Origin of the sequence: Embleya sp. NPDC020886, assembly GCF_044333915.1 — a bacterium.
Taxonomy (GTDB): domain Bacteria; phylum Actinomycetota; class Actinomycetes; order Streptomycetales; family Streptomycetaceae; genus Embleya.
The window spans coordinates 71605-186947 of sequence record NZ_JBIRRX010000017.1; the positions used below are offsets into that span (position 1 = coordinate 71605).

General features: G+C 72.4%; 73 protein-coding genes, 2 pseudogenes and 1 riboswitch (1 of these 76 running past the window's edge). Of the genes and pseudogenes, 34 read left to right on the forward strand and 41 right to left on the reverse strand.

The window, feature by feature from the left end; genetic code table 11:
- Window positions 1–576: 576 nt before the first annotated feature.
- From ACH4U8_RS38630 to ACH4U8_RS38640, 3 genes are read right to left on the reverse strand one after another with little or no spacing between them, the layout of a single operon-like run.
- Window positions 577–957 (reverse strand): DUF397 domain-containing protein, encoded by a 381-nt coding sequence (locus ACH4U8_RS38630; protein WP_395782821.1) that lies wholly within the window; start codon window positions 955–957, stop codon window positions 577–579.
- Complete coding sequence (locus tag ACH4U8_RS38635) at window positions 918–1106, reverse strand: DUF397 domain-containing protein (RefSeq protein ID WP_379989977.1); 189 nt, start codon at window positions 1104–1106, stop codon at window positions 918–920. Before ACH4U8_RS38635 ends, ACH4U8_RS38630 begins: the two co-directional genes overlap by 40 nt.
- On the reverse strand, window positions 1103–1939 hold the full coding sequence (locus ACH4U8_RS38640) for a Scr1 family TA system antitoxin-like transcriptional regulator (protein WP_395782822.1): 837 nt from the start codon (window positions 1937–1939) through the stop codon (window positions 1103–1105). Before ACH4U8_RS38640 ends, ACH4U8_RS38635 begins: the two co-directional genes overlap by 4 nt.
- Window positions 1940–2097: 158 nt before the next feature.
- Between ACH4U8_RS38640 and ACH4U8_RS38645 the strand changes: the two genes are divergently transcribed.
- Window positions 2098–2550, forward strand: a complete 453-nt coding sequence (locus ACH4U8_RS38645; RefSeq protein ID WP_395782823.1) for an ATP-binding protein — start codon at window positions 2098–2100, stop codon at window positions 2548–2550.
- A 242-nt stretch (window positions 2551–2792) separates the two neighbouring features.
- Here ACH4U8_RS38645 and glmS read toward each other — a convergent pair whose 3' ends face one another.
- Window positions 2793–4616: a glutamine--fructose-6-phosphate transaminase (isomerizing) gene (glmS, locus tag ACH4U8_RS38650; RefSeq protein ID WP_395782824.1), complete on the reverse strand. Its 1824-nt coding sequence runs from the start codon at window positions 4614–4616 to the stop codon at window positions 2793–2795.
- Window positions 4617–4715: 99 nt separating this feature from the next.
- Window positions 4716–4976 (reverse strand): hypothetical protein, encoded by a 261-nt coding sequence (locus tag ACH4U8_RS38655; protein ID WP_360309711.1) that lies wholly within the window; start codon window positions 4974–4976, stop codon window positions 4716–4718.
- Between the two features lie 154 nt (window positions 4977–5130).
- Here ACH4U8_RS38655 and ACH4U8_RS38660 point away from each other — a divergent pair, with 154 nt between their 5' ends.
- Window positions 5131–5673, forward strand: a complete 543-nt coding sequence (locus ACH4U8_RS38660) for a hypothetical protein (protein ID WP_395782825.1) — start codon at window positions 5131–5133, stop codon at window positions 5671–5673.
- A gap of 153 nt (window positions 5674–5826) precedes the next feature.
- Here the strand turns inward: ACH4U8_RS38660 and ACH4U8_RS38665 are convergent.
- Together ACH4U8_RS38665 and ACH4U8_RS38670 are read right to left on the reverse strand one after the other, a co-directional pair.
- Window positions 5827–6246: pseudogene (locus ACH4U8_RS38665) on the reverse strand (GNAT family N-acetyltransferase); the annotation flags it as partial.
- Window positions 6243–7064: a GNAT family N-acetyltransferase gene (locus tag ACH4U8_RS38670; RefSeq protein WP_395782826.1), complete on the reverse strand. Its 822-nt coding sequence runs from the start codon at window positions 7062–7064 to the stop codon at window positions 6243–6245. The gene ACH4U8_RS38670 and the pseudogene ACH4U8_RS38665, both read right to left, overlap by 4 nt.
- Before the next feature lie 280 nt (window positions 7065–7344).
- Here ACH4U8_RS38670 and ACH4U8_RS38675 point away from each other — a divergent pair, with 280 nt between their 5' ends.
- Both ACH4U8_RS38675 and ACH4U8_RS38680 read left to right on the forward strand, forming a co-directional pair.
- The gene (locus ACH4U8_RS38675) at window positions 7345–10917 is read left to right on the forward strand and encodes an indolepyruvate ferredoxin oxidoreductase family protein (RefSeq protein ID WP_395782827.1); all 3573 of its coding nucleotides are present in this window, start codon (window positions 7345–7347) and stop codon (window positions 10915–10917) included.
- Between the two features lie 98 nt (window positions 10918–11015).
- The gene (locus ACH4U8_RS38680) at window positions 11016–12164 is read left to right on the forward strand and encodes an acyl-CoA dehydrogenase family protein (protein WP_360309721.1); all 1149 of its coding nucleotides are present in this window, start codon (window positions 11016–11018) and stop codon (window positions 12162–12164) included.
- Between the two features lie 15 nt (window positions 12165–12179).
- Here the strand turns inward: ACH4U8_RS38680 and ACH4U8_RS38685 are convergent, their stop codons facing one another.
- From ACH4U8_RS38685 to ACH4U8_RS38700, 4 genes are all read right to left on the reverse strand, one after another.
- Complete coding sequence (locus ACH4U8_RS38685) at window positions 12180–12989, reverse strand: SGNH/GDSL hydrolase family protein (protein WP_395782828.1); 810 nt, start codon at window positions 12987–12989, stop codon at window positions 12180–12182.
- 346 nt (window positions 12990–13335) lie between these two features.
- A complete protein-coding gene (locus ACH4U8_RS38690) occupies window positions 13336–14304 on the reverse strand; it encodes an ATP-dependent DNA ligase (RefSeq protein WP_395782829.1) in 969 nt (322 codons plus the stop codon).
- Between the two features lie 184 nt (window positions 14305–14488).
- Window positions 14489–15250, reverse strand: a complete 762-nt coding sequence (locus ACH4U8_RS38695) for an alpha/beta fold hydrolase (RefSeq protein ID WP_360309727.1) — start codon at window positions 15248–15250, stop codon at window positions 14489–14491.
- 216 nt (window positions 15251–15466) lie between these two features.
- The gene (locus tag ACH4U8_RS38700) at window positions 15467–16309 is read right to left on the reverse strand and encodes an AfsR/SARP family transcriptional regulator (RefSeq protein ID WP_360309729.1); all 843 of its coding nucleotides are present in this window, start codon (window positions 16307–16309) and stop codon (window positions 15467–15469) included.
- 136 nt (window positions 16310–16445) lie between these two features.
- Here ACH4U8_RS38700 and ACH4U8_RS38705 point away from each other — a divergent pair, with 136 nt between their 5' ends.
- Window positions 16446–17345, forward strand: a complete 900-nt coding sequence (locus tag ACH4U8_RS38705) for a metallophosphoesterase (protein ID WP_395782830.1) — start codon at window positions 16446–16448, stop codon at window positions 17343–17345.
- Between the two features lie 62 nt (window positions 17346–17407).
- Complete coding sequence (locus ACH4U8_RS38710) at window positions 17408–18052, forward strand: 4'-phosphopantetheinyl transferase (RefSeq protein ID WP_379989989.1); 645 nt, start codon at window positions 17408–17410, stop codon at window positions 18050–18052.
- Window positions 18053–18104: 52 nt separating this feature from the next.
- Here ACH4U8_RS38710 and ACH4U8_RS38715 read toward each other — a convergent pair whose 3' ends face one another.
- The 7 genes and pseudogenes from ACH4U8_RS38715 to ACH4U8_RS38745 form a co-directional block, all read right to left on the reverse strand.
- Complete coding sequence (locus tag ACH4U8_RS38715; protein ID WP_360309735.1) at window positions 18105–18587, reverse strand: nuclear transport factor 2 family protein; 483 nt, start codon at window positions 18585–18587, stop codon at window positions 18105–18107.
- Window positions 18584–19048, reverse strand: a complete 465-nt coding sequence (locus tag ACH4U8_RS38720) for a nuclear transport factor 2 family protein (protein ID WP_360309737.1) — start codon at window positions 19046–19048, stop codon at window positions 18584–18586. The genes ACH4U8_RS38715 and ACH4U8_RS38720 overlap by 4 nt, the downstream gene beginning before the upstream one ends.
- Before the next feature lie 52 nt (window positions 19049–19100).
- A complete protein-coding gene (locus ACH4U8_RS38725; protein ID WP_395782869.1) occupies window positions 19101–24092 on the reverse strand; it encodes an acyltransferase domain-containing protein in 4992 nt (1663 codons plus the stop codon).
- A gap of 296 nt (window positions 24093–24388) precedes the next feature.
- Window positions 24389–32578, reverse strand: a pseudogene (locus ACH4U8_RS38730) (type I polyketide synthase); the annotation flags it as partial.
- A gap of 127 nt (window positions 32579–32705) precedes the next feature.
- On the reverse strand, window positions 32706–42278 hold the full coding sequence (locus tag ACH4U8_RS38735) for a type I polyketide synthase (protein WP_395782831.1): 9573 nt from the start codon (window positions 42276–42278) through the stop codon (window positions 32706–32708).
- 85 nt (window positions 42279–42363) lie between these two features.
- Window positions 42364–51927, reverse strand: a complete 9564-nt coding sequence (locus ACH4U8_RS38740) for a type I polyketide synthase (RefSeq protein WP_395782832.1) — start codon at window positions 51925–51927, stop codon at window positions 42364–42366.
- Window positions 51928–52046: 119 nt separating this feature from the next.
- Window positions 52047–54971: an AAA family ATPase gene (locus ACH4U8_RS38745; RefSeq protein ID WP_395782833.1), complete on the reverse strand. Its 2925-nt coding sequence runs from the start codon at window positions 54969–54971 to the stop codon at window positions 52047–52049.
- 775 nt (window positions 54972–55746) lie between these two features.
- Here ACH4U8_RS38745 and ACH4U8_RS38750 point away from each other — a divergent pair.
- From ACH4U8_RS38750 to ACH4U8_RS38765, 4 genes are read left to right on the forward strand one after another with little or no spacing between them, the layout of a single operon-like run.
- Window positions 55747–57405, forward strand: coding sequence for an ABC transporter substrate-binding protein (locus tag ACH4U8_RS38750; RefSeq protein WP_395782834.1), 1659 nt, complete (start codon window positions 55747–55749; stop codon window positions 57403–57405).
- A complete protein-coding gene (locus ACH4U8_RS38755; protein WP_395782835.1) occupies window positions 57402–58370 on the forward strand; it encodes an ABC transporter permease in 969 nt (322 codons plus the stop codon). Before ACH4U8_RS38750 ends, ACH4U8_RS38755 begins: the two co-directional genes overlap by 4 nt.
- Window positions 58371–58374: 4 nt before the next feature.
- Window positions 58375–59235, forward strand: a complete 861-nt coding sequence (locus ACH4U8_RS38760; RefSeq protein ID WP_395782836.1) for an ABC transporter permease — start codon at window positions 58375–58377, stop codon at window positions 59233–59235.
- Window positions 59232–60971: a dipeptide ABC transporter ATP-binding protein gene (locus ACH4U8_RS38765; RefSeq protein ID WP_395782837.1), complete on the forward strand. Its 1740-nt coding sequence runs from the start codon at window positions 59232–59234 to the stop codon at window positions 60969–60971. The genes ACH4U8_RS38760 and ACH4U8_RS38765 overlap by 4 nt, the downstream gene beginning before the upstream one ends.
- Here ACH4U8_RS38765 and ACH4U8_RS38770 read toward each other — a convergent pair.
- Entirely contained in the window at window positions 60949–61635 is a 687-nt protein-coding gene (locus tag ACH4U8_RS38770) for a TetR/AcrR family transcriptional regulator (protein WP_379989957.1), read from the reverse strand. The two genes, ACH4U8_RS38765 and ACH4U8_RS38770, sit on opposite strands and share 23 nt — an antisense overlap.
- A gap of 80 nt (window positions 61636–61715) precedes the next feature.
- On the opposite strand from ACH4U8_RS38770, the gene ACH4U8_RS38775 reads away from it, so the two are divergent.
- The 8 genes from ACH4U8_RS38775 (at window position 61716) to ACH4U8_RS38810 (ending at window position 73163) form a co-directional block, all read left to right on the forward strand.
- Window positions 61716–63176, forward strand: a complete 1461-nt coding sequence (locus ACH4U8_RS38775) for a DHA2 family efflux MFS transporter permease subunit (RefSeq protein WP_395782838.1) — start codon at window positions 61716–61718, stop codon at window positions 63174–63176.
- A gap of 148 nt (window positions 63177–63324) precedes the next feature.
- The gene (locus ACH4U8_RS38780) at window positions 63325–64824 is read left to right on the forward strand and encodes a hypothetical protein (protein WP_395782839.1); all 1500 of its coding nucleotides are present in this window, start codon (window positions 63325–63327) and stop codon (window positions 64822–64824) included.
- Window positions 64825–65000: 176 nt separating this feature from the next.
- Complete coding sequence (locus ACH4U8_RS38785) at window positions 65001–65399, forward strand: GNAT family N-acetyltransferase (protein WP_360309763.1); 399 nt, start codon at window positions 65001–65003, stop codon at window positions 65397–65399.
- A gap of 155 nt (window positions 65400–65554) precedes the next feature.
- Window positions 65555–67072 (forward strand): CHAD domain-containing protein, encoded by a 1518-nt coding sequence (locus tag ACH4U8_RS38790; protein WP_395782840.1) that lies wholly within the window; start codon window positions 65555–65557, stop codon window positions 67070–67072.
- Between the two features lie 157 nt (window positions 67073–67229).
- Window positions 67230–68759 (forward strand): ATP-binding protein, encoded by a 1530-nt coding sequence (locus tag ACH4U8_RS38795; RefSeq protein WP_360309767.1) that lies wholly within the window; start codon window positions 67230–67232, stop codon window positions 68757–68759.
- The gene (locus ACH4U8_RS38800; RefSeq protein ID WP_395782841.1) at window positions 68756–69808 is read left to right on the forward strand and encodes a PD-(D/E)XK motif protein; all 1053 of its coding nucleotides are present in this window, start codon (window positions 68756–68758) and stop codon (window positions 69806–69808) included. The genes ACH4U8_RS38795 and ACH4U8_RS38800 overlap by 4 nt, the downstream gene beginning before the upstream one ends.
- Entirely contained in the window at window positions 69805–72720 is a 2916-nt protein-coding gene (locus ACH4U8_RS38805) for a Z1 domain-containing protein (protein ID WP_395782842.1), read from the forward strand. Before ACH4U8_RS38800 ends, ACH4U8_RS38805 begins: the two co-directional genes overlap by 4 nt.
- Window positions 72721–73010: 290 nt before the next feature.
- Complete coding sequence (locus tag ACH4U8_RS38810; RefSeq protein WP_395782843.1) at window positions 73011–73163, forward strand: hypothetical protein; 153 nt, start codon at window positions 73011–73013, stop codon at window positions 73161–73163.
- 183 nt (window positions 73164–73346) lie between these two features.
- On the opposite strand, the gene ACH4U8_RS38815 is transcribed toward ACH4U8_RS38810, so the two are convergent.
- Window positions 73347–73577: a hypothetical protein gene (locus ACH4U8_RS38815; protein ID WP_360309775.1), complete on the reverse strand. Its 231-nt coding sequence runs from the start codon at window positions 73575–73577 to the stop codon at window positions 73347–73349.
- Between the two features lie 273 nt (window positions 73578–73850).
- On the opposite strand from ACH4U8_RS38815, the gene ACH4U8_RS38820 reads away from it, so the two are divergent.
- Window positions 73851–74237 carry a DUF427 domain-containing protein gene (locus ACH4U8_RS38820; protein ID WP_395782844.1) on the forward strand — a complete coding sequence of 129 codons (387 nt, stop codon included), beginning with the start codon at window positions 73851–73853 and terminating at the stop codon, window positions 74235–74237.
- A gap of 57 nt (window positions 74238–74294) precedes the next feature.
- Here ACH4U8_RS38820 and ACH4U8_RS38825 read toward each other — a convergent pair whose 3' ends face one another.
- The 9 genes from ACH4U8_RS38825 to ACH4U8_RS38865 form a co-directional block, all read right to left on the reverse strand.
- Window positions 74295–75470, reverse strand: coding sequence for a glycoside hydrolase family 19 protein (locus ACH4U8_RS38825; protein ID WP_395782845.1), 1176 nt, complete (start codon window positions 75468–75470; stop codon window positions 74295–74297).
- Window positions 75471–75861: 391 nt separating this feature from the next.
- A complete protein-coding gene (locus tag ACH4U8_RS38830) occupies window positions 75862–76926 on the reverse strand; it encodes an amidohydrolase family protein (protein WP_395782846.1) in 1065 nt (354 codons plus the stop codon).
- A gap of 101 nt (window positions 76927–77027) precedes the next feature.
- Window positions 77028–77612, reverse strand: coding sequence for a 3-hydroxyanthranilate 3,4-dioxygenase (locus ACH4U8_RS38835; RefSeq protein WP_360309783.1), 585 nt, complete (start codon window positions 77610–77612; stop codon window positions 77028–77030).
- Between the two features lie 45 nt (window positions 77613–77657).
- Window positions 77658–78167, reverse strand: coding sequence for a RidA family protein (locus ACH4U8_RS38840; RefSeq protein WP_395782847.1), 510 nt, complete (start codon window positions 78165–78167; stop codon window positions 77658–77660).
- A complete protein-coding gene (locus tag ACH4U8_RS38845; RefSeq protein WP_395782848.1) occupies window positions 78164–78958 on the reverse strand; it encodes a 2-keto-4-pentenoate hydratase in 795 nt (264 codons plus the stop codon). Before ACH4U8_RS38845 ends, ACH4U8_RS38840 begins: the two co-directional genes overlap by 4 nt.
- Window positions 78955–79773, reverse strand: a complete 819-nt coding sequence (locus ACH4U8_RS38850; RefSeq protein WP_360309789.1) for a fumarylacetoacetate hydrolase family protein — start codon at window positions 79771–79773, stop codon at window positions 78955–78957. Before ACH4U8_RS38850 ends, ACH4U8_RS38845 begins: the two co-directional genes overlap by 4 nt.
- 47 nt (window positions 79774–79820) lie before the next feature.
- Window positions 79821–81284: a 2-hydroxymuconic semialdehyde dehydrogenase gene (locus ACH4U8_RS38855; RefSeq protein WP_395782849.1), complete on the reverse strand. Its 1464-nt coding sequence runs from the start codon at window positions 81282–81284 to the stop codon at window positions 79821–79823.
- Between the two features lie 145 nt (window positions 81285–81429).
- Window positions 81430–82491 carry a hypothetical protein gene (locus ACH4U8_RS38860; protein WP_395782850.1) on the reverse strand — a complete coding sequence of 354 codons (1062 nt, stop codon included), beginning with the start codon at window positions 82489–82491 and terminating at the stop codon, window positions 81430–81432.
- The gene (locus tag ACH4U8_RS38865) at window positions 82488–84554 is read right to left on the reverse strand and encodes a hypothetical protein (RefSeq protein ID WP_395782851.1); all 2067 of its coding nucleotides are present in this window, start codon (window positions 84552–84554) and stop codon (window positions 82488–82490) included. Before ACH4U8_RS38865 ends, ACH4U8_RS38860 begins: the two co-directional genes overlap by 4 nt.
- Window positions 84555–84826: 272 nt before the next feature.
- Between ACH4U8_RS38865 and ACH4U8_RS38870 the strand changes: the two genes are divergently transcribed.
- From ACH4U8_RS38870 to ACH4U8_RS38885, 4 genes are all read left to right on the forward strand, one after another.
- The gene (locus ACH4U8_RS38870; protein WP_360309799.1) at window positions 84827–85252 is read left to right on the forward strand and encodes a hypothetical protein; all 426 of its coding nucleotides are present in this window, start codon (window positions 84827–84829) and stop codon (window positions 85250–85252) included.
- Window positions 85253–85385: 133 nt separating this feature from the next.
- Window positions 85386–86261, forward strand: coding sequence for an alpha/beta fold hydrolase (locus tag ACH4U8_RS38875; RefSeq protein ID WP_395782852.1), 876 nt, complete (start codon window positions 85386–85388; stop codon window positions 86259–86261).
- Window positions 86262–86391: 130 nt separating this feature from the next.
- Window positions 86392–87543, forward strand: a complete 1152-nt coding sequence (locus tag ACH4U8_RS38880; RefSeq protein ID WP_360309803.1) for a cytochrome P450 — start codon at window positions 86392–86394, stop codon at window positions 87541–87543.
- 172 nt (window positions 87544–87715) lie between these two features.
- Window positions 87716–87946, forward strand: a complete 231-nt coding sequence (locus tag ACH4U8_RS38885) for a hypothetical protein (RefSeq protein WP_360309805.1) — start codon at window positions 87716–87718, stop codon at window positions 87944–87946.
- 90 nt (window positions 87947–88036) lie between these two features.
- On the opposite strand, the gene ACH4U8_RS38890 is transcribed toward ACH4U8_RS38885, so the two are convergent.
- Window positions 88037–88711, reverse strand: a complete 675-nt coding sequence (locus ACH4U8_RS38890) for a TetR/AcrR family transcriptional regulator (RefSeq protein ID WP_395782853.1) — start codon at window positions 88709–88711, stop codon at window positions 88037–88039.
- Window positions 88712–88806: 95 nt separating this feature from the next.
- On the opposite strand from ACH4U8_RS38890, the gene ACH4U8_RS38895 reads away from it, so the two are divergent.
- The 3 genes from ACH4U8_RS38895 (at window position 88807) to ACH4U8_RS38905 (ending at window position 91627) form a co-directional block, all read left to right on the forward strand.
- Window positions 88807–90315: an MFS transporter gene (locus ACH4U8_RS38895; protein WP_395782854.1), complete on the forward strand. Its 1509-nt coding sequence runs from the start codon at window positions 88807–88809 to the stop codon at window positions 90313–90315.
- Window positions 90316–90539: 224 nt separating this feature from the next.
- Window positions 90540–91259: a polysaccharide deacetylase family protein gene (locus ACH4U8_RS38900; RefSeq protein WP_360309811.1), complete on the forward strand. Its 720-nt coding sequence runs from the start codon at window positions 90540–90542 to the stop codon at window positions 91257–91259.
- Between the two features lie 152 nt (window positions 91260–91411).
- Window positions 91412–91627, forward strand: a complete 216-nt coding sequence (locus ACH4U8_RS38905) for a hypothetical protein (RefSeq protein WP_395782855.1) — start codon at window positions 91412–91414, stop codon at window positions 91625–91627.
- Window positions 91628–91664: 37 nt separating this feature from the next.
- On the opposite strand, the gene ACH4U8_RS38910 is transcribed toward ACH4U8_RS38905, so the two are convergent.
- Window positions 91665–92147 (reverse strand): Fur family transcriptional regulator, encoded by a 483-nt coding sequence (locus tag ACH4U8_RS38910; protein ID WP_360309815.1) that lies wholly within the window; start codon window positions 92145–92147, stop codon window positions 91665–91667.
- Here ACH4U8_RS38910 and cobG point away from each other — a divergent pair, their 5' ends adjacent.
- The 3 genes from cobG (at window position 92148) to ACH4U8_RS38925 (ending at window position 95734) form a co-directional block, all read left to right on the forward strand.
- Complete coding sequence (cobG, locus tag ACH4U8_RS38915) at window positions 92148–93473, forward strand: precorrin-3B synthase (RefSeq protein ID WP_395782856.1); 1326 nt, start codon at window positions 92148–92150, stop codon at window positions 93471–93473. It abuts the gene before it with no gap.
- Complete coding sequence (locus ACH4U8_RS38920) at window positions 93466–94092, forward strand: precorrin-8X methylmutase (RefSeq protein ID WP_395782857.1); 627 nt, start codon at window positions 93466–93468, stop codon at window positions 94090–94092. Before cobG ends, ACH4U8_RS38920 begins: the two co-directional genes overlap by 8 nt.
- 97 nt (window positions 94093–94189) lie before the next feature.
- A complete protein-coding gene (locus ACH4U8_RS38925; protein ID WP_360309821.1) occupies window positions 94190–95734 on the forward strand; it encodes a precorrin-2 C(20)-methyltransferase in 1545 nt (514 codons plus the stop codon).
- Window positions 95735–95856: 122 nt separating this feature from the next.
- Here ACH4U8_RS38925 and ACH4U8_RS38930 read toward each other — a convergent pair whose 3' ends face one another.
- Complete coding sequence (locus ACH4U8_RS38930) at window positions 95857–96606, reverse strand: cobalt-precorrin-6A reductase (RefSeq protein WP_395782870.1); 750 nt, start codon at window positions 96604–96606, stop codon at window positions 95857–95859.
- Between the two features lie 119 nt (window positions 96607–96725).
- On the opposite strand from ACH4U8_RS38930, the gene ACH4U8_RS38935 reads away from it, so the two are divergent.
- The gene (locus ACH4U8_RS38935) at window positions 96726–97823 is read left to right on the forward strand and encodes a cobalt-precorrin-5B (C(1))-methyltransferase (RefSeq protein ID WP_395782858.1); all 1098 of its coding nucleotides are present in this window, start codon (window positions 96726–96728) and stop codon (window positions 97821–97823) included.
- A gap of 26 nt (window positions 97824–97849) precedes the next feature.
- Here the strand turns inward: ACH4U8_RS38935 and cobM are convergent, their stop codons facing one another.
- The 5 genes from cobM to ACH4U8_RS38960 form a co-directional block, all read right to left on the reverse strand.
- Window positions 97850–98611 carry a precorrin-4 C(11)-methyltransferase gene (gene cobM, locus ACH4U8_RS38940; protein ID WP_395782859.1) on the reverse strand — a complete coding sequence of 254 codons (762 nt, stop codon included), beginning with the start codon at window positions 98609–98611 and terminating at the stop codon, window positions 97850–97852.
- Between the two features lie 4 nt (window positions 98612–98615).
- Window positions 98616–99869 (reverse strand): precorrin-6y C5,15-methyltransferase (decarboxylating) subunit CbiE, encoded by a 1254-nt coding sequence (gene cbiE / locus ACH4U8_RS38945; protein ID WP_395782860.1) that lies wholly within the window; start codon window positions 99867–99869, stop codon window positions 98616–98618.
- Window positions 99862–103509, reverse strand: a complete 3648-nt coding sequence (gene cobN / locus ACH4U8_RS38950) for a cobaltochelatase subunit CobN (protein ID WP_395782861.1) — start codon at window positions 103507–103509, stop codon at window positions 99862–99864. The genes cbiE and cobN overlap by 8 nt, the downstream gene beginning before the upstream one ends.
- 227 nt (window positions 103510–103736) lie before the next feature.
- Window positions 103737–103835, reverse strand: a riboswitch (cobalamin riboswitch).
- A 190-nt stretch (window positions 103836–104025) separates the two neighbouring features.
- On the reverse strand, window positions 104026–105153 hold the full coding sequence (locus ACH4U8_RS38955; protein ID WP_360309831.1) for a beta-eliminating lyase-related protein: 1128 nt from the start codon (window positions 105151–105153) through the stop codon (window positions 104026–104028).
- Between the two features lie 72 nt (window positions 105154–105225).
- A complete protein-coding gene (locus ACH4U8_RS38960; RefSeq protein ID WP_395782862.1) occupies window positions 105226–106374 on the reverse strand; it encodes a CaiB/BaiF CoA transferase family protein in 1149 nt (382 codons plus the stop codon).
- A gap of 94 nt (window positions 106375–106468) precedes the next feature.
- Between ACH4U8_RS38960 and ACH4U8_RS38965 the strand changes: the two genes are divergently transcribed.
- Window positions 106469–107200 (forward strand): ArsR/SmtB family transcription factor, encoded by a 732-nt coding sequence (locus ACH4U8_RS38965; protein ID WP_395782863.1) that lies wholly within the window; start codon window positions 106469–106471, stop codon window positions 107198–107200.
- Window positions 107201–107234: 34 nt separating this feature from the next.
- Here ACH4U8_RS38965 and ACH4U8_RS38970 read toward each other — a convergent pair whose 3' ends face one another.
- From ACH4U8_RS38970 to ACH4U8_RS38980, 3 genes are read right to left on the reverse strand one after another with little or no spacing between them, the layout of a single operon-like run.
- Window positions 107235–108413: a hypothetical protein gene (locus ACH4U8_RS38970; protein ID WP_395782864.1), complete on the reverse strand. Its 1179-nt coding sequence runs from the start codon at window positions 108411–108413 to the stop codon at window positions 107235–107237.
- A complete protein-coding gene (locus ACH4U8_RS38975) occupies window positions 108410–109915 on the reverse strand; it encodes a hypothetical protein (protein ID WP_395782865.1) in 1506 nt (501 codons plus the stop codon). The genes ACH4U8_RS38970 and ACH4U8_RS38975 overlap by 4 nt, the downstream gene beginning before the upstream one ends.
- Before the next feature lie 42 nt (window positions 109916–109957).
- Window positions 109958–110953 (reverse strand): DJ-1/PfpI family protein, encoded by a 996-nt coding sequence (locus tag ACH4U8_RS38980; protein ID WP_360309841.1) that lies wholly within the window; start codon window positions 110951–110953, stop codon window positions 109958–109960.
- Between the two features lie 119 nt (window positions 110954–111072).
- Between ACH4U8_RS38980 and ACH4U8_RS38985 the strand changes: the two genes are divergently transcribed.
- The 3 genes from ACH4U8_RS38985 (at window position 111073) to ACH4U8_RS38995 (ending at window position 114361) form a co-directional block, all read left to right on the forward strand.
- Window positions 111073–112011 (forward strand): NAD-dependent epimerase/dehydratase family protein, encoded by a 939-nt coding sequence (locus ACH4U8_RS38985; protein WP_395782866.1) that lies wholly within the window; start codon window positions 111073–111075, stop codon window positions 112009–112011.
- A 110-nt stretch (window positions 112012–112121) separates the two neighbouring features.
- On the forward strand, window positions 112122–113537 hold the full coding sequence (locus tag ACH4U8_RS38990; RefSeq protein ID WP_360309845.1) for a tetratricopeptide repeat protein: 1416 nt from the start codon (window positions 112122–112124) through the stop codon (window positions 113535–113537).
- Between the two features lie 137 nt (window positions 113538–113674).
- Window positions 113675–114361 carry a hypothetical protein gene (locus ACH4U8_RS38995; protein WP_360309847.1) on the forward strand — a complete coding sequence of 229 codons (687 nt, stop codon included), beginning with the start codon at window positions 113675–113677 and terminating at the stop codon, window positions 114359–114361.
- Between the two features lie 31 nt (window positions 114362–114392).
- On the opposite strand, the gene ACH4U8_RS39000 is transcribed toward ACH4U8_RS38995, so the two are convergent.
- Window positions 114393–115343: the 3' portion of a DNA cytosine methyltransferase gene (locus ACH4U8_RS39000; RefSeq protein ID WP_379988171.1), read on the reverse strand. Its footprint extends 153 nt past the window's final position; 951 of the gene's 1104 nt are visible here — the last part of the coding sequence; its start codon lies off the right edge, out of view; it ends in the stop codon at window positions 114393–114395.

Below are 115343 nucleotides of genomic sequence, written 5' to 3' on the forward strand. Positions count from 1 at the left end.
CCACGAGCCGGGCGAGCCGATGGGGACGGGCCACGAGCCGGGCGAGCCGATGGGGACGGGCCACGAGCCGGGCGAGCCGATGGGGACGGGCCACGAGCCGGGCGAGCCGATGGGGACGGGCCACGAGTGGGGACCTGGCGGCAGGGGCGAGATCGCGAGCGCAGCGAGCGGGTGGGTGGCTTTCGGCGATGCAGCGCTGCCTCTATTTGGGCGCCTTCGGCGCCGGCTCGCGAGGCACCACTTTTTCTCTCCCCCGCTACGCTCCTCCGAGAAAAAGTGGCCCCTCGCTCGTGACTTCGTGTCCCTTCGCTTCGCTACGGGCCACGAAGTCAAAGTTTGCGGCTCCGCCGCTCTCCGCGCTGCGCGCGTCGATCGCGCGGCTCAGCTGGGCCGGGGGCGCTGACGCGCCGAGGGGATGGGGCTCGGCGATGTGAGGGGGGGACGTGGGCGCGGCGACGCGAGGGGGTGGGTGGGGTTCGCGGCTGGGAATCTTCGCTGCCCAGCGCGTTTGGCCCGTCCGGGTGAGTCAAAAAGGCGTCGCTTCGGCGCACGTGGGCGATCCGGTTGCGCTGCCGGTCAGTGCGTCGAGGTGGGCGCCCGGCACCGTTCCGTGTCGCGGGGCGGGCCGGGCAGGGCAAAAGCTGTTCCTGGAAGTTGCCAGGAACAGCCGGCCCATCCCGAGCCGCCGTCACCAACCATGCCGCGATCTCGACCCTGGGTGGCGGCTCGGACGAACGCGACCCACTTAGGGCGACCCACGGCGAACGACGGCCGGGCAACGCCTTTGGAGTCGCGGATGTGGACGGCTCGCCGGGTGACGGCGATCTCGACGCAGTCGTCGCCTTGGGCACTGCTGTAGCTGCTCTTGAACCACAGATGTCGAGGGGCGCTCATGTGCGCTCTCCGGGTCGTCGAGCTTACGGTCGGCGTGCGACGTGACGGACGAACTGCCCCCATTCGACGTGCCGGACGCCGAAAGAGGGCCTGGTCACGTCCTTGGAGTCACGGACGTGGACGTCCTGTTCGGTGGCGGCAATCTCGATGCAACTGTCGCCTTGAGCGCTGCTGTAGCTGCTCTTGGACCAGTTGAGTTCTGTGGCGCTCACAGGGCTCCTCGCATCCGCTTGAGCAGGCCCAGGGATTCGTTCGGCGAAAGGGCCTGTGAGCGCAGTCTCGCATAACGCATTTGAAGCTTGCCGACTTCTTTCGCGTCCGTGATCAAGCGGCCGTTTTCCTGGCCCTCCGAGTAAGCAAGCCACCGCCCGTCCGGAGTCTCCAACAACTGAATCGACCCGGCGAGACATGCGTGGTGTTCGCTGTCTGCCGGCATGATCTGGACCGTCGTGTTCCTTAGGCTGCTCGACTCGATTACCTGGTCCAGCAGTTCGCGGGTGACGGCTACTCCGCCGAGGCGACGCATGAAGATCGCCTCCTCGATGACGAAGTCGAATGCGGTCGTGGGTTTGTCGCGCAGCAACCGCTGACGCTCCATGCGGGCGGCGACCCGGACCTCCAAGTTGGCGTCGGTCAGCGGTGGAATGTCGTTGTCGCACAGGGCGCGAACATATCCCTCAGGCTGCAACAACCCGGGTACCAGCCTGCATTCGTATGTGCAGAGGTTTACGGCAAGCCCTTCCAACCGCGCCCACTGCCGGAACCAAGCCGCCAAGCCCGGCCGGCGCGACAGATGCCGCGCGGCGCGCCGGAGCGCGCCCGTGTCGCCGAGTGCGGCCTCTGCGCGTTCGACGAAGTCGGGGTCGGGCATTCGGCGGCCGAGTTCGACCGACTCCACGGTGTGTTTGGAGAAGCGCACCATCGTGCCGAAGTCCACCCGGCTCAAGCCCGCGTGTTCGCGGAGGGCCTGGACGACGGCGCCGAACGTGCGGAGACTGTCCGAGGCGTCGGGTTCGCGCTCCCACTCCTCAGCCGGATCGGTCATTCGCGGCCACCTCCAGGCGTGTCGGGTCTTTTCGCTCTCTATCCGCTCAGAGTGACCTCAAGATCACCGTACCGTCCACTCTTGGTGCCCGTACGCTGACCGAGCGTACGGATCGGAAGTCTGGATTCCGGCACCGTCGCCCCGCCACCTTGACGTCCATGAACTCCGCCGCACCCCAACTCCGCGTGGCCGTGAGAGTGTTCGAGCTGCGCCTGACCTCCACCCGTCGTGGCGCCCGATTGGCCCACCAACTCGCCGTCGAGGAACTCCGTGCGTGGGGGCTCCCGCCCGCCGTCGTCGCCCGCGCTCGGCAGATCGTCGCCGAACTCGCCGCCAACGCAGCGCTGCACGGCAGCGCCGACCCGTCCCGCGGCTTCAGGCTCACCCTCACCGCCGACGCTGCGCTCGGCACCCTCCGCATCGGCGTTGCCGACAGCCGCCCCGACTGCCCACCCACAACGGGTACTTCCGCCGAGGCCACCGGCGAGTCCGGCCGCGGCCTCCTCATCGTCACCGCGCTCTGCGACCGTTGGGGCATCGACCCACACCCGCCCACCGGCAAAACGGTCTGGACCGAACTCGACCTCCCTCACGAAGGCCGAGTGCCATGATCGCCGTGGCCGACTCCCGCCCTCGTGTCGGCTCGTGGGCTGGTCCCGTCGGGTCAGGAACGCGTCCGAGAGGAACGCCGGTGGCGAAGACGCTGGTTGTGATCGGTGTGCATCCGGCGCGGCGGGTGGCGCCGGACACCGCGGGCCCCGCCGGTGGCGGAATCGGGCCCGTGCGGGGCGGGGCGCCGACGTGGTCCCGGCCGGTGGCGTGCCGATCGGACTCGGCCGGGGCCGACGCCGGGCTACTCCACCGTTACCGACTTGGCCAGGTTGCGGGGGCGGTCGATGTCTTCGCCGAGGGTGTGGGCGGCGTGGTAGGCGAGGAGTTGGGTGGGGATGGTGAGGAGGATCGGGTCGAGTTCGGGTTCGTTGCGGGGGATGTCGATGCGGTCGGCTTCGAGGTCGCCCAGGTCCACGCCCTCGTGGGTGATCACGGTCAGTCGGCCGCCTCGGGCGCGGATCTCGTGGGCTGCGGCCAGGTTGCGGCCGACCAGGTCGTCGTCGGGGATGACGGCGACTGTGGGCAGGTTCGCGTCGATCAGGGCGAGCGGTCCGTGCTTGAGTTCGCTGCTGGGGTATGCCTCGGCGTGGCGGTAGGTGATCTCCTTGAACTTCTGGGCCGCCTCCCGCGCGACCGGATAGCCGCGTACCCGGCCGATGAAGAACAGGCTGCGCGCGTCGGCGAGCCGGCGGCCCGCGTCGGCGATGGTCTGCTCGTCGGCGAGGATCTCGGCGATCTGGCCGGGCAGCGCCTGGAGGCCGGCCAGGATCCGGGCGCCGTCCGCGTGCGACAGGTCGTGCACCCGACCCAGCGCCAGCGCCAGCAGCGCGAAGCCCACCGACATGTGGGTCAGCGCCTTGGTCGAGGCCACCGAGACCTCCGGCCCGGCGTGCAGGTAGATGCCGCCGTCGCACTGTCGGGCGATGGACGAGCCGACCACGTTGACCAGGCCGACCACTCGGCCGCCCTTGCGCTGGATCTCGCGCACCGCGAAGAGCGTGTCGGCGGTCTCGCCGGACTGGCTGACCGCGACGTAGAGCGTGTCCGGCTCGATCACCGGGTTGCGATAGCGGAACTCCGAGGCCGGTTCGGCGTCGGCCGGCACCCGGGCCAGGTCCTCGATCAGCCCGGCGCCCAACTGGCCCACGTAGTAGGCGGACCCGCAGCCGAGGATCTTCACCCGACGGAAGCCGCGCAGTTCGCGCAGCTCCATCCGCAGACCGTCGAGGCGGGCCGAGCCGAACCGGTCGTCGAGCCGGCCCCCCAGCATGCGCTCGACGGAGGAGGGCTGTTCGTGGATCTCCTTGTGCATGAAGTGTTCGTGGCCCGCGAGTTCGAGTTCCTCGACGGTGAGTTCGACGGTGGTCGGCGTCTTGGTGACGTCCTGGTGCTCCCGGGTGAAGGTCCGGAAGCCGGTCGCGGTGACGGTGGCCAGCTCGCCGTCCTCCAGGTGCACGACCGAACTGGTGTGTCGTACCAGCGCCGAGACGTCGCTCGCGACGAACATCTCGCGCTCGCCGACCCCGATGACCAGCGGCGAACCGTTCCGGGCCACCACGATCCGGTCCGGGGTGCCCGCGTCCACGACGGCGATCGCGTAGGTACCGGTCACCTGGGCCAGCGTGGCCACCACGGCGGCTTCGATGGTGTCCTGCGGCGCGCGGGCGATCAGGTGGGCGAGCACTTCGGTGTCGGTGTCCGAGGTCAGCTCGACGCCCTCGGCCGTGAGCCGGGCCCGCAGCGCGGCGGCGTTGTCGATGATGCCGTTGTGCACGACCTGGATCCGGCCGTCCGCCGACGCGTGCGGATGCGCGTTGGCCTCCGAGGGTGCGCCGTGGGTGGCCCACCGGGTGTGCCCGATGCCGACCCGCCCCGAGGTCTTGACCGGAACGGCGGCGGCCAGTGCGTGCACCCGGCCCACCCGGCGGAACACCCTGGCCGGGCCGCGGGTGCCCAGCACCGCGATGCCGGCCGAGTCGTAGCCCCGATATTCCAGTCGGCTCAGCCCTTCGAGCAGGATGGGGGCGGCCTGCTGCGCGCCGATATAGCCCACGATTCCGCACATGTCGCTGCGTTCTCCCTCTTGCTCTCGGCAGGTCGGTGTGTCATGGCACGCCGACGGGCGTACACGATCGACCCGCTCGGCCCACTCGGCCCGATCGGCTCAGCCGTAGATGACGCGGCGCAGTTGACGCTCGGTCAACTCCGGTGGCGCGACCAGGCGTTCGGCCAGTTCGGCGGCGATCAGCCGGTAGATCTGCGCGTTGCGCTTGCCGTAGACCCGGTGGTGCCGATGCCGCCGCCGGACGTAGTCCTCGACCGGCTCGCGGTACCAGGCCAGCACGTCCTCGACGATCCGCTCGGCCTCGGCGGGTGCCAGGCCGGTCGTCGCCGCGATCCGCTCCACCAGTTCGCCGTCAGCCACCCCCCGATCCTGGACCCGGCCGGCACCTACGGCAAGAATCTGCCCGAATTCGGGCAGATCCCGGGTCGAGATGCACTCGGACGGACGATCGGGGTTGACCCGGGTGACCACTTTCGACCTTGTCCGGCGCCCCGGGGCCCGGCAGATTGAGGGGATGATGCTCCCGTTCGTACGCGAAGGCAGGACCGGCTCGATCGAGGCCACCGTCGAGCGCGTCGAGGACCCGGCGGCAATTGGACAGACCGCCGAGGCCCGGGACTTTCCCTGTCTCACCGCGCGGATCGTCTACCCGGGACGCGGCTATGGGGCGTTGTTCGGCTGGGTGCAACTGGTGCGCTCCACCGACGGCGGCGCGGAGTTCGAAATGGACCCGTTCCCGTTGTTCGCCGATGCCGGATCCCCGTACTGCTCCTTCGGCGTCGCACCCACCCTCTTCGACTCCCCGGCCCGCTACACCCGGGCCCCGATGACCTGGCTCGCGCACACCTTCCTGGGCTGGACCCCGATGGCCGAGACCATCGAACCCCATGTCGTCCCGCTCGTCGGCTTCTCCTGGGGCTTCTCAATCGACACCCGCGAAACCATCGCCCTGCGGCCGGCCCGCCCGCTCACCCCCGCCGACTGGACCGCCCACCTCCCCTACCTCGCCAAACAACACCCGACCTGGACCTTCGCCCCGGCTCCGCGCGCCGGCTGATCCGCTCGCCGGCCCCGTCGGCTCCCCTTCGGCCGGGCCCCGTCCCCCGGGCGCCGCCGGGCAGGGGCGGCCGGTCAGCGGGAGGTGTGCCAGGACGCCCTCGCCACCGGTGAAGTCGACCCCGGGGATGGTGAATTCGCGGGTCTCCTCGTGAAAACCCAACGCTTCGTGCAAGTGCAGCGAGGCGGTGTTGCGGGCGTTGGTGAAGTACCAGGCCGACTCGGCACGTTCGGCGATCCAGGCCAGGCGGGCCCGGGTCAGGCGCAGGCCCAGGCCGGTGCGGCGGGCGGTGGGGGCGACCACGATTCCGGCCAGGTAGTAGCCGACGGGGGCGGTCGGCGACGGGTCGAGGTGCGCCGCGCGGGCGTAGCCGACCACCGGGTCGGCGCCGGTCGAGGGCTCCGTCGCGACCAGGAAACAGCCGTCCGGGCGGTCGAACCAGGTCCGCACGCGTGCTCGCAGATCGGCTTCGGCGTCCGCCGGGGCCCCCTCGTGCAGCGCGAGCAACGCCGCGCACGCGTCGAGGTCGCCGGCTCGCACACCGCGCACCACGAAGGTTCGCGACCGGCTCACCCGATCCGCCCCCGCGACACCACATAGCCCGCCTCGCGGTCGAAGCCCAGGACCGTGGCGCCCTCGTCGAGCAGGGTGCCGAGGGTCTCCCGGAGGGCGGTGCGCCAGGCGTGGGCGGCCTCGGGGGCGGTCCGTCGCAACGACTCGATGTCGGCCGGCAGCGCGATCAGCACGACGTCGCCGTCCGGGTCGCCCAGCACCGGCAGGCCGTCCCGTGCCACCAGGGCCGCGCCGGCGTCCGGCGGCACCGGGACCGGCGTGCGCCGGCCGCGCACCGCCGCCGGCACCCTCGGGTCGGTCAACTCCCAGACCGCCAGGACCCGGTCGCTCGCGTCACCGCTGTTGAGGGTGTCCACCATCTCGCCGTAGAAGTCCGGCAGGTACTCCACCGGCCGCGCACCCAGCTTGACCAGGTTGAAGTGGGCGTTGCGGCGCACCAGCGGGTCGTACGTCCAGGTGATCCGGCGCAGCCCTCGGGCCAGGGCCCACTCGCGCTGATGCGTCTTGAGCGCGAAGCCCACCCCGCTCCCGGCCATCGCCCCGGTGACGTGCGAGTGCAGCGTCTCGCCGAGCGGCGCGCCGAAGAACGCAACCGTCGCGCCGACCATGCGGCCGTCCCGATAGGCCCCGGCGACGTAGTTCCCGGCATGCGCGAAGGCCCGCAGCAGTTCGACGCCCACGGGCGGGCCCTGGCCCGGCACGGGTGGCCAGATCCCGCCGTACAGGTGCTCGACATCGCGAAACTCGCCGAGTTCGCGCAGTTCCCGCACCTGCAGGCGCTGCGCGTGCGCCCGCTCCCGCACCGTCGGATCGTCCATCCCGTCCGCACCGCCCTTCGCTCGGTCCGCATCATGATGCCCGCGATTCCGCTACCCCGGGAGCGGCGGACCCGAACGGCACACGCCGATATATAACCGGTCGGTAACCGGCTTCACGCGCAAACTAAACGATGCCTATCGCGCTCTTCAGCAAGAACTTTGCGTCTTGAACCCGAAATTTCGCAAGGTACTTGCGTCCAGACGGAACCGTTGGTGTGCTTACCGCACCCCACCCCACCCCAGCCGCCTGCACCCTCATCCGGCTAAGACGGAGGCTTCCGTGCGCACAGATCAGGCTTCGCCTTCGCTTCCGGCTTCCGGCTCGCCGACGCCCGCATCGCCCGCCGCACCGGCCGCGCCCGCCATCTCGTTGGACGACAAGTACACCGCCGAGCACGGCCGCGTGCTGATCTCGGGCGTGCAGGCGCTGATCCGGCTGACCCTGGAGCAGCGTCGGCTGGACGAGGCGCGCGGTCTGGACACGCGGGTCTTCGTCAGCGGATACCAGGGTTCGCCGCTCGGTGGGGTGGACCTGGAGATGGGCCGCGCCAAGCGGTTCCTGGACCCGGCCGGCGTGGTGTTCCAGGCGGGCCTGAACGAGGAGCTGGCCGCGACCGCCGTCGCCGGCACCCAGCTCGTGGACCAGACCCCGGGCGCCCGACACGCCGGGGTGACCGGCTTCTGGTACGGCAAGAACCCGGGCCTGGACCGGGCCGCGGACGCCATCCGGCACGCGACGATGGCCGGTACCGCTCCCCTCGGCGGCGCGGTCGCGTGGATCGGCGACGACCCGGGCAGCAAGTCGTCGACGGTGCCCAGCTCGTGCGAGCCGATGATGGAAAGCCTGTCGATGCCGCTGCTCGCGCCGGGAACGGTCGGCGAGATAGTCGAGTTCGGCCTGCACGCGGTCGCCATGTCCCGCGCCTGCGGCCTGTGGACCGGCCTGAAGATCGTCGCCGACATCGCCGACGCCTCGACCACGGTGGACGTGTCCGAGTGGGGCAGGGACATCCCGGTCCCGGCGGCGACCAAGCGCGGCACGCTGCCCACCCTGGTGGGCCCGGCCGCCCTCGACGCCGAGCACGACCTGATCACCCGCCGGCTCGACCTGGCCCGTGCGTACGCCCGCGAGCACGGCCTCAACCGGATCGTGCACGACACCCCGAACGCCCGCCTGGGCGTCCTCGCCGCGGGCGTGTCGTTCTCGGTGGTCCGCCGCGCGCTCGCCGACCTCGGCCTGGAGCCGGACGACGCCCTCGACGTCCGGCTGATCCGCATCGGCATGCCGTTCCCGCTGGACGACGCCGAACTGGCCGAGCTCACCGCCGGGCTGGACGAGGTCCTGGTGGTCGAGGACAAGGTGCCGTTCCTGGAGGCCCGGCTCAAGGAGGCGCTGTACCGCCGGCCCGATGCGCCGCGCATCGTCGGTCGCCGGGACGACACCGGCCGCCCGCTGCTCACCGCCCGCGGCACGCTCGGCGCGGACGACGTGGCCCGCGCCGTCGCCGCGCGGCTCGGCAGCGACCGGCTGCCCGCGTCCGCGACCGCCTACCTGGCCACGCTCGCGCCCAAGCGGCCGGCCCGGATCGCGCTGCCGATGCTGGCCTCGCGCACCCCGTACTTCTGTTCCGGTTGTCCGCACAACGCGTCCACCCGCACCGCGGACGACACCCTGGTCGGCGTCGGCATCGGCTGCCACGTGATGATCGCGTTGGACGGCAAGGGCCGCGGGCACCAGCTCGGGCTGACCCAGATGGGCGGCGAGGGCGCGCAGTGGATCGGCCTGATGCCGTTCACCGACGACAAGCACTTCGTGCAGAACCTCGGCGACGGCACCTTCCACCACTCGGGCTCGCTGGCGATCCGGGCCGCGGTCGCGGCCGGCGCCAAGATGACCTACAAGCTGCTGTACAACGACGCGGTCGCGATGACCGGTGGTCAAAAGGCCGAAGGGCGCCTGGACGTACCGTCGTTGACCCGCTGGCTCGCGGTCGAGGGGGTGCGCCGGGTGGTGGTCACCACCGACGACCCGCGGAGCTACCGGGGGGTTCGGCTCGACCCGATCGCCAGTGTCCGGCACCGCGACGAACTCTCGGCGGCCGAGGTCGAGTTGGCCGGGCTCGACGGGGTGACCGTGTTGATCCACGACGACCGGTGCGCGGCCGAGGAGCGCCGACTGCGCAAGCGTGGGCAGTTGCCGACGCCGGCCGAGAAGGTGGTGATCAACGAGCGGGTGTGCGAGGGCTGCGGAGACTGCGGGGACAAGTCCACGTGCTTGTCGGTGCAGCCCGTGGACACCGAGTTCGGCCGCAAGACGCACATCCACCAGGGCTCGTGCAACTCGGACTTCAGTTGCCTCAAGGGCGACTGCCCGTCCTTCCTGCTGGTCGAGCCGGGCACCCGCAAGGCCCGCGAGATACCGGACCTGCCGCTCGAACCGGCGCTGCCGCAGCCCCGGTTCGCCGACGCCGACGTGCTGCTGCGGATGCCCGGCATCGGCGGGACCGGCGTGGTGACGGTGTCCTCGATCCTGCAGATGGCCGCGCACCTGGACGGCCGGCACGCGGCCGGCCTGGAGCAGACCGGGCTGGCCCAGAAGGGCGGCCCGGTGGTGTCCGACCTGCGCATCTCGCACCGGCCGATCGACGGCGCGCTGCGCGCCTCGCGGGCCGGCGCCGATGTGCTGATCGGCTTCGACCTGCTCGGCACCGCGGCGGCGAGCAACCTGGCCAGTGCCGACGCCGATCGCACGATCGCCGTGGTCAACACCGCGATCGTGCCGACCGCCGCGATGGTCACCAACCAGATCGCGCTGCCCGGGTCGCCGACCGAGACGCTGGAGCGGATCGACGCGGCCACCCGGCGGGCCGACAACCTCTACCTGGACGCCCTGGGCCTGTCCGAGGCGCTGTTCGCCGACCACATGCCGGCCAACATGATCCTGATCGGCGCCGCGTTCCAGCACGGCTGCCTGCCGCTGAGCGTGGCGGCGATCGAGCAGGCGATCACCCTCAACGGCGCGGCCGTGGCCAAGAACCTGGCGGCGTTCCGCTGGGGTCGGGCGATGGCCGTGGACCCGGCCGCGGTACTGGCCGCCGCCGTCGCGGCGCCGCCGCACGCGGTGGTCGAGGTCGACGCGGCCTCGGTCGCGCTGGCCGAGGGCGCGGGCGGCGACGCGGAGCTGCGCGAGGTGCTGGGCACCCGGATCGCCGATCTGACCGGCTACCAGGACGCGACCTACGCCCGCCGGTACGCCGACGACGTGCGCACGATCCGGACCCTGGCGGTCGAGCGGGCGGGCACGGCGGCCGGTGAGCGGGTCGCGGTGGCGTACGCGCGGGCGCTGCACCACCTGATGGCGTACAAGGACGAGTACGAGGTCGCCCGGCTGCACTTGGACCCGGTGGAACAGGCCAGGCGGGACGCGGAGTTCGGCCCGGATGCGACGGTGTCGGTGATGCTGCACCCGCCGGTGCTGCGCTACCTGGGGATGAACCGCAAGATCCGGCTGCGGCGCACGGCCGGTCCGGCCTTCCGGGCGTTGCGTGCGGCGCGCGGCCTGCGCGGGACCCGCTGGGACCTGTTCGGCTACGCCGAGGTGCGTCGGGTCGAGCGCGAACTGGTCCCGCAGTACCGGGGGCTGGTCCGCACCGCGCTGCGCGAGTTGTCCGCGAACAACGTCGACGCGGTGGTCGAGTTGGTGGAACTGCCGGAGACGATCCGCGGCTACGAGGAGATCAAGCTCGCCCGGGTCGCCGAGTACCGCACGGCGGTACGCACCGCGCTGACCGCGCTGACCGCCCCCGCGGCCGGCGCGGACGCCTCGGACGCCACGCTCGTCACGGCCGGCTGACCCACCGGCCCGCCCGGCGGCCCGATCCGATCCCCGTCGGCTCGGGCCCGCCACCCTTTCCCCACCCTCTCCCGCCTTCCCCGACCTCCGGAGCAGCCGTGACCGTCGACCGCCTCCTGCCCACTCGGGATGCCGAGGACCTGCTCGATCTCACCCGTACCGTCGCCGACCGCGAGCTGGCTCCACTGGCCGCCCGGCACGAGCGCGAGGAGTCGTATCCGGAAGGGTTGTTCGGCATCCTGGGCGAGGTCGGCCTGCTGGGTCTGCCGTATCCGGAGGAGGACGGCGGCGGCGGTCAGCCGTACGAGGTCTACCTTCAGGTGCTGGAGGAACTCGCGGCGCGCTGGGCGGCGGTGGCGGTGGCCACCAGCGTGCACACGCTGGCCTGTTTCCCGGTGGCCACCTACGGTTCGCCGGCCCAGCGCGAGCGGTGGTTGCCGCGGATGCTGGAGGGTCGGCTGATCGGCGGCTACAGCCTGTCCGAACCGCACGCCGGCTCGGACGCGGCCGCGATCGTCTGCAAGGCGCGCCCGGTCGACGGCGGTTACCGGATCAACGGCACCAAGGCGTGGATCACGCACGGCGGCAAGGCGGACTTCTACGCCCTGTTCGCCCGGACCGGCGAGGGCAGTCGGGGCATCTCGTGCTTCCTGGCACCCGGTGCGACCGAGGGGCTGGTCTTCGGTCGGCCCGAGGAGAAGATGGGCCTCAACGCGGTGCCCACGACCAGCGCATTCTGGGACGGCGCGGTGCTGGAGCAGGACCGGCTGATCGGCGCCGAGGGGCAGGGGCTGGCCATCGCGTTGAGCGCGCTGGACTCGGGCCGGCTGGGCATCGCGGCCTGTGCGACCGGCCTGGCCCAGGCCGCGTTGGACGCGGCGGTGGACTACGCCAACGAACGCACCACGTTCGGCCGCCGGATCGTCGACCACCAGGGCCTGGGCTTCCTGCTGGCCGACATGGCCGCCGCCGTCGACTCGGCACGCGCCACCTACCTGGACGCGGCCCGCCGCCGCGACCTGGGCCGGCCGTACGGCCGACAGGCGAGTGTGGCGAAGTTGATCGCCACCGACGCGGCGATGAAGGTCACCACGGACGCGGTCCAGGTCTTCGGCGGTTGCGGCTACACCCGTGAGTTCCCGGTCGAGCGCTACATGCGCGAAGCAAAGATCATGCAGATCTTCGAGGGCACCAACCAGATCCAACGCATGGTCATCGCACGGCAGTTCGCTCGACCCACGAAGTAGCGGGCGGGCTGCGGGTCAGCCGACGCGGACGCCCGTGACGGCTTGCAGTTCGGGCAGGTAGCCCTGGCTCTGGCCGCTGCTCGTGGGGTGGTAGGACTCGTCCAGGGGCAGGGTGACACCGTGGATCCACACGTTGGACCCGCACACCCCGTGGCCGGCGAAACGGCCGCGTACGTCGGCGAAGGTGGCCCGGGCGGCGCCGGCGCGTTGCCTGGTGACGTCGGCCAGTGTGTCGGCGGCCTCGTCGAGGATGGTGCGCTTGTACTTGCTCAGGCCCAGGAAGCACGAGCCGAGTTCGAACAGGCGCGGGTAACCGAGCACGACCAGGCGGGCGTTGGGCGCCCGGTTGCGGATCTGCGTGTAGGTGGCGTCGAGGTCGGCGGGCAGGGTGTCGGTGGCGTAGGTCTTGGCCTTGGTGACCGCGACGGCGCAGTCCGCGTCGGAGGCCAGCACGCAGGTCTTGATGGTGTCCACGAAGCCGGCGTCGTTGCCGCCGATGCTGATGGTCACCAGTGTGGTCGCGGAGTCGAGCACTGAGAGTTGGCCGGCGCGCACGTCGGCGGTCTTGGCTCCGGAACAGGCCGCGAAGGCGAAGCCGCCCGGGTGGCTGCGATTCCACAGGACCGGATAGGAGTTGGCGCTGCGCTTGCAGGCGCCGCTGTCGGACAAGTAGTTGCCCGCGCCGACGCCGGCGCTGTACGAGTCGCCCAGCGCGGCGTAGTTGGTGGTGGCGGCGGCCTGGGCGGTCGGTGCGACGAGGGCGGTGCCGGCGACGACGGTGACGGCGAGAGCCGTCGCGGACAGGGTGCGGGGCAGCGAAAGCACGAATGGTCTCCTCGGCGGACGTGGGGACGCCGGCGGAGGCCTCGACGGGCGTTGCGCTGCCGTACCTGAACGTGTCGACCCATCGAACCGCCCGAGCCGCCACGCCCGTTCGCGCGTCCGGCCCTTCCGCAGTCGTCGCCCGTGGCACTCGGCGTGAAGCCCCATCGTCCCGTGCCCGAATCGCCACTGCATAGACGGATTTCGGCCCCGCGAGGGGCGATCGTCCGCCTGCGGTCCCGGCCTTGGGCGCGGTGGGCGACTGCCGGATGACCTCCGCCGGATCCTTGCTCGGCGGCTTCGCTTCGACGGACCTTCGAGCCGCCGACCCGACCGGATCGGCGACTGCTCAGCGGCGGGTCAGGTCCGGGCGCAGCCGTTGCCAGGTGGGGTTGCGCAGGCGGCCGGTGGTGGTGCGGCCGGAGACGGTGACCTCGGCGATCAGGCGGGGTTCGACCCACTGGGCGCCGGGGACGTCGACGAAGTCGGCAAAGGGTGTGTCGGGGCGGGCGAGCGCACCCAGATATTCGCCGAGTTCGCCGCGTTCGGCGTCGGTCAGGCCGTGCTCGACGGTGCCGGCGAAGCGCAGGCCGTCCGGTGCGTCGACGCCCACGAGCAGGCTGCCCGGCAGGCCGCGCAACTCGGCTCGGCCCTCGACCCAGCCGCCGATGATCACGTTGTGCGTCTCGACGTGTCCGGCCTTGATCCAGTCCGGTGAGCGCAGGCCGGGCCGGTAGTCCGAGGCCAGCCGCTTGGCGACGATGCCCTCGTACCCGTGTCCCAGGCTCGTCGCCCACGCGCGTTGCACGTCGCCCTCGGTCCACCCGGGCGTCGACCAGCGCGCGCCGGTGAGATCGAGGCTCTCCAGCAACATCCGGCGCTCGCGATACGGAGTGGCCAGCAGCGACCGGCCGTCCAGATACATCACGTCGAAGAGCATCAGATGCACCGGCGTGTCCATCGTCAGCCGGGCCACCTTGCGCGGGTTGACCGCGCCCGTCCGCCGCCGGAGCAAATCGACGTCGGGCCGCCCCCGGTCGTCCAGGACCACGATCTCGCCGTCGAGCACCGCCTGCCGCTGCCCGTGCTGGTTGCCGATCCCGGCCAGCTCGGGATAGGTACGGGTGACGTCGCCACCGTCGCGGGAGAGCAACCGCAACGTGCCGTCGCCCGCGCAGTACGCCACCGTACGGGCACCGTCCCACAGGACCTCGAAGCCCCAGTCGAGGTCGTATCCCTCCCCCGGCAACGGCGCCGCGACGGCCAGCATCGGCTCGATCTCGGGCAATACGGCATGAACTTGTTCCTGACCGGCCATGCCTCGATCATCGGCGGGGCGCTGCGGGGCCGCCGGCGGAGCCCGAGCCTGATTCGTATGCCCGTTCGAAGCACCGGCCGCCGACCTGCTCGTCCCGCATCGGCGCCCCGCCGGCGACCGGGAGCCATTCGAGCGAGCAGCGCCGGACGGGCCGCCGGACCCGCGCCGGTCGTCCGCTCGGCCGTCAGCCCCGACCGGTCGTCGCCGAGATCACGTCGGCGATGTGTGCGGTGACCGCCGGCTGGTGGTCGGTGAGATAGAAGTGGCCGCCGGCGAAGGTGTGCAGGGCGAAGGTGCCGTTGGTGTGCTCGCGCCAGGACATCGCCTCGTCCAGGGTGACCTTCGGGTCGGTGTCGCCGATCAGCACGGTGATCGGGCATTCCAGCGGCTCGCCGGGCGCGCAGGTGTAGGTCTCGATCGCGCGATAGTCGGCACGCAGCGCGGGCAGCACCATCTGCAACACCTCGTCGTCCGCCAGCAGACTCGCGTCCGTGCCGCTCATCGAGCGCAGCTCGGCGGCCAGTCCGGCGTCGTCCAGCAGGTGCAGTGCCTCGTCCCGCCACCGGTCCGGGGCCCGCCGACCGGAGGCGATCAGCGCGGCCGGCCGCACGCGCAGCCGGCGGGCCACCTCGAAGCCGAGGATCGCGCCCATGCTGTGGCCGAACAGGGTCAGTGGGCGCTCCTCGTCCAGCCACGGATCCAGCGCGGCGGTGATCCGGTCCGCCAGCGTGCCGATGTCGTCCACCAGTGGTTCGGCGCGTCGATCCTGGCGACCGGGATATTGCACACCCAGCACCTCGACCCGGCCCTTGAGCGCCGCCGACAGCGGGAACCAGAAGCTCGCCGAGCCCCCCGCGTGCGGCAGGGCGACCAGGCGCGGAAGCGGGTCGGACGTCGGGTGGAACCGGCGGATCCAGGCGTCCGATACGGCGGAGGCGGTTGTCATGACGAGCCCTTCTTGATCGTCGCTGCGGTGGTTGTCGCTGCTGTGCTTTTCGCTGCCCCGGTTTTCGCTGCTCCGGTCGTGGCCGACGTGCTCACGGGTACCGTGCCTCGTGGCCGGCCCGCCCGTGGTTACGGTGCCCATGGTGACCGTGCCCGTGGCCGCTCGGTCGCGGCGGTCGTGGTGGTGCCGCCTTCTTCGGCGCGGATGTGTCCGGGCTCACCCGGCCATCGAATCCGTGCGCGCGCCCAGTGGTTCCACGCCGGTGAGCACCGCGTGCTGGACCTCGCGCAGCGCGCGGGAGGGTTCCAGGCCGAGCAGTTCGCGCAACGCGCCGCGCGTGTCCTGGTACACCGCGAGCGCCTCGCCGCGACGGCCGCAGTGATACAGCGCGACCATCAGGTGTCGGGCGAAGTTCTCGTGCAGCGGATACTCGGCGGTCAGTGCGTACAGGCGGGCGACGCTCTCCCGGTAGCGGCCCAGCGCGAGGTCGGCCTCGACCAACAGTTCGAGACACTCCAGCCGGGACGCCTCCAGCCGCGCGGCGTGCGCCCGCACGATCGGGCCGTGGGCGACCCCCGCGTAGGCCGGCCCGCGCCACAGCTCCAGCGCACCGCCGAAGGTCTCGGCCGCCTCGTGCTGCCGGCCCGCCCGCAGGGCCGCCCGGCCCCGGTCGACCAGGCCGTGGAAGGCGTCCGCGTCCAGCCGGTCCGGTCCGGCGTGCAGGATGTAGCCGCCGGCACACGTGGCCAACGGGCCGCTGCGCGCGGGCCCCGAGGCGCCGAGCGCGGCCCGCAGGCGGGACACGTATACGTGCACCGTGGACTTGGCCCGCTGCGGCCGGGGGCCGGGCCAGATCTCGGCGACGATCTGGTCGACCGTCAACATCTGGCCTCGCCGCGCGAGCAGGGCGGCCAGGAGGGTTTCCGGCTTGGGCGCCGCGATCGTGCGCGGCTCGGCGCCGTCGACGATCCGCACAGGGCCGAGAATCTCGTACCGCAACGGCTCTTCCCTCTCTTCGGCGGTCGGGGTCATGTTCACCGGCAGTCCGGTCTTGCTCACTGACGACGGTGACATATGCCGGGCGTGTGGCGTACCCCTGACCGACCCCTACGTGACCTTGCACGGGAATTGCGCGGTAACCGCACTCGGCCGCGTCACACTTCCCAGCACCCCCGAACCGGCTTATGGTCGATCGATGAGCACAGCCCGTTCGCCCGAGCGCGCGTTGTACGCCGTCAGCGACCTGCATTCCGCGATCCCGTCCAACCGCGCCATCGTCGAAGGCATCCGACCCCGCACCGACGACGACTGGATCATCGTCGCGGGGGACGTGGCCGAGCACATCGAGGACACCCAGGCCACCCTCCGGTTGCTCGCCGACCGCTTCGCGCGGGTGGTGTGGGTGCCCGGCAACCACGAGTTGTGGTCCACGCCCGACGACCCGGTGCAGTTGCGCGGCGAGCGACGCTATCGGCATCTGGTCGCGATGTGCCGGGAGTTGGGTGTGCTCACTCCCGAGGATCCGTTCGCGATCTGGGACGGGCCGGGTGGTCCGGTCACCGTGGCACCGCTGTTCGTGCTCTACGACTACACCTGGCGTCCGCCGGGTGCGGCCACGCAGCAGGAGGCGTTGGACGCCGCGTACGCCGCCGGTGTGGTGTGCAGCGACGAGTTCATGCTGCACCCGGATCCGTACTCCAGCCGCGGCGAGTGGTGCCGGGCCCGGGTGGCGTACAGCGAGGGCCGGCTCGCGGCGGCGGCCGATCCGGCCGCGCCGCTGCTGATGGTCAATCACTTCCCGCTGGTCCGGGAGCCCACGGACGTGATGTGGTACCCGGAGTTCGTCCAGTGGTGCGGCACCGACCTCACCGCCGACTGGCATCGCCGCTTCCCCACCGCCGCCGTGGTGTACGGCCACCTGCACATCCCGCGCACCACCTGGTACGACGGGGTGCGCTTCGAGGAGGTCTCGCTCGGCTATCCGCGCGAGCGCAAGAACGGGCTGCGGCGGCCGATCCCGCGCCGGATCGTACCCGCCGAGCCGAGCGACACCGCCCAGAGCAGCCGCCCGGGCCGCCAGGCGGGTGCCCGATGACCCTCTCGCACGCCGACGCCGGAGATTCGATGACCACCTCGCCAACCGACGCCGCAGGTTCGATGATCGCCCGGGTGTTGCCGCCGGAGGTCTTCGCCGAGGAATCCTTCGACGACCCGGACGGGCCGCCGCTGTTCCCGGCCGAGGAGGCGCTGCTGACCAAGGCGGTGGACAAGCGCCGCCGCGAGTTCACCACCGTACGGCGGTGCGCACGCCGCGCGTTGGCCCGGATGGGGATACCGGCCGCGCCTCTCCTGCCGGGGCTGCGCGGGGCGCCGGGCTGGCCGGCCGGTGTGGTGGGCAGCATGACGCACTGCGCGGGATATCGCGCCGCGGCCGTCGCGGACGGGGCGGTGTTGCTGACCCTGGGCATCGACGCCGAACCCGCGTTGCCGCTGCCCGACGGGGTGTTGGCCACCGTCTCGTCGGAGACCGAGCGCAAGCACCTGGCCGACCTGGCCGCCGGCCGGCCCGAGATCGCCTGGGACCGGCTGCTGTTCAGCGCCAAGGAGTCGGTCTACAAGGCGTGGTTCCCGCTCACCGAGCGCTGGTTGGACTTCGCCGAGGCGGAGATCGGGTTCGACCCCGAGGCGGGCACCTTCGCCGCCCGGTTGTTGATCGAGGACCGCCCGCTGGACGGCTTCGCCGGGCGCTGGCAGGTCGACGCGGGCATCGCGGTGACCACGATCGCGGTGGCCCGAAGCTGAGCCGATCGGGTGGGGCCGAAGGCGTGCCCTCGGCCCCACCCGCATCCGTCCGTCAGTCCCGCGCGAACCGGGGCACGTTCGCTGCGGTGGGCCGCCACGCCTCGGCGAACTCGGCCGGCAACTCGATCCGATCCAGGATCGGGTGCCTGGGCACCGAGACCCGGTACTTGATCCGCCATCCGCGCGCGGTGCGCTCCAGGATGTCGTAGTAGTCCCCGCCGTGCACCTCGCCGTCGATCAGCGTCGCGATGTAGCGGCTGCGGGCCCGGACCGTGCCGCCCTCGTCCACCAGGAGCACGATGTCCAGGGTCTGGTGGTCCGGGGTGTCCGGGCTGCGCCGACCGGTGAACTGCCGGGCCGAGGCCAGGCCGTCGATCGTGTAGCCGCCGCCGATCGTGTTCTCGATCACCGCGTCGTCGGTGAACACCCGGTCCAGGTTCGCGATCTCGTCGTTGTCGAAGACGTGCGCGAACCGGGCGAGCGTGTCGTGGATCCCCGCGACGTCCTCGGCGGTCAGGGTGGATTCCGCGGTCACGGCGCGACCACCTCGGAAAGCCGTACCGGCAGCGGGAATTCGACCTTGGTCACGCCCGCTTCCGGCTGCCGCGGCGCGCGCGGCAGGCTCAGTCGGTAGGCGATCCGCCAGCCGGCCGGTGTCTCCCGCAGAATGTCCAGGAACTCGCCGCCGGTGAGCCGACCGGCCGGGTTGATCCCGAGGTAGCGGCTGCGCGCCTGGACCTGCCCGTACTCGTCCACCTCGACGGTGGTGTTGAGCGTGTGGTGGTCGGGCGTCGCCGCGCTCTTGCCCCGGGTGTACTCGGCGAACTCGGCGATACCCCGGAAGGCCCGTGCCGGCCCGACGCCGATCTCGACCACGACGTCCTCGGTGAACACGAGGTCGAGCCCGGCCACGTCGCCGTTGTCGAAGACGTGCGCGAACAGCGCGAGCGTGCGGTGGATCTCGGCGAGATCCACCGGGGACAGTACCTTCGTCATGAATTTCCCAGCCTCGTAGTGGTGTTGCGTGACACTGCGGAGGTGGAGCGGGTCAGCCGGGGAGCCCGGCCGCCCAGTCCACGATGGTCGCCGCCGTCAGATCGGCGTGGTCCTCCAGCACGGTGAAGTGGTCGCCGGTGACCCCGATCAGGTCGTGCGGCAGCGGCCAGTACGCCCGCCAGTCCCATCGACCCTCCGGGTCGATCACGGTGCCCGCCACCGGCGTCTGCGCCTGGGCGACCAGCGTGGGGGTGGCGATCGGCTGCGGCTTCCAGTCCGCGAACAGGCGCTGGTACAGGCCCATCGTGCTCAGGTTGGTGTCGTCGAGCGTCATGTCGTACTGCGCCACCCGGCCCAGGAGACCCTCGATCATCGCGGGCAGCCACCAGTCCATGCCCGGCACCAGCGCCGTGTCGATCGGGAAGGTGTCGATCAACCCGAGGGCGATCGGCGGCACCCCCTCGGCCTCCAGTCGGCGGGTCACCTCGTGCGCGATGCAGCCGCCCATCGAACGCCCCACCACGATGTACGGCCGATCACCCACGGCCGCCCGCACCGATTCCACATGCATCCGCAGCAGCGCGTCGGCGTGGTCGGGCAACGACTCGTCGGCCCCGAAGCCGGGCGTCTGGATCACGAACACGTCCCGCTCGCCCTGGAACACCTGCCCGAACCGGGCGTATTCGTGCGGACCGGAGATCGCGCTCAACGACGGGAAGCAAACGATCGCGGGCCCGGCGTCGCCGGAGGCGAAGCGCAGCACCGGCTTGACGTGCCGATCCCGCTCGGCCTCCGGGAAGGACGCACGCAGACCCGCCGAGGCCATGATCACCTCGGCCGCGGTGAGGTACTTCCCGGCCGCGCACAACTGGACGTAGAAGGAGGCCAACGCACCCTTGGTGCGCTCGACGGGAGCCGGCTCCGAACTCGTGGGGGCCACCGGCGAGCCGCCCCGGCCCGCCAGTTCGGCACGCAGATGCAGGGCGAGGGCGCGCGGGGTGGGGTGCGCGATGGTGACCGTGGCGGGCAACCGCAGACCGGTCGCGCCGGCCAGCCGGTTGCGCAGTTCCACGGCGGTCAGCGAGTCCAGGCCGACCTCCAGGAACGCCTGGTCGGCGTCCACCGACTCGTCCGGCGAGTGGCCGAGCACGACGGCGAGTTCGGTGTGCACGAGATCGGCCAGGAGTTCGTCCCGCTCGCCCTCGGACGCCGTCGCGAGCCGCCGGGCGAAGGCCGGTTCGGCGCTCGCCGTCCCGGAGCGCACCGACCGTCGGGTCCGCCGTACGGGGCGCTGGTGCGCCGCGTCCGCTCCGGCCTCTTGCGGTCGGCTTCCGGGGTCTGTGGCGAGCCGGCCACCGGGCACCGGGCGCGAGGTCAACGACCCGACCGAGAGCACCGGCGCCCCGGTCTCGTCGGTTGCCTCCAGCGAGACCGCGTCCGGTCCGGCCGGGGTGAGCCGTACCCGCAGCCGGGCGGCCCCGGTCGCGTGCAGCCGCACGTCGTTCCAGGCGTAGGCCAGGCTGGTCGCGGCCGGTTCGCCGGCCGCCTCGGCACGCCGCAGCGCATCCACCACCGCAAGGTGCAGCGTCGCGTCGAGCAGCGCCGGATGCACCCCGAACCGCGCCGCGTCGTCGGCCTGTTCCTCGGCCAGCGCGACTTCGGCGAACAGCGCCCGGTCGATGCGCCAGGCCGCCTGGAGCCCCTGGAACACCGGCCCGTAGTCGATCCCGGCGGCGCCCAGCAGTTCGTAGGCGTCCTCGACCGGCACCTCGACCGCGTCGGCGGGGGGCCAGACGCCGACAGCGGACGTCTCGGCCTCGGTCTCGGCCGGTTCGGACGTCAGGAACCCGGCGGCGTGCCGCACCCATTCCGCATCGACCGCGGCCGACTCCGCCCGCGAGAACACCGCGAAGGTGCGCCGCCCGTCCTCGGCCGCCGTGCCCACCGCGACCCGGAGGTGCGTGGCCGCGTCCGGGTCCGCCAGAATCAGCGGCGCCTCGATCACGAGTTCGTCCACCGCGCCCGATCCCACCTCGTCCCCGGCTCGCACGGCGAGTTCCAGGAACACAGACGCCGGCAACAACACCGTGTCCTGAACGGCGTGATCGGCCAGCCACGGGTGCGAACGCACCGAGATCCGACCGGTCAACAACACGTCGTCGCCCTCGCCGGTGTCCACCGACGCGCCGAGCAGGGGATGTTCGACCGCCCGTAGACCCAGCGACGAGGCACCGGCCACAGGTCGGGCCGGGGTCTCCCGCCAGTAGCGCCTGCGCTGGAACGCGTAGGTGGGCAACTCGATGCCATCGGGCTGGTGTTCGGTGTAGGTCGGGGTCCAGTCGACCGGCACGCCCCGCACGAAGGCTTCGGCGAGTGAGGTGTACAGGCGCTGCACGCCGCCCTGGTCACGACGCAACGTGCCGACCACGACCGGGTTCTCCGTACCCGCCTCGTCCAACGTCGCCTCGATCGCCGTGGTCAACACCGGATGCGGGCTCACCTCCACGAACACCCCGTGCCCCGAGGCCGCCAGCCCCCGAGTGGCCTCCTCGAAGCGAACCGTCTCGCGCAGGTTCGTCGCCCAGTAGGCGGCATCCATCACAGCGGTGTCGATCCAGTCGCCGGTCACCGTCGACCACACCGGAACCGTCCCCGACACCGGTGCGAGCCCGGCCAGATCGGCCACGATCCGCTCCCGGATCTCCTCCACCTGGGCCGAATGCGACGCGTAGTCCACCGGAATCAAGCGGGCCCGACCACCCTCGGCCGTCACCGACGCGACCAACTCTTCCAGGGCCTCGGGCTCACCCGACACGACCACCTGCCCCGGGCCGTTCACCGCCGCGACCGAGATCCGCCCGTCCCACCCGGCAATCCGCTCACGGACCTCCGACTCCGGCAACGCCACCGAACCCATCCCGCCACGACCCGACAACGCGATGATCGCCCGGCTGCGCAACGCCACGACCCGGGCGCCGTCCTCCAGCGTCAACCCGCCCGCCACCACCGCCGCCGCGATCTCACCCTGCGAATGACCCACCAACGCATCCGGCACCACCCCGTACGACCGCCACACTTCGGCCAGCGACACCAACACCGCCCACAACACCGGCTGGACCACATCCACCCGATCCAACGACGGCACACCCTCCACACCGGTCAACACATCCACCGGCGACCAATCCACAAACGACTCCAGGGCTTTCGCGCACTCCCCGAAACGAGCCGCGAACACCGGGGACTGCGCGTACAGATCGGCCGCCATCCCCACCCACTGCGAACCCTGCCCGGGAAACACGAACACCGTCTTCCCGACCGGCCCCGCCGACCCGGTCACCACACCGGTCGCCGAGTCGCCGCGTCGGACCGCTTCCAGCGCCTCGGTCAGTGCGTCCCGGTCGCCGATCACCACGGCCCGCTCGCCGAAGGTCGCCCGGGTGGACGCCAACGAGAAGCCCACGTCGGCGGTGCGCGGCGACGGGTCCACGGCGAGCCGATCCGTCAGCCGACCCGCCTGGGCCCGCAGCGCGTCCGGCGTCTTCGCCGACAACACCCACGGCAGGGTCACCGGCTCCGGGGTGGCGTCCCGCGCGGGAATCTCGGCGTCGGCCTCGGGGAGTTCGAGAATGACGTGGGCATTGGTCCCGCTCACCCCGAACGCCGACACCGCCGCCCGACGCGGTCGCCCGGTCTCCGGCCACGGCCGAGCCTGCGTCAACAACCGCACCGCGCCCGCCGACCAGTCCACATGCGGACTCGGCTCGTCCACATGCAACGTCTTCGGCAACACGCCGTGTCGCAACGCCTCGACCATCTTGATCACCCCGGCCACCCCCGCCGCAGCCTGCGCATGCCCGATATTCGACTTCAACGAGCCCAACCACAAAGGCTCTTCGGCCGACCGACCCTGACCATAGGTCGCCAACAGGGCCTGCGCCTCGATCGGATCACCCAGCGTCGTCCCCGTCCCGTGTGCCTCCACCACATCCACGTCACCCGTGGCCAGTTCGGCGTTGGCCAGCGCCTCGCGGATCACCCGTTGTTGCGCGGGTCCGTTGGGCGCGGTCAGGCCGTTCGAGGCGCCGTCCTGGTTCACCGCGCTGCCGCGCACCACCGCGAGTACCCGGTGGCCGAGTCGTTCGGCGTCGGAGAGCCGCTCCAGGATCAGCACGCCGACCCCCTCCGCCCAGCCGGTGCCGTCCGCCGACGCGGCGAACGCCTTGCAGCGGCCGTCCACAGACAATCCGCGTTGCCGGGAGAACTCGACGTAGCCCATCGGCGAGGCCATCACCGTGGCCCCGCCCGCGACCGCGAGGTCGCTTTCGCCCGCGCGCAGCGACTGGGCGGCCAGGTGCAGCGCCACCAGCGACGACGAGCACGCGGTGTCCACGGTCACCGCAGGGCCCTCGAAGCCGAAGGTGTACGAGATCCGGCCGGACGCCACGCTGCCCAGCGTGCCGGTCCCGAGATAGCCCTCCAGTTCCTCCGGGACCTGGTCCAGGGCCGGGGCGTAATCGATGCCGGCGATCCCGGTGAACACCGAGGTCCGGCTCCGACGCAGACCGGTGACGTCGATCCCGGCCCGCTCGAACGCGTCCCACGCGGTCTCCAGGAGCAGCCGCTGCTGGGGGTCGATGGCCGGCGCCTCACGGGGCGAGATGCCGAAGAACGCCGCGTCGAAGTCCCCGGCGTCCGGCAGGAAGGCGCCTGCCGTCGTATAGGTGGTGCCGGGTCGGTCGGGGTCCGGGTGGTAGATGTCGCGCAGGTCCCAGCCTCGATCGGTGGGCGCCTCGCCGACCGCGTCGGTGCCGGAATCGACCAGCCGCCACAGGTCTTCGGGCGAGTCGACACCGCCGGGCAGCCGGCAGGCCATCCCGACGATCGCGATCGGCTCGCGTCGGCTCGCCTCGACGTCGCGGACCCGCTTGCGGGCGTCGCGGACGTCGGCCAGTGCACGCTTGAGATATCCCCGGAGCTTTTCTTCGTCCGCCATGGAACTGCCTTTCCTGGTTGCGTTGGTGGGGTCCGGGGGGATCAGCGGGATTCGAGGTCGCCGTCGAGCAGGCCGAAGAGTTCCTCGTCGCTGGCACTGTCCAGGTCGATCTCGTCGGAGATCACCGGCGCCGCGACGACGCTCGCCTCGCCCCACTTGTTCGCCAGCACCCGCAGTCGGTCGATGATCGCCAACCGGCGGGCCGAGTCGCCGAGGTCCGCGGTCAACGCGGCGTCCAGTCGGTCGAGTTCGGCCAGCGCCGCCGGCAGCGGCAGGCCCGGGGTCGCGATCGTCGACTGTTCGGCGAGGAACTCGGCGACGCCCGCCGGGGTCGGGTAGTCGAAGATCAGCGTGGCGGGCAGTTGCAGTCCCGACCCCGCGTTGAGCCGGTTGCGCAGCTCCACCGCCGTCAGCGAATCGAACCCGAGCTCGCGGAAGGCCCGTTCGGGCTCGACGGTGGCCGGGTCGCCGTGCCCGAGCACCACGGCCGTCTCGGCGCGGACGAACTCCAGGACGACGGACTCTCGTTCGGCACCGGTCAACCCGACGAGTCGACCCGGCAGGGTGGGTCCGGCGTCCTCGGTCGGCCGGGAAGGCTCGTCGGGCAGTGCGCCGGCGTCGCCTCGGGCGGTCCGGCTGCCGTCCAGCCAGTACCGCTCGTGCTGAAACGCGTAGGTGGGCAACTCCACCCGGCGCGGTCGGTACCCGGCGTAGGCCGTGCTCCAGTCGACGTCGACGCCGCGCACCCACAGCTCGGCGAGGGAGGTGTACAGGCGCTGCGCGCCGCCCTGGTCGCGGCGCAGCGTGCCGACCACCAGCGACCGGGTCGCCGCGGCGTCCTCCAGGGTGTCCTGGATCGCGGCCACCAGCACCGGATGCGGGCTCACCTCGACGAACACCCCGTGTCCGGCGGCGGCGAGGCCGCGGGTGGCCTCCTCGAACCGCACGGTCTCGCGGAGGTTGTCCGCCCAGTAGGCGGCGTCCATCGTCGCGGTGTCCAGCCACTCGCCGGTGAGCGTCGAGCGCAGCGGCACCGAGCCGGAGACGGGCACGATCGGGGCGAGGTCGGCCAGGATGCGCTCGCGGATCTCGTCCACGTGGGCCGAGTGCGACGCGTAGTCCACCGGGATCAACCGGGCCCGGCCACCCTCGGCGGTGACCGAGTCGACCAGTTCGGTGAGCGTTTCGGGCTCGCCCGACACCACCACCTGCCCGGGGCCGTTCACCGCCGCGATCGAGATCTTCCCGTCCCAGCGGGCGATGCGCTCCCGGACCTGGGTCTCGGGGAGCGCCAGGGAGGCCATCCCGCCGCGCCCGGACAGCGCCACGATCGCCCGACTGCGCAACGCGACGACCCGAGCGCCGTCCGCGAGCGAGAGACCGCCGGCGACCACGGCGGCGGCGATCTCGCCCTGCGAGTGGCCGACCACGGCATCGGGGGTCACGCCGTACGAGCGCCACACTTGCGCCAGCGAGACCAGTACGGCCCACAACACGGGCTGGACCACGTCCACCCGATCCAGCGTGGGCGCGCCCTCGACGCCGGTCAGCACGTCGACGGCCGACCAGTCCACGAACGGTTCCAACACCTTGGCGCACTCACCGAATCGGGACGCGAACACCGGGGACTGGACCAGCAGTTCGGCGGCCATTCCGGTCCACTGCGAGCCCTGGCCGGGGAAGACGAACACCGTGCGGCCGAGCGGGCCGGTCGCCGATCCGGTCACCACGCCGGCGGCGGAGTCGCCTCGGGCGAGCGCGGCCAGGCCGGTGGTCGGCGAGTCGCGGGCCACGATCACCACGGCGCGCTCTTCGAGCGCGGCCCGGCTGCCGATCAGGGCCGCGCCGACGTCCACCGGGTGGGGGTCGGCCGCCGTGACGAACTCGGCGAGCCTGGCCGCCTGTCCGCGCAGCGCCGGGGCCCGCTTGGCGGACACGATCCAGGGCAGCACCACGTCGGGGCGCGGGTCGTTCGGTTCGGGTTCGGGCTCCAGTGGCGGTTGTTCCAGGATCACGTGCGCGTTGGTGCCGCTGACTCCGAACGAGGAGACCCCGGCCCGACGTGGCCGGCCGGTCTGCGGCCACGGCCGAGCCTGCGTCAACAACCGCACCGCGCCCGCCGACCAGTCCACATGCGGACTCGGCTCGTCCACATGCAACGTCTTCGGCAACACACCGTGTCGCAACGCCTCGACCATCTTGATCACCCCGGCCACCCCCGCCGCGGCCTGCGCATGCCCGATATTCGACTTCAACGAGCCCAACCACAAAGGCTCTTCGGCCGACCGACCCTGACCATAGGTCGCCAACAGGGCCTGCGCCTCGATCGGATCACCCAGCGTCGTCCCCGTCCCATGCGCCTCCACCACATCCACGTCACCGACCGCCAGCCCCGAATTCGCCAACGCCTGCCGAATCACCCGCTGCTGCGACGGACCATTCGGCGCCGTCAACCCATTCGACGCACCGTCCTGATTCACCGCACTGCCCCGCACCACCGCCAACACCCGATGCCCATAACGCCGCGCATCCGAGAGTCGCTCCAGCAGCAGCATGCCGATGCCCTCGGCCCAGCCGACGCCGTCCGCCGCCCCCGCGAACGCCTTGCAGCGGCCGTCCACGGACAAGCCGCGCTGCCGGGAGAACTCGGTGAACGCGCCGGGCGAGGCCATCACCGCGACACCGCCGGCGAGCGCCAGGTCGCTCTCGCCCAGCCGCAACGACTGCGCGGCGAGGTGCAGGGTGACCAGCGAGGACGAGCACGCGGTGTCGATGGTGACCGCCGGGCCCTCGAAGCCGAACGAGTAGGAGATCCGGCCGGACGCGACGCTGCCCGCGTTGCCGTTGCCGACGTAACCCTCCAGCGTGCTGGGCACGTTGCCCGGATGTGGCGCGTAGTCGTGGTACATCACACCGGCGAAGACGCCGGTTCGGCTGCCGCGCAGGGTCGTCGGGTCGATGCCGGCCTGCTCGATCACCTCCCACGTGGTCTCCAGGAGCAGCCGCTGTTGCGGATCGGTGGCCAGCGCCTCACGCGGCGAGATCTCGAAGAAGCCCGCGTCGAACTCGGCGGCGTCGTAGAGGAATCCGCCGTGCCTGGTGTACGACTTGCCGGCCGCCTCCGGGTCCGGGTCGAACAGCTCCTCGACGTCCCAGCCTCGATCGGTCGGGAACTCCCCCACCGCGTCGGTGCCGGCTTCGACCAGGCGCCACAGGTCGGCCGAGGAGGCGACGCCGCCCGGGAGCCGGCAGGCCATGCCGACGATGACGATCGGGTCGTCCGTCGACGGGGTGGGCAGGTTCGGGCCGGAGGCCGGTGCGACCGGCTCATCCCGCAGATCGCCGAGCAGTTCGCCGCGCAGGTACTCGGCCAGCGCGCCCGGGGTCGGGTAGTCGAAGACCAGCGTCGCGGGCAGCCGCAGGCCGGTACCGGTGTTGAGCCGGTTGCGCAGCTCGACGGCGGTGAGCGAGTCCATGCCCAGGTCGCTGAACGCCCGCCGGACGCCGACCGCGTCCGGCTCCGCGCCGAGCACGCCGGCGACCTCCGCGCGGACCAGGTCGAGCAGTTCCTGTTCGCGTTCGGCCGGGCCGAGAGCGGCCAACCGCCGGGCGAGCGAGGCCGCGCCGGCTGCCTGGGCGGCTGCGGCCTGCCGTCGCTGCGGCCGGACCAGGTCGCGCAGCAGCGCCGGGACCGCTTCCGGCCGGGCGCGCAGGCCGGCCAGGTCCAGCGGTGCGGGAATCAGGACGGCCCGGTCCGACTCGATCGAACCCCCGTCCGGCCGCACCGCCAGGTCGAACAGCCGCAGCCCGTCCGTCGAGGCCAGCGCGCGGATCCCGGCTCGGGCCGCGCGCCGGCGATCCGCGTCGGCCAGGTGCGCGGTCATCCCGCCCGCCTCGGCCCACATGCCCCAGGCCAGCGAGATCGCGGGCAGCCCGGCGGCACGGCGGCGGGCGGCGAGTGCGTCCAGGAAGCTGTTGGCCGCCGCGTAGTTTCCCTGGCCGGGGCCGCCGAGTACGGCCGCCACCGAGGAGAACAACACGAAGCCCGCCAGGTCATGTTCGCGGGTCAGCTCGTGCAGATGCCAACTCGCGTCGGCCTTGGGCCGGAGCACCGCGGCCAGCCGCTCGGGGGTGAGCGCGTCGAGCACACCGTCGTCGATGACCCCCGCCGCATGCACGACGGCGGTCAGCGGATGGGCCACCGGCACGCTCGCGAGCAGCGCGGCCAGCGCCTCCCGGTCGGACACGTCCGTCGCCACGACGGTCACCTGCGCACCGAGCCCGGTCAGCTCGGCGACCAGATCACCCGCACCGGGTGTGTGAAACCCCCGACGGCCGGTCAACAACAGCCGGCGCAGGCCGTGTTCGACCACCAAATGGCGGGCCAGCAGTGCGCCGAGCACGCCGACGCCGCCGGTGATCAGGACCGTGCCGTCCGGATCCCAGCCGCGCACCTCGCGCGGATCGAGCGATACGGGCCGGCGCAGGCGCGGGACGTGCAACGCGCCCGCACGCAGCGCGAGTTGCGGTTCGTCGGTGGCCAGTGCGGTCGCGTACGCGGCGCCGAGGCCGGTCGGTGCGGCGAGGTCGTCCCGGTCGAGGTCGATCAGTACGATCCGACCCGGCTGTTCGGACTGGGCCGAGCGGACCAGGCCGGCCACCGCCGCGCCGGCCGGGTCGGGAGCGTCGCCGTCGGCCACGGCGAACGCGCCGCGGGTGAGTACCAGGACACGCTCGGCGTCGCCCTGGAGCACGGCCAGCACACGGGCGCTCTCCCGGTGCGCGGCGGCGAGAATGTCCTCCGGCCCGGTCTCGACCGCGACCACGAGGGTGCCGTCGTCGAGCGACTCGGTATCCGAGCCGGGCTCGATGCCCACCGTCGCGGGTAGTTCGACCCAGCCCGGCTCGAACAGGGTGTCCTGCCCCGCCGAACGCGACGCGTCGAGCTGATCCGCCGTCACCGGCCGGGTGGCCAAAGCCTCGATCGATGCCACCGGGGCGCCGCTCGCGTCGGCGGCCCGGAAGGTCAGTTCGCCCGGACCGGTCATCGCGATCCGAACGCGCAGCGCGGTCGCGCCGGCGGCGTGCAGCCGTACCCCGTTCCAGACGAACGGCAGTCGACGGCCCGCTTCCGCCGCCGACTCGTCCAGGTCGCGCACCGACGCGAGGTGCAGAGCCGCGTCGAAAAGCGCCGGGTGGATGCCGAACCGGGCCGCGTCCGGATGCGCTTCGGCGGGCAGGGCGACCTCGGCGAGCAGTTCGTCGCCGAGCCGCCAGGCGGCCCGCAGGCCCCGGAAGGTCGGCCCGTACCCGATCCCGGCCTCCGCGAGCGCGGCGTAGGCCCCGCTCACGTCGAGCGCCGTCGCCCCGACCGGCGGCCACTGCTCGGGCTCGGCGGCGGCGCGCGGCGTGTCCTCGGACGCGACCAGGAAACCGGCCGCGTGCCGCACCCACGGCGTGTCCGGCTCGGCCTGCTCCGGCCGGGCGTACACCGCGATCGACCGCCGGTCGGCCGGCTCGCCGGTGGAGCCGCCGACGACCACTTGGAGGTGCACCGCGTCCCGCTCGTGCAGGATCAGCGGCGCCTCGATCACCAACTCGTCCACGGTGTCCAGGCCGACCTCGTCACCGGCGCGGATCGCCGCTTCCACGAAGGCCGTTCCGGGCACCAGGGCCGAGCCGAACACGACGTGGTCGGCCAGCCACGGATGGGTGCGCAGGGACAGTCGGCCGGTCAGCAGCACCGTCTCGGTGCCGCCGTCCGCCGCCGCGTCCTCGCCGCCGGCGACCCGCAACGACGCGGCCACCAAGGGGTGGTCCGCCGCCACGAGGCCGAGCCCCGCCGCGTTCGTGGCGCCGCTCGCGGGTTGGTCGATCCAGAAGCGGCGGTGCTGGAACGCGTAGGTGGGCAGGTCGACCCGGCGGGCATCGGAACCGGCGTACAGGGCGGACCAGTCGACGTCGGCGCCGTGCGTGTACGCGGTGCCCAGTGCGAGCAGCGCGGTGTCCGGCTCCGGCCGATCGCGGCGCAGCGCCGCGGCGAACGCACTCTCCTCGGCAGCGGGTGTCTCGGCCAGGGTGTCCTGAGCCATCGCGGTCAACACGCCGTCCGGGCCGAGCTCCAGATAGGTGGTGACGCCGGCCGCCGCGAGGTGGTCGATCACGTCCTTGAAGCGGACCGCGTGGCGCACATGGGCCACCCAGTGGCCGGGATCGCCGAGCTCCTCGATGCCGACGGGCCGACCGGTGAGGTTGGAGACCACCGGGATGCGTGGGGCCCGGTAGGTGAGGCCGGCCGCGATCCGCTCGAACTCGGCGAGCATGCCGATCATCAGCGGCGAGTGGAACGCGTGGCTGACCCGCAGCCGCTTGGTCTTGCGGCCCTGCTCGGCGAAACCGGCGGCGACCGCGAGGGCCGCGTCGGCGTCGCCGGAGAGCACGATCGAGTGCGGTCCGTTGATCGCCGCGATGCCGACCAGGTCCACCTGCTCGGCCAGCGCGGCGGCGGCCTCCGTCTCGGTGGCCTGGATCGCGATCATCGCGCCGGTGGTCGGCATCGCCTGCATCAGCCGGGCCCGGGCCGCCACCAGCGTCGCCGCGTCGGCGATCGAGAGCACGTCCGCGACGTGTGCGGCGCTGAGTTCGCCGAGCGAGTGTCCGGTGACGAAGTCCGGTCGCAGGCCCCACGACGCGTACAGCCGGTGGAGCGCGACCTCGATCGCGAAGAGGGCGGGCTGCGCGTACACGGTGCGATCCAGTTGCTCGGCCGCGTCCTCGGCGACGCCGAACACCACGTCGCGCAGCGGATGCGGCACGTGGCCGGCGAGTTCGCGATCCAGCGCCGCGGCGATCTCGTCGAACGCGGCGGCGAACACCGGGTAGGCGTCGTACAGTTCGCGGCCCATGCCGACCCGCTGGCTGCCCTGACCGGTGAACAGGTAGGCGAGTGCGCCGGATCCGACGGCCGAACCACGCACCACGCCGGTGCTCGGCGTGTCGGCAGCGAGTGCGTCGAGGCCGGCCAGGAACCCGGCCGGCTCGCCGGCGACCAGCACCGCGCGCTCGTCGAACGCGGCCCGGGAGGTGGCCAGCGAATGGCCGATGTCCGCCGGGTCGCTCGCCTGGGCCTCGGCCTCGCGCAGGTGCGCGGCGAGTCGGGCGGCCTGGGCGCGCAACGCGGCGGGGGTTCGGGCGGAGAGCAGCCAGGGTGCGGCGGGAAGCGCGTTTCCGTGCCGCTCGGCCGCCTCGACGGCTTCGGGCTGCTCCAGGATCAGGTGCGCGTTCGTGCCGCTCGCGCCGAACGCGGAGATCCCGACCCGACGCGGGCGTCCCGTCTCCGGCCACGCGCGTGCCTCGGTGAGCAGCCGGACCGTGCCCGCCGACCAGTCCACGTGCGGCGTCGGCTCGTCCACGTGCAGCGTCTTGGGCAACACGCCGTGCCGCATCGCCTCGATCATCTTGATCACGCCGACGATCCCGGCGGCGGCCTGGGTGTGCCCGATGTTGGACTTGGCCGAACCGATCCACAGCGGCCGGTCCTCGGGGCGGTCCTTGCCGTAGGTCGCGATGAGCGCCTGCGCCTCGATCGGGTCGCCGAGCGTGGTCCCGGTGCCGTGCGCCTCGACCGCGTCGATGTCGGCCGCGTTCAGTCGGGCGTTGCGCAGTGCCTGCCGGATCACCCGCTGCTGGGACGGGCCGTTCGGCGCGGTCAGACCGTTGGACGCCCCGTCCTGGTTGACCGCGCTGCCGCGCAGCACGGCGAGCACCGGGTGGCCCAGTCGCCGGGCGTCCGCCAGCCGTTCCACCAGCACCAGGCCGGTGCCCTCGGACCATCCGGTGCCGTCGGCCGCACCGGCGAACGCCTTGCACCGGCCGTCCGGGGCCAGGCCGCGCTGCCGGGAGAACTCGGTGAATCCCAGCGGCGAGGCCATCAGGGTCACCCCGCCCGCGAGCGCGAGGTCGCATTCGCCGCCGCGCAGCGCGTGCGCCGCCAGGTGCAGCGCGACCAGCGAGGACGAGCACGCGGTGTCCACGGTGACCGCCGGGCCCTCGAAGCCGAACGAGTAGGCGATCCGCCCGGACGCGACGCTGGCCGCGTTGCCGTTGCCGATGTAGCCGCCGACCTCGTCGGGCACCTCGGTCAGCCGAGCCGCGTAGTCCTGCCCGTTCAGGCCCGCGAATACCCCGGTCCGGCTGCCCGCCAGCGTGCCGGGATCGATGCCGACCCGCTCGAACAGCTCCCAGGCGGTCTCCAGCAGAAGCCGGTGTTGCGGGTCCGTGGCGAGTGCCTCGCGCGGCGAGATGCCGAAGAACTCGGCGTCGAAACCGGCGATGTCGGGCAGGAACGCGCCCTGCCGGGTGTACGACTTGCCGGGTCGATCGGGATCGGGATCGTACAGCTCCTCGACGTCCCAGCCGCGGTCCTGCGGGAAGTCGCCGACCACGTCGATGCCTTCGGCCAGGATGCGCCACAACTGCTCGGGCGATTCGGCGCCACCGGGCAGCCGGCAGGCCGCCGAGACGATCGCGATCGGCTCGGGCGTCGGGTGTTGCGCCTCCTTGAGTTGTTCCCGGGTGTCGTGCAGCTCGACGGTGAGCCGCTTGAGCAGGTGGCGGATCTGCTGGTCGCTCATGGTGGTTGTGCCTTTCGCGGGGACCGACAAGTCAGGAGATGCCGAACTGCTTGCCGATGAATTCGATGAGCTCGTCGTCGGTGGCCGAGTCGATCTCCTCGGCGATGCCCGCGACTTCGGCCCCTTCCGGATCGCCGGCCGACGCCGCGCCGGCGGCCCAGCGGGCGGCGATCTCGGTCAGCCGTACCGCCGTCGCCGCATGCTCGGCCGGATCGCCGGCGGCGGCGTGCGCGAGCAGCGCCTCCAGCCGGTCGATCTCGGCCCGCACCGCGTCGGCGTCGGGGAGCAGGTCCGGGACGAGTTCGCCGTGCAGGTATTCGGCGAGCACGTTCGGGGTCGGGTAGTCGAAGACCAGCGTCGCGGGCAGCCGCAGGCCGGTCTCGGCGGTCAGCCGATTGCGCAGCTCGACCGCCGTCAACGAGTCGAACCCCTGGTCGCGGAACGGCTTCCCGGCCGCCACCGCGTCGGCGGAGGTGTGCCCGTGCACGATCGCCGCCTGGGTGCGCACCAGTGCGACCAGGTGCGGCCGGCGCTCCTCCCGAGCCAGGTCGGCGAGCGTCGCGGTGAGCCTGTCCGCCGCCGACTCGGCCGATCCGACGGTCGCGGTCGGGCCTACGGATCGGGCCGATCCGGCGGGTGTGCGCAGGAGTTCCGCCACCAGTGGGTGTGGACGGTCCCGGAACAACACGTCCCAGTCGATGTCGCACACCGTCAGGTGGCTCTCGTCCGCGTCCAGGATCCGTCCGAGCGCCTCGACCGCGAGCGCCGGATCGAGCATGGTCAGCCCCTGTCGACCGAGGCGCTCCTCGATCTCCGGCGCGGCGATCCCACCCCCGGCCCAGTGCCCCCAGGACACCGAGGTCGCGGGCAGCCCGTCGGCCCGACGACGGGCGGTGAGGGCGTCCAGATACGCGTTCCCCGGCGCGTAGTTGCCCTGCCCGGGGACTCCGCACAGGCCGGCCACCGAGGAGAACAGCACGAATGCCGACAGGTCCGCGTCCCGGGTGAGTTCGTCGAGATGGCGGGCGCCGTCCACCTTGACCCGCAACACCCGCTGCTGCTGGTCCGGGGTCAGGTCGCCGATCACCGCGTCGTCCAGGATCGCCGCCGCGTGCAATACCGCGGTCAGCGGGAACTCCGCCGGAACGTCGGCCAGTACGCCGGCCAGTGCGTCCCGATCCCCCACGTCGCACGAGGCGAAGGACACCCGGGCGCCCAGTGCGCCGATCTCCGCGGCCAGCCGCGCCGCGCCGGGCGCAGCCGCGCCGGTCCGGCTGACCAGGAGCACGTGTTCGGCCCCGCGCGCCGCGACCCAGCGGGCCACATGCCCACCCAGTGCCCCGGTGCCACCGGTCACCAGGACGGTGCCGGACGGCCGCCAATTCCCGGCCGGTCGGGCGGCACCGAGCGGCGCACGCACCAACCGACGTCCCCAGACGCCGGTCGGCCGCACCGCGACGTCCTTTTCGTCCACCGCTCCGGCCAGCACCGCCGACAGGCGGGCCCACACCGGGGATTCGGCGTCCGGGCCCGGGTACTCGCCCGGCAGGTCGACCAAACCGCCCCAGGACCGCGGACTCTCGGCCGCGACGACCCCGCCGAAGCCCCACACCAACGCCTGCTCGGGCACCCGCACCCGATCCGCCGGGCCCGCCGACACCGCACCGCTGGTGACCGCCCAGAGCGGCGCCGACACCCCGGCATCGTCGAGCGCCTGGACCAGCGCCACCGTCGCGGCCGCGCCCCAGGGCACCGCGTCGAACCCGGGCACGGTGCCCTCGGCCAGGGCCAACAGCGACACGACACCCGCGAGCGACTCGTGCTGTCCTGTCAGCAGGACCCGCAACGCGGCCCGCTCGGCCAGGTCATGCGCCACCGACACCCGCTCGACCCGAGCACCGGCGGCGCTCAGCAGCGGCGTCAGGAAGTCCGCCCACCCGATCGCGGCCGGCTCCTCCGGCACCACGAGCAACCACGTGCCGCGCAGGCCGCCGACTCCGGGACCGCCGACCGGGCGCCAGACGATGCGATGCCGCCACGCGTCGACGGCGGCGCCGGACCGGGTGCGGTCCCACCACGAGGACAGCGCGGGCAACACCGCGCCCAGCGTCTCCGCCGAGGCGTCCGCGCCCAGCGCTTCGGCCAGTCCGGCCCGGTCGCCACTCTCCACGAGCGCCCAGAACGCCGCGTCGATCGCCGCCCCCGAGCCCGCGCCACCACCTGTCGTCGCCGCCCCGGCCGGGGTGACGGCGTCGAGCCAGTAGCGCTTGCGCTCGAAGGGATACGTGGGCAGTTCGACCGGGCGCGGTCGGGCACCGGCGAAGGCGGCGGTCCAGTCGACCGGCACGCCCCGCACGAAGGCTTCGGCGAGTGAGGTGTACAGGCGCTGCACGCCACCCTGGTCACGACGCAACGTGCCGACCACGACCGGGTTCTCCGTACCCGCCTCGTCCAACGTCGCCTCGATCGCCGTGGTCAACACCGGATGCGGGCTCACCTCCACGAACACCCCGTGCCCCGAAGCCGCCAGACCCCGAGTGGCCTCCTCGAAGCGAACCGTCTCGCGCAGGTTCGTCGCCCAGTAGGCGGCATCCATCACAGCGGTGTCGATCCAGTCGCCGGTCACCGTCGACCACACCGGAACCGTCCCCGACACCGGCATGATTGCGGCCAGATCGGCCACGATCTCCCGACGAATTGCGTCGACTTGCGCCGAATGCGACGCGTAGTCCACGGGGATCAGACGGGCCCGGCCTCCCTCGGCCGTCACCGACGCGACCAACTCTTCCAGGGCCTCGGGCTCCCCCGACACGACCACCTGACCCGGGCCGTTCACCGCCGCGACCGAGATCCGCCCGTCCCACCCGGCAATCCGCTCACGGACCTCCGACTCCGGCAACGCCACCGAACCCATCCCGCCACGACCCGACAACGCGATGATCGCCCGACTGCGCAGTGCGACCACACGGGCGCCATCCGATACGGACAGCCCGCCGGCCACCACCGCCGCCGCGATCTCACCCTGCGAATGACCCACCAGCGCGTCCGGCAGCACCCCGAAGGACCGCCACACTTCGGCCAGCGACACCAACACCGCCCACAAAACCGGCTGGACCACATCCACCCGATCCAACGGCGGCGCACCCTCCGCACCCGTCAAGACCTCGACCGGCGACCAATCCACAAACGACTGCAACGCCTTCGCGCACTCCCCGAAACGCGCGGCGAAGACCGGGGACTGCGCATGGAGTTCCGCCGCCATCCCGACCCACTGCGAACCCTGACCGGGAAAGACGAACACCGTCTTCCCGACCGGCCCCGCCGACCCGGTCACCACGCCCGCCGCGCCCTCGCCGCCCGCGACCGCAGCCAGGCTCGGCGCGCGCGACGTCGTATCGGCGATCAGCACGGCCCGTTCGGGGAACAGCGCGCGGGAGGCGACCAGCGAGAAGCCGACGTCCACGGGGTCCTGGTGCAGTACGCCTCGGATGCGGCCGGCCTGTGCCCGCAACGCGTCCCGGGTCCGCCCCGACAACACCCAGGGCAGCACCTCGACCGCAGGTCGGGTCGTACCCTCTTCGATCTCCTGCTCCGCGTCCTCGGGCAGTTCGAGGATGACGTGGGCATTGGTCCCGCTCACCCCGAACGCCGACACCGCCGCCCGACGCGGTCGCCCGGTCTCCGGCCACGGCCGAGCCTGCGTCAACAACCGCACCGCGCCCGCCGACCAGTCCACATGCGGACTCGGCTCGTCCACATGCAACGTCTTCGGCAACACGCCGTGTCGCAACGCCTCGACCATCTTGATCACCCCGGCCACCCCCGCCGCGGCCTGCGCATGCCCGATATTCGACTTCAACGAGCCCAACCACAAAGGCTCTTCGGCCGACCGACCCTGACCATAGGTCGCCAACAGGGCCTGCGCCTCGATCGGATCACCCAGCGTCGTCCCCGTCCCATGCGCCTCCACCGCGTCCACATCACCGACCGCCAGCCCCGAATTCGCCAACGCCTGCCGAATCACCCGCTGCTGCGACGGACCATTCGGCGCCGTCAACCCATTCGACGCACCGTCCTGATTCACCGCACTGCCCCGCACCACCGCCAACACCCGATGCCCATAACGCCGCGCATCCGAGCGGCGTTCGAGCAGGAGGAGGCCGACGCCCTCGGCCCAACCCGTCCCGTCGGCGGCACCGGCGAATGCCTTGCAGCGGCCGTCCACGGACAACCCGCGCTGCCGGGAGAACTCGACGAACATCCCCGGTGTGGCCATCACCGCGACGCCGCCGGCCAACGCGAGATCGCTCTCCCCCGAGCGCAACGACTGGGCGGCCAGGTGCAGCGCCACCAGCGAGGACGAGCACGCGGTGTCCACCGTCACCGCCGGGCCCTCGAAGCCGAACGAATAGGAGATCCGGCCGGACGCGACGCTGCCCGCGCTCCCGGTGCCGAGATAGCCCTCCAACTCCCGTGGCGGCTCGGCCGGTCCGCGCCCGTAGTCGTGCCCGGCCATCCCGGCGAACACGCCGGTCCGGCTGCCGACCAGGGTGTCGGGGTTGATCCCGGCCCGCTCGAACGCCTCCCACGCGGTCTCCAGGAGCAGCCGCTGCTGCGGATCCATGGCGAGCGCCTCGCGCGGCGAGATGCCGAAGAACGCGCTGTCGAACTCGGTCGCGTCCGGCAGGAAGGCGCCACGACGGGTGTACGAGGTGCCCACCCGATCCGGGTCGGGGTCGTACAACCCGTCGACGTCCCAGCCCCGGTCGGTGGGGAATTCGCCCACGGCGTCCGTACCGGCGTCCACCAGCCGCCACAGATCGGCGGGCGAGGTCACCCCGCCCGGGAGCCGGCAGGCCATCCCGACGATCACGATCGGGTCGTCGGCGCGCACGTCGCCCTGCGCCGTGGCGTCGTCGGTCGTGGTGACGCGACCGACGAGTTCGCCGTGCAGGTATTCGGCGAGCACGTTCGGGGTCGGGTAGTCGAAGACCAGCGTCGCGGGCAGCCGCAGGCCGGTCTCGGCGGCCAGCCGATTGCGCAGCTCGACCGCCGTCAACGAGTCGAACCCCTGGTCGCGGAACGGCTTCCCGGGATCCACCGCGGCGGCACCACGATGTCCCTGGACGACCGCCGCCTGGGTGCGCACCACCTCGACCAGGAACCGCAGTCGATCGGCGCCGGTGAGCCCGGTCAGCCGATCCGCGAGGGTGTCGCCGCCCGGTGCGGCGGGGGTCGACGCGGGGGCGGCGGGGTGCGGGCCGCCCGCCTGGAGCAACTCGGCGACCAGCGGCGCGGGTCGGCCGCGAAAGAGCACGTCCCAGTCGATGTCGCACACCGTCAGGTGGGATTCGTCGGCGTCCAGCACCTGTTCCAGGACCCGGATGGCCGGTTCGGGGTCGAGCATCCGCAAACCCTGGCGGGCCAGCCGCTGTTCGACCTCGGGTGCGGCGATCCCGCCGCCGGCCCAGTGGCCCCACGAGATCGCCGTCGCGGGCAGCCCGGCGGCCCGGCGGCGGGCGGCCAGTGCGTCGAGGTGGGCGTTGCCGGGCGCGTAGTTGCCCTGACCGGGCACGCCGCAGATGCCGGCGAGCGAGGAGAACAGCACGAACGCGGACAGGTCCAGGTCGCGGGTGAGTTCGTCCAGGTGGCGGGCGCCGTCCACCTTGACCCGCAATACGCGGTCGAGCTGATCGACGGTCAGATCGGCGATCAGGGCGTCGTCGAGCACGGCCGCCGCGTGTACGACGGCGGTCAGCGGGAACTCCGCCGGGATGCCCGCGAGTACCTCCGCCAGGGCATCCCGGTCACCGACGTCGCAGGCCACGAACGAGACCCGGGCGCCGAACCCGGCCAGGTCCGCGGCAAGTTCACTCGCCCCGGGGGCATCGGCCCCCGATCGGCTCACCAGCAGCACATGCGCCGCGCCGCGGGCGGCGAACCGGCGGGCCACATGACCGCCCAGCGCGCCGGTGCCACCGGTGATCAGTACGGTGCCCGACGGCTGCCAGGACTCGGCCGCGACACCGGCGGCGTGCGGCGCCCGGACCAACCGGCGGGCCCACACCGCCGAGCCGCGCACCGCGATCTCGTTCTCGCCGGCCGCGCCGGACAACACCGAGGCCAACCGGGCCGACCCGGCGCCGGCCGGGACCCGCTCCGGCAAATCGATCAAGCCGGCCCAGAGATCGGGTAGTTCGGCTGCGGCGATGCCGCCGAAGCCCCACACCTGGGCCTGTTCGGGCACCCGCACCGGATCGCCGTCGCCGACCGAGACCGCACCGCTCGTGACCGCCCAGACCGGCGCCGACACGCCCGCGTCGCCCAGGCCCTGGACCAGCGCCACCGTCGCCGCCGCGCCCCACGGCACCGCCGCGAAGCCGGCGACGGAGCCCTCGGCGAGCGCGAGCAGCGACACGATCCCGGCCACCGACCCGTCGGCCGCCGCCACGGCCGCCGTCGACAGCGCGGCCAGCGCCGCCCGGTCCGCCCGATCCCGCTCGACCATCACGGGCCGCACCCGGCCCCCGGACGCGGCCAGCGCGGTGCCGAACCACTCGGCCCACGGCTCGGCCGGCGATCCCTCCGGGACCAGCAGCAGCCAGGTTCCGGCAAGCCTGCCCTCGGGCACACCGGCCACCGGGCGCCAGACGAGGCGATGCCGCCACGCGTCGGTGCCCGCGTCGGTACGGCGGCGGTCCCACCACGACGACAAGGCGGGCAGTACCGCATCCAGCGGCTCGCTCAGATCGCCGTCGACGTCGCCGAGCGCGGCGGACAGGCCGGCCCGGTCACCCCCGGCGACGAGGTCCCAGAACCCGGAGTCGACGGCCGCCGCGGCAGGCGGTGGCGCGTACTCGCCCGTGTCCAGCCAGAACCGCTCGCGCTGGAACGCGTACGTCGGCAGGTCCACCCGCTCGACCGCGCCCGCCTCGAACGCGGCCTCCCAGGCGACCGGCACACCACGTACGAACGCCTCGGCCAGCGAGGTGTGCAGCCGAAGCAGGTCGCCCTGGTCCCGGCGCAGCGTGCCGACGACCACGGCGTCGGCCGCATCGACCTCCTCCAGGGTGTCCTGGATCGCGGCGGTGAGCACGGGATGCGGGCTCACCTCGACGAAGACGCCGTGGTCCGCCGCCACGAGCCCCCGCACCGCCGCCGCGAACCGCACCGTCTCGCGCAGGTTGGTCGCCCAATAAACGCCGTCCAGCCGCGCCGTATCGATCCAGTCGCCGGTCACCGTCGACCACACCGGGACCGTCCCGGACACCGGCGCGAGCCCGGCCAGATCGGCCACGATCCGCTCCCGGATCTCCTCCACCTGGGCCGAATGCGACGCGTAGTCCACCGGAATCAAGCGGGCCCGACCACCCTCGGCCGTCACCGACGCGACCAACTCTTCCAGGGCCTCGGGCTCACCCGACACGACCACCTGCCCCGGGCCGTTCACCGCCGCGACCGAGATCCGCCCGTCCCACCGAACGATCCGCGCCGCCACGTCCGACTCGGGCAACGCCACCGAAGCCATCCCGCCACGACCCGACAACGCCACGATCGCCCGGCTGCGCAGTGCGACCACCCGTGCGCCGTCCTCCAGCGTCAACCCGCCCGCCACCACCGCCGCCGCGATCTCACCCTGCGAATGACCCACCAACGCATCCGGCACCACCCCGTACGACCGCCACACTTCGGCCAGCGACACCAACACCGCCCACAACACCGGCTGGACCACATCCACCCGATCCAACGACGGCACACCCTCCACACCGGTCAACACATCCACCGGCGACCAATCCACAAACGACTCCAGGGCTTTCGCGCACTCCCCGAAACGAGCCGCGAACACCGGGGACTGCGCGTACAGACCGGCCGCCATCCCCACCCACTGCGAACCCTGACCGGGAAAAACGAACACCGTCCGGCCGGTCACGTCCCCCGAGCCGGTGACCACGCCCGGTATCGATTCGCCGCGCGCCAACGCGCCGAGCCCGGTGCCCAGTGCGGCGGAGTTCGCGCCGAGCACGACCGCGCGTTCGGCGAAGACCGAGCGCGAGGTGGCGAGCGAGAAGCCGATCTCCCGGACGCCCGCACCCGCGTCGAGCCGGTCCGCCAGGCGGGCTGCCTGGGCCCGCAGCGCCGCAGCCGACTTGCCGGAGAGCACCCACGGAGTCGACGGCGCGGCCACCTGCGCGGGAGTCGGAGCGGACTCGCGGTCCTCGTCGGGCAGTTCCAGGATCACGTGTGCGTTGGTACCGCTGACGCCGAAGGCGGATACCGCCGCCCGGCGGGGTGCGGCCGTGTCCGGCCACGGTTGGGCCTGCGTCAACAACCGCACCGCGCCCGCCGACCAGTCCACATGGGTGGTGGGCTCGTCCACGTGCAGCGTCCTGGGCAATACGCCGTGCCGGAGTGCCTGGATCATCTTGATCACGCCCGCCACCCCGGCGGCGGCCTGTGCGTGGCCGATGTTGGACTTCAACGAACCCAGCCACAGCGGGCGTTCCGGGGCCCGGTCGCGGCCGTAGGTGGCGATCAGTGCCTGTGCCTCGATCGGGTCGCCGAGTCGGGTGCCGGTGCCGTGCGCCTCGACCACGTCCACGTCGGCCGGGGTGAGCCCCGCGTTCGTCAGGGCCCGGCGGATCACCCGCTGTTGCGACGGGCCGTTGGGGGCGGTCAGTTGGCTGCTGGTGCCGTCCTGGTTGACCGCGCTGCCGCGGATCACCGCGAGCACCCGGCGGCCGGCCCGGCGCGCGTCGGAGAGCCGTTCGAGGACGAGCAGTCCCACGCCCTCGGCCCAGCCGGTGCCGTCGGCGGCGCCCGCGAACGCCTTGCAGCGGCCGTCCGCCGACAGGCCGCGCTGGCGGGCGAACTCGACGAACATCCCGGGTGAGGCCATCACCGTCGCACCGCCCGCGAGGGCGAGATCGCACTCGCCCGAGCGCAACGACTGGGCGGCCAGGTGCAGCGCGACCAGCGACGACGAGCACGCGGTGTCCACGGTCACCGCCGGGCCCTCGAAGCCGAAGGTGTAGGAGATCCGACCGGACGCCACGCTGGTGGTGCTGCCGGTCAGCACGTAGCCGTCCACCCGGTCGGGTGTGCTCTTGTACAGGCGTGGGGTGTACTCCTGGGCGATCACGCCGGCGAACACCCCGGTGGCGGAGCCGCGGACGGCCGCCGGATCGATCCCGGCGTCCTCCAGGGCCTCCCACGCGGTCTCCAGGAGCAGCCGCTGCTGGGGGTCCGCCCCGAGCGCCTCACGGGGCGAGAGGCCGAAGAAGCCCGCGTCGAACTCCGCCGCGTCGTAGAGGAAACCGCCCTGCCGCGTGTACGTCTTGCCGACCGCATCCGGGTCCGCGTCGTACAGGCCGTCCAGGTCCCAGCCGCGGTCGGCGGGGAAGCCGCCGATCGCGTCGCGGCCCTCGGCCACCAGTTGCCACAGGTCCGCCGCCGAGTGCACGCCGCCGGGCAGTCGGCAGCCGATCCCGACCACGGCGATCGGTTCGTTTCGGGCTTCCTCGTTCTCCCGCAGGCGGCGCCGGGCCTGGTGCAGGTCGGCGGTCACCCGGGTGAGGTAGTCACGCAGCTTCTCTTCGTTCGCCATGGGGGTATCTGCCTTTTCCGTGCAGCGGATTCGCCGTGGTCGTGGTGCAAGTCGTGGGTGCCCGGCCGGGCATGGCCGGTCCGGGTCAGGAGATGCCGAGTTCGTTGTCGATGAAGTCGAAGAGCTCGTCGTCGTCGCCCGCGCCGAGTCGGGCGACCAGCGCCTTGGTCGGGTCCGCGGGCGCGGTGGCGCCGAGCCGGTCCAGCAGTTCGTACAGCCGGCTCACCGCGCCGGCGCGGAAGTCCTCGTCCGGGACCCCGCCGTCGGCGAGCAGACCGGTCAACGAGAGGCGCCACCGGTCGAGTTCGGCGAGCAGCGAACCGGTTCCCGGGGCCGGCGGCGCGGCGAACAGGCGCTCGCGCAGGTGTTCGGCCAGTGCGATCGGGGTGGGGTGGTCGAAGATCAGCGTGGAGGGCAGCTCCAGGCCGGTGCCGGTGCTGATCCGGTTGCGCAGCTCGATCGCGCCCAGTGAATCGAACTCGGTCTCCAGGAAGCCGCGTTCGGGTTTGATCGCGGCCGGTCCGTCGTGTCCGAGGATGGCCGCCGCGGTGAGTCGTACGAACAGCAACAACTCGCGTTGTTGTTCGTCCGTCGGGCGGCCCGCGAGCCGCTCCCGGATTCCGGTCGCGGGCCTGCGGGCGGCGCCCGCGCGAGTCGCGATGCCGCGTTGCGCGGGCACCCGACCGGGGGTGGCCGCGCGGGCCAGGTCGGCCAGGAGTTCGGTCGCCGCGTCCGGGCGCAGCGCGCCGGTGTCGATCCGGGCCGCCACGGGCGCCGGGAGCGGGGTGTGCATGGCACGGTCGAACAGGTCGAGGCCGGTTTCGGTGCTCATCGGGGCCAGGCCGCTGCCCGCCATCCGGCGGCGGTCCACGTCGGTCAGGTGCGCGGCCAGGCCGCCCGCCTGGGCCCAGTGGCCCCAGGCGATCGAGGTCGCGGGCAGGCCGTGGCTGCGTCGGTGGTGGGCGAGCGCGTCCAGGAAGGTGTTGGCGGCGGCGTAGGCCGACTGGCCGGGGTTGCCCAGGACGCCGACGGCGGACGAGTACAGCACGAACGCGGACAGGTCCAGGTCGGCGGTGAGCGTGTGCAGGTTCCACGCGGCGTCCACCTTGGGCCGCAGCACGGCGTGCAGCCGCTCGGGGTCGGTGGTGGTGAGCGCGCCGTCGGCGACCACGCCGGCGGTGTGCACGACCGCCGTGAGCGGGTGGGCGGACGGGATGGTGGCCAGTAGCTCGGCCAGGGCGATCGGGTCGGCCACGTCGCAGGCAGCGATCTCCACCTCGGCGCCGGCTGCGGTCAGTTCGGCGCGCAGTTCGGCGGCGCCGGGTGCGGCCGGGCCGGTGCGGCCGACCAGCAGCAGCCTGCGGGCGCCGTGCCCGGTGACCAGCCGGCGGGCGGCCAGGGCACCGAGCGCGCCGGTACCGCCGGTGATCAGCACGGTGCCGGTGGGGTCGATGCCGGCCGGGGTGGGCGGGATGGTCAGCACCAGCTTGCCGGTGTGCCGGGCCTGGCTCAGTCGACGCAACGCCCGCACACCGTGCCGGACATCCCAGGCGGTGACCGGCAGCGGGGTGAGCGTGCCGGCCGCGAACAGCGGTGCCAGCGCGGCCAACATCCGTCCGATCCGGGCCGGTTCGAGGGCCAACAGATCGAACGCGTGGTAGTCGATGCCGGGGTGGGTGGCGGCGACCGCGTCCGACTCGCGCAGGTCGGTCTTGCCCATCTCGACGAAGCGCCCGCCGGGTGCGAGCAGCCGCAGTGAGGCGTCGGTGAACTCGCGGGCCAGCGAGTTGAGCACCACGTCGACGCCGCGTCCGCCGGTCGTGCCGCGGAACCCGGTCTCGAAGTCGAGGGTGCGCGAGGAGGCGATCCGGTCGTCGGCCAGGCCCTGGGCACGCAGCGTGGGCCACTTGGCCGGGCTCGCGGTGCCGTGCACGTCGGCGCCCCGATGGCGGGCCAGTTGTACGGCGGCCGTGCCGACTCCGCCGGTGGCGGCGTGGACCAGTACCGATTCGCCGGCGCGCAGGCCGGCGAGTTCGATCAGGCCGTGATACGCGGTCAGGTGGGCCACCGAGACGGTTGCCGCCCGGGCGTACGTCCAGCCGGCCGGGATCGGGGTCAGCAGTCGGTGGTCGACCACCGCGTGTGCGCCCAGGTTGCCGGGGAGCAGCCCCATCACCCGGTCGCCGACCGCGAGTTCGGTGACGTCCGGGGCGATCTCCAGGATCCGGCCGGCGCCCTCCGCGCCGATCCGGGCGGCCCCGGGGTATCCGCCGAGCGCGATCAGTACGTCGCGGAAGTTCAAGCCGGCGGCGCGCACCGCGATCCGCACCTGGCCGGGCGCCAGGGGGGCGGCGGCCTCGGGGGCGGGCAGCAGCGCGAGGTGGTCGATGCTGCCGGGTTCGGTGACGTCCAGGCGCCAGGGGGTGGGCGGGGCGGGTGGTTCGAGGGCGTCCTCGGGGCGCACCGGGGCCAGCCGGGGCGCCAGGATCGCACCGGCGCGCAGCGCGAGTTGCGGCTCGCCGCCGGCCAGCGCGGCGGGCACCGCGGCGGCCGAGTCGGGGTGTCGGTCCAGGTCGAGCAGGCGAAGTCGGCCGGGGTGTTCGCCCGCCGCCGCCCGCACCAGACCCCACAGGCCGGCGGCGGTCAGGTCGCGGACGTCCTCGCCGGCGTGCGTGGCGACCGCCTCGTGGGTGACCAGGACGAGTTCGGTGTCGATCAGGCGTGGTTCGGCCAGCCATTCGCGCAGCAGCGTGACGGCTCGTTCGGTGACCGCGTGGGTGGCGACCGCGGTGCCCAGGGCCGGGATCGGCCGTTCGAAGGGCACCAGCGCGTACGCGGGCGGCGGCGCTCCGGCGGCGAGCGCGGTGCGCAGCGCGGCCAGGTCGGGCAGCACCCGGACCGCCCGGCCGAACCCCGCGGTGTGGGCGGCCGATCCCGCCGGGTTCGGGTCGCCGTCGCCGAGCACGACCCAGTCGCCCGGCTCACCGACGGCCTCGGCGCCGGGCACCGGATTCGGCAGCGGCACCCAGTGCACCTGATACCAGGCGTCCTCCGCAACGGCCGGACGAGCGCCGAGTCGTTCGGCGGGGATCGCCCGAAGGGTCAGCCGGTCGATCGACAACACGGGCGTGCCCTCGGCGTCGGTCGCGGTCAGCGCGACCGCGTCCGGACCGATCGGCGCGATCCGTACCCGCAGTTCGCGGGCACCGGCGGTGTGCGCCCCGACCCCGGCCCAGACGAACGGCAACCGGGTGGGCCCGCCCACCGGGCCGCCGGGCAGCAGCCCGACCACGCCGTGCAGTGCGGCGTCCAGCAGAGCCGGGTGGATCAGGTGGCCGGCCTCCTCGGTCGGCTCCGGCAGCGCGACCTCGACCAGCAGGTCGTCGCCGTCTCGCCAGGCGGCGAGCAGGCCGCGGAAGGTCGGGCCGTAGTGGTAGCCCAGCTCGGCGAGCCGCTCGTACAGGTCCGCCACCTCGATCGCCGCGGCGCCCGGCGGCGGCCAGGTGCCGTCGGCGCGGCCGGGATCGGCGCTCTCGACCGGGCTCAGCCGGCCGGCGGCGTGCCGGGTCCAGTCGTCGGCGTCGGCGGCCCGCGAGTGCACGGTCACCGGCCGGGTACCGTCCGCCTCGGCGGCGCCCACCGCGAGTTCGATCCGCACGGTGCCGGTCTCGGGCAGCACCAGCGGTGCGGCCAGAACGAGTTCGTCGATACCGCCGGCCCCGGCCTGCGCGGCGGCGTACAGCGCGAGGTCGACGAACGCGGTGCCGGGCAGCAGGACCGAGTCGTGCACGGCGTGGTCGGCCAGCCACGGCGTGCGGTGCGACAACACTCCGGTCCAGACCAGGCCGGAGCCGTCCGCACGGGCGAAACCCGCGCCGAGCAGCGGGTGTTCGCTCGGATCGAAGCCGGCGGTGCTCGGGTCGGCGCCGGGCCGGGGCGCGTCCAGCCAGTGTCGGCGGCGTTGGAAGGCGTACGTGGGCAGGTCGACGCGGCGCACCGCGCGGCCGGACCAGACCGGGCTCCAGTCCAGCGGTGTCCCGGTGACGTGCAGTCGGGCCAGGGCCAGGGTGAAGGTGTGTGCTTCCGGGCGGTCGGCGCGCAGCGCGGCGAGCACGACCGGCGCGGGGTCGTCCAGGCTTGCCAGGGTCAGGGCGGTGAGCACGGCGTCGGGGCCGAGTTCGAGGTAGGTGGTGGTGCCGAGTTCGGCGAGTCGGCGGATGCCGTCGCGGAAGCGGACCGCCTCGCGGATGTGCCGGACCCAGTAGTCGGGATCGGCCAGTTCGGCGGCCTCGGCCACATCCCCGGTCAGGTTGGAGACGATCGGGATGCGCGGTGCGGCGAAGGTCAGGCCCGCCGCGACGGCGCGGAACTCGTCCAGGACGGCGTCCATGTGCGGCGAGTGGAACGCGTGGCTGACCCGCAGTCGTCTGGTCTTGCGGCCGGTGGCACGCCACTTCGCGGCCAACTCGTCGACGATCTCGGCGGTACCGGAGACGACCACGGAATCGGGGCTGTTGATCGCCGCGATTCCCGCGTCCGCCTCGTGCCCGGCGACCAGTTCGGCGATCTCGCTTTCGGTGCCCTGGAGCGCGACCATCGCGCCGGTCGGCGGCAGCGCGCCCATCAGCCGGCCGCGGGCCACCACCAGGGTCGCGGCGTCGGCCAGGGTGAGCACGCCGGCGATGTGCGCGGCGGTCAGTTCGCCGATCGAGTGGCCGATCAGGTGATCGGCGCGGATTCCGTACGACTCGGCGAGTCGGTACAGCGCGGTCTCCACCGCGAACAGCGCGGGCTGGGTGTACTCGGTCGCGTGCAGCAGCCCGGCCTCGGGGCCGGCCGGGTCGGCGAACAGCAGGTCGCGCAGGGAGCGGCCGAGGGCCGCGTCCAGGTGCACCAGCGCCTCGTCCAGGGCCCGGGCGAACACCGGTTCCACCGCGTACAGTTCGCGGCCCATCCCGACGCGTTGGCTGCCCTGGCCGCTGAACAGCACGGCCAGCGACCCGCCCGGTCGGGCCTCGCCTCGGCTCAGGTTCGCCGCGTCGAGTCCGTCGGTCAGCGCGTCCAGGCCGCGCAGCAGGTCGTCGCGGCCGCTGCCGGTGAGCACCGCGCGGTGGGCGAGGGTGTCCCGACCGTCGGCGAGCGCGAAGCCCACGTCGCCGAGCGCCACTTCCGGGTGGTCGGCGAGGTGGCCGCGCAACCGCGCCGCCTGGGCGCCCAGCGCCTGCTCGCTCGCGGCGGACAACAACCACGGGCCGGCCTGGTCGGTGCCGCCGGCCGGCGGGGGCGGTGGGGCCTGCTCCAGGATGACGTGTGCGTTGGTGCCGCTGATCCCGAACGAGGACACCGCCGCGCGGCGCGGCCGCTCGTGCCGGGGCCACGCGGTCCGCTCGGCGAGCAGCTCGACGCCGCCGCGCGACCAGTCCACGTGCGGGGATGGCGCGTCCAGGTGCAGGGTGCGCGGGAGTTCGCCGTGTCGCATCGCCTCGATCAGCGCGATCACCCCGGTCACCCCGGCGGCGGCCTGGGTGTGGCCGAGGTTGGATTTGACCGAGCCGAGCAGCAGCGGGCGGTCGGCGGGCCGGTCCGCGCCGTAGGTGGCGAGCAGCGCCTGGGCCTCGATCGGGTCGCCGAGCGTGGTTCCGGTGCCGTGCGCCTCGACCGCGTCGACGTCGGCCGCGCTCAGCCGGGCGTCGGCCAGCGCCTGGCGGATCACCCGCTGCTGGGCGGGGCCGTTCGGCGCGGTCAGGCCGTTGGAGGCGCCGTCCTGGTTGACCGCGCTGCCGCGCACCACCGCGAGCACCGGGTGGCCCAGCCGGCGGGCGTCGGACAGGCGCTCGACCAGGACCAGCGCGACGCCCTCGGCCCACGCGGTGCCGTCGGCGGCGGCCGAGAACGGCTTGCACCGGCCGTCGGGGGCGAGGCCGTGTTGCCGGCTGAACTCGGTGAACATGCCCGGCGTGGACATCACCGTGACGCCGCCGGCCAGCGCCAGGGTGCATTCGCCCGCGCGCAGCGCGCGGACCGCCAGGTGCAGGGCGACCAGGGACGAGGAGCACGCGGTGTCGACGGTCAGGGCCGGGCCCTCCAGGCCCAGGGTGTAGGCCAACCGGCCGGAGGCGACGCTGCTCAGGCTGCCGGTGAGCAGGTGGCCGCCGTAGCCCTCGGGCGCCTCGTGCAGCCGCGGTCCGTAGTCCTGCGGCATCGCGCCGACGAACACGCCGGCCCGGGTGCCGCGCAGCGTGCTCGGGGCGATGCCGGCCCGCTCGACCACCTCCCACGCGGTCTCCAGGAGCAGCCGCTGTTGCGGGTCCATCGCCGCCGCCTCGCGCGGGCTGATCCCGAAGAAGCCGGCATCGAACGTGTCGGCGTCGTGCAGGAAGCCGCCCGCGCGCACCGAGGACGTGCCGGGCCTGGCGAGTTCGGGGTCGTAGAGCGCGTCCAGGTCCCAGCCGCGGTTGTCCGGGAACGCCCCGATCGTGTCCGTTCCGTCGGTGAGCAGCTCCCACAGTGCCTCGGGGGTGTCCGCGCCGCCGGGCCACCGGCCGCCGGTCGCGACGATGACGATCGGATCGTCCTCGGCTGCGACCGGCGCCGGCGCGGCCCCGGACGATCCCGCATCCGCGGGCACGGTGCCGGCCGTGTGATCCGCGAGGTGGCGGGCCGCCGCCCGGGGGGTCGGGTGGTCGAAGGTCAGCGAAGCGGACAACGGGATGCCGCTCGCGGCGGCCAGCCTGTCCCGGAACTCCAGCGCGCCGACCGAGTCGAAGCCGAGGTCCTTGAACGTGCGGTCCGGATCGACGGCACCGGGGCCGGCGTGGCCCAGTACGACGGCGGCGGTGGCACGGACCAGGATCAGCGGGTCCGGTCCGGTCGCGACGGCCGGCTCCGGCCCGGTGGCCGGGTCCGCAGGGGCGGGCGTGGCGGGCGTGGCGGCGGCGCGCGTGGCGGTGGGCGCGGCCGGTTCGGCGATCCAGTGCCGGGTGCGCTGGAAGGCGTACGTGGGCAGTGTGGTGCGGCGCGCGGTGGCCGGCAGCGCGGCGGTCCAGTCCACCGGCGTGCCGTGCACGTACACCTGGGCCAGCGAGGTCAGCAGCCGACGCGGCCCGCCGTCGCCGCGGCGCAGCGTGCCCACGGTCAGCGCGGGTGCCCCGGCGGCCTCGTCCGCGTCCAGGGTCTGCCGCAGTCCCATGGTCAGCACGGGGTGCGGGCTCGCCTCGACGAAGGTGCGCCGGCCGTCGGCGAGCGCGGCGCGGACCGCGTCCGCGAAGCGAACCGTGCCGCGCAGGTTGCGGTACCAGTAGTCGGCGTCCAGTGCGGTGGTCTCCAGCAGGCCGCCGGTGACGGTGGAGTAGAACGCGATCGGGCTCGGTGCCGGTGCGATCCCGGCGAGTTCGCGAAGCAGGTCGGCGCGCAGCGGCTCGACGTGCGGCGAGTGCGACGCGTAGTCGACCGGGATGGACCGCACGTCCACGCCGGCGTCGGTGTACTCGGCGAGCAGCGCGTCCAGGGCGTCCCGATCGCCGGACACCACGGTGGAGGCGGGCCCGTTGATCGCCGCGATGCCCACCCGGTCGGCCCGGTCGCCGAGTCCGGCGCGCACCTCCTCGGCGGGGCGCGGGACGGAGGCCATGCCGCCGCCGGGCGCGAGGCCGGTCAGCAGGCGACTGCGTCGGGCCACCAGCCGGGCGGCGTCCGCCAGGGTCAGCGCACCGGCGATGTGCGCGGCGGCGATCTCCCCCTGCGAATGCCCGATCACCGCGTCCGGGCGCACCCCGAACGCCTCCCACAGTCGGGCCAGCGAGACCATCACCGCGAACAACACGGGCTGTACCACGTCCACGCGCTCCAACGAGGGCGCGCCGGGCACGCCGCGCAGGACGTCGTGCGGCGACCAGTCCACGTGCGCCGCGACGGCATCCGCGCAGGCGTCCAGATGGGCGGTGAACACCGGGGAGGCGTGGCGTAGTTCGACGGCCATGCCGACCCATTGCGAGCCCTGTCCGGGGAAGACGAACACGGTCGAGGTGTGCGGGTGGGCGCTGCCGGTCACCGCGCCGGCAGTCGGCACCGCGCCGGCCAACGCGGCGGTGGCCTCGGTGAGTTCGGCGAGATCGGCGCCGAGTACGACGGCCCGGTGCGCGAACGCGGTGCGGCCCTCGGCCAGGGTCAGCGCGACGTCCTGGGGCGCGGGGTGCTCGGGGTGCGCGGTGGTCGCCGCGTGCAGTCGCTCGGCTTGGCCGCGCAGCGCCCGGGGGTCGCGGGCGGACAACGGCCAGGGGAGCACGGCGGCGGCCTCGGTGAAGGCGCGCGCTCCGGGCAGGTCACGGGGGCGGGCGGCGGGCGGCTCGCCCAGCACGACATGGCAGTTCGTCCCGCCCATCCCGAACGAGCTGACGCCGGCGAACAGTGGGCGATCCGGGTGCGGCCAGGGTCCGGGGGTGGTCTGCACCCGCAGGCCGGCCGCGTCCAGGTCGATCGCCGGGTTGGGCGTGGTGTGGTTCAGGGTCGCGGGCAGGGTGCGGTGCCGGATGCCCAGCACGGTCTTGAGCAACCCGACGATCCCGGACGCGCCCTCCAGGTGACCGACGTTGGTCTTGGCCGAGCCGACCGCGACCCGATCGGCGCCCGTTCGGCCCGCACCGTAGGCCGCACCCAGCGCGGCGGCCTCGATCGGGTCGCCGACCCGGGTGCCGGTGCCGTGCAGTTCGACGTATTGGATGCGCTCGGGAGCGACACCGGCCGCGTGGGCCGCCCGGCGCAGCACGTCGGTCTGCGCGCCGGTGTCCGGCACGGTGAGCCCGTCGGTGTCACCGTCGCTGGTGATCGCGCTGCCGTGGATGACCGCGTGGATCGGGTCGCCGTCGGCCAGCGCCGCCGCCAGCGGCTTGAGCAGCAGCACCGCGCCGCCCTCGCCGCGCACGAAGCCGTTGGCCCGGGCGTCGAAGGTGAACGAGCGGTGGTCGGGCGAGAGGCCGCCGAAGCGCTCCGCGCCCACGGTGCTCTCCGGCGCGAGGTTGAGGTGCACGCCGCCGGCGAACGCGAGGGTCGACTCGCCGCTGCGCAGGCTCTCGCAGGCCAGGTGCACCGCGACCAGCGAGGAGGACTGCGCGGTGTCGACGGTCAGGCTCGGGCCGCCCAGGTCCAGCGCCCAGGAAAGCCGGTTGGCGATCAGGCCGCGGGCGACGCCGGTGAAGGTGTGCCTGGTGATCGCGTCCGTGCCGTGCCGGTGCACGACGGTGGACCAGTCGTTGGCGATGGCGCCGACGAAGACGCCGGCTCGGGTGCCGGCCAGGACTTCGGGTGGGAGGCCGGCGTCTTCGGCGGCCTCCCACCCGAGTTCGAGGAACAACCGCTGGTGCGGGTCCATCGCGTCGGCCTCGCGCGGCGAGATCCCGAAGAAGGCCGGGTCGAAGGCGTCCACCCGGTCCAGGTATCCGCCGGGCCGCAGTTCGGCGCCGCGCCGGCGCTCGGCGGTGGGTTCGCCCACCGCGCTGACGCCCTCGCGCAGCAGCTCCCAGAATGCGGCCGGATCGGCGGCGCCGGGCAACCGGCACGCCGTTCCGATGACGGCGATCGCGGTGCCGTGCCGGTCGTTCCTGCTGGTGGTGGTGTTCTCGCGGCTCATCATCGCGGAGTGGTCGCCCCTCATCCGAACGGTCCGTTGCCGAACGGCGACGACTGCGCCGAACGGCCTCCAGATTCGTCCGCCGCACCCCACCGGAATAACCCCTGTCGATCCCCTACCGACCCCATAGGGGAGGACCCGCTTCAGCCGGCGATCTCCTCCTCCAACCACGGCGGCAGGTCGAGTCGGCGCGCCACGCCGAGTTTGCGATAGACCCTGGTCAGGTGTTGTTCGACGGTGCTGACCGTGATGAACAACCGACGGGAGATCTCCCGGTTCGTCTGGCCCTGGGCGGCCAGCGCGGCGACCCGGCGCTCGGCGTCGCTCAGCCCCGCGCCGGGTTGTTCCTCGTCGACGGCGGCGGACGCGGCGACCATCGCGGCCGGCTCCGGGGCCCGCACCCGGCCGGGCTCGGCGACCCGGCCGGCCTCGCCGATCCGGGCCGGTTCGTGCAGCGCCGCCGGCTCCCGCGCCTCGGGTATCGCCCCGTCCCGGTCGGGCACCGCGGCCAGCCGGTCACTGCGCGACAACGTGCGCGGCGGCGCCGCCTGGCACACCTCGGCCAGGTGCTGAGCCCGCCGCGCGGCCCGCCGGGCCCGACCGAACTCGCCCAACTCGCGGTATGCGTGCCCGAGTTCGGCGAACACCAGAGACAGCTCGAAACGATCACCGCAGGCTTGCAGTTCGCGGATCGCCTCCCACAACAGCGCGGGTCTGCGCCGCAGTTCGACCACCGACGCCTGCACGCTCAGCGCCAGCCCGCGAGTCCGGGACGGCTCGTCGGGCAAGCGCTCGAACTGCCCGGCGAGCAACTCCCGAGCCGCGTCACGGTCGCCCAGCCGCACCTGGGCGCGGGCCGCCTCGACCCGCCACGGCACGATCCCGGGCAGGTCGATGCGCCACGCCGTCATCAGCTCGCCGCAGGACATGAAGTCGCGCAGGGCCGCGTCCGGGCGGTCGGTGGCCAGGTTGTACCGGCCGCACGCGTGCAGGTAGTGCAGCCCGGCCGGGGTGTGGAACATCGCCCCGGGAACCGGGAGTTCCAGGAATCGGGCGGCCTGCTCGTGGTCCCCTCGGGCCACCGCCGAGGAGATCCGCGCGGCCAACGGCACGCCCACCGCGACCCCCCAGCCCTCCGGCGCGATCCGGGTCAGCGCGGTCTTGGCACCGTCCTCGGCGCCGAGCAGGTCCCCCTGGCGGAGCGCGATCTCGCCGAGCACCGCGCTCAACATGGCGTGTGCGATCGGGCTGCGCCGGGCGGCGGCCTGATCGATCAGCGCGACGCACCATTCCTGCGCCGCCGCGGCCCGGTCGGCGTAGACCAGCGCGGTCAGCGTGGAGGTGAGCGATTCCATCGTGGTGTCGTCCAGGCGCGAGCCGCGCAGGATGCGCTCGGCCCGGTCGTACACCCGGTCGCCGTCGAGTCGGCCGGCCAGTACGGCCGTCAGCAGGTCCAGCCCCTCGATCCGGCCGATGGTCGCGGGCAGTACGGACACCTCCGGTTCCGGCTCGGGCGAGTCCGCGTCCACGGCCGGGTACCAGTACTTGAGCCAGACCCGGGCGGCCCGCGCCTCGGCGGCGGTGACCCGCGCGTCCGCCTCGCCGGGCCCGCAGGTGCGCCAACCGGCGTCGATCACGGCCTTGGCCTCGTCGAGCCGGCCGTACCAGGCCAGGTAGCGCACGCACACCAGCGCGTCGCGACCGCTGAGCCGGCCGTCCCGGACGGCGCCGGCCAACCACGGCACGTGTCGGGCCGCGGCGGCCGGGTTGACCAGCCATTCCAGACCGATCAGGAACGCCTTGATGGACACCCGGGTGCATTCGTCCGGCGCGATCCGCTCGGCCAACTTGAGGTAGTCCACGGCGAGCCGCAGATCACCCTCGGCGACCACCGCCTCGGCCGCCTCGCGCAGCGTGCGTACCGCCCACGGCGCGCGGAAGTCCCCGGCGCCCGCGAGGTGTTTGGCGACCGACTCGGACGGGGCGCCGTCGATGTGCAGCAGGGTCGCCGCCCGGGCGTGCCCACGCTCGCGATCCGGGCGGGTCATCGTGTCCAGCACCGCCGCCCGGGCCCGGTCGTCGCGGAATCGGCCGCAGGCCACCAGTCCGGCGTCGTTGAGGGTGCGCGCCGCGCGGGTGGCCGTGGCGGGTTCGAGTTCGAGCAATTCGGCCAGCCCCCGGGTGGTCTCCGATTCACCGAGCACGGCCAGGCCGCGGGCGACCTGCACGGTGGCCGGGTCGAGTCGGTACAGGCAGCCGACCACCGCCCGGCAGTACGCGTCCGCGACGGTGGGCCGCAGTGGGCGCCGGGCCGGGTCCAAGCGCGCGGCGGGGCCCATGTCCTCCAGCAGTGCCCGGATCAACAGCGGGTTGCCGCCGCTGAGTTCGTGCACGTCGGCGGTCAGCCGGGCGGCGGCGGCCGGGCCGAGTTCGTGACCGAGCAGTTCGCCGACCGAGCCCTTGCCGAGCAGGGCCAGGCGGATGCGCTGGTGGTGCGGCTGGCGTTCGACGTCCGCGGCGAACGCGGCGAAGGCGGCCGAGGGCGGGGCGGCGTGCTCTCGCTCGCCGAGCAGCACCAGGACCGAGGCGCTGCGGATCCGGCGGATCAGGTGGGCCAGGAATTGCAGGGACACCGGGTCGGCGTGCTGGATGTCGTCGACCACCACCACGACCGGGCGCGCGGCGGCCAACGTCAGGATCAGCGCGCACAGTTCGTGCACCGCGCGCACCGTGGTGGCGTCCAACGCGTCGGTGCCGCCGAAGGCGGCGGTGTGCGCGCCGTCGTCCAGGAGCCGGTCGATCCGCTGCGCGTCCTCGTCCGGCAACGGCGCGGACTGGACGAGTTGGCGGACCACGCCGAGCGGGAAGTCCTGTTCCATCGGGGTGCCGACGGCACGCAGGAAGAGCGCGCCGTCGGCCGCGGGCCGATCGCCGAAGCTGTGCAGGAGTGCGGTCTTGCCGACCGCGACCGGCCCGCACACGGTGGTCACGCCGCCGACGCCCGTCGCGCAGCGGGCCCGCGCGGTATCCAGTCGGCTGAGTTCCTCGGTTCGCCCCACGAAAAACACGTGCCACTCCCCCGGCGGAAATCCAAGTGTTTCCGCGTGTTGAATTCGCTATTAACTCTGATTAATATTTCCCCACGCACGTACCACGCCCGGCCCGAATCGCGGCGGGATATCCACGCCTCGATACGACCGGGACACGCGATTTCGGGGTCCGAGGTGCCGGGTGGGCGCCGGGCGGGCCGGCGGGTCCGAGCGGACCTCGGCAGCGGAGCGGGATCGTTCCGATCCTGGTCGGATGTACGGGCACGACGGCCGAATGCCCCCGACTACCGGGCAATCCGGGCATCGACCCGACGAACGATCCCTACGACGACGGATTCAGCGACACAGTCCGCTGGACATGCGGGCGAGATCCACGTCGAGGCGGGACACCAGGGCGAGTCGCGAGGCGCTCGCACCACGGGTCCCCTGCACGGCCATCTCCGAGGAAGAAGTAGAAAAGCTCCGAGCCGGTGATCCGGACTTTCGCTTCATAGCTGAACGGCAGTCTAGAAATCCGCCCGCGTCGCGTCAACACGAAGGTGTCGCGAAAGAAAGCCGACACCCGGACGCGCCGTTCGTCCGCTTATGCCGCGGACAGCGCGCACGAACGACCCCCACTCGGACAATCCCGGCCAATTTCCCGATCACGCCCGTACCCACAAGGGTCGGTAGGGGTCCGCTAGGGGTGCTGGGGGTCGGCGCGACGCCACTACTTTCCTGGAAGTGCCGGCGGCGGCCGTTGCTCCGCCCTGGGCGTCTTCGCACCATCCCCCACTCTCGACAGGACTCGACCATGCGCGCCATCCGTCCACCCGGAATCGTCGGAGCGGCCTTGGCCGCCGCGCTCGTCCTGTCCGCCTGTACCTCCACCACCAAGTCCGGCAACGTCGCCGCCCAGGCGGACGCGGGTCCACCGGTCCGGGGCGGCTCGGTCACCGTGGCGATCAACACCGAGCCGACCTGCTTCGACATCCACGTCAGTCCGCAGGACATCACCGCGTCCATCCAGCGCAACGTCTTCGACTCGCTGGTCGCCGAGGACGACCAGGGCAACTTCCGTCCCTGGCTCGCCACTTCGTGGGAGGTCGCGCCGGACCTGACCAGCTACACGTTCAAACTGCGCACCGACGTCAAGTTCACCGACGGCACCGCGTTCGACGCGAACGCGGTCAAGGTCAACTTCGACCGGATCGCCGCCAAGAGCACCAAGTCCCAGTACGCGGCCAGTCTGCTCGGCCCCTACACCGGCACCGAGGTGCTCGACCCGGCAACCGTACGGATCCGCTTCACCAAGCCGTTCGCGCCGTTCCTCCAGGCCGCGAGCACCGCCTACCTCGGCTTCTACTCGCCACAGGCGCTGGCCGCGGCCGGCGACAAGCTGTGCGCGGGCGGCGCACAGTCGGTGGGCACCGGGCCGTTCAAGTTCGCCGCGCACACCAAGGGCCAGAGCCTGACCCTGGAGAACAACCCGGCGTACAACTGGGCCCCGACCGGAGCCGGGCACCAGGGCGCCGCCTACCTGGACAAGCTCACCTTCCGCTTCCTGCCCGAGGACTCGGTACGGGTGGGCGCGTTCGCCGGTGGACAGGTGGACATCGCCGGGTCGATCCCGCCGGTGAACGTCAAGGGCCTGGAGGGGCGCGCGGACGTGCGCATCCTGCGGCACGACTTCGCGGGCGCGGTGTACAGCCTGTTCCTGAACACCACCCGGGCACCGTTCGACGACGAGCGGGTGCGCAAGGCGGTACAGCGCGGGATCAACATCGGGCCGAACGTGCAGTCGATCTACTTCGACCAGTATCGGCGCGCCTGGGGCCCGCTGGGGTCGGCCACGCCCTCCTACGACAAGACGTTGGAGAACAGTTGGCCCTACGACCCGGCGCTGGCCGGGCGGTTGCTGGACGAGGCCGGGTGGACCGGGCGGGACGGGGACGGCTATCGCACCCGGGACGGCAAGCGGCTGAGCGTGCAGTGGCCGAGCGCGCCGGCGGCGGTACGCGAGCAGCGCGACATCCTGGCCCAGGCGGTACAGGCGGACCTGAAGAAGATCGGCGTCGAGGTACAACGACCGGCACTGGATCTGGGCGCGTTCACCACGAACGCCTACGCCGGCAAGTACGACGTGCTCGACATGAGTTGGGCCCGGTTCGAGCCGGACGTGCTGCGGCTGTACTTCAACTCGTCGAACCTGCCCAGCGCGGGCGGGCAGAACGCGGCCTGGCTGAGCAACCCGCAGATCGACGGGTGGACCGACTCGGCGGCCGCGACGCTGGATCGGCCCACCCGGGACCGGCTCTACGCCCAGACCCAGGCATGGGTGATCGAGCATGCCGCGGTGGTGCCGCTGTACTCGGCGACGACGCTGTTCGCGACCGGCAAGCAGATCAACGGCCTGCGTCTGGACCCGAACGCCTGGCCACTGTTCCACGACGTGTGGAGCGCCCGGCGATGAGCTCCGCCGTGACCCCGGCCGAACCGGCCCGCCTGCCGCGCGTATTGCGTGCGGTGGGCGGGCGGCTGGTGGCGATCGCCTCGGTGCTGCTCGGCGCCGCCACGCTCGCCTTCGCCGGACTCAAGCTGCTGCCGGGTGATCCGGTGGCCACGCTGCTGGGCCCACAGACCACCGCGTCCCCGGCCGTGCGGGCGCAGATCCGCTCCGACTACGGCTTCGACGACCCCGTGATCAGTCAATATCTGCACTATCTGGGCGAGTTGCTGCACGGACGATTGGGTGAGTCCTATCAACTCCAGCAGCCGGTGTCCGCGCTGATCGCCGAACAGTTCGGCTCCACCTTCGAACTGGCCATGTCTGCGCTGGTATTGGCCGTGGTGATCGCCACGGTCTCGGCGCTGGCCACCGCCGGACGCCGGTCGGGGCTGCGTTCGGCGCTCGGGGCTTGGGAGTTGGTCGCCGTCTCCACGCCGTCGTTCTGGCTGGGCATCGTGCTGCTGACGGTGTTCTCGTTCCGCCTGCAGTGGTTTCCGGTGGCCGGCACCGAGGGCGTGCAGACGCTCGTGTTGCCCGCCGTGACGCTGGCCCTGCCGATCGCCGGGGTGCTGGCCCAGGTATTGCGCGAGGGCCTGGAGAAGGCGCTGGCCGAACCGTTCGTGGTCACCGCGCGAGCACGCGGGCTCGGGCGTGGCGCGGTCCGGGTCCGGCACGCCTTCCGGCACGCGGCGATTCCGTTGTTGACCCTGTCCGGCTGGCTGACCGGCACCCTGCTGGGCGGCACGGTCCTGGTCGAGAAGGTGTTCGCCCGGCCCGGCATCGGTGCGCTGACCCTCCAGTCGGTGAACACCAAGGACATGCCGGTGGTGATGGGCGTGGTGTTGCTGGCCGCCCTGGTGTTCGTGCTCATCTCGCAACTCACCGACGTGCTCTACGCCGTCATCGATCCACGACTGCGGAAGGGATGAGCGGATGACCGCGACACCGACGGCCGACAAACGGCGGGTCCGGATCCGCCGCCGGCCCGCCCCGCGAGCGAGCGTCGTGGTGGCACTCGTCGTCCTGGTGCTGTTCGCGCTGATCGGGCTCGCGCCCGGCCTGTTCACCGGCACCTCGCCGATCGAGACCGATCCGCTCGCCGCCCTCCGCGGGCCCGGCGCGGAACACTGGTTCGGCACCGATCAGCTCGGCCGCGACGTGTTCGCGCGGGTCCTGCACGGCGCCCGCCCCTCGCTGCTGCTGGGCCTGGGAGCGACCGTGTTCGCGCTGGTCGGCGGGACCCTGTGGGGTCTGCTCTCGGCGCTCGGCGGGCGGGCCGCCGACCAGGTGTGCATGCGCCTGGCCGACGTCATGTTGTCGCTGCCCGAGTTGTTGCTCGCGCTGTTCGTGGTCACCCTGCTCGGCCGCGGCACCGTGGACGTGATGGTCGCGGTGGCCATCGCGGCGATGCCCGGTTACGCACGTCTGGTCCGCGCCGAGGCGCTGGTGGTGCGGCGCTCGGGCTATGTCGAGGCGGCGGCGGGCCTGGGGCTGCGCCGACCGGTGCTGATCGTGCGGCATGTACTGCCCAATGCGATCGGGCCGCTCCTGGTGCTGGGCACGGTCGGCTTCGGCACCTCACTGATCTACGCGTCCGGGCTCAGCTTCCTGGGTCTGGGCGCCCAACCGCCCTCGCCGGAATGGGGCGCGATGTTGTCCGAGGGGCGTGGCTTCCTGGAGACCGCGTGGTGGATCGGGGTGTTCCCCGGCGCCGCGGTGACCTGCGCGGTGATCGCGGTGAACGTGGCCGGTCGGCACGCCCGCACCCGATTCGCCGGAGGGACGGCCCGATGACCGGTACTGCCGCGACCGAACCACTGCTCGTCGTGGACGGACTCGATGTGGCCTTTCCCGGCCGCGAACCGGTGGTGCGCGACGTGTCGCTGACCCTGGCGCGCGGCGAATGCCTGGCCGTGGTCGGCGAGTCCGGTTCCGGGAAGAGCGTCACCGCGCGCACCCTGGTCGGCCTGACCGGCGGCGGCGCCCGGGTGAGCGCCCGGCGACTGGCCTTCGCGAGCATCGACCTGACGGCCCTGTCCGAAGCGCGCTGGCGGGCGTTGCGGGGCCGTCGGATCGGCCTGGTCCTGCAGGACGCGCTGGTCTCGCTGGATCCGCTGCGCACGGTCGGCGCGGAGGTCGCCGAGGCGCTGCGCACGCACGCGGTGGTGCCGCGTGACCGGGTCGGCGAGCGGGTGCTCGAACTCCTGGAGGACGTCGGCATCCCGGATCCGGCGCGCCGGGCCCGGCAGTATCCGCACCAGCTCTCCGGCGGCCTGCGCCAGCGTGCCCTGATCGCGTCCGCCCTGGCCGGCGGCCCCGAGTTGTTGCTGGCGGACGAGCCGACCACCGCGCTCGACGTCACCGTGCAGGCCCAGGTGCTCGCCTTGTTGGGCCGACTCAAGGAACAGGGCACCGCCGTACTGCTGATCAGCCACGATCTGGCCGCGGTGGCCGAGCTGGCGGATCGCATCGCGGTGATGTACGCGGGCGAGATCGTCGAACAGGGGCCCACCGAACGGGTCCTGGCCGAGCCGGAGCATTCCTACACCCGGGCGCTGCTGGCGGCGGTGCCGTCCGGCCGGGCGAAGGGCAGCCGGTTGTCCGGACCGGTCGGCCCGACCCGGGCGCCGGTACCCGCCGCGCCGCCGGTCGGTGCGGTGTTGCTGGAGGTGGCCGGGATCGGCAAACATTTCCGGGCACCCGACGGGACCCGGCACGACGCGGTCCGGGACGTCTCGTTCGAGCTTCGGGCGGGCGAAACGCTGGGCGTGGTGGGCGAGTCCGGGTCCGGCAAGACCACGGCGGCGCGGATCGTGCTGGGTTGGGAGCGCCCCGACGCGGGAGCGGTGCGTTTTCGGGACGCGCCGTGGAGCGAGCTGCCCGAATCCGCGCGACGCCCCTCGCGGGGACGGATCCAGGCCGTACAGCAGGACCCGCTCGGCTCGTTCGACCCCCGGTATCCGGTCGCTCGGATCCTCGGCGAGGCGGTCGCCGCGGCGGGCCTGCCGGGCGGCAGATGGCGTGCCACCAGAGCGGCGCATCGGGCCCGGGTTGCCGAACTCCTGGATCTGGTGGGCCTGTCCACGGATCTGCTGGATCGGCGGCCGCGCGACATGTCCGGCGGTCAGCGACAACGGGTGGCCATCGCCCGGGCCCTGGCGCCCTCGCCCGAGTTGATCGTGTGCGACGAACCGGTGTCCGCGCTGGACGTGTCCATCCAGGCGCAGATCCTGGACCTGCTCGCCGATCTGCGCGCCGAGTTGGGTCTGGCGCTGCTGTTCATCTCGCACGACCTGGGCGTGATCCGGCACGTGAGCGACCGCATCCTGGTGATGAAGGACGGCCGGGTGGTGGAAAGCGGCGACGCCGAGCGGGTGTTCACCCGACCCGAGGCGCCCTACACCCGCGAGCTGCTGGCCGCCGTACCGCGCCCGATCGCGACCGTCGGGGCGGTGGCGGACCCGGCGGCGCAGGCGGCGGACCCGCACGCGCGTGGTGGACGGGTGCTCAGCGGCGGGGCGGCGCCGTGATCGCGCCGGAGCGCGGGGCGAACGCGCGCAGGAACGTGGTCACTCCGGCGGTGACCGCCCGATCCAGCGCCGCGTCGTCCACCGGCCGGGTACCCAGCGCGGTCAGCGTGGGCAGGTCGCCCGAGATCAGCGCCAGGAACTGGTTCGCGGCGGTGACCGGGTCGTCGATGTCCAGGTGTCCGCCGTGCGCGAGCCGGGCCAGTCGGCCGGCCAGGGCGTCGATGATCCGTACGGTGCCGCCCTCGCGGATGGTGTCGTACAGGTCCGGGAAGCGCGCGGCCTCGGCGTACACCAGCCGTTGGAGCGCCCAGCCCTTCTCGCCCGCCTGACACTGCACGACACGGTGGGCGATCGCGGTCAGCCGCGGATGCAGTTCCTCGGCATCGGCGGGAAACGCCTCCAGGGCTGCCAGGATCCGGCCGCTGGACTCGATCGCGGCCTCGACCACGACGGTGCGGAAGAGGTTCTCCTTGCCGCCGAGGTGGTTGTAGATGGTCGGCTTGGACACGCCGGCCTCGGCGGCGATCGCGTCGATCCCGGCCAACGTGTAGCCCTCGCGGGTGAACACCGCCTCGGCGGCGGCCAGGATCGCCCGCCGTTTGTCGATCCGTCCGCGCGTGTCGCCGGCGGTTCGCGTCGTCGACCTCTTCGTTCCCTCGACCATGTTGCGACGTTACCAGACGTGCTGTTAATTTTTACTTGCGAGTTTAGTTAACTGATCTCATCGGTAACTTGGAGGCGTTCATGCCCACCGCACCCCCCGATCCGGAAACGAAGATCGACGGACCACTCCTGCGCCTGATGCTGGTGATGCTGCTCGGCGGCGTGATGGGCATCCTGGACACCACGATCGTCAACGTCGGCATCGAAACCCTCGGCGACGAGTTCGACGCACCCCTCAAGACCATCGAATGGGTGGCCACCGGCTACCTGTTGGCCCTCGCCGCGACCGTGCCCCTGGCCGGCTGGGCCGCGGCCCGGTTCGGCGGCAAGACGGTCTGGCTCACCGGCCTGACCGTCTTCCTGGCCGGCTCGGCCCTGTCCGCGATCGCCTGGAACGCGGAGAGCCTGATCGCGTTCCGGGTGCTCCAAGGCGTCGGCGTCGGCGCCCTGGAGCCGACCCTGCTGACCATGCTGGCCCTGGCCGCCGGACCCAAGCGGGCCGGAAAGATGATCGGCATCGTCGGCGCGGTGGTCACCCTGGGGCCGATCCTGGGCCCGGTCCTGGGCGGCGTCCTGCTCGAACACGCCGACTGGCGCTGGATGTTCATCATCAACCTGCCGATCGGGGTGATCGCTCTCGCGCTCGCCTACCGGCAGATCCCGGCCGACCCGCCGCACGCGGGCGACCCGCCGCCGTTGGACGCGCGCGGCATCTCGCTGCTGTGCCCCGGCTTCGCGGCGGTCGTCTACGGCCTGTCCCAGGCCGCCGGCGACAGCGGCTTCGGCGCACCACAGGTGCTCGCGGCGCTTTTCGCCGGCGTCGCGCTGATCGTGGGCTACGTCCTGCACGCGCTGCGCACCGAACACCCCCTGATCGACGTCCGGTTGTTCCGGATCCGCGGCTTCGCGGGCGGCATCGGCGCGGTGTTCCTGACCGGCATCCTGCTGTTCTCGCTGCTGTTCCTGATCCCGCTGTACTACCAGGTGGCCCGCGACCGCGGCGTGCTGGCGGCGGGCCTGCTGCTGGTGCCACAGGGGATCGGCGTCTGGATCGGCATGCCGATCGCCGGCCAACTCTTCGACCGGATCGGCGCCCGGGCGCTGATCCCGTTCGGCGGCCTGCTGGCCGCGCTCGGCATCCTCGGCTTCAGCACCGCCGACGCGGGCACCAACACCGCCGTTCTGGTCGGCTATTCGTTGGTGACCGGCGCGGGCCTGGGCTTCGTCGGCGCGCCCGCGATGTCCTCCGTCTTCGGCTCGGTGGCCCCGGAATCGGTGCCGAGCGCGACCGCGGCCGTCTACCTCGCCAACCAGATCGGCGGCACGCTCGGCATCGCGATCGCCGCACTGGTCCTCCAGAACCGCACCGAAAGCCACGACGTGGTACCCGCGTTCCAGGGCACCTTCGGCTACCTGATCGCCATCGCGGTGGTGGTCGGCGCGGTCGGCCTGGTGCTGCGCCGCGCACCGGCCGCCGCCGCGCCGGACGCCTCGCCGGCCCAGGACACGCCGCTGCCGGAACCGGCCCACCAGGAGGCGTGACCGGACCCGGGCCCGGCCCGCGACCGCTGCGGCGGCGCGGACCGGGTCCGCCGGCGGATTGCTCGCGCGCCGAGCGTGAGGATCCGCCCGCCGCGGTGTCCCAAGGAGGCAGGACCCGGCGGGAAGCCGGGCCATCTCGGGGGGACGCATGGGGGAAATCGTGCACGGCGGCGCTCGATCGGTCGATCCGGTTCCGGTCGAGCTACGCAAGGGCCCGGCGGCCGACCAACCGGTGACGGCTCCTCGGGTGGCCGCGTCCGGGTCGGAACCGACCGGTCTGCTCTACGACCTGATCCGCTGGCCGATCCGGATCGTCGCGGTCGTCGTGTTGCTGCCGATCCGGCTGGCCTGGGAACTGCTCAAGGTGCTCGGCCGGGGCATTCGGGATCGGGTCCTGTCGCCGGCCGGTCGGCTTGTGCTGCTGCTCGGGCGCGGCCTCGGGTTCGCCATCCGGAATTGGCTGCTGATCCCGGCCGTGCGAGCGCTGCGGGCCGTGGGACGCGCGCTCGATGTGTGGATTTGGGATTTCCTCCTGGTCCCCCTCGCGAAGGCCGCCCGCGCCGCCGTGTTCGCACTCGGCCGCGGATTGCGGTGGCTGGCCGTCGAGGTGGTGTGGCGCGGGCTGTGGTTGGTCGCCCGGTACGGGGTCGTCCGGCCGTTGCGCCGGCTCGGCGCGGGGCTGCTCGCCCTGGCCCGGCTCGCGATCCGCGCCGCCGCGCTGCTGGGCGCCGCGATCGCACGCGCCTGCCACTTCCTGGTCGTCGTACCCGCCCGTTGGGGTTGGCGGGCCGCCCGGGTGGTCGGTCGCGGCTTCCGGCGGTGGCTGCACTACGTGCTGATCGTGCCGCTGAAGTGGCTGTGGCGCGGGGTGGCGGCCGGGGCGCGGGTCGCCGGACGCGGTCTGGTCGTGCTCGGGCGAGGCGTCGGCTTCGTGCTCCGGCACGCCGTGCTGACGCCGGCCCGGTGGTTGTGGCGTGCCCTGGTCGGCGCCGCCGGCCTGGTCGGGCGTGGCCTGCTCCTGGGCGCACGGTTCGCCGTACGTGCGCTGTACCTCGGCGTCGTCGTCCCGATCCGCTGGGCCGGGCGAGGCGCGCTGCACACGCTGCGGCTCGTCGGGCGCGGCCTCGTGGTCGTCGGGCGCGCCATCGGGGTCGCGTTCGTGCTGGTCGTCGCCCGACCGGTGGTCTGGGCCTGGCATCGGGTCGTCCGGCTCGTCCGCGCGCTGGGCCGGGCGCTGCGCTTCCTGATCGTCCTCCCCCTGCGCTGGGCCGGCCGCAAGGCCGTGCTCCTGGCCCGATGGATCATCCGGGCACTGCGCTTCCTGATGGTCCTCCCAGTGCGCTGGGCCGGCCGCAAAGCCGTGCTCCTGGCCCGATGGATCGGCCGAACATTGCGCCTGCTGACCGTGCTGCCCGCGCGTTGGGCCGGGCGCAAGAGCGCGTCTGCGGCCCGGCTGGTGATCGGGCGACCGTTGGTCTGGGCGAGGACGGCGGTCCTGGCGCCCGCCATCCGCACGATCGCGCACACCTGGCGCGCGACGCTCGCCCCGATCGGCGCGATCTCGCGCACCGTCCGGGCCCAATCCCGCGCGGCCGGCCGCGACGTGCGCCGCGCCCTCTCCTTCGGCACCCGGTCGTCCGACAAGTAGCCGGGCCCGCCGCCCGCCCGCGACCCGCATCCGCCCGCACCAATACCTGCAAAGCGACCGAACCACCCCGAATCCTGTCCCGACCATGGGGTGTCCATTGCCTGCAACGGCTTCTGGAATGGGCCCAAATCTCGTTGAATGTCGTCGTGGATACGAATGTGGCGACGATTCGGCGTGTGACGACGGTGGCGGACGTGATCGCGGCCGGGGACCTGTTCGACGACCCGGTACGCCCGGACTGGGCGGCCCGCTTCCTGGGCGAGGCGGGGCATCACATCCTGCTCGCCTACCTGGGCGCCGCCCCGGTCGGGATGGTCACCGGCGTCGAGACGACGCACCCGGACAAGGGCACCGAGATGTTCCTGTACGAACTGGCCGTCGCCGAGGACCACCGGCGCCACGGCATCGGCCGCGCCCTCACCGAGGCGCTGGCCGAGCTGGCCCGCAAACGCGGCTGTTACGGCATGTGGGTACTCACCGACCGCGACAACGACGCCGCCGTCGCGACCTACCGCACCGCCGCCGCCGACACCGAGTCCGACCACGTCATGTTCGGCTGGACCTTCGACGACTGAGCCGGCGCGCTCGTCCGTGTCGGGTCGGCCGAATCGGGCACACGTATCCGCGAGCCGGGTCGGCGAGCTCCGGATCCGTCCACCATCCGCCCCCGCGTGGCGTGCGACCGCCCGGTCGAGCCCCTCGCGACGCCCCGAGGAAGCAGGTGCGTGCCATGGCCGAGGTCGTGCGTGAGATCGAGCGCAAGTATGTCGCGCCGGAGGGGGTCGGGGTGCCCGACTTCGCCGGGATGTCGGCCGGAGTGCGGGTCGAGGTCGGCAAGACCGTCGAGCTGGACGCGATGTACTTCGACACGCCCGGTCTCGCGCTGGCCGCGCACGGGATCACGCTGCGCCGGCGGACCGGGGGCGCGGATGCCGGGTGGCATCTGAAGCTGCCCGCCGAGGTGGACGCGCGGGACGAGGTGCGGGTGCCGCTGGGCGCGTCCGAGCGGGTGGTGCCGACCGAGCTCGCGGTGCGGATCCGGGCGCACACCCGCGACGGCGAGCCGGTGCCGACCGTGCGGCTGCGGACCGTGCGCGAGGTGCGGCTGGTCCGGGCGGGCGGGCCGACCCTGGCCGAGATCGCGCACGACTCGGTGACGGCCGAGGTGTTCGTCAAGTCCGGCGTGACCACGGTGTCCTGGACCGAGGTCGAGGTCGAACTGGTGGACGGTGAGCCGGCGCTGCTCGACGCGCTGGATCGGCGGCTGGTCAAGGGCGGTTGGCGGCGGGCCCCGACGGCGTCCAAGCTCGGACACGCGCTGACCGAGGCGGGTCTGCGACCGCGCCGCAAGGTCGCGAAGCCGCGCGCCGGAAGCGCCGGGGCGGTGGCACTGGACTACGTGCGCGAGCAGATCGACACGCTGCTCGCGTACGACCCCCGGGTCCGGCTCGACGAACCCGACGCGGTGCACCGGATGCGGGTCGCCACCCGGCGGCTGCGCAGCGCGTTCCGGGTTTTCGCACGTCTGCTCGACGAACGGGTGACCGGCATCCTGGGCGCCGAACTCAAATGGCTGGCCGCCGAGTTGGGCCGGGCTCGGGACCAGGAGGTGTTGGCCCAACGGCTGCGCGACCGCATCGACGCGCTGCCCGCGGAGGCGGTACTGGGACCGGTGGAGGCCCGGCTGACCGCGTGGGACGCCCGGCGCACCGCCGAGGCCCGGGTCCGGATCCTGGGCGAACTCGACGGCGCGCGCTACTTCGCCCTCCTGGACGCGCTGGACACCCTGGTCGCCCGCCCACCGTTCACCGCCCGAGCGGCCCAACCGGCCCGCCGTCCGGCCGCGGCGGCCCTGCGTCGCAGCGACCGGCGGATCTCCAGGCGGGCCCGCGTCGCGCTGCGCTCCCCCGCCGGGCCGGCCCGCGACGCCGCCCTGCACGAGGTGCGCAAGGCCGCCAAGCGGGTCCGCTACGCCGGCGAGGCCACCCGCCCGGCCCTGGGCAAACCCGCCAAGCGGCTCGCCAAGCGAGCCAAGGAGTTGCAAAGCCTGCTGGGCACCCACCAGGACACCGTGCAGACCCGAAAGGCCCTGCGCCGACTGGCCATCGCGGCGCACAGCGCGGGCGAGAGCGCCTTCACGTGGGGCCTGCTCTACGGCGAGGAGGTCGCTCTCGCACGGCGCATCGAGGCGGAATTCCCGGCCCAGTGGGCCGACTACGCCCGCCCGCGAGTACGCCGGGGCCTGTAGCCGACCGGGGCCGCCCGGGCCTCGATCCGAGCGCGCGCAGATCACGAGTCGGGCGTTCCGCTTTTGGGTTGCCGAGCCAACCGCTACGGTCGGTCCCAGCGCACGTGGGGCGGGCGCGCGACTGCGCGCACCGAGGGTGTGGGATCCAGGGGTGGGCATGGACGACTGGCGTTTCGACGTACCTACGAGCGGCAGCAAGCACCTGCCTCCGGATCCCGGGTACATCAAGGGACTGGCCAGTCAGGGCTACCGCTTCGAAGAAGCCGTGGCCGACCTGGTGGACAACTCGATCGACGCCGGCGCCTCGGACGTCGTCGTGCATTTCCAACGCAGCGGCGACCTGCTGACCTCGCTGGTCATCGTGGACAACGGACGCGGGATGACCGAGGCCGAGTTGGACACCGCGATGACCGTGGGCAAGCGGCGCGCGTACGACGACCGGGCGCTCGGCATGTTCGGGATGGGCCTGAAGGCGGCGTCCTTCAGCCACGCGGACAGCGTCACCGTGATCAGCCGGGCCAAGCGGGCCGGCACGGTGGGCCGGCGCTGGCGTACCGAGCAGGCGCAGGAGAGCTTCCAGTGCGACATCGTCGAGTTGGAGTTCGCCAAACGATTCCTGGATCGCTACGACGAGTACGTGATGTGGAACGGCACGGCGGTGCGCTGGGACGGCGTCCGCGACTTCCCGGCCCGCGGCGACGCCGGGCAGACCGACATCTACCTGACCAAGACGATGCGCTCGTTGGCCGACCACCTCGGTCTGCACCTGCACCGGTTCCTGGCCGACGGGCGGATCCGGATCACCATCGCGGTCTCGGGCAGCGACGAGGAAACGCCCCCGATGACCTGGCAGGTGATCGGCGTCGACCCGTTCGGCTACCCGATCTCCGGACTCCCGGGCTACCCGCGCACGTTCACCACCACCCTGGAGGGGGTCGGTCCGCTGGAGCTGACCGCCCACGTGTGGACGCCGCGCTCCAACGCCGAGCAGTTCCGCCTGCCCGGCGGCATCGTGGCCCGCCAGGGCCTGTACGCCTACCGCAACGACCGCCTCGTGCAGGCCGGCGGCTGGCACGGGCTGCGTCAGAGCGAGCAACACCTGTCGCTGGCCAGGATCGAATTCGACCTGCCGGCCGAGTCGGAACACGCCTTCGGACTCACCGTCAAGAAGGCCGAACTCCAGCCGATCCCGGGCTTCGTGGACGCGGTCGAACGCGCGACCGACGCCGAGGGCCGGACCTTCCTGGACTTCCTGAAGGACGCCGAGGGGGCCTACCGCCAGGCCCGCACCACCACCCGCGAGCGCAAGGCGGTGTTGCCGCCCGGGAAGGGCTTCGCCCCGGAGCTGCGTGCCGCGATCGAGGAGGAACTCCCGTTCGTGCCGGGTGAGGAGCCGATCGACGTGCGCTGGGTGCCGCTGGGCGGCGACGTGTTCTTCGAGATCGACCGGGAGGAGCGCAGGCTGCTGCTGAACAAGCAGTTCCGCGCGGCGCTGCTCGGCGGACGACGCGCCGTCCTCAACGACGTGCCGGTGCTCAAGACGCTGCTGTACCTGCTGATGAACGAGGCGTTCACGGGCGAGCGGATCGGCCCCCGGGTCAAGGACAACCTGGACCTGTGGCAGTCGCTGTTGTTGGCCGCGGTGAAGAACGAGACGGCGAAGTACGGCTCCGAGGGGGCCTCTTGAGTGCGGACCGGCGCAGCAGGCATCTGAGCTGCGACGCGCTGCGCGACCATCTCGACAACCGGATGCCGATGCTGATCCCGGTCGAGGGCGACCCGCCGTTGTTCTGGCACCTGGAGGCGGGCGGACAGCGGCCCGCGCTGCGTATCCCGGTCGAGCCCGGGACGAAGGCACCGCGGTTGGGGATGCAGGGCATTCGGGCGGTGTGCGTGCTGGACGGGGGTCAACAGTTCCTGCACGTGTTCATCGAACGCGTGGATCTGCTGCGCGAGTTCCACATCGTGTGTTGTGAGATCGCCGATCGCATCCAGAAGGAGGACACGGCGCCGGTCGTTGCCGTGCAGACCACGGTGCTGGCGTGGCGCAGGTTGTTGGCCCGGGGGCGGCGGATGTCGCTGGAGGAGGAGATCGGCCTGTTCGGCGAACTCCTCACGCTGACCGGCCTGGCGGCGGTCCGCGGCTGGCACGCGGCCATCGCGGCGTGGCAACACCCAAAGTGCACCGACCACGACTTCACCGTCGGCCCGTACGACGTCGAGGTCAAGACCGTGGCCGGGCCGGCCCGCATCCACACCATCCACGGCCTGGGCCAACTCGCGCCGCACTCGAAGCGACCACTGTGGTTCGTCTCGCATGTGCTGGAACAAAACGACCACGGCCGCACGGTGCTCGGCCTGATCGAGGGCATCCGCTCGACGATCCGGGTGCGTGCACCGGGCGCGCTGGACGACTTCGACGCCCGCCTGAAACTGGTCACCGGAAACGAGAGCGCGATCCCGCGCGAACATCACTGGGCCCCCGCCGGCGTCCCCCTGGCGTTTCCCGTCGACGCGGCCTTCCCCCGACTGACCGACGACATCTTCGCGCTGCTGCCCGAGCCCGCGGTGGCCCGCATCAGCGACATCGACTACCGCATCGACGTCGCCGATCTGATCCCCTCGATCGCGCCCTCCCCGGACGGGCTCGATCGCGCGGTCGACCTGCACGCGCTGCCGCCCGACGTCGCGTCGGACCTGTCCGAGCCGAACCACCCGAAGGACGAGCACCGATGACCGACGACCTCGCGCTGCTCGCGCTGCACCGGGCGGCCTTCGGCGGCATGTCGGTGCGACCGAAGAACCTGGCCAAGGCACTGGCCTACCAGGCCGACGAGCACACCGGGGCACTTCCCGACCTCGGCGAGGGGGCGCTGCGCCGCAGACTGCATCACGCCCACCCGGACGATCCGCTGCTGATCCTGTGGCGCGATCGGCTCAGCCGCTGGGACTTCGCCGACGGCGAGACCGCGCCGAACACCGAGGAACGCCGCACCTCGACCTACCAGGCCCTTGGCCTGGAGCCGGCGACCCGTGAACTGCTGGACCGTCGCTCGCCGTTCGCGCGGAGCAGCGGCGCCGTGGTGATCACCGACGAGGGTTGGGATCCCTGGTACACCCAGGAAGTGGCCCGACACCACAGCCACTACTGGGATGCCTACCGGGACACCCTGCTCGGCAAGAAGTGGGCCCCGGAGGCGGTCGCCGCACTCGATCGCAACACCAGCCGCGTGGTCGAACGACTGGCCGACCCGACCTGTGAACAGCCTTACCAGTCCAAGGGCTTGGTCGTCGGCTACGTGCAGAGCGGCAAGACCGCGAACTTCACCGGCGTGATCGCCAAGGCGATCGACGCGGGCTATCGGCTGGTGATCGTGCTCACCGGCACGATCGAGGCGCTGCGCGCCCAGACCCAGCGCCGCCTGGACATGGAACTGGTCGGGGTCGAGAACATCTACTACGGCCAGGACCCGGACTCGGGCACCCTGGCCTTCCGCGACTACGACTACCTGGACGACCGGGACCGGCTGGACGGCGGGTTCCTGCGGCACGGCGCGCTGCCGTCCCGGCTCGGCGGCTTCGACATCGTCCGGCTGACCCGGCATCAGGACGACTACCAGGCGCTGCGCCAGGGGCTCAGTGCGCTGGAGTTCGAGAAGGCCGACCGGTTCACCCCGCTGTACGCGCCGGAGAACCTGCACCGCAGCTCGGCCCGGCTGATGGTGGTCAAGAAGAACGCTTCGGTGCTCAAGAAGCTGGTCAAGGACCTGGGTCGGATCAAGACCGAGCGCGGCGAGATCCCGACGCTGATCATCGACGACGAGTCCGATCAGGCGTCGGTGAACACCTCGGATCCGAAGAAGTGGGCGCAGGACCAGGTCCAGCGCACCGCGATCAACGGGATCATCTCGGAGTTGCTCGGGATGTTGCCGCGCGCCCAGTACATCGGCTACACCGCGACGCCGTTCGCCAACGTGTTCATCGATCCGGCCGACGCCGAGGACATCTTCCCCAAGGACTTCGTCATCTCGTTGGACCGCCCGGACGGTTACATGGGCGTCGCCGACTTCCACGACATCGATTCCACCATCCCCGTCGACGAGCGCACGGTGGCCAATTCGGCCGGACTCGCGCACGTGCGTTCGGTGCGACCGCTGCACGACGACGACGAGACCGACCTGTGCACGGCGATCGACATGTTCGTGTTGACCGGCGCGATCAAGTTGTTCCGTGAGGACCACGGCCTGGGCGCCGACCACTTCCGGCACCACACGATGCTCGTGCACGAGTCGGTGAAGACGCATGTACACCGGGACCAGGCCGAGTTGATCAACGCGATCTGGCGCCGCGCGGGCTACCTCGGCTCGGGCGCGCAGGCGCGGCTGCGGCAGTTGTACGAGCAGGATGTGCGGCCGGTCAGCGAGGCGCACGCGGCGGGCGCGGCGATCCCCGCGTCCTACACCGACATCGCGCCGTACATCGGCATCGCCGCGATGCGGATCGAGGACTCGATCGGCAGCCCGGTCGTGGTGATCAACGGCGACAAGGAGATCGAGCAGCGCACGGCCGACTTCGACCGGCAGAAGGTCTGGCGAATCCTGGTCGGTGGCGCCAAGCTCTCGCGCGGTTTCACCATCGAGGGCCTGACCGTCTCCTACTACCGGCGCAAGACGCTCGCCGCCGACACGCTCATGCAGATGGGGCGTTGGTTCGGATTCCGCAAGAACTACCGGGACCTGGTCCGGCTCTACATCGGCCGGGACGAGGGTGGCCGCAACGGCGACCTGTACGAGGCGTTCGAGGCGATCTGTCGGGACGAGGAGGAGTTTCGCGACCAACTCCGGCTGTACGCCGAACTCGTCGACGGGGCGCCGCAGGTGACGCCGGCCCAGATCCCGCCGCTGGTCACCCAGCGACTGCCCTGGCTCAAGCCGACGGCACGGAACAAGATGTTCAACGCGGAGTTGGTGGAGACCCGGTCGCCGGGGTTGTGGGTGGAGCGGGCCGGATATCCGACGAAGGCGGCCGAACTGCGGCACAACGTCCAACAGTTCGCCCCGGTGATCGAGGCATTGCAGCCCGAACAGGTCGAACTGGCCTTTCCGCAGGAGGATCGGCTGCGCCGATTCCCGGCCTACCTGGGTCGGATCACGAACGAGCGGCTGCTGCCGGTGCTGCGTGAGCTGCGCTGGTCCGACCCCGGCCAGTTCGGCCCCGACCTGATGTACCTGGAAAACCCCAAGATCTCCGGCCACATCGAGGATTGGGTGGTGATCGCCCCGCAGTTGCAGAGTCCCGACCGCGATTCGGTGACCCTGCACGGTTTCGGCCCGCTCGCCGTGGTCAGCCGCAGCCGACGTACCGGCACCCTGTTCAACCAGGTCAGTTTTCCGCAACACCGCTATGTCGCCCGGCGCATCGCCGGCAGCGCCGCCTCGATCGGCGACACCGTCGCCGACGGCCTGGTCGCGCCCCGGCGCGGTTGTCTGCTGCTCTACCCGACCATGGAGCCCGATCGCAACGAACTGGTGATGGCCTTCGCCCTGGTCCCGCCCAGCACCGCGATCTCCCCCGACCGCCGCCTGGTCGCCTTTCGCGCCAAGGACTCCTCCCGAGCCGCCTCGGCCATCGTGGCCACCCCGGTCTGACGCCGCGCGCATCCGGTCGTCAGGCTCGGCCGGTCGAGGGCTCGGCCGGCACGCGGGGACGGGGCGCCGGCCCCCTCCCGGCCGCCGGCCGACTGCGGCGCCCGCTGTCCATCGGCGACCGGCCGGTGGTCTCGGCGGCCTTGGTGCCGCCGTCGCCCACCTGTTCGGCCGCCGGGCCGACAGGCCCGACCGGACCCGGAGCATCGCCAAGCGGTGATCGCGAGCGGCGCCGCCCTCCGCCCCAGCGAGGCCGACGCCCTCGGCTCCAACTGGTCCCGGACGACCCGGCGGTGCGCTACAACCGGGCGTTCATCCTGCAGGAGGTGGGGCGTTGGGACGACGCGCCGGCCGATCTGGATGTGGCCGCGGAGCTGGTTCCGGACGACGAGGACATCCGCGCGGCTCGCCGGGAGTGTCTGGCGAGGGTACCCGCCGCGACCTGATCGGCGACGGGGACCGGGATCCGTTCGCCGCGTACCCGAGAGCCCGCACGAACGACGAGGCCACAGCCCGTGCGCCGTGGCCTCGCCGGTATCAGTGCGGTGCTTCCGCCGGTGCACCCGGGGCGGATACGCCCGAAGCCGTTGCACCCGCAGTCAATGCGCCCGCAGTCGATGCGCCCGGAGCTAGTGCACCCAGAGCGACCACACGGTGCCGCCGTTGTTGAGACACAGGTACACCGGGCCGTGTGCCGGCGCGGCGGCCCGGCCGGCCGCGTCGCAGGACGCCTGCGTCGGGTAGTAGCCGTACAGGAAGAAGCTGCCGCCCGGTGACGGATCGGCCATCGCGGGCTGCGCGGCAGCCCCTACACCCAACAACGCCGCGGTCAACGCGACACCCGCCATAGCCTTGCGCATGTGCTCGACTCCATTTCTCGCCCCGAGGGCAACTCGGGTCAGTGGAACGGTAATTCGGGCCGTGCTGCGGTACCGGCGCGCACTCGGAAAACGCTAGCCGCCGGCCGGGTCGCGAGCAATAGGTCTATACCAATCGAATCGATCCACACGCTTCTCACACGGAGCGCGGACGACCGGCTCGCGCACCGCGCCGGAATGCTTCGCCGACCGCGACCGTTGAACGTAGGACGGCCGGCGGCGCCACGATCGCCGGCGGCACCGGAGGAGATGCGCATGCCGACACCCCCGCAGGGCCACCTCGTGACGACCGTGCACAGCACACAGACCGTGACGATCGAGATCGACGGCGAGATCGTCGCTCGATCCGAGCGCCCGGTGGTGCTCTACGAGACCGGACTGCCGATCCGGTACTACCTCCCGCCGGACGACGTGGAGTTGACCCGCTTCGAGCCCACCGACACGCACACCACGTGTCCGTTCAAGGGTGAAGCCTCCTACTGGACCTACCAGGGCAACGGCGGCACCGGCCCGCGCACCGACGTGGCCTGGGCATACACCGATCCGATCGACTCGGTCCCCGACATCGCCGGCCACCTGTGCTTCTACGACACGGTCGCCCGGATCACGGTCGAGGGAGAGCCGCCCGCGCCGCCGGCCTGACCCACGATGGCGTGCGCGCGGGGCGGGCCGCCGGACCGGTCCGCCCCGCGCTCATGCTCAGCAGCTCAGGTTGTTCCCGGCGGTGGTGCCGAGAACTGCCACGAACGACTGGTAGCTGTTGATCCGGCTCTGCACCTGTGCGGGGTTGCCGCCGTTGCATTCCAACGCGCCGTTGATGCTGCGGATCGTCTCGCCGAAGCCCGCCCCGTTGACCATCGCGTTGTGCGGGGTCATGGTGCCGGGGCCGTTCTGGGTGTTCCAGTACCAGAGGCCGGTCTTCCAGGCGACGGCCGGATCGTTCTGGACCAGGTTGGGATTGTTCAGCAGGTTGATGCCCAGGGCGTCACCCGCCGCCTTGTAGTTGAAGTTCCAACTCAGTTGGATCGGGCCGCGCCCGTAGTAGGCGGCCTGACCGGCCGGACACCCGTACGGCTGATTGGCATCGCAGTAGTGCGGGTAGTTCGCGGTGTTCTGCTCGACGATGTGGACCAGGCCACCGGTCTCGTGGTTGACGTTGGCCAGGAAGGCCGCCGCCTCCTGCTTCCTGACCGTGTCGCTGCCGGTCTTGGCGAAGCCCGGGTAGGCGCTCAACGCGGCGGTCAGGCCGGCGTACGTGTAGAACGGGTTCCGGCTCGGGAACATCTGGTTGAACTGCGCCTCGCTCACCACGAAGTCGCCCGGATTGCCGCCGTTGCCGCCCGTGCTTCCGCCGGTGGTGCCACCGGTGGTGGATCCGGTGCAGGTGAACGGCTCCCAGAACCAGGTGCTGATCACCGGGTCGTAGCCCGGGTTCGCGTTCTTCGCCCGGTAGAGGTTGCCGTTCGTGTAGCGCACCACGTCACCGACCGCGTAGTCGTGGCCCGCGACCCAGTTCGGATACGTACAGGTGCCGCCCCCGCCGCCGGTCGAACCGCCGGTCGAGCCACCGGTGGTCGGGTCGCTCCCGCCACCACACGAACCCTGGTCCGCCCAGACGTCGGTGGTGCCGGGCGTCTCACCCTGCGTCCACCACTTCGCACCCCAGTTGTGGCCGTTGTACGAGGCGGTCGCCCCACCCGTGTAGACGGCCGACGAACTCCATCCGGTCGCGCAGCCGGCCGCGGCCGCGGTCGAGGCGAACGGCAACACCGCCGCACACGCGCCCACGACCGCGATGGCCAACAGGAACACCATGATCCGGCTTCTGGGCACGGCGAGCCCGGAGGACGGCCCGGACCTGGAAAGTCTCGACATGGAAAGCCAACTCCCTCACGCGGGGGACATACCGCGCTTGATCGACGACGGGAAGTACCGCTAGGCGTACTCCAACTGCCGTACCGGGACCGGCGCGTGCCTCGTTCGAGGCCCCTGGACGGGATGTTGCGGGGCTCACTCAATACGAATGGTCTATACCAGTCAAGGGTCTGCGCGACATTCGTCCCACCCTCCGGGCGCCGCGCGTCGTCCGGCAACGACGACGGGAGCCGCCCCGCCCGCTCGGCGGTACCGGCTCCCGTCGCAACATCGAGGGCTGCTTCGCCGCGTCCACCAGGGCCGGCGCGATGTCGACGATCACGTCACCGCGCGCCGTACGACTCCATCAGCGCGGCCCGGCACGCCGGTTCGTCCGCCGGTGCGAGATGACTCATTGTCGCGCCGGTGCCCCCGCCGGCTCCTGCGCGGGGCCGGCGGGGGCACCGGCCCCGGCTCGCCGCCCGTCGAGCGCGAAGAATCGCCTCGCGTTGCCGCCCAGGACCGATTCCCGTTGCTCCGGGGTCAGTTCCGGGCAGGCCCGGACCACCTCACCGGGGTCCGACTCCCCCAGCGGGAACGGGAAGTCGGTACCGAGCATGACCCGGTCGGGCCCCATCACTTCGACCAGCAGCCGCAGCGCGCGCGGGTCGAACACGGCCGAGTCGACGTAGAACCGGCGCACGTACTCGGACGGCGGTCGGGGCGAGTCGGCCCGGACCAGGTCCCGGTTGTGCCAGGCGTTGTCGGCTCGACCCAACAGGAACGCGAAGCTGCCGCCGCCGTGGCAGAAGCACAACTTCAGCGACTCGGGCAGCTTCTCGAACGCGCCCTGGAGGATCATCCCGAGGATGCTGAGCTGGGTCTCGGCGGGCATCCCCACCAGCCACGGCAACATGTGCCCGCGCATGCGCTCGCCGCCGAGCATGTCCCACGGGTGCACGAGTACCGGGATCTCCTCGGTGGCGCAGTGCGCGAGGAATTCCACGATCCCGTCGTCGCCGAGGTAGCGCTCGCCGACGTGGTTGCCGATGTGCACGCCTCGGTGCCCGGCCGCCGCCGCCCGGGACGCGGTCTCGCAGGCCGCGCCGATGTCCTGGAGCGGGACCTGACTCAGCGGCAACAACCGCTCCGGGTCGAGCGAGCAGTAGTCGAGGATGCGGTCGTTGACCAGGTCGCACCACTCGACGGCGCGGGCGGGCTCGGCCGCGTAGCCGAACATCAGCGGTGTCGAGGAGATCGCCTGCACGTCCACGCCGAGCGCGTCCATGTCGGCCAACCGACGCTCGGGATCCCACAGCGGCGCGATCACCGGTCGGTACTCGTCCTCGCCGCTCATCATCATCCCGGTGCCGTCACCGTGGACCCGCAGCCACGGCTCGCCCGCACCCGTCAGGATGCGGCTCTCGGCCTGCGAGATCCTCGGGAAGACGTGCGAGTGGACGTCGATGACAGTCACGGAACCTCCGTGGTTCACCGCCGGGCTCGGCCGGCGGTCGGGGCAGTGGTGGAGATCGGGTCACGCGGCAGCGGGTCGGGCGGCAGCGGTGGTACCCGGGGTCAGGCGGAGGTGTCGGTGCGCGGCACGGTCCGCGGGCGCAGCGCGTCCGGCCACTGCCGACCCGGGTGGGTGGCACCGCAGTGCGGGCACGTGCGGTCGCCGTCGTAGAACGCCTCGAACAGCGGTGGCAGGTCGTCGACGATCGAACGCACCTGTACCGGCGAGCGGTTCACCAGGTGGTGACACTCGACGCAGTACCACTCGAACGCGTCGATCAGGCCCTCGGTCCGGCCGAACTCGACCACCAGACCGATGCTGCCCGGCTCCGGCCGCTGCGGCGAGTGCCGCACGTGCGGCGGTAGCAGGAAGACGTCGCCCTCGTTGATCTGGACGTCGACCGGCGGCTTGCCCTCTTCCTCCATCACCCGGAGCACCATGTTGCCCTGGAGCTGGTAGAAGAACTCCTCGATCGGGTCGTCGTGGAAGTCGGTGCGCTGGTTGGGCCCGCCCACCACGGTGACCAGCAGGTCGGCCTCCTGCCAGATCTGGATGTTGCCGACCGGGGGCTTCAGCAGGTCACGGTGCTCGTCGATCCATCGGGTGAAGTTGAACGGCAGGCCGTTGGTCAGTTTCGGCAGGCTCATCTCGCGGTTCCTTTCTCGCACGGTCGCTCGGTCGGCTCGGTGACTTCAGTCGCTTCGGTCGCCTTGGCCGCCTTGGTCGCCTTGGCCGCTTCGGGGCCGGACCGCGTCGGCCGGGTCCGACCCGGTGGAGCGGGCCCGCTGCGGCAGGTACGCGACGCAGGAGATCTCGATCAGCAGGTGCGGGTGCGGGAGTTGGTGCACCGCGACGGTCGTGCGGGTGGGGCCGGTCTCGTCGAAGTACTCGGCGTAGACCTCGTTGTAGCCGCCGAAGTCGTTCATGCTGACCAGGTAGGTGGTGAGCGAGACCGCATCGGCCAGGCCGCCGCCGGCCGCGGCCAGCAGGTCGGCGATGTTCTCGATCACCGCCCGGGTCTGCGCCCGGATGTCCAGGTCGGTGGTCCCCATCGCGTCCGCGCTCGCGCCGACGAAGGTGCCGTCCGGCCGCCGGGAGCTGGTGCCGGACACGTAGACGAAGTCGCCGGCCCGCTTGACGTGCGGGAATCGGCCGCGCGGGGTGGCCTTGCCGGCGACCAGGATGCCGTCGTCGGCGCTCATCGGGTGGTCACCTCCGCACGACCGAGGCCGGCCGCGGACACGCGCACGTGCACACCCTTGGGCAGTGGCATCGCGGCGGTGGCAGCCCCCGCGAGCACGACCCAGCCGGGCCGGAGTTCGAGACCGGCCTCGGCGGCCAGTCGGGCCGCCGCGATCAGCGAACGCAGCGGGTTGCCCAGGATCGCCGCCGAGGAGCCGCTCGCCACGACCCGCCCGTCGATCTCGACGAGCAGACCCAGGTTGCTCAGGTCCAGCCCGGCCGGGTCGTGCCAGGTGCCGAAGCCGAAGCCGGCCGCCGAGGCGTTGTCCGCGATCACGTCGGGGAGGGTGAAATCGAAGTCGGCGTAGCGCGAGTCCAGGACCTCGTAGGCCACCGCGACGCCGGCGACCGCGCGGACCGCCTCGGCGGGGGTGATCGTGCCGGACAGCGGGCTGCCGATCAGGAAGGCGATCTCCGGCTCGATCCGGGGATGGATCAGGCCGCCGGGGTCGAGTACGCCGCCCTCCTCCACCAGCATCGCGTCGGTGAGCAGGCCCCAGATCACGTCGTCCACGCCCATCTGGATCATCTTGGCGCGGCTGGTGAAGCCCATCTTGACGCCGATCAGCGCCTCGCCCCGGGCCAGCCGGCGGTCGATCACCGCGCGCTGTACCCGGTAGGCGGTGGTCAGGTCCAGGTCGGTGCTGTCGGTGGGGCGGGCCACCGTCCGGTGTGCGAGGGCGGCTTCGTCGAGGGTGTCGGCGAGGCGGGCGACGAGTTCGGCGTCGGTGTCGAGTCGGTTGTCGGTCACGAGGTCTCCTCCTGCGAGGTCGTCGCCGCGAAGGCGACCCGTACGTCGCCCAGCCCGTCGATCCGGGCCTCCAGCACATCCCCCGGGGCGACCGTCACCATCGGGCCGAGCGCGCCGGTGAGCACGGTGTCCCCGGCGCGCAGCGGGCGGCCCAGCCGGACGAGGGTGTCCGCGAGCCAGATCGCCGCGTTCAGCGGGTGGCCCAGGCAGGCCGCGCCGGTGCCGGTGGAGACCGGTTCGCCGCGCCGCTCCAGCACCATGCCGGCCAGGCGCAGGTCCAGGTCGCCGAGCGCCCTGGGCCGGTTGCCCAGCACGTACATCCCGGAGGAGGCGTTGTCCGCGACGGTGTCCGCGAGGGTGATGTCCCAGTCCCGCACCCGGCTGCCGCACACCTCGATCGCGGGCAGCGCGAAGGCGGTGGCCCGAATCAGGTCGGCGACGGTGTGCCGCTCGTGCGTCAGGTCGGCGTCCAGCACCAGGGCCACCTCGGCCTCGGCCCTGGCCTGGAGCACCGCGCCGACCGGGATCTCGGCGCCGTCGGGCACCGCCATGTCCGCGTACAACATGCCGAAGTCAGGCTCCTGCACCCCGAGTTGGCGCTGCACGGCGGCGGAGGTGAGGCCGATCTTGCGGCCGACCAGGCGGCGGCCCTCGGCGAGGCGACCCAGGGTCAGCCGCTCCTGGACCGCGTACGCGTCCTCGACGCCGGTGATCAGGTCGCGGATCGGCGCGCACGGCACGCCGCTCCGCTCCGCGTGGAGCAACCGTTCGGCGGCCGCTTCGATTGCATTGCTCGTTGCCTGTGTCGCTGTCACTGTCGGGAACCGATCCTTCGGATCTTGATGCGGATGCGGATCTTGAATCAGATCTTGATGCAGATATTGACCGGCTCGGAGAAGAAGTCCAACGAGTACTCGCCGCCCTCCCGGCCGATCCCGGATGCCTTGATCCCGCCGAACGGCGTCCGCAGGTCGCGCAGATTCCAGCAGTTGACCCACACGATCCCGGCCTCGACGCGCGGGGCGACCCGATGCGCCCGGGACAGGTCGCGGGTCCAGACGGTGGCGGCCAGGCCGTACCGACTGTCGTTGGCGAGCGCGATCGCCTCGTCCTCGGTGTCGAACGGCAGCACGTGGCAGATCGGCCCGAAGACCTCCTCCTGTACGGTGCGCGCGCTCTGCGGCAGGCCGGTGAGCACGGTCGGCTCGACGTGGAACCCGCCGTCGCGCTCGTCGCCGAAGCTCGGCACCCCACCGCCGGCGACGACCGTGGCGCCCTCCTCGACCGCCAGCCGGTAGTAGGACAGCACCTTGTCCCGGTGCGCGGCCGAGATCATCGGCCCGTAGTCGGTCAACGCCCCTGCCCTTGACCCGAGTTCGGCCACGAAGGCGGCGAAGATCGAGCGCTCGACGTAGACCCGTTCGGTGCACAGGCAGATCTGGCCGGAGTGGGTGAACGCGGACCGGACGGTGCCCGCCACGGCCTCCTCGAAGTCCGCGTCGGCGAACACGATCGCCGGGTTCTTGCCGCCGAGTTCGAAGGACACCGGGGTGATGTGCTCGGCGGCCTTGCGCATGATCGCGGTGCCGGTCGCCGATTCGCCGGTGAAGGCGATCGCGTCGACGCCCGCATGCGCGGTGAGGAACTCGCCGGCCGCGCCCGCGCCATGACCGTGGATCAGGTTGAACGCACCGACCGGCAGCCCGGCTTCGTGGATCACCTCGGCCAGCAGCGTCGCGGTGCCCGGCGTCTCCTCGGACGGCTTGGCGACCACGGTGTTGCCGGCCGCGAGCGCGGGCGCGACCTTCCAGGTCAGCAGCAGGAGCGGGAGGTTCCACGGCGAGATGATCGCGACCACGCCCAGCGGGCGGCGCACGGTGTAGTTGAGCGCCTGGCCGACGCCGCCGCTCCAGCCGGGCACGGCGGTCGAGTGGGCGCGCTCGGGCCGGCCGTAGAGCAGGTCGGCGTAGGCCCGGAAGTTGCCGATCGCCCGCGGGATGTCGACGCCGGCCGCCAGTTCGCGCGGCTTGCCGGTGTCGGCGACCTCGGCGTCCACGAACTCGTCGAACCGGGCCTGGATCCCGTCCGCGATCCGCCGCATCGCCTCGGCCCGCACCTCGACACTCGCCACCCCCCACTCGGCCAGCGCCCCCCGCGCGGCCGCCACGGCGGCATCCACAACCCCCCGATCGGCCTCGGGCACGTCCCCCACGACGGCCCCGTCCACCGGGTTCACCAGCGCAAAGACGCCATCACCCGCCCGGGTGAACTCCCCCGCCACATAGTGCGCAGGCAGCACACCCTCCCCGGCCACCGACCGTCCCATCGCCCATTCCCTTCGCCGCAAGCCCCATCACAGGGACTCTCTCCCGCCAACGACATGCCCGTCCAATACTCTTTGGACTGTGCTGCATATCGATTTCGGTATGACTCAGGGATCGGCGTCCCGCTCGACGAAGCCGTCCGAACCCTCAGCCCGGCGGCCCACAACCGTCGCGCGCGGCATTTGCGGCGAGCACGGCGCGCAAGATGGCATCCGAGGCCGGCAACGACGCCCCGGACTTGATCGTCAGCAGGTAGTTCACGCTCCCGGTCGAGCACTTGGCGTAGTACCTCACGCCCTGTCCGCTGCCGGTCGGGGCGGCCTCGATCCGTCCCGCGGTCCACACCGTCGCCATCTGCGCGTAGTCGAGGTCGGCGAGCACCCCTCGACGCGCTTGCAACCGAAACGCCGGCAGTTCATCCGGCTTCCCATCCTCGGCGACGACGCACTCCTCCCACCCGGAATCGCGCCCCGACCAGCGCTCGACCCATGTGGGGTGCGCGCCGAGATCAAGCCCGGCAACCGGCACTCCACACAATGTCGCCCCCTGCGGAAACGCGGTCGGCACCACCTCGCCCCGCCGAGCGGGCGCCGGCAACTCCGGCATCGTGCAACCCGCCTTCCGACGGGCGGAGTTGGCCAACGCGACCATCGTCGAGGCAATGCGCTCCCGGTTCCGGTCCCGGCCGGGGGTTCCGAATCGCGGATATGGCAATCGCGGCTTGACGATGCGCAGATCCTCGGCGACCAGTCGGGCGAACCACACCTCCCCATCGGCCGTGCACGGCGGAACCCGTAGCCATCCGTCGAGATCCGAGGCCGTACCGATCAGCCCATCCCCCAGCGGCGTCGAGATCGACACCTGGGCACCGAGGCCGTAGTGCTGGTCGGTGGACTGGTAGTCCTTGGCAAGTACGTACCGGAATGCGAGCAATGATAGCGGTCGGCCCCGAATATCCGTCTCCACCAGGCACGAGTCGCCCGTCCCAGCCGGATAGCGAAGAGTCTCCTTCCCCGATCCACCCTTGTACTCTCCCGGCGGCAGCAACGCCGCCAACTCGTCGGCGGGCAGCAAGCCCCAGCAGTAGCTCTGCGGCCGATCGGACGTGGTCCGCGTCGACAAGAACACGGCCAGCCCCACAACCAGCCCGATGATCACCATCCCGACGAGCGCAAGAACACCGCGTCGGCGACCCTGAAACGCCTTCATCGAACCGAGACTTCCGTCGGCATGATGCTCGTGTAGCCGTCTCCCGCCTCGTTGACGAGATTCGCCTGCGAGTAGCCCGGATTTTCGTCCATCCAGGCTTTCATCACCTTTTCCACCTGAGTCTGTCCCTTGACATAGGTATTGTGCACTTCTTCCCCGGCGCGATCACTGGCGTCGGGCGGAAGCGCCTGGAAGAACTCTCCGACGAGCACGTTCACGCCGGTTGTCGCGAGCGTGGCCACGAGGCCGTACGCAGGCGCGTTCGTCGCCGCCGCGGCAGCGAAGACCGCGCCTGCGGAAATGCCGTTGGCTCCCGCGCCGATCCACCGCTCGATGCGCTTATCGGCTTCGCCGGTAATCTTGTCGTCCGTGGCAGCTCGGTCCAGCACGTCTTTCGCGACCACCGAGTCCAGGAAACCGTAGGCTTCACCGGCGTCGTGGGCGAATGACTGTACCCGATTGATGTCCGCCGTCGGCGAGTCTCCCGCAATGAGACTGAGCGCAGCGCGCGAATATCTTTCCTCGGTCTCCCTCAGCACCGTAATGTTCGCCGGATCCTCGGCCAGCCCCAAGAGCACATTTCGCATGGCCTCGCGCGGAATATTCGCGATCGGGCTGGCGCGTGGAATTGCGTTCGTGTCCTTGGTATCCATTTCCTGAGTCAGCGCAAGATGCAATGATTCCGAATTCTTCGCCAGGATCTCGGTCACACTCCCACGCAAAGCGCCGGACTCACCGAGGATCGCAGGGGCGCCCTTGGCGCCAAGCGTATTCATCACGTTCTCCACCACGCCCGCCATGGCCGGTGTGGTGAGCCGACCCGTGGTCGCCGCAACGAGGGCGTCGCCGAACGCGTCGAGGTGGGGGCGTTCCCGGTCGACCGGGTTCAGCGGATCGACGAGGGCGTGCGTGAAGCCGATCTGCTCCACGTGTGCCTTGCCCTTCGGGCCGGTGAAGAAGTCCGTCGACGCGTCGGCATTGTGGGAAAGGGTCACCAGGAACCCGTTGACCGGGTCGCGGGCCGGATCCGAGCCCCACCCCTGACCGTTGTTCATCGACTTGTCGAAGGCCAACAGGTCCTCGCCCACCGCGCCCAGGAACTTGGTGTCGTACGTGCCCTCCCGCAGTAGCCGATCGAGCTTTTGATATCCGAATACCGACCCATTGCCGGGCCCTCCGGTGGTCTGCTCCACCTCGCGCCCGGCCTCCTTGAGACGCCGCATCCACTCGGCGTCGCCCGCCAGTTCCGCGCCGGCCGTGGACAGCGCACCCCTGACCCGCCCCTCGATCAGCCTGGCCGTTTCGCGCGTCGCCTTCGGGCCGCCCGCGCCGCCGAGAGTTTCCAGTTTCTCGGTGGCGTCGAGCAGGCGTCCGGGACCGAGCATTCTCAGGAGTTCGGCATCGAAACCCGGGTTTGTGCCATTCTGCTTGAGCAGGGTTTCCAGGAAGGCGAGATCCTGCGCGTTCACTTTCCCGGTGTCGAGCTTGGACAGGAGTTCGGTGGCGCGCATCGCATCGGCGGTCGAGTCTCCCCCGAGCGCACGGGCGTTGAAGTCGTCCTTGGGGCCGAAATCCACGTTCTTGCGCATCGTATTGGCGGCGACAACGTCGGCGTCGGTCGCCTTCTGCAGCGCGGCGGCGATGCGAGCGGCTATGTCCTTGGCCTGCGATTCGAGTGAGGCGTGCTCGCTGTCCGTATCGGCCTGCCAGGTGAGGCGGCCGTCGGGATGGCGGGTGATCCTGCTGCGGCGGGCGGCTTCGAGCGCATCCCGGACCGCGTTCTGTGCCGCCCGCAATTCGCCTGCGGCCTCCCGAGCGATCGACGCCATCGCCCCGGACTCGGCTCGGATGGCTTCCAGTTGGGCACCGACATAGCCGATGAGCTCCACCGCCCGACGACCGTCGTTGCTGTCCCAACCGCCGCCGCGCAAGGGGCCGATCACCTCGTGCTCCACCGACTCCCGGCGCCCGTTCATCGCCGCGCTCAGTTGTTCCCAGGAAGCGGCGACGGCATCGAGCGCGTCCGGTGAACAAGCTTCGAGATCCTCGATGGTCAACGTCACGGAAACAATCTCCCGACTTCATGAGCCACTCGTTCCGCGCCGACCGCCCGGAACGGCGACGAGATTAGCAGTCGAGACGATCCGCCTCCGGCGAAATATGCACCCACTCGATATAGCCGATAACATTTAATGCAAAAAGTCCGAATCATCCGGCAGGCTGCTTTTGCGGAATGATCCATTTCTGTTTTCGAGGGCTCGCCCGCAAGTATGCTCGGTCGCGTTTCGTGGCCCTGTCGGGCCGATCCATTTTCCCGATCACGAAAAGAGTTCTCATGGCCGGCGGCGAGAGCATGGACATGATCATCAACCCCTGGCGCTACCAGGATTCCGCCGCACCCGCACCGCCCGAAGCCAAGCCCACCGACCCACTGGCGACCCGGCTCCAGTCAACGATCGACCCGGGCGGCGGCGGATCGGTCCGGGTCGACGCGAGCGTACTCGACACCTCGGCGACCCGACTGGAGCAACTGCGCGGCGAGGTCCAAGGCAGCGTTCAGAACTCGCTCCGAGGCGGGACCGATCACGCCGCGGTGGGTCGAAATCTGGAGGTCACCAAAGCCGTCCAGTACGTACACGATCGTTGGACGGAGAAGCTGACCCATCTGCTCGAAGACATGCAGGAGCGGGTGACCCGGGTCCGCAAAGCGGCGGACAACTGGGATCACACGGAGGCCAACGTCACTCGGTCCATGCAATAGGCCGCCCGCCGGCACGAGGAGCCGTCGTCGACCAACCCCCTGAGGCGAGCATCTAATGCATAGAATCAGTTTGACTCATTAGTACGACGGGCGGTAGAACTGACTCAGCACCCCGCCGAAGAAGGTAGAGATCATGGGTATCGCCGCCGTTCCCCAGGTTGTGCATCGTTTTGTGGAGGTTGACGGGGTTCGGGTGTTCTATCGGGAGGCCGGGCCCGTGGATGCGCCCACGATGCTGTTGTTGCATGGGTTTCCGTCGGCGTCGCATCAGTTTCGTCGGCTGATGGATGTGTTGGGCAACGACTTTCGGCTGGTTGCGCCGGACTATCCCGGTTTCGGGCACACCGAGGTGCCGGCCGGGTTCGAGTACTCGTTCGAGCGGCTCGCCGATGTGGTCGAGGGGTTCGTGGACGCACTCGCGTTGGAGCGGTACGTGCTCTACACCTTCGACTTCGGTGGCCCGGTCGGCCTACGGCTGGCCGAGCGGCGGCCGGCGGCGGTGGCCGGGCTGATCGTGCAGAACGCCAACGCGTACGACGAGGGTCTGTCCGAGATGGCCTGCGGCTTCGTCGCGCTCACCCCCGACGTGCCGGGCGCCCGGGAGCAGGCCGCCGAGCTCCTGGTGTTGCCGGTCACCCGGGGCCAGTACGAGGGCGGCACCACCGACCCGACCCTGGTGGCCCCCGACGGCTGGACCCTGGACCAGCACTTCCTGGACCGGCCGGGGCGCAAGGAGGCCCAGGTCGATCTGGCGCTGAACTACCACACCAACGTCGCGCTCTACCCGAAGTGGCAGACCTGGTTGGCCGAACACCGCCCGGCCACGCTCATCCTCTGGGGCCGCAACGACATCTTCTTCCCGGAGCCCGGTGCCCACGCCTACCTGGCCGACCTCCCCGACGCCGAGGTGCACATCCTGGACACCGGCCACTTCGCCCTGGAGGACAAGCTGCCGGAAATCGCCCCGCTGATCGCCGACTTCCTCACCCGCGTCGGCACCGGCGGCTGATCGCGACCGCCGAGCGGGGCACGGGGCGGCCAAGGGCGGGAAGGTGCCGCGTGGCGGGGCGAGTGGGCGATAGGTTGGCAAACACGTTGTTGCCGAACGAAAGCGGTTCCCGGTGGATGTCGCCCGCGCCATGGCCCACGACCCGCACGGTGTCTTCGCCCGGATGCGTGAGGCCGGCCCCGTGCATGCGATCGTCGCGCCGGACGGCAGCCCCGCATGGCTGGTCACCAGGCACGCGGACGTCCAGGCGGCCCTCGGCGACCCCCGATTCTCGCTGGACAAACGGCACGCCAAGCCCGGCGGCTACAAGGGCTTCGAACTCCCGCCCGCCCTGGACGCCAACCTGCTCAACATGGACCCGCCCGACCACACCCGCCTGCGCCGCCTCGCCGGCCAAGCCTTCACCCCGCGACACACCGCCGACCTGCGCCCCCGGCTCGAACGCACCGTCGAAGCCCTGGCCGACGAGTTGGCCGGCCGCGAACGCGTCGACCTGGTCAAGGACTTCGCATCGCCCTTCGCGGTCGGCGTGATCTGCGAACTGCTCGGCGTCCCGGTCGAGTCCCGGTCCGACTTCCGCACCTGGACCAACGCGGTACTGGGCGCGGACGCCACTCGCGAGGGCATCCGCTCGACGGTGCGCGAGATGTACTCGTTCTTCGTCGCGCTGCTCGCCGCCAAGCGCGCCGACCCCGGGCCCGACCTGTTGTCCGCGCTGATCGCCGCCCGGGACGCCGACGACCGGCTGAGCGAGGACGAACTCACCTCGCTTGCCTTCCTGCTGCTCTTCGCAGGCTATGAAAACTCGAGCAATCTGATGGCCGGTGCCCTGTACGCGACGATCGAGGACGAGGCGTTGCGCGACGCGCTACGCGCCGATCCGGCGGCGATTCCGGTGCTGGTCGAGGAGGTGGCCCGGCACATGTCGCCGGCCCTGCTCGCGATCCGCCGCTTCCCGCTCCGAGACGTCGAACTCGGCGGCGTCACCATCCCGGCCGGCGACACGGTCTTCCTGTCCATCGCGGCGGCCAACCGCGACCCGCGCCGCTACGCCCGCCCGGACCGGATCCGGCTCGACCGCCCCGATCCGGCCCGCCACCTGAGCTTCGGCCAGGGCATCCACTACTGCATCGGCGCGCCGCTGGCCCGTCTGGAGGCCGAACTCGCGGTCCGCACCGTCCTGACCCGCTTCCCGAAGGCACGCCGGTACGCGCCGATTTCCTGGCAGCCCTCGGTCCGGGTTCGCGGCCTGGGTTCCCTGCCGGTCGAACCGGGCAACTGACCGCGCCCGAACGGCCGACTGTCACAACTGTGTGCGAACCCGGTCCGGCGGCCGGTTACCCCGTGACGTCCGGGCCGAAAAGCACGACAGTGTAGGCAGCACGACAGGGGATCGACGGTGCGACGCCACGACCGTCGAAGGGCGGCGTGCAACGGATGGGGAGTCGGAGCAGATGTCTGTTCGTCGAGCGGTTGCCACGCATGTGCACGAGCACCGTGTGCCGGGCGTGCGTTGGTGGACCCGCCGCACCACGCAGGCCGCCGCGATGTGCGCGCTGATGATCGTGGCATTGGTCGTCGGACCTTCACTCGGCATCCTGCCGTCGCTGTCCGAGCGCGTCGACGGCGTCAGCCGGATCACGAACATGGTCCACGACTCGGACACGCCGGTCCACAAGCGCTGACCTCGGGCGCACCCGGGCCCGCGCGCCCGACTTGCCCACAGCGCCGAACGCTCCGGGCACCCCCGGCGCCCGGAACTCCCCGGGCGCGGGTCAGAGCAGCACCGACTCGATCACCCGCCGCAGGCCGACCTCCAGGACCTGCGGGTCGTTGTCGTCCCTCGTAACGTGGTCGAACAGCACCCCCTGGAGCAGCGCGAGCATGACGTGCCCGTCCAGGGGCGCGTTCGTGGACCCCATCGCCAGTGCGATCACCTCCGCGAGGCCGCGGAACTCGGCCTGGCACCGGATCAGCGCCTCGCGCACCAACGGCTCGCGCGCGCCCGCGAGTTCCAGCTCCAGGCGAGCCAACTGCACGTCGCGCGTCGCATCCCACCACACGCGCATGAACCGGGCCAGCTCCACGTAGTCGATCACGATCGGCCGGACCGCCGTCATCCGCATCAGCTCGTGGGTGACCTGGCCCGCGTACTCGCGATCCAGCGCGGCCATCCGTTCGACCACCGCCAGGATGAGCTGATCGCGGGTCTTGAAGTAGTACGTGACCGAGCCGTTGGGCAGCCCCGCCTCCTCCTGTACCGCGCGGTGGGTCAGCCCACGCAGACCGTGGGTGGCCAGCACCCGGATCGACGCGTCCAGCATCAGCGTGCGCCGGTCCACCCGACCGGAGCCTATGACCGGGGCGGGCGCGTCGGGTGTGACCGGTGCGGCCGAAGTCACGACGTGGGGTTCGGACGGAGTGCTGTCGGGATCGTTCACGTGCGGCATGTCTCCAGTATCCCCGAGCTTATCCCCGAGCTTGACGCCTGTAGAAATATTCTCTACAACTATAGAACTTACTTCTACGAACGTAGGAACATCCGATGGCTTCCTCAGGGATACCCGCCACCGAGTCCACGATCGGGGCCCGCGCCAACCCCTCCGACGCGTCCGACGCCGTCGCTGCGGCCCTCTCCCCCGGCCGCCCGGTGAACCCGAAGCTCGTCCTGCTGCTCGTCTGCGTCGCCCAGTTCGTACTGCTGGTCGACGACACGATCGTCAACGTCGCGCTGCCGACCATCGGGGACGATCTCCACTTCACCGAGAGTTCGTTGTCCTGGGTCACCAACGCCTACTTCCTGACCTTCGGCGGCTTCCTGCTGATCGGCGGCGGCCTGGCCGATCTGCTGGGCCGGCGCCGCCTGTTCGGCATCAGCCTGATGCTGTTCGTCCTGGCCTCGGCGGTCTGCGGGATCGCGCCCACCGACGGTGTGCTGATCGGCGCGCGGGCCGCGCAGGGCATCGCCGGCGCGCTGCTCTCCCCCGCCGCGTTGTCCATCCTGCTGGCGAGCTTCCGCGAACCGGCCGAGCGAGCCCGCGCACTCGGCACCTGGGCCGCGCTCACCGGACTCGGCGCGGCCACCGGACTGCTGCTCGGCGGCGCGCTCGTCGAGTGGACGCACTGGCGCTGGATCTTCCTGATCAACCTGCCCATCGGTGCCGTCGCCCTGCTCGCGCTGCCCCGAGTGATCGGCCCGGACGATCGCGAAGCGGTGCGCCGTGTACCGGACTTCGCCGGCGCGGCGATCGGGACCGCCGCCGTCCTGACGCTGGTCTACACCGTGGTGGAGACCGATACGCACCCGTGGGACTCGACCCGGACCCTGCTTGGCCTGGCCGTCGCGGCGCTGCTCGCCCTCGGCTTCACGCTGCGCCAACGCACGGCGGCCGAACCGCTGTTGCCCCGTGCGTTGTTGCGGATGCGGCATCTGGTCCTGGCGGACGTCCTGGTACTGGTCGCGGCCGGTGGCCTGTTCGCGATGTTCTTCTTCCTGACCCTGTACATGCAGCGGGTCCAGGGGTGGTCCCCGATGCGTACCGGCTCGTCGTTCCTGCCGTTCAGCGTCGGCATGGGCCTGGGGGCGGCGATATCCACCAAACTGATCGCGAAACGCGGTCCGTTGCTGCCGGTGAGCGTGGGACCGGCAATCGCCGCGGGCGGCATGTGGCTGATGAGCCGCCTGGACGAGCACAGTTCGTACACCTGGCACCTGCTGCCCGCGCTGGTGGTCACCGGCCTCGGCCTGGGCGTGGCGTTCGTCGCGATCATCCACACCGCGACCGGCGGCGCGGGCGAGGGCGAAGGCGGCGTCGCCTCGGCCATGGTGACGACCTGTCAGCAGATCGGCGCGGCGATCGGCATCGCGGTCCTGGTCACGATCGCGACCAACCACACCAAGGACCGGATCGCCGCCGGCGTGCTCAAGGAACGGGCCGCGGTGGAGGGATTCAGCCGAGCCTTCGAGATCCAGGCGGGCCTGATGGGCGTGGCGGCCCTCCTGGGCATCGTGGTCGGCGTGGCCACCCGACGACACCACGCCGGTCGCAAGTAGGTCCGACCGAAGGTGCGGGCCCGGTCGGTGCGCCACGTCGGCGCACCGACCGGGCCCGAGTCGGTTGCCCTCGAAGTCGAGTCGCCTGCCGTCGAGAGCGGGGCGAGCGCCGTCGAGAGCGGGGCGAGGCCGGCCCGGGGCTCGGGTCCGCCGAACCGGTGAACTCCGGCCGAGTCGTGCGTGTCCTCGCGATCGTGGTCCCGGACATGTGCAAGACACTCGGCATGGACACCACCTCTGCCACGTCGCGCCGTACGTTGCTGATGGGCGCCGCCGCCACCTTCGGTCTGCTGACCTTCGCCACCCCGTCCGCCGTCGCGACCGACGGACAGCCCGCCCCCCGCCCCGCCTTCGTCCGACAACCGGTGTGCGAGGTCGAGGCCGGGCCGCGGCGCATCGCGGTGACCTTCGACGACGGTCCGCATCCCGAGTACACCCCGCAGGTGCTGCGGGTGTTGCGCAGATACCGCGTGCCCGCCACGTTCTGCGTGGTGGGTACGGAGGTCGAGCGGCACCCCGAACTGCTCCGCGCGATCCACGACCAAGGCCACGCGATCGCCGGCCACACGTGGTCGCACGCCGATCTGCAACAACTCTCGCCGACCGCCGTCGCCGAGGAGGTGGAACGCGGTCTGAGCGCGATCGGCCGCGTGTTGCCGGACCTTCGGGTCGACTGGTTCCGCGCGCCGTATGGCCGGTGGTCGTCCGAGGTGATGGGCGTGCTGAGCGCGAACGGCCTGAACCCGCTGGGCTGGTCCGTCGATCCGCGCGACTGGGAGCGGCCCGGCGCACCCGAGATCGTCAAGCGGGTGCTGGCCGCGACCACGACCGGCTCGATCATCCTCAACCACGACGCGGGCGGCGACCGCGAGCAGACGGTGGCCGCACTCGAAGTGTGGCTGCCCCGACTGCTGACGAGCGGCTACCGCTTCGTCCAGCCCTGACCCGACCGGGCCTGCGGCGCGCCTCGGGCTCCTGCCCCCACGCCGCAGGCATCACCCCCGCCCGCTGAGGCGCGGATCGGCTTCCGGGTGTCGGTGTCGGCCGGCACACCGACAATTCGGCCACAAGCGACATCCGTGTCTCCGGGGAGTCGATGTCCAGCCATCGGGCACGTCTGCGCACCGTTTTCGGCGCCAAGCACACCTGGCTCGTCCTGGCCGTCGTCATAGTCCTGATGTCGGCCACCCAGGTTTGGCTGCCGGGCTGGTGCTCCTGGTCCCTGTTCCCCGTCATCCATGTCGCCGGGGGCATCGCCATCTCCTGGAACGTGGACGACCGGGAGATCGCCGAAGACGAGCGCATGGAGTAGCGGGTCCGACCCGGGCGACGCGGCCCGGAGCATCCGGTCACCCGCGGGCGAATGCCTCGGCGCGCTTGGTGCAGGTTTCACAGCGGCCGGTCAGCGCGACCGCGGTCGGATCGAGGGCGAAGCCCTGTTCGCCGGCCAGTCGGGCGGCGACCCCGTCCAGCAGGTCGCCCGGCGCGTGGCTGACCGTGCCACAGACGCGACAGCGCACATGCACGTGCGTGCCGCCCACCAGGTGGCCCGCCAGGTGGTAGGTGGCCGCGTCGTGCCGCAGCCGGGTGAAGGCGACCAGGTCGAGGCGCTCCAGCGCGTCCAACGCGCGATAGATGGTGGTGCGATGCACGCCCGGCGCCGCGCGGGAGACCGCGGCGAAGATCGCGTCGGCGCTCAGATGTTCGTCGGCGTCCGCGAGTGCCCGAAGCACCGCGGTGCGCGCCACCGTGACCCGCTCGCCGTGCGCGCGGATCTGCCGCACCGCCTCGACGACCGGGTCGGGGGTGGGGTGCTGCACACCGTCGTCCATATGCAACAGTGTCGCATCTGGCCGGTGGGCAGCCCGACCTGGGGTGCCGGGCCGGCGACGGCGATACGAGACATCCAGGGACGACGAAGGACGGTGGGTGCGGTGGTGGTCCGGGAGCGCGACGACGCCTGCCCCGGAGTCGTGGACACGTCGCCGGCCGACGACGGCCTGATCGCGCGCGTACGCCTCCCGGGCGGCCGGCTCGACCCGGCCCAAATTCGCGAACTCGCGGTCCTGGCCGAGCGATTCGGCACCGGCTCGGTCGACCTGACGGCACGCGCCAACGTGCAGCTGCGCGGCCTGGCCGAGGCCGACCTGCCCGCCTTCGCCGACGCCGTGGCCGCGGCCGGTCTGATGCCCTCGCGCAGCCACGACCGCGTGCGCAACATCCTCGCGAGCCCCCTCGCCGGCCGCGATCCGAACGCCCTGCTGGACGCCGACGCCGTACTCGCCGCCGTCGACCGGGCCCTGTGCGCCGCACCCGACCTGACCGCCCTCTCCGGCCGCTTCCTGATCGGCATCGACGACGGCGGGCTCCCGATCGCCTCGGCCCGGCACGACCTGGACCTCGTCGCCCACGCCGAGCACACCTTCGCGCTGCACGTCGCCGGCCACGACACGACCCGGCGCTTCGGCCCCGCCGACGCCCCGGCGGCCGTCGTGCACACGGCCCGCGCGTTCCTGGCCGCCCGCGCCCGATCCGGCGCCTGGCACGTCCGCGAACTCCCCGACGGGGCGGCCCGTTTCGCCGCCGACCTCGCGGCCGATCCCGGCCTGCCCGACCACGCTCCCGCGGGCCCCGCCCGATCCCGGCGAGCCGACGCCGGCCGACCGCCGATCGGCGTACTCGCCCAATCCGACGGCCGCTTCGCCGTCGGAGCCCTGGTGCCACTCGGCCGCCTGACGCAGCATCACCTGGCTGCCCTGATCGCGCTGCGGACCGAACTGCGGATCACCGGCGGTCGAGGCGTCGTGCTTCGTGACGTGACCGACCCGGACGCGACCCTGGCCGCCCTCGAAGCGGCCGACCTCCCCTGCGACCCCGCCTCCCCGTGGCGCGGCGTGACCGCGTGCAGCGGCCTGGGCGCATGCCGCCGAGCATTGGCCGACGTGCGCACCGAGGCCACCCGGCACGCCCTGGGCCGCCGCTCCCCCGACGCCGCCCCGGACCGCGCCGACACCCACTGGGTCGGCTGCTCCCGGGCCTGCGGCAAGCCCGCCGGCGCGACGCTCCTGGTCGCCCGCGAGGACGGCACCTACGAAACCACCCCGCCCCACCCGCCACACGACCACCCCCTCGGGCAAAGGAGCAGCCGACGTGGATGACTGGATCAAGGACGGTGCCGAGATCTATCGGCGCTCGTTCGCGACCATCCGGGCCGAGGCGGACCTGGCCCGCTTTCCCGAGGATGTCTCGCGCGTCGTCGTTCGGATGATCCACGCGTGCGGCATGACCGACCTGCCGCAGGACGTCGGCTTCCATCCCGAGGTGGCCCGGGCCGGGGCCGAGGCGTTGCGGGCCGGTGCGCCGATCCTGTGCGATGCCAACATGGTGGCCTCCGGGGTGACCCGCAAGCGGCTGCCCAAGGACAACGACGTGCGCTGTCTGCTCACCGATCCGCGGACGCCCGTGCTGGCCGCCGAGCAGGGCACCACCCGCAGCGCCGCCGCCGTGGACCTGTGGGTCGACGACCTCGCCGGTGCCGTGGTCGCGGTCGGGAACGCGCCCACCGCGCTGTTCCGCCTGCTCGAACTGATCGACCGGGGCGCGCCGCACCCGGCCGCGATCATCGGCATCCCGGTCGGCTTCATCGGCGCGGCCGAGTCCAAGCAGGCCCTGGCCGAACACCCCGCCGGCATTCCCTACCTCGTCGTCCACGGCCGCCGCGGTGGCAGCGCGATGACCGCGGCCGCCCTGAACGCCCTGGCGAGCGAACAGGAATAGCCGCGGCGCCGAACCGGAGTCCGCCCGGATTCCGGAGCCGAAAGCCCCGAACCGCACCGCACACCCGCACCCCGCACCCATCCCCCAGGAGCGCAGCGTGACCACCACCGGCCGCCTGTACGGCATCGGCCTCGGCCCGGGCGACCCCGAGCTGATCACCCTCAAGGCACATCGCCTGATCACCTCGGCCGACGTGGTCGCCTACCCGGTCAAGAAGGGTGCGCGCGGCGTCGCGATCACCATCGCCGAGCCGTATCTGAGCGACACCCAGCTGCGCCTCCCGCTCGAATACCCGGTGACCACCGAGAGCACCGACCACCCGGGTGGGTACGACGGCGCGCTCGCCGACTACTACGACTCGACCGCCGCCGAGATCGCCGCGCATCTGGACGCCGGTCGCGACGTCGCGGTGTTGTGCGAGGGCGACCCGTTCTTCTACGGCTCGTACATGTACTGGCACGAACGCCTCGCCGACCGCTACCCGGTCGAGGTCGTGCCCGGGGTGACCTCGGTCAGCGGGGCGGCGGCGGTGTTGGGGCGGCCGCTCGTGCAACACGACGAGGTGCTCACGATCCTGCCCGGCACGCTGCCGCCCGAGGTGCTCGCGGCGCGGCTGCGGACCACCGACTCGGCCGCGGTGATCAAGCTCGGCAAGCGGCATTTCCCGGCCGTACGCGATGCGTTCGAGCAGGCCGGCTTGGCCGATCGCACGTGGTACGTGGAGCGGGCGACCACCGATCGGCAGCAGGTGCGCCCGCTCGCCGACGTGGTTCCGGACGAAGTGCCGTACTTCTCCCTGGTGATCACCCCGTCCGCCGCCCCCGGCGGCGAGTTCGCCACCAACCGCACCCCGTGCGCGCCCGAGCCGGCGTACGTGTTGCCCGAACCCACCGGCGAGCTCGGCTCGATCGACGTGGTCGGCCTCGGGCCGGCCGGTCCGCAATGGCTCACCCCGGACGCGCACGCGGCCCTCGCCGCCGCGGACCACCTGGTCGGCTACGGCCCGTACGTGGACCGCGTCCAGCCCCGCCCGGGCCAGAAGCGCCATCGCACCGACAACCGGGTCGAGGCCGAACGCGCGCGGCACGCCATCGCGTTGGCCGAGGCGGGCGGCCGGGTCGCGGTGGTCTCCTCCGGCGACGCGGGCGTGTTCGCGATGGCGTCCGCCGTACTGGAGGCGGCGCACGAGACCGCGACCGAGGTCCCGGTCCGGGTGGTCGCCGGGCTGTCCGCGATGCAGGCCGTGGCGTCGCGGGCGGGGGCACCGCTGGGTCACGACTTCTGTGTGATCAGCCTGTCCGCGATCCTCAAGCCGTGGGACGTGATCGAGCGTCGGCTGACCGCCGCCGCCGAGGCGGACCTCGCGGTCGCGATCTACAACCCGGCCTCCAAGACCCGGCGCACCCAGGTCGCGGACGCCCGCGACCTGTTCCTCAAGCATCGCGCCCCGGGCACCCCGGTCGTGGTCGGCCGCGACGTCGGCGGCCCGACCGAGTCGGTGCACGTGGTCCGGCTGGCCGACCTGGACCCGGAGCTGGTGGACATGCGTACGCTGCTGATCATCGGCTCGTCGCAGACCCGCACCTACCCCCGGCCGGACGGCGGCACCGGCGTGTACACGCCGCGACGCTACCCGGCCTGACGGCCCGAGCCGTGTCGACGACGATCCCGGGTCGGGTCGCCCCCGCACGGCCGGGGCGGCCCGGTCGAGGCGCCGAGATCGACGCGCGACGGTCGTATGTCACAGTGAGTGGCGTGCGCGACTCACGTCCCGGCCGCCGCGGCCGACCCGTCCAGGACCCACCGCGCGGCGGCTGCCGCGTCGGTGACCTGTTCCGGCGCGCACACCCGGGGACGGCGGATCAGCACCACCGGCAGGCCCAGCTCCCGGGCTGCGGTGAGCTTGGCCGCGGTGAGGGCGCCGCCGCTGTCCTTGGTCACGATCGCGTCGATGCGCCGGTCGCGCAACAGCGCGATCTCGTCCCCGACGGTGAACGGGCCCCGGGACAACAGGACTTCGCAGGCCCGCGGGAGCGCTCCGGTCGGCGGCTCGACGCTGCGCAGCAGGAACCACAGGTCGTCCAGGTGGGCGTAGGGCGCGGTCTCCAGGCGACCCGTGGTCAGGAACACCCGCCGGGCCAGGCCGGGCAACACCCGCGCGGCCTCGGCCGCGGAGTCGACCGGATACCAACGGTCACCCGGCACGGCCGTCCATCCCGGCCGTTGCAGGCGCAGCAGCGGGACGTGCGCCTCGACACACGCGGCGACCGCGTTCGCCGAGATCCGGGCCGCGAACGGGTGGGTGGCGTCGACCACCGCCGCGACGCCGCGCGCCCGCAACCACGCGACCAGTCCGGGCACGCCGCCGAAGCCGCCCACCCGGGTCTCGCCGACCGGCAGCACGGGTGCGCTGGTCCGCCCGGCCAGCGACGAGACGACACACAGCCCCGGTACGTCGACCAGACGCGCGGCAAGCACCCTCGCCTCGGCGGTACCGCCGAGCAACAACACCACGCGGCCCGCCCCGGCCCGGGAGGCGAGCGGGACGGGCGCCTCGGTGAATGCCTCCGCTCCGCCGGGTCCACCGGATCCGCTCGACCCGCTCGACCCGCTCACGATTGGCTCCTCGACCGATGACCGGCCCCGATCGTCTGCGCCGCGGCTGGACCACCGGCGCGTGTGCGACCGCCGCGACGACCGCCGCCTACCAGGCCCTGTTGACCGGCGATTTCCCCGACCCGGTGACGGTATGGCTGCCCGGCGGCCAGACGCCCGCGTTCGCGCTCGCCGTCGAGGAGCTCACCGCGCCCACCCGGGTCGCCATGGCCGGTGTGGTCAAGGACGCCGGCGACGACCCGGATGTCACCCACGGTGCGCTGATCCGGGCCACCGTCCGGCACGCGGCGCCCGGCACCGGGGTGACCTTCCGGGCCGGCCCCGGCGTCGGCACGGTGACCCTGCCCGGCCTCCCGCTCGCGGTCGGCGAACCCGCCGTCAATCCCGTGCCACGCAAGCTGATCCGCGAAGCGGTGGCCCGGGTGGCCGCCGCGCACGGCGGTACCGGCGACGTCACGGTCGAGTTGTCCGTGGACGACGGCGCCCGGATCGCCGAACAGACCTGGAATCCGCGCCTGGGCATCCTGGGCGGGCTGTCCATCCTGGGCACCACCGGCGTCGTCATCCCGTACTCGTGCTCGGCCTGGATCGACTCGATCCGGCGCGGCATCGACGTCGCGCTGGCCACCGGCGAGACGCACGTGCTCGGCGCGACCGGCACCACCTCGGAGCGGGTCGGGGCGCAGGTGTGCGGCCTGTCCGGCACCGCGCTGTTGGACATGGGCGACTTCGCCGGCGCGCTGCTCAAGTACCTGCGTCGGCACCCGATCCCGCGCCTGACCATCGCCGGCGGCTTCGCCAAGCTCTCCAAGCTCGCCGACGGCCATCTCGACCTGCACTCGGGTCGCTCGCAGGTGAACCTGGACGCGCTCGCCGACCGGGCCGCGGCGGTCGGCGGCGACGCCGCGTTGGCCGCGCACATCCGCGCCGCGAACACCGCCCTGCACGCGCTCGAACTGGCCCGGGCGGCAGACGTCCCGCTCGGCGACGCGGTCGCGGAAGCCGCCCGCGACGCCGCCCGGTCGCTGCTGCGCGGCAGCGAACTCCCGATCACCGTCGACGTGATCGCGATCGACCGCGCGGGCACCATCGTCGGCCGCGCCGCGCCGGCCTAGATCGCGGCGATCCGGACCCGCGCCGCTCACCCGACCGGCCTCGGCTCGCCACGATCGCGGATCTCGCTGTACAGGTGGCTGTCGCAGAAACCCGGTTCACCCAGCACCCGGCCGACCATGATGATCGCCACCGCCTTGATCCCGTTGTCGCGCACCAGGGACACCAGGTCCGCCAGTTCGCCGCGCACGATCAGTTCGTCCGGGCGGGACGCGCGCGCGACCACCGCGACCGGGCAGTCCGCGCCGTACAGCGGGGTCAACTCGGCGACCACCCGCTCGACTTGACCGACCGCCAGATGCAGCACCAGCAGCGCGCCGGACCGGCCCAGCGTGGCCAGGTCCTCGCCCGGCGGCATCGCCGTCGCGTTGCCCGCCACCCGGGTCAGGATCACCGTCTGGCCCACCGTGGGCAGCGTCAGCTCGCGGCCCATCGCCGCCGCCGCGGCGGCGAACGCCGGTACGCCCGGGGTGATGTCCCACGGAATGCCCAGCGCGTCGAGCCGGCGCTGCTGCTCGGCCACCGCACTGAAGAACGAGGTGTCGCCGGACTGGAGGCGGGCCACGTCGTGCCCGGCCGCGTGCGCGGCGCGCAGTTCCTCGACGATCTCGTCCAGGTTCAGCTCGGCGGTGTCCACCAGTCGGGCTCCGGGCGGTGCCGCCTCGACCAGTTCGCGCGGCACGAGCGCGCCGGCGTACAGGCACACCGGCGACGCGGCGATGATCCGCAACCCCCGCACCGTGATCAGGTCGGCCGCGCCGGGCCCGGCGCCGATGAAGTGCACGGTCATGGAACTACTCCTCGTTCGCATCGGAAAGCGGCTTGACCGCCACCCACTGGGTGACCGGCATCGCCGGCCGCCATCCGGTGAACCGGCCCACGGGGGCGGACCGGGTGACCTGAAGGCGCGTCAACTCCCCGCCGTACGCCGCACGATGGCGCAACACCTCGGCCTCGGTCTCGGCCACCACCGCGTTCGCGACCAGCCGGCCACCGGGGCGCAAAGCGGCCCAGCACTCTTCGACCACGCCCGGCACGGTCAACCCACCGCCGATGAACACCGCGTCCGGGGCCCGGCCCACCCGCTCGCGGAGTGCCTCCGGCGCCCGACCGACCACGATCCGCAACGCCGGCACGCCCAGCGCGACCGCGTTCGCCCGGGCCCGCTCGGCCCGGTCCTCGCGGGTCTCGAAGCCGACCGCCCGGCACGACGGATGCGTGCGCATCCACTCGATGCCGATACTGCCGCTGCCCGCGCCCACGTCCCACAACAACTCGCCGGGACGAGGCCCGAGCACGGCCAAGGTCACAGCGCGGATCTCGCGCTTGGTCAACTGCCCGTCGTGGGCGTAGGCATCATCCGCCAGACCGGGAGCCCGACTCAGCCCGGGGCCGTCCGCGCACTCGATCGCGACCACGTTCAAGTCCGCGAACCGCCGCTCGGGAGCCGCCGCGAGCGCGTCGGCGGTGCCCCGCCACGTCGACTCGGCCGGGCCACCCAGGTGTTCCAACACGGTGACCGCGCTCGTCCCGAAGCCGCACTCGCCCAACAAGGCGGCGGCCCGACCCGGCGTGGAGCCATCCGCGCTGAGCAGCAACACCCGCGCCCCGGCGAACAGTTCGGCGGCCAATCCGGCCAGCGGTCGGCCCACCGCGCTGACCACCGGGACGGCCTGCACCGACCAGCCCAGCCGCGCACACGCGAGCGAGGCCGACGAGGGAGCCGGCAGCACGACGACCCGCTCGGCGCCCAACTCCCGGACCAGCGCGGCCCCGACGCCGTAGAACATCGGGTCCCCGCTGGCCAGCACGCACACCTGCCGGGCCCCGGCCAGGGCGGCGACGAAGTCCACCGAGAACGGCGACGGCCAGCGGACCCGCTCGGCCGCCGCACCCTCCACCATGGCCAGGTGCCGCGCGCCGCCGACCAACACGTCGGCAGCGCCCACCAACGCCCGGGCCGCCTCGGAGAGTCCGGCCCAGCCGTCGTCCCCGATCCCGACCACGGACACCGTCCGGGTCGGCGTCGGGGCGTCCCGCTCAGGCATCCCCCGCGTCCTCGCCGCCTTCGAGGTCGCCCTCGACGTCGAGGTAGACCTCACGCAGGCCGTCCAGGGTGGCGGCCTCCGGCTTCTCCCACATGCCTCGGTCGGCGGCTTCGAGCAGCCGTTCGGCGATGCCGCGCAGCGCCCACGGGTTGGACGTGCGCATGAACTCGCGGTTGGTCTCGTCCAGGACGTATTCGCCCGCGAGCCGCTCGTACATCCAGTCGGCGACCACACCGGTGGTGGCGTCGTAGCCGAACAGGTAGTCCACCGTGGCGGCCAGCTCGAACGCGCCCTTGTACCCGTGCTTGCGCATCGCCTCGATCCAGCGCGGGTTGACCACCCGGGCCCGGAAGACCCGGGCGGTCTCCTGCTGGAGCGTGCGGGTGCGGACCGCGTCGGGCATGGTCGAGTCGCCGATGTAGGCCGCCGGCGCGGTGCCGGTCAGCGCGCGCACGGCGGCGACCATGCCGCCGTGGTACTGGAAGTAGTCGTCCGAGTCGGCGATGTCGTGCTCGCGCGTGTCGGTGTTCTTGGCCGCCACCGCGATCCTGCGGTAGGCGTCCTCCATGTCCTCGCGGGCGAACACCCCGTCCAGGCCCCGGCCGTAGGCGTAGCCGCCCCAGGTCGCGTAGACCTCGGCCAGGTCCGCGTCGTCGCGCCAGGTGCGCGCGTCGATCAGCGGCAGCAGCCCCGCGCCGTAGGCGCCGGGCCGGGAGCCGAACACGCGCGTGGTGGCCCGGCGCGCGTCGCCGTGTCGGGCGGTGTCGGCGCGCACGTGCGCCCGGACGTAGTTGTCCTCGTCCGGCTCGGCCAGCTCCGCGACCAGCCGCACCGCGTCGTCGAGCAGCAGCACCACGTGCGGGAACGCGTCCCGGAAGAACCCGGAGATGCGCACCGTGACGTCCACGCGGGGGCGGCCCAGCTCGGCGAGCGAGATCGCCTCGATGCCGGTCACCCGCCGCGACGCGTCGTCCCACACCGGACGCACGCCGAGCAGCGCCAGTACCTCGGCGATGTCGTCGCCGCTGGTGCGCATCGCGCTGGTGCCCCACACCGAAAGGCCCACCGAGCGCGGCCAGTCGCCGTCGTTGTCCGCGCGGTAGCGGGCCAACAGCGAGTCGGCGAGGGCCTGTCCGGTCTCCCAGGCCAGTCGGCTCGGGATCGCCTTCGGGTCCACCGTGTAGAAGTTGCGGCCGGTCGGCAGCACGTTGACCAGCCCGCGCAGCGGCGAACCGCTGGGCCCGGCCGCGACGTAGCCGCCCTCCAGGGCGTGCAGCACCGCGCCGATCTCGTCGCCGGTGCGGTCCAGGCGCGGCACGATCTCGGTCGCGGCGAACGCCAACACGTCGGCGACCGCCGCCGATTCGGCGCCCAGCACCTCGTGTGTGACGGCCAGGGCCCGGGCCGGGTCCCAGCCACCCGCCTCCATCGCCGCGACCAGGCGATGGGCGCGGTCCTCGGCGTCGTCGGTCTCGGTGCGCGAGGCGCCGCCGCCCTCGACCAGGCCCAGCGATTCGCGCAGGCCCGGGAGCGCGGCGGCCTTGCCGCCCCACACCTGACGGGCCCTCAGCATCGCGGTGACCAGGTTGATCCGGCCCTCGCCGGTGGGCGCGCTGCCCAGGATGTGCAGGCCCTCGCGGATCTGCGCGTCCTTGACCTCGCACAACCACCCGTCCAGGTGCAGGATCAGGTCGTCGAACTCGGCCTCGTGCGGCCTGTCGGTGATGCCCAGGTCGTGGTCGAGCTTGGTGGCCTGGATCAGCGTCCAGATCTGCGCCTGCAGCGCCGGGCCCTTGGCCGGGTCGAGCGCCTGCACGTTGGCGTATTCGTCGAGCAGTTGCTCCAGCCGGGTCAGGTCGCCGTACGTCTCGGCCCGCGCCATCGGCGGCACCAGGTGGTCCACGATGATCGCGTGCGCACGCCGCTTGGCCTGCGCGCCCTCGCCCGGGTCGTTCACCAGGAACGGGTAGACCAGCGGCAGATCGCCGAGCACCGCGTCCGGACCGCACTCGGCGGACAGGCCCAGGTTCTTGCCCGGCAGCCACTCCAGCGTGCCGTGCTTGCCCAGGTGCACGAGCGCGTGCGCGCCGAACCCGCCCGGTCCGGCGGGCGCGTCCAGCCACCAGTAGGCGGCCAGGTAGTGGTGACTCGGCGGCAGGTCCGGGTCGTGGTAGATGGCCACCGGGTTCTCGCCGAAGCCGCGCGGCGGTTGGATGATCAGGATCACGTTGCCCGCGCGCAGCGCCGCGAGCACGATCTCGCCCTCGGGATCGCGCGAGTGGTCCACGTACAGCTCGCCGGGCGGCGGGCCCCAGTGTTCCTCGATGTTCGCGCGCAGCCCGAGCGGCAGCTTCGCGTAGCGCTCGCGGTAGTCGGCCGCCGAGATCCGGACCGGGTTGCCTTCGAGCTGACCCTCCGTCAACCACTCCGGGTCCTGACCGCCCGCCGCGATCAGCGCGTGGATGAGCTTGTCGCCGTCCGGCGGTTCGAGGCCGGGCAGCGCGTCGGCGCCGTCGAGCGCGCCGACGTCGTAGCCGGCCGCGCGCATCGCGCGCAGCAGCGCGACGGCGGAGGCCGGGGTGTCCAGACCGACCGCGTTGCCGATCCGGGAGTGCTTGGTCGGGTATGCGGACAACACCACGCCGACCTTGCGCTCGTCGGCCGGAATGTGCCGAAGTCGGGCGTGTCGAACCGCGATTCCGGCCACTCGCGCGGCTCGTTCGGGGTCGGCGGCGTAGTGCGTGAGCCCGTCCGGGCTCGTCTCCTTGAACGAGAACGGGACGGTGATCAGCCGGCCGTCGAACTCGGGCACCGCGACCTGGGTGGCCGCGTCCAGCGGCGACAGGCCCGCGTCGCCGGCCTCCCATTCGGCCCGGCTGGTGGTCAGGTTCAACGCCTGGAGGATGGTGATGTCCAGGCCGGCCAGCGCGCCGACGTCCCACTGTTCGTCGTCGCCGCCGGCGGAGACCTCGGCGGGCTTGGCCCCACCGGCGCCCCCGGCCGCGAGCACGGTCACCAGCAGCGCGTCGAGTTCGCCCAGTGCCGCGAACAACGATTCGTCCGCGCCACGCAACGACGCGCACCAGATCGGTACCGGCCGGCCGCCCGCGTTCTCGATCGCCGCGCACAGGTCGGCCACGAACGCGGTGTTCCCGGCGAGGTGATGGGCGCGGTAGTAGAGCACGCCCACGGCCGGGCCCTCGATCTCCCGGGCCGAGCGGTCCAGCCGGCCCCAGGAGGGCACCTCGACGGGCGGCTCGAAGCCGTGCCCGGTGAGCAGCAGCGTGTCGGAGAGGAAGTGGTGGAGCTGGGTCAGGTTGGCCGGTCCGCCCTGGGCGAGGTAGGCGTGCGCCTGGGCGCTCACCCCGGCGGGTACGGTCGCCAGCTCCATCAGCGCGGCGTCGGCGGCGAGTTCGCCGCTGAGCACGACGACCGGGCGCGGGCCGGCCAACAGCGCGTCCAGGCCCGCCTCCCACGCGCGTCGCCCGCCGAGCAGGCGGACCACGACCAGGTCGGTGCCGTCCAGGAGCGCGGGCAGGTCGGCCGGCTCGACGCGGGCCGGATTGGCCAGGCGCCAGTCGCCCTCGCTCGCCTTGGCGCTGAGCAGGTCGGTGTCGGAGGTCGACAGGAGCAGGATCACCGGGGGCCTCCGCCGATGCCGGCGTGGCGAGCCACGAGGTGGATGTCGCGAACGGCGACGCCGTCGCGGGTGCCGTCGCCGAACGTGCCGCGACGGCGAGCGGGCAGCTCACCGACGGGGAAACCGCAGCGGTCGAAGCTGTGTACGCAAGAACGCCGGCAGGACGAAATCGTCACCTGGAGCGCCTCTCCGGGGTCCTCGCCCCATCGGACTCGGGGTGAGACGCGCAGTTCCTGACTCCCGGTCACGTCGCAGTCGTCCGAGGACGTCGTACAACGGAGCCGGTCACAGTGGCGGGACCGTCCCGGGATCACACCGGGTTCCTGCCACGCCCTCCCCGCGCCGGTAGGGCCGGCGCGGGGCCAGCATCGCTCAGTGGCCCGCCTTGACGCAACATGCCCCGATCGGCGTCGGCACCGGTGGTGACACATCTCACCGCCCCGGCCCGCCCCAACCGGGCCCGCTCGTCCGCCCCGAGCCGGGGATCGATCCGGCGCGGGAGCACGCCCCGCCCGGTCAGCCGCTCGCGCGGACCCGCCGCACGAACGCGTCGAACGCGTCGGCGACCTCGTCGGCGGTCCACTCCAGGGCCGGTTCGGCGACGGTGATCTCGGTGTACGAAAGCCCCGGCGGGCCCGGCTCGGTCCAGCGGCCGGCCAACCACACCCCGTGCTCGGCGGCGTACTCGACGCCGACCCGGTCCAGCAGCGCGGCCGGATAGGGCAGCCACATCTGGAATTGGTGGGTGTGCGGGACGGCCGGGAACACGATCGCCCCGGGCACCCGGGCCAGGCCGGCCGCCACCGTCGCGGCGTGCGCGACCCAGGCGTCCAGCCGGGGCAGGGTCTCCTCCAGTGCCGCGAGCGCGTCCAGCGCCATCGGCCAGGCCTGGAACGGCCGCCCGCCGTAGCGGTGCCGCCACGCGTGCGCCTCCTCGATCAGTTCGGCGCCACCCGCGAGCGCCGCTCCGGCACTCGCCCCCAGGCCCTTGTAGTAGGAGACGTAGACGGAGTCGAACAGGTCGACGATCTCGCTCAGGGAGCGCCCCAGATGCGCCGCGCTCTCCCACAATCGCGCGCCGTCCAGATGCAGCGCGGCGTCGCGGTCGCGCCCGGCCTGCACGACGGCGATCAGGTCGTCCCACGCGGGCAGGACGAACCCGTGGTCGCGCAGCGGGAGTTCGTAGAAGAGCGTGCCGAACCTCTCACCGCAGGTGCGGACGTCCTCGGCGGTGATCTGGCCGGGCCCGTGGGTGAGTACCAGCGGCCGGAGCCCGGACAACACCGAGACCGCGTCCCGCTCGTAGGTCAGCGGATGGGCCCTGGGGTGGATGCCGACCACGTCGGACCCGGTGGCTCCGGCGTGGCAGCGCAACGCGACCTGCTGGGCCATCGTGCCGGTCGGGAACAGCAGCGCCGCCTCGGTGCCGAGCAATTCGGCCGTGCGGGCCTCCAGGCGGGCGACCGCGCCGCCGTCGGCGTAGACGTCGGGCCACGCGTCGGTGTCGAGCGTGCGCTCCGCGTACGCGGTCAGTCGGGCCAGCCGTTCGGCGACCGTGGTGGGTCGTACCCCGGACAGGATCCGGCCGCAGGCGCGGATCGCGCGCATCCGGCCGGTGTGCTCGTCGCCGTCGATGTAAGCCATACAGGCATCATCCAACGAGGCGCCCGGCACGGCGTCCGCCCCGCGCCCCTGCTCGGCCGGCGCGTCGAGCGCTCAGTCGGCCTCGATGCCCAGTTCGGCCAGGATCGCCGCGGTATGTTCGCCGACCGCCGGGATCGGGCCCATCGCCGCCTCGCGGCCGGCCACCGTCACCGGCGGCAGCAGCGCGCGCAGCGGACCGACGGGCGAGTCGATCAGCCGCGACCGGTCCCGGGCGGCGTGTTGCGGGTGCTCGGCGAACTCGGCGACGGTGCGCATTCGGGCGTTGGCGATGCCGACCTCGTCCAGGCTCGCCTCGATCTCGGCGGCGGTGCGGTCCGCGAAGGCCGCCTCGATCAGCTCGGTGAGCCGCTCGTTGCCGGCCACCCGCAACGAATTGTTGCGAAACCTCGGGTCCTCGACCAGGTCCGGCCGACCCAGCACCCGCTCGCACAGCGCGGCCCACTCGCGGTCGTTCTGCACGCCGACGAACACCTGACCGCCGTCGCCGACGCGATACGGCCCGTACGGCGCGATCGCCGCGTGCCGGGCCCCGGTGCGCGGCGGCGGCGTCCCGCCATAGGTCGCGAAGTAGTACGGGAAGCCCATCCACTCGCCGAGCGCGTCCAGCATGGACACCTCGAACGAACTGCCCTCGCCGGTGACCCGGCGCTCGTACAGGGCGGTCAGCATGCCGGTGAAGGCATACATCGCGGCGGCGATGTCGGCGATCGGGATGCCGGCCTTGGCCGGCGTGTCCGGCGTGCCGGTGATCGACAACAACCCGGCCTCGCACTGCACGAGCAGGTCGTACGCCTTCTTGTCGCGATAGGGACCGGACGTCCCGTAGCCCGATATGCCACAGACGATCAGCCGGGGGAATCGGGCCCGCAGCTCCGCCGCGCCCAGCCCCAGGCGATCCGCCGCGCCGGGCGCCAGGTTCTGTACGAACACGTCCGCGCGGGCCAGCAACCGGTCCAGGATCTCCGCCGCCCGCTCGTCCTTGAGGTCGAGCGCGAGGCTTTCCTTGCCCCGGTTGACCCAGACGAAATGGCTCGACAGTCCCTCGACGGTCTCGTCGTAGGTACGGGCGAAATCACCCGCGCCGGGCCGCTCGATCTTGATCACGCGCGCACCGAGATCGGCCAGTTGCCGGGTCGCGTACGGCGCCGCGATGGCCTGTTCCAGGGAGACGACGGTGACGCCCGCGAGAGGTAGCAGCACGTGTCCATCCTGACAGAGCGCCGAAACCGCGACGCGGCCCGGCGCGGCGCACCTTTCGGCACGGGCCGAAGCGTCGCCGGCCGATGATGGCGGCATGGACTCGATCGCACGCGCCACCGACCCGGACTCCGTCCCGCGGCTCGCGGCCCTCGCCGCGCTCCTCGCCGACGAGACCCGCGCGGCGGTGTGCCTGGCCCTGCTGGATCGGCGTGCCTGGACCGGTGGCGAATTGGCCCGGCACTGCGGTGTCGCGCCGTCCACGATCAGCGAGCACCTGACCAGGCTGGTCGAGGGGGGCCTGCTGGTCCGGGAGCGACAGGGTCGACACGGCTACGTGCGGCTGGCCGACGCCGGGGTGGCCCGGATGGTCGAGGACCTGGCCGCGTACGCGACGCCCACGACCGCGCGGCCGGCGAACTCGCTGCGCGCGCACTCGGCCGGGGCGGCGCTGGCCCGGGGTCGCACCTGCTACGACCACCTGGCCGGCCGGCTCGGCGTGGCGATCACCGACGCGCTGACCGACCGGGACCTGCTCCGGCAGGACACCGGCTTCGCGCTCACCGACGACGGCCTCGCCTGGTTCGCCGACCTGGGTGCCGACCTGGCCACGCCGAGCAAACGCCCGTTGGCCCGCCCCTGCCTGGACTGGACCGAACGCCGCCACCACCTCGCGGGCACGGCCGGCGCCGAACTGTGCCGGGTCCTGCGAGTCCGCGGCTGGACCGAGCGGGTCGGCACGGGCCGCGCGGTCCGGGCCGGCGAGGTGGGGCGCGCCGAGTTGGGGCGGCTGCTGGGGATTCGGGAGGCCGAATTCGAGGTGGCGTGACCGCCTCCCGGACGGGGGTGTCCGGGCGGCTCGGTCAGTCCGACGAACGCCGCAGCCGGTCGACCAGGCGGCGGGCCCAGGAGCGCCCGGGTCGAGGCGGGTTCGCCGCCCGGCCGGGAGACGACCCCGCGTCGCCCTCCGCCCCGGGCGCCCAGGCCGGCCGCGGCCACTGCCCGGCCCCCGACTCCACGTCCGCGCCCGGTGCGTCGCGGCCGAGGATCACCCGCATGGGCAGCTTCGGGAAGCCGGCCACCTCGGCGGCGTCGAAGTCGGCCACCCCCAGACCGGTACCGGTACGCGTGGCACCGGGCGTGGTCGTGCGCAGCTCCCATTCGCTCCCCCGCCCCAGGATCCGGACCGGCACACCACGCGCCCGAAGTTCGGCGCCGAGCCGAAAGCGCAGACACGGCCGATCCGGCCCGAGCAGATGGCGGGGAGCCCCGTAGTCCCCGGACGCCTCGCACGCCACGGTGAACGTGGCCCCGGACACCCAGACCACCTCCAACACCGCGGCCTCGCCCGCGTCCGGGATCGGCACGATCGCCGTGAGGTCGCCCACGCCGTGCAGCACGAACGTGCCCTCGGGCAGATCGGGCCGGATCGACGGTGTCGGCTCGACGTCGATCGACCACGGTCCGCGCGCGGTGACGACCATCATCTGTGGCCCGACCACGCCGAACTCCCAGGACTGCCAGGGCTGTTCTGGATGCGGATCGATCTCCTGCCAGGTCCCCGCCGCAGCGTCCGCCCCCGCCGATGGTGGCAACAGACGCACGTCGACCGGCCCGCCCGATCGCGTACCGATCAGCCTGCCCACCCCCAGCGGCCCGGTATACCGGAGCACCTCGCTGCCGACACCCTCGATCGAGCGCTCGAACTCCCGGACCGCGTCCGGGTCCCTGAGCCGGAGCGACCACGCGCCGGCGCACCGGACCCGCACCGCCCGCAGCACGCGTCCTTGCTCGTCCACGGTCAAAATGCTCGCGTCGGAGCCCTCGGCCGGCCCGTCGTAGGCACACCACCCGACCGGTCCACCCGGCCGCTCGATCCGCCACAGACGCAGTTGTTCACCCGGCGCGCTCTCGATCCGGACCAGGGCGATCCGACCCCGCACCGGAACGTCGAGCACCACGTCCGCGTCGCCGAAGCCCCGGTGGGTGAACGGGGTGTCGTCCTCTCCGTGCCCTCGGGCCCGGTCGGGCGGGGCGCTCATCGTGGGTGTGCCTCGATCCGCCAGGACTGCCCCTCTGCCGCGGTGACGGTCAGGAAGCCGGCCGCCACCTCGAAGCGCACCGGCTCGCCGGCCTTGCGGAGTGAGCTCCGGGCGGCCACCGCGTCGCGGCCGGCCCGATTCAGTTCGAGTGCCGGAATTCCCACGATCACCCGGGCCGCCCGGACCGCTCCCGCCCGCACGTCGAGCGTGGCATCGGGTCCGGTGTACCGAACGAGTTCCGGGCCACGTCCGGTGAGCGAACGGTCGAAGTCACGAATGTGCTCGACCGGAAGTGCCGAGATCACCCAGGAGCCCTGCTCCGACACACTGATCGTGTCCGGTTCGAGGCCGACACCGATGACCGATGTCATGTCCCCCACAGCGCCGCTCAGTCGGGTACAGCTCCACTCCCCCAGCGGATTTCGGGCCCATCGGCGGATCGTCGGTCGACCCGTCGGCTCGTGCAGTACCAGGCGTGCCGGCGGCCCGTCATAGCGCAGCACGTCGCTCCCCAGGCCCGTGTGGCGCGAACCCAACCGCTGCGCACCGGCCAACGGGACGACCCGCAGCTCCCACTCGGCGTCCCGCGCCTCCAGTTCGATCTCGACGGGAGCACCGCGCCTCGGCTTGGGGACCAGCAGATAGCGCGTCGGGTACCCCGGTCCCACCTCGTAGGTGTGGAACACGTTTTCCCGAAGCGGCCATTCCGGCACGTTCACGCACAGGTTCGCGAACGCGAGTACCTCCAGGACGGCCGGCTCATCGGGGTCGGGCAGGGTGACCCCGACCGTGCGCGAGCCCATCCCGCGATGAGCCGGCGGCCCGGCAGGCGGACCGCTCTCGTCCGGGCCGGCCTCCTCCGTCGACAACTGCCAGTCGTCCCGGGTCAGTACGACCACGAGTCGTGGGCCGTCGAGGGTGATGGCGTACCGACCGGCACCCAGGAACGCGACTTCGGCCGAGTCGTCCGCCTGTTCGGCCGACGAGTCGGCCGGGTCCATCGCGAATGCCGCCACCCCGGATTCGGGCAACACCCGAATGCGCGCGTTGCCCCCGGCCCCGTGCACGTCGGCGACCAGCGTGGCCACGCACCCGGGGCCGTCGTAGCGCACGACCTCGCAGCCGTGGCCCGCGAGTGTGTCGACGAGTTCGCGCGCCGCACCGGGTTCCTTCAGTTGCAGCGTCCAGGATCCGTCGCTGACCACCTTGAGCATGCGCAGGGCGCCCGGACCGGTGTCGTGCACCAACAGGCTGCCCTCTTCACCCTGTTCGGGCGCCGAGTACAGGAAATCCCCGAACGGCGAGCCGGGTTCGGGCACGGACCACAGATCCAGGCTGGTTCCGGCCGGCTTGACCACCTGGAGCAACGCCGGACTCCCGGGCACCGGGAAGGCCACTCCGACCTCGGAATTCCCGCTGCCATGGCACGTGTACGGCGTGTCGTCGTGATCGAAGTCCTGCACCACACCCTCGCCGTGGTCCGGTCGAACACAATCGTTCATGTCGCGACTGTTCCACACCCGGCGCAACGCCGAATGGCCGGTTCACAAACTCCGGGTCGGCGACCTGCGTCGGGCCCGACCTGCGGTATCGACCCGGATCCGGCTGAACGCGGCACGGTAGCCGCTCGGGGTCAGCCCGGTCCGGCGCACCAGGTGCTTGCGCAGCGAGTCGGTGGTGCCGATGCCGCTGTGCTGCGCGACCAGTTCCATCGACAGGTCGGTGGTCTCCAGCAACTCTCGTGCACGGTCCACCCGTTGGTGAAGCAGCCACTGCAACGGGCTGAGGCTCGTCTCGGCGTGGAAGCGGCGGGTCAGGGTACGCACGCTGGTGCTCGCGTGCGCGGCCAGGTCGGCCAGGGTGAGGGGTTCGTCGAGGCGGGCCAGCGCCCAGGCCCGGGTGCCGGCGAGCGATACGCCGCTTTCCGGGGGCAGCGGGGATTCGATGAACTGGGCCTGGCCGCCCGGGCGTACCGGTGCCGCGACGACCAGGCGGGCGACGATGTTGGCGGTGGCCGCGCCGTAGTCGGTCCGGATCAGGTGCAGGCACAGGTCGATCCCGGCGGACAGGCCGGCCGAGGTCAGGATCGGCCCGTCCTCGACGTACAGCACGTCCGGCCGCAGGTCCACGGCCGGGAAGCGGCGGCGGAACTCCTCGGTCATCGTCCAGTACGTGGTGGCCGCGCGCCCGTCCAACAGGCCCGCCTGCGCCAGCACGAACGCGCCGGTGCAGATCGACGCCACCCGCTTGCCCGCCGCCGCGGCGGTACGCAGCGCGGCCAGGACGCGCGGGTCCGCGTCCGCACGGGCACCGGTGCCGGTGACGATCACCGTGTCGGCGTCGTGCATCGCGTCCAGGCCGTGCGGCACCACGATGTCCAGGCTGCCGGTGCCGACCACGGCGCCCGGCTCGGCGGTACACACCCGGACCCGGTAGCCGGCCACGCCGTCGACCACATCGACCGCACCGAGCACCAGTTCCGGGATGGACAGGTCGAAGGTGGTCACCGGTGGCACGGCCACGACGGCTATTCGATGCATGGCCCGAACCTCCGGATGTTTGGCATTCCGGCCACTACCGTACGACCCGGCGCGGACGGAGGCTGGACACGTCCCCTTCGGACACCCTTCCTTCCCCTCCTCTTCGTCCTGGAGCACGCATGTCCTCGTCCTCTTCCCCCCGCCACGTCGTGGTCGGTGCCGGCGCCACCGGCACCGCCACCGCGCTGCTGCTCGCCGGCTCCGGCGAGCGGGTCCGGGTGCTCACCCGCCGCGGAACCGGCCCGGACCATCCGCTGATCGAACGCCACGCCGTCGACGCGACCGATGCCGCCCGCCTGGTCGAACTCACGCAAGGAGCCGAGACGTTGTTCAACTGCGCGATGCCGGCCTACCACCGCTGGCCCACCGACTGGCCGCCGCTGGCCGGCGCGCTGCTGACGGCGGCGGAGCGCACGGGGGCGCGCTATGTGATGCTCGGCAACGTATACGGCTACGGCCCGGTGGACGGGCCGATGACCGAGGACCTGCCGATGGCGCCGAGCACCGTCAAGGGCCGGGTGCGCGCCGCAATGTGGACCGACGCGCTCGCCGCGCACGACGCGGGCCGGGTCCGGGTCACCGAGGTACGCGCGAGCGACTTCGTCGGGGCGGGCGCGAACTCGCTGTACAACTTCCTGGTCGTCCCGCACGTGCTCGCCGGCACCCCCGCCGTGCTCCCCGGCGACCTGGACGCGGCGCAGAGTTGGACGTACACCGGCGACGTGGCCCGCACCCTGGTCGCGGCGGCACGCTCCACCCGATCGTGGGGCCGGGCCTGGCACGTACCGTCCTCGACCCGATCCATCCGGGCGACGACCGCCCGCCTCGCCGCGCTGACCGGCTCGCCCGAGCCGCGCCTGACCCGGATGACCGCCGAGGAGGTACGCACGATCGGCCGCCGGGACCCGATCATGGCGGAGGTCGAGGAGATGCTCTACCTCACCGAGGGCGACTCCACACTCGACGCGACGTTGACGACGAGGATCCTGGGCGTAACGGCGACACCCCTGGACACCGCGTTGTCGGAGTTCGCCGCGGCACGGCCCGCGCACGCCTGAGCGAGCACGCCGGGCGTCACGTGCGGGTGACGCCCGGCGGTCGATGCCGACCGACCCCCGCCGTACCGTGTTTAATCGGGGGTGATCCGGCGCGACGGAAGGACCCCACGATGAGCACGGTGGATCGGCACGGGCTCGACCTGTCCGGCATGGGCCCGGAGGCGATCCGGCACTACGAACGCGCGCTGGACGCGCTGCTGTTCTTCCGGCCGGAGGTGGGCACCGAGGTCGAGGCGGCGCTGGCGGCCGATCCCGGTGCGCCGATGGCCAACGTGTTCGCGGCCTATCTCGGTCTGTTGGGCACCGAATCGCGCGACGCCGCCGCCGCGCGCGAACGTTACGCCGCGTTCGTGCCCACCCCGACCAGGGTCGGCGCACGCGAGGTCGCGCATCTGCGGGCCGCCGACGCGTGGTTGGCCGGCGACATCCGCCGGGCCGGCGACATCCTGCACGAGTTGGTCGTCGCGTATCCCCGGGACGCGCTCGCGCTGCTGGTCGGCCATCAGATCGACTTCCTCACCGGCGACGCGCTCCGGTTGCGCGACCGGGTCGGCGGCGTGCTCAGCGCGTGGGACCGGGACGATCCGCACTACGGGCCGGTGCTGGGCATGGCCGCGTTCGGCCTGGAGGAGGCCGGCCACTACGCGCGCTCCGAAGAGACCGGGCTGGCCGCGGTGGCGGCGAATCCGCGCGACGTGTGGGCGATCCACGCGGTGGTGCACACGTACGAGATGCAGGGTCGCTTCGCCGAGGGCATCCGCTTCATGGACGCCCGGACCGCCGACTGGACCGGCGGCAACTACCTGAACGTGCACAACTGGTGGCACTACGGCCTGTTCTCGATCGAAGCCGGGGCCAACGATCGGGCGCTGGCCATCCACGACGCCGTCCTGCACCACGACCGGTCGGCCGGCCTGGCGATGGAACTGCTGGACGCCTCGGCCCTGTTGTGGCGCCTGCACCTGGCGGGCGACCCGCAGGTCGAGCGCTGGCGCCGGCTCGCCGACGCGTGGGCGGCCCGCGCGGACGGCCCGTACTACGCGTTCAACGACACCCACGCGGTGATGGCCCTGCTCGGCGCCGGCCGGATCGCCGACGCGCAGGCCGTGGTCCGCGACCGCGAGACCTGGCTCGCCGATCCGCACCCGGGCGTGACCAACCACACGATGACCGCGGCGGTCGGACTGCCGGTCTGCCGCGCGCTGGTGGCCTTCGAGCAGGGGCACTACACCGAGACCGTCGACCTGCTCCTCCCGATTCGACACCGCCTGAACACCTTCGGCGGCAGCCACGCCCAACGCGACGCGATCCAGCAGACCCTGGTCGAGGCGGCCCTGCGGAGCGACCGGCACGACCTGGCCCGGACGCTGCTCAGCGAACGCGTCAACCTGCGCCCGACCAGCCCGTACAACTGGCTCGGCCGGGCCCGCCTCGCCGACGCCCTGGGCCGCCCCGCCGAGGCCGCCGACGCCCGCGAACGGGTCGCCGAACACACCGCCGCGATCACCATCGCCTGGGGACGCTGAGCCGGCGGCTCGGGAGTTGCCCCGCCCCGAGGGTGGTCGACCGGGTGGTCCGCGCCGGATGCGCGAGAATTGCGCACTCGTCGCGGGCCGGGTCGATGGCCCTGTGACGTCGTCGACAACACGGGAGAGTGGCATACATGGGTGAGTCCCGGGACGAATCCGGAGCGCGTCGGCAGGTTCCGGACGATCCGGGGCTGCTCGCCGCGGCCACCCGGAGCCCGGGCGGGTCGGTCGCCGAGATCGACCCGGCGTTCGCCGACGACCCCAACGGCTACGTCCCCGGCGAGGCGATCCGAGGCGCGTGGGTGGTGGGTCCGGACGGGCTGTTGACCGGCGAGTACCGGGAGAACCCGCGGCACGGGCCGCCGCAGGACGACTTCGCCAAGCTGCTCCAGGACGACGCGTGGTTCGGCTGGCTCGGCGACGACCCGGCGGGCGCGATCCGCGAGTCGGTCACCGAGTGCTTCGAGGACCAGGCTCCCGGCGCCGCGCTGACCTGGATGAAGATCCTCGAACCGCCGCGCTGCGCCACCACGGGCCGGCCGGCCCCGGACGACGAGCAGTACCTGATCCCCACCCGCGCCGGGGTGGCCGTCTGGTTCGCCGCCCAGATCGTCGCACCGGACCGGGACCGGACCACCGTGTGCGGCATCTTCACCTGGGTCGCGATCCACCTGGACGCGCCGGCCGACCGCCTCGACCGGATCTGGCTCGACCTGGACGCGGACCTGGACTGGGCGGAGCAGCAGCTACCGCCGCGGTTGTACGGCGTGGACACGGAGGGCACGGACGACGGCGCGGACGAGGACCTGCCGAGCACCTGAGCCCGGAGCCCCGGCGGAGGGGGTGTCGCCCCTACCGCGCGGCCTGCAATCGCGGCTTCAGGTGCCGAGCGATCGCCTCCGCGAGCCGCGGCGGCACCGCGTTGCCGATCTGCCGGGCGATCTCGGTCTTGGAGCCGCACCACACGAAGGTCTCCGGGAAGGACTGGAGCCGGGCCGCCTCGCGATGCGTGATCGGGCGGTTGACCCGGTCGGTCGGATCGTCCGGGTTCCACTGCGGATGCAGGTACTGGCCCTTCTCCGGCTTGTAGAACTCGGTCCTGATGGTCAGCGACGGGTGGTCCCAGCGCATCCGGCCCATCACGTCCGTCGTCCCGGTCTTCTTGTTCCGCCAGCAGTCCGGCAGCAGGTGGTCCGGCAGATCGAAGCGGCCGCCGCCGGGCGGCACGCAGTCGTAGCGCAGCAGCGAGCGCTCGATCGGCGTGCGGGCCAGGTGCAGGTCGGCCTCCTTGAACACGCCGGGCACGACCCGGCCGAAGAACTCGGTCCGGGAGACCGGCAGGCTGGTCGTGCCGGGCACGCGCGGCAGGTGCTCGATCGCGTCCCGCACGGTGTTCCAGCGCTGCGATCGGCCGGGGCCGTGGGTCGGCTCCGGGACGCTGATCTCGCCGATCCGGGAGCCGATCACGATCGCCCGCTTGCGGCGCTGCGGGACTCCGTAGTCCACCGCCGGGAGCAGCGCGTCGGTGAGCACGTACCCCTCCAGGAGGCCGCCGGGCTGCGCCTCGGCGAGCAGCAGCGCGAACTCGGCGGACTTCTGGAAGCGGTCCACGTTCTCGATCACGAACACCTTGGGCCTGGCCCGACGCACGAAGCGCAGGTATTCCTTCCAGAGCTTGTTGCGCGGGTCCTCCACGTTGCGGCTGCCCAGGTTGGAGAAGCCCTGGCAGGGCGGGCCGCCGATGATCAGGTCGGCCCGCGGGATGTCCCTGTCCGGGATCTCCGCGATGTCGCCCCAGCGCAT

Excerpts from the sequence above, each read along its gene's own strand:
- ACH4U8_RS38900 (WP_360309811.1), top strand. The coding sequence starts at position 90,540 with ATGGACACCACCTCTGCCACGTCGCGCCGTACGTTGCTGATGGGCGCC.
- ACH4U8_RS38890 (WP_395782853.1), bottom strand. The coding sequence starts at position 88,711 with ATGCCGCACGTGAACGATCCCGACAGCACTCCGTCCGAACCCCACGTC.
- ACH4U8_RS38780 (WP_395782839.1), top strand. The coding sequence starts at position 63,325 with ATGGGGGAAATCGTGCACGGCGGCGCTCGATCGGTCGATCCGGTTCCG.
- ACH4U8_RS38660 (WP_395782825.1), top strand. The coding sequence starts at position 5,131 with ATGATGCTCCCGTTCGTACGCGAAGGCAGGACCGGCTCGATCGAGGCC.
- ACH4U8_RS38840 (WP_395782847.1), bottom strand. The coding sequence starts at position 78,167 with ATGAGCGCCGACGACGGCATCCTGGTCGCCGGCAAGGCCACCCCGCGC.
- cobM (WP_395782859.1), bottom strand. The coding sequence starts at position 98,611 with ATGACCGTGCACTTCATCGGCGCCGGGCCCGGCGCGGCCGACCTGATC.
- ACH4U8_RS38860 (WP_395782850.1), bottom strand. The coding sequence starts at position 82,491 with ATGAAGGCGTTTCAGGGTCGCCGACGCGGTGTTCTTGCGCTCGTCGGG.
- ACH4U8_RS38885 (WP_360309805.1), top strand. The coding sequence starts at position 87,716 with ATGTCTGTTCGTCGAGCGGTTGCCACGCATGTGCACGAGCACCGTGTG.
- ACH4U8_RS38820 (WP_395782844.1), top strand. The coding sequence starts at position 73,851 with ATGCCGACACCCCCGCAGGGCCACCTCGTGACGACCGTGCACAGCACA.
- ACH4U8_RS38985 (WP_395782866.1), top strand. The coding sequence starts at position 111,073 with ATGTCCTCGTCCTCTTCCCCCCGCCACGTCGTGGTCGGTGCCGGCGCC.
- ACH4U8_RS38710 (WP_379989989.1), top strand. The coding sequence starts at position 17,408 with ATGATCGCCCGGGTGTTGCCGCCGGAGGTCTTCGCCGAGGAATCCTTC.
- ACH4U8_RS38805 (WP_395782842.1), top strand. The coding sequence starts at position 69,805 with ATGACCGACGACCTCGCGCTGCTCGCGCTGCACCGGGCGGCCTTCGGC.
- ACH4U8_RS38980 (WP_360309841.1), bottom strand. The coding sequence starts at position 110,953 with ATGCATCGAATAGCCGTCGTGGCCGTGCCACCGGTGACCACCTTCGAC.
- ACH4U8_RS38935 (WP_395782858.1), top strand. The coding sequence starts at position 96,726 with ATGACCGGCCCCGATCGTCTGCGCCGCGGCTGGACCACCGGCGCGTGT.
- ACH4U8_RS38880 (WP_360309803.1), top strand. The coding sequence starts at position 86,392 with ATGGCCCACGACCCGCACGGTGTCTTCGCCCGGATGCGTGAGGCCGGC.
- ACH4U8_RS38825 (WP_395782845.1), bottom strand. The coding sequence starts at position 75,470 with ATGTCGAGACTTTCCAGGTCCGGGCCGTCCTCCGGGCTCGCCGTGCCC.
- ACH4U8_RS38750 (WP_395782834.1), top strand. The coding sequence starts at position 55,747 with ATGCGCGCCATCCGTCCACCCGGAATCGTCGGAGCGGCCTTGGCCGCC.
- ACH4U8_RS38645 (WP_395782823.1), top strand. The coding sequence starts at position 2,098 with ATGAACTCCGCCGCACCCCAACTCCGCGTGGCCGTGAGAGTGTTCGAG.
- ACH4U8_RS38695 (WP_360309727.1), bottom strand. The coding sequence starts at position 15,250 with ATGACAACCGCCTCCGCCGTATCGGACGCCTGGATCCGCCGGTTCCAC.
- ACH4U8_RS38640 (WP_395782822.1), bottom strand. The coding sequence starts at position 1,939 with ATGACCGATCCGGCTGAGGAGTGGGAGCGCGAACCCGACGCCTCGGAC.
- ACH4U8_RS38705 (WP_395782830.1), top strand. The coding sequence starts at position 16,446 with ATGAGCACAGCCCGTTCGCCCGAGCGCGCGTTGTACGCCGTCAGCGAC.
- ACH4U8_RS38765 (WP_395782837.1), top strand. The coding sequence starts at position 59,232 with ATGACCGGTACTGCCGCGACCGAACCACTGCTCGTCGTGGACGGACTC.
- ACH4U8_RS38835 (WP_360309783.1), bottom strand. The coding sequence starts at position 77,612 with ATGAGCCTGCCGAAACTGACCAACGGCCTGCCGTTCAACTTCACCCGA.
- glmS (WP_395782824.1), bottom strand. The coding sequence starts at position 4,616 with ATGTGCGGAATCGTGGGCTATATCGGCGCGCAGCAGGCCGCCCCCATC.
- ACH4U8_RS38910 (WP_360309815.1), bottom strand. The coding sequence starts at position 92,147 with ATGGACGACGGTGTGCAGCACCCCACCCCCGACCCGGTCGTCGAGGCG.
- ACH4U8_RS38775 (WP_395782838.1), top strand. The coding sequence starts at position 61,716 with ATGCCCACCGCACCCCCCGATCCGGAAACGAAGATCGACGGACCACTC.
- ACH4U8_RS38795 (WP_360309767.1), top strand. The coding sequence starts at position 67,230 with ATGGACGACTGGCGTTTCGACGTACCTACGAGCGGCAGCAAGCACCTG.
- ACH4U8_RS38790 (WP_395782840.1), top strand. The coding sequence starts at position 65,555 with ATGGCCGAGGTCGTGCGTGAGATCGAGCGCAAGTATGTCGCGCCGGAG.
- ACH4U8_RS38955 (WP_360309831.1), bottom strand. The coding sequence starts at position 105,153 with ATGGCTTACATCGACGGCGACGAGCACACCGGCCGGATGCGCGCGATC.
- cobG (WP_395782856.1), top strand. The coding sequence starts at position 92,148 with ATGCAACAGTGTCGCATCTGGCCGGTGGGCAGCCCGACCTGGGGTGCC.
- cbiE (WP_395782860.1), bottom strand. The coding sequence starts at position 99,869 with ATGCCTGAGCGGGACGCCCCGACGCCGACCCGGACGGTGTCCGTGGTC.
- ACH4U8_RS38990 (WP_360309845.1), top strand. The coding sequence starts at position 112,122 with ATGAGCACGGTGGATCGGCACGGGCTCGACCTGTCCGGCATGGGCCCG.
- ACH4U8_RS38770 (WP_379989957.1), bottom strand. The coding sequence starts at position 61,635 with ATGGTCGAGGGAACGAAGAGGTCGACGACGCGAACCGCCGGCGACACG.
- ACH4U8_RS38970 (WP_395782864.1), bottom strand. The coding sequence starts at position 108,413 with ATGAGCGCCCCGCCCGACCGGGCCCGAGGGCACGGAGAGGACGACACC.
- ACH4U8_RS38670 (WP_395782826.1), bottom strand. The coding sequence starts at position 7,064 with ATGGACGATCCGACGGTGCGGGAGCGGGCGCACGCGCAGCGCCTGCAG.
- ACH4U8_RS38875 (WP_395782852.1), top strand. The coding sequence starts at position 85,386 with ATGGGTATCGCCGCCGTTCCCCAGGTTGTGCATCGTTTTGTGGAGGTT.
- ACH4U8_RS38760 (WP_395782836.1), top strand. The coding sequence starts at position 58,375 with ATGACCGCGACACCGACGGCCGACAAACGGCGGGTCCGGATCCGCCGC.
- ACH4U8_RS38690 (WP_395782829.1), bottom strand. The coding sequence starts at position 14,304 with ATGGCCGGTCAGGAACAAGTTCATGCCGTATTGCCCGAGATCGAGCCG.
- ACH4U8_RS38905 (WP_395782855.1), top strand. The coding sequence starts at position 91,412 with ATGTCCAGCCATCGGGCACGTCTGCGCACCGTTTTCGGCGCCAAGCAC.
- ACH4U8_RS38630 (WP_395782821.1), bottom strand. The coding sequence starts at position 957 with ATGGGGGCAGTTCGTCCGTCACGTCGCACGCCGACCGTAAGCTCGACG.
- ACH4U8_RS38895 (WP_395782854.1), top strand. The coding sequence starts at position 88,807 with ATGGCTTCCTCAGGGATACCCGCCACCGAGTCCACGATCGGGGCCCGC.
- ACH4U8_RS38870 (WP_360309799.1), top strand. The coding sequence starts at position 84,827 with ATGGCCGGCGGCGAGAGCATGGACATGATCATCAACCCCTGGCGCTAC.
- ACH4U8_RS38855 (WP_395782849.1), bottom strand. The coding sequence starts at position 81,284 with ATGGGACGGTCGGTGGCCGGGGAGGGTGTGCTGCCTGCGCACTATGTG.
- ACH4U8_RS38740 (WP_395782832.1), bottom strand. The coding sequence starts at position 51,927 with ATGAGGGGCGACCACTCCGCGATGATGAGCCGCGAGAACACCACCACC.
- ACH4U8_RS38720 (WP_360309737.1), bottom strand. The coding sequence starts at position 19,048 with ATGACGAAGGTACTGTCCCCGGTGGATCTCGCCGAGATCCACCGCACG.
- ACH4U8_RS38735 (WP_395782831.1), bottom strand. The coding sequence starts at position 42,278 with ATGGCGAACGAAGAGAAGCTGCGTGACTACCTCACCCGGGTGACCGCC.
- ACH4U8_RS38815 (WP_360309775.1), bottom strand. The coding sequence starts at position 73,577 with ATGCGCAAGGCTATGGCGGGTGTCGCGTTGACCGCGGCGTTGTTGGGT.
- ACH4U8_RS38965 (WP_395782863.1), top strand. The coding sequence starts at position 106,469 with ATGGACTCGATCGCACGCGCCACCGACCCGGACTCCGTCCCGCGGCTC.
- ACH4U8_RS38755 (WP_395782835.1), top strand. The coding sequence starts at position 57,402 with ATGAGCTCCGCCGTGACCCCGGCCGAACCGGCCCGCCTGCCGCGCGTA.
- ACH4U8_RS38995 (WP_360309847.1), top strand. The coding sequence starts at position 113,675 with ATGGGTGAGTCCCGGGACGAATCCGGAGCGCGTCGGCAGGTTCCGGAC.
- ACH4U8_RS38975 (WP_395782865.1), bottom strand. The coding sequence starts at position 109,915 with ATGAACGATTGTGTTCGACCGGACCACGGCGAGGGTGTGGTGCAGGAC.